Genomic DNA, 115343 nt, shown 5'->3' on the forward strand with positions numbered 1-115343 from the left:
GCCGACGATGCCCAGAATCGCCTCCCGCGACGGCGCGGCGAGGCCGGCGCCGACATAGGCCTCCGTCATCGCGGCCACGATCGCATGCTGGCTGTCGACCAGCGTGCCGTCGACGTCGAACACCACCAGCATCCGGTCCTCCTGCCAGGTCGCGGCTGGAATACCTTCCACCGCCCGCGCCGCACAAGCCCGAAGCGGGCATGGCGGACCGACGGCCTCGCGCTATTGTGAGGGCGATCCGCCTCTCGAAAGAAGCATGCCGCGATGACAAAGACCGCCGCTCCGCCGCCACAGACGGCCGCCGCCCCCGATCCGCTGACCGGGCGGCCGGCCGCGGCCTTCGCCGAACTCGTCACGCGCCTGCCGCTGGCGTTTCGGGACATGGACCCGGAGGCGGAGAAACCGCTCCACGAGGACATCTCGGCTATCATCGCCACCGGCGACGGCGAGAGCCTGTGGATCGGCTGCGACGAGGGCGCGAGCCTCGAACGCCTGACCGCCGTGCGCGACGCCGCCGGCGCGATCACCGGCTACGACGGACACCGCCGTTTCGATCTGCACGACTATTTCGACTTCCCCAACGGCCGGACCGAAGAGGCCGACATCGAAGGGCTGTCGATTTCGGACGGCTACCTCTGGATCGTCGGGTCGCACAGCCTGAAGAGGAAGAAGCCCAAGCGCTCCGACACGCCCGAAGAGGCGCTCGAGCGGCTGACGGAGGTGAAGCGCGAGGCGAACCGCTTCCTGCTCGGCCGCATCCCCCTGGTCGCGGACGACCGTCCGGGCGTCCTCAAGCTCGCCGTCAAGGCGCCGAACATCGAGGGCGGCAAGCGCAAGCGACGCGCCGGATCGCTCGCCATCGGCGCGAAAAGCAGCCCGCTGTCGCGACGGCTCGCTCGCGACGTCCATCTCGGCCCCTTCATGTCGACGCCGTCGAAGGACAACGGCTTCGACGTCGAGGGCCTCGCCGTGACGGGGAACCGGGCGTTCCTCGGCCTGCGCGGACCCGTGCTGCGGGGCTGGGCCACGATCGTGGAGATCGCGTTCAAGGCGACCCGGAAGGGCCGGCTCAAGCTGCAGCCCGTCGGCGAGAACGGGGAGCGGTTCGCGAAGCACTTTCTTGATCTCGATGGACTCGGGATCCGCTCGCTGATGATCGACGGCGAGGACTTCGTCATCCTCGCCGGCCCGACTATGGACCTCGACGGCCCGGTCCGTCTCTACCGCTGGCGCGGGGCGCTCGGCGCGCATGCGTCCACGGTCACGCCCCACGACGAGATCGAGCGCATTTGCGATCTGCCGTTCGGCGACGGCTCCGATCACGCGGAAGGCGCGACTTCGGCGTCGCTGACGCCCGGCGGGCCGCGCAGGCTGATCGTCGCCTATGACAGCCCGGCGGAGCCCCGCGTGCTGCCGGGCCGCAGGGGCGCGCTCGCGGACGTGTTCGACTGGCCGGGCGGATCGTGACGCGGTCCTAAGCCGTTCAGGCCAGCGCGTTCATGCAGTCGCGAATGCTGTCGATGGCGCGGTCGGCGGCTTGGGCGCCAAGCTTGATCGCGTCGGCTGCGCGGTGGAACTCGAACAGCCCGAATCGCCCAAGCCGGGGACCGATCATGACGTCGGGCGGGTCGCCGGCGAGACGGGAACGGGAAATCCGGTCCTGGGCGATGTTGAACGCCTCGACCATGACGGCCGGAATGCCGGGCGCGCCGGGCTGCGGCGCCTGGATCGCGAGCGGCGGCCGTTCGTCCGTCGGCCGCCGGCGGCGGAAGCGCATCCGCCGCCGGACGCGGGTGACGGTTTCGACCGCCGCCTCGTCCTCCTCGGTCGGCGCGTGCGCCTGGATGACGGTGCCGCGCCCCGACATCTCGGATTGCAGATTGACGGCGACGACCAGACGGCCGCCGAGCGCGCGCGCGGCCGACACCGGCACCGGATTGACCAGCGCGCCGTCCATCAGCCAGCGCCCACCGATGCGGACCGGCTCGAGAATGCCCGGAAGCGCGTAGGAGGCACGCAGCGCGGTCGACAGCCGCCCGCGGCCGAGCCAGACCTCGTGCCCGGTGCCGAACTCCGTCGCGATCGCGACGAACCGGAGGCCGAGGTCCTCGATCGCGGCGTCGGCGAGATGCGTCTCAAGCTGGGCGCGCAGCCGCCCGCCGCTGATCAGCCCGGCGCCTGCGATGCGAAGGTCCAGCATGCCGAACATGCGCCTGGGCGTCAGCGACAGCGCCCACGCCTCGAGCTCGTCCAGCTTCCCGGCCGCCCAGCAGCCGCCGACGACGGCGCCGATCGAGGTGCCCGCGATGACGTCGGGCGCGAGGCCGGCCTTCTCGAGCGAGCGCAGCACGCCGATATGGGCCCAGCCGCGCGCCGCGCCGCCGCCGAGCGCGAGCGCGAGCGTCGGCCGCTGCGGCGCCGTCGGCTCCGGCGCGTCGGCGTCGGCGGTCACGGCGAAACTGGCGGGGCGGCGAAACGGATTTGGCGGAAACACGCGGCCTCGACGGTTCAGCTGGCGCTTGCGAAGCGCCACGCATCGCGGCTTAAGCGGCTTGTGCGACAGCTTCGCGTCGGCGCTCAGGCGCCGTAGGTGACGCGCGGATCAAAAAGCCGGTCGCCGTCGACCATGGCGAGGGACGCCCCGCCGTCGGCCGGCTCGACCCGGCGGTAGAAGCAGGACCTGCGCCCGGTGTGGCAGGCGGCGCCGGTTCCCGCGACGCGCACGCGGAGCCAGAGCGCGTCCTGGTCGCAGTCCACCCGCATCTCCTCCACCGTCATCTCGTGGCCGGAGGTCTCGCCCTTGCGCCAGAGCGCCTTTCGCGAGCGCGACCAGAAATGCGCGACGCCGGTGTCGATCGTGGCCTTGAGAGCGTCGGCGTTCATGTAGGCGAACATCAGCACCCCGCCGCCGGCGGCGTCGGTGACGATGGCGGCGATCAGCCCGTCGCGGTCGAACTTGGGCGCGAAGGCGAGGCCCTCCTCGACGTCGTGATCGTGGGTGTGCGAGGGCGAGGCTGGGCTGGTCATCTCGGCTCCGTGGAAGCCGCCGAACAGGTCGGCGCGCCGCTCAGGCCGGCGAGCGCGCGGCGACGCCGTGACTGTAGGGAAACGCCGCGCTTCAGGTCGACGTCGTGGACGCCCGCGACGACGCGGACGTGACAGCGTAGGGCGGCGTCGACGCGCTCAGCGCGGCGACGCGAGCCCGCCGCGCACGAGGGTGATGAAGCGCACCTGCTCGGCCGGATCGTCGCGGAACACGCCAGTGAACTGGCTGGTCACGGTCGAGACGCCCTGCTTCTGGATGCCGCGCATGGACATGCACATGTGCTCACCCTCCACCATCACGGCCACGCCGCGCGGCTTCAGGTTCTCGTCGATCGCCTCGGTGATCTGCGCCGTCAGCGCCTCCTGCGTCTGCAGGCGCTTCGCGAAGGCGTCGACCACGCGGGCGATCTTCGACAGGCCGACCACGCCGTTGGACGGGTAGTAGGCGACATGCGCCTTGCCGACAAAGGGCACCATGTGGTGCTCGCAATGCGAGAAATACGGGATGTCGCGGAGCACGACCATATCGTCGTAACCCTGCACTTCCTCGAACACGCGCTCGAGGCTGTCGGCGGCGTCCACGCGGTAGCCGGCGTACAGCTCCTCATAGGCCTTCACCACCCGCTTCGGGGTGTCGACGAGGCCCTCGCGCGTCGGGTCGTCGCCCGCCCAGGCGATCAGGGTCCGCACCGCGGCCTCCGCCTCTTCGCGCGACGGCTTGCGCGGCGAGGAGGGCTTGGGGGCGGGGATGGGAACGCGGGCAAAGGGATGCTGAACGACGGCGTCCATGAGCTTCCTCTAGGCGGGCCTTTTGCTTGCGCCTTACGCACGAAACCGCAACGCGGACCACCGACCGTGACCGCGCGCCAGCCTTCGGAATACCACATGGCGAGCGCTTCCGCCGCAGCTTATATAGTCGCGGAAACCGGGCGAACAATCCGAGACTTGCGCCGCCCCAGCCCTTAGCATGAAGAGCGCTGAAATGCTCGACGACATCTACAACCGCCGCATTCTCGAGCTGGCCGCGGACATTCCGCGGCTCGGCCGGCTGGAGACGCCGGACGCCACCGCCACCGCGCATTCGAAACTGTGCGGATCGACGGTAACGATCGACATCGCCTTCGACGGCGAGAAGATCACCGACTTCGCCCATGAGGTCCGCGCCTGCGCGCTCGGGCAGGCGTCGTCCTCGGTGATGGCGCGCACGGTCGTCGGGCGCACGGCGGACGAGGTGCGCGCCGTTCGCGAGACGATGCGTCGCATGCTGAAGGAGAACGGCCCGGCGCCGGACGGCGTCTGGGACGACCTCAAGGTTCTCGAACCCGTGCGCGACTACAAGGCCAGGCATGCGTCCACGCTGCTGACCTTCGACGCCGTCGTCGACGCCCTCGACCAGATCGAGGCGAAGCGGGCGGCGTGAGGCCTTCTTGTCCCGGACTTGATCCGGGACCCAGATGCGCGAGTGGATCACGATGAGCGCCGAACGCGCCGAGCGGCCATCGGGAGCCAAGACGGCTCTGGGTCCCGGATCAAGTCCGGGACAAGAGCGCGTTCCGCCCCTCTCCTTCCGCGCGCCGCTCACCTCGCTGCTGCGGCTGCCGATCCTCGGCTACCGCTATTCCCTGTCGATGTTCATGGGCCGGCGCTGCCGTTTCCTGCCGACCTGCTCGGAATTCGCGGACGAGGCCATCGCGCGGCACGGGGCCTGGGCCGGCGGGTGGATGGCGGCGGGGCGCATCTGCCGCTGCCACCCGTGGGGGCGCGACGGCTTCGAGCCCGTGCCGCGCGCGTTGCCTTCGGACGCCGCGTGGTCTAGGCCGTGGCGCTACGCGCGCAGGCTGGAAACGCCGACCTGCGAGGCCGTATCCGACCGCTGACGGCGGCTGGAGTTCTGGCGCCGAAGTCGGGAGCCACCCTCACCGTCATGCCCGCGTCTTCGCGGGCATCCACGACTTGGTCGTCGCGCGGGCGTCCGAGGAAGACGTGGATACCCGGCTTCGCCGGGCATGACGGTGAGGATGGCCGGACGCGAAGCGGCTGTTCTCCACCGCCACGGCGACATTTCCAGAAGCGCTTACCTGCATTCGTAGGCAGAACTGAGCGGAGACCACAGATGCCCATCGTCACCTTCCCCGACGGCGCCCAGAAATCCTACGACGCCGGGACCACCGGCGCCGACATCGCCGGCCAGATCTCCAAGTCGCTGCTGAAGCGCACCGTCGCCATGGCGCTCGACGGCGTGGTGGTCGATCTCGCCGACCCGATCGAGCGCGACGTCCGCATCGAGTTCCTCGACCGCAACGACGCCCGCGCGCTGGAGCTGATCCGCCACGACTGCGCCCATGTGCTCGCCGAGGCGGTGCAGACGCTGTGGCCGGAGACGCAGGTCACGATCGGCCCGGTGATCGAGAACGGCTTCTATTATGACTTCGCGCGGCCCGAGCCCTTCTCGACCGACGACCTCGCCGCCATCGAGGCCGAGATGCGCAAGATCATCGCGCGCGACCGGCCGTTCACGAAGGAGTTCTGGAGCCGCGACAAGGCGAAGGAGTTCTTCCGCGCCAAGGGCGAGCTGTTCAAGGTCGAGCTGGTCGACGCCATCCCCGAGGACCAGAGCCTCAAGATGTACGCGCAGGGCGAGTGGATCGACCTCTGCCGCGGGCCGCACATGACCTCGACCGGCAAGGTCGGCGACGCCTTCAAGCTGATGAAGGTGGCGGGCGCCTACTGGCGCGGCGACTCGAACAACCCGATGCTCCAGCGCATCTACGGCACCGCCTTCCCGGACAGGGCCGGGCTCGACCTCTACCTGCACCAGCTCGCGGAGGCGGAGCGCCGCGACCACCGCCGGCTCGGCCGGGAGATGGACCTGTTCCACTTCCAGGAGGAAGGCCCCGGCGCCGTGTTCTGGCACCCGAAGGGCTGGACCCTGTTCCAGACGCTGATCAGCTACTCCCGCCGCCAGACCGCCGGCTCCGGCTTCGTCGAGGTCAACACGCCCCAGATCCTCGACCATTCGCTGTGGCAGACCTCCGGCCACTGGGACTGGTACCGCGAGAACATGTTCGTCACCGAGACCGAAGACGAGCGGGTGTTCGCGATCAAGCCGATGAACTGCCCCGGCCATGTGCAGATCTTCAAGCACGGCCTCAGGAGCTACCGCGAACTCCCGATCCGCATGGGCGAATTCGGCATCGTCCACCGCTACGAGCCGTCCGGCGCGCTGCACGGCATGATGCGCGTGCGCGCCTTCACGCAGGACGACGCGCACATCTTCTGCACCGACGAGCAGTTCATGGCCGAGACGCTCGCTCTCAACGAGCTGATCCTCGGCATGTATTCGGACTTCGGCTTCGACCAGATCGTGCTGAAGCTCTCGACCCGGCCGGAGAAGCGCGTCGGCTCCGACGCGCTGTGGGACCGCGCCGAGCAGGTCATGGGCGACGCGCTCGACGCCATCAAGGCGCAGTACGGCAACCGGGTGACGACCGAGGTCAATCCGGGCGAAGGCGCGTTCTACGGGCCGAAGTTCGAATATGTCCTGCGCGACGCGATCGGCCGCGACTGGCAGTGCGGCACCATCCAGGTCGACTTCAACCTGCCGGAACGCTTCGGCGCGTTCTACATCGGCGCGGACGGCGAGAAGCACCACCCGGTGATGATCCACCGCGCGATCTTCGGCTCGCTCGAGCGCTTCACCGGCATCCTGATCGAGCATTTCGCCGGCCATTTCCCGCTGTGGCTCGCGCCGGTGCAGGTTGTGGTCGCGACCATCACCTCGGAGGCCGACGCTTACGCCGCCGACGTGGCGGAGACGCTGCGGCGGGCGGGCCTGAGGGTCGAGCTCGACGTGCGCAACGAGAAGATCAACTACAAGGTGCGCGAGCACTCGCTGACCAAGACGCCGGTGCTGGTCGTGGTCGGCAAGAAGGAGGCCGAGACGCGCGCCGTCTCGATCCGTCGCCTCGGCTCGCAGAACCAGACGCCGATGTCGCTCGACGCCGCCGTGCTGGCGCTGACCGACGAGGCGACGCCGCCGGACCTGAAGCGCGGCGCGGCCGAAACGCCGAAGGACGGCCGCCTGCCGGACAAGGCGAACGAACTGCTCGACCTCTGAGACCCTCGGGCTCCGCGGCCCCGCCGCGGAGCCCGACACGGGCGCGTCGCACGCAGGCGCTAGGCTGGCCGCCCAGCCATGCTCACGCCGCCTCCCGCACCGCCGCGCCTCTGGGCGCTGATCCCCAAACACCGCGGCGACGCGCGCATGGTCGAGGCCGTGGCCGAGGCGAGCGGCCTCGCCGTCGCGCGCAAGCCGCTTGCGTTCAATCCGCTCGGCTGGCTGCTCAACCTGCGGCCGGGCGGCTCGCTGTTCACGCTGCGGCGGAACGCGCGCAAAAGCCTCGCGCCGCCCTGGCCCGACGTGGTGGTGAGCGCCGGCAAGCGCTCCGCGCCCGTCGCGCTGTGGATCCGCGCGCGGTCCGGCGGCCGGACGCGTCTGGTCCATCTCGGCCGACCCTCGGCGCCGCTCCGCTGGTTCGACCTCGTCGTGACCACCCCGCAATACGACCTGCCGGCGCGTCCGAACGTGCTTCTCCAGCGGTTTCCGCCCACGCAGGCCGCGGCTCGCCGCGATGCCGTCCGGCCGGACCTCGCCGCCCTGCCCCGTCCGCGCCTGATGGCGATCGTCGGCGGCGACGCCGACCCGCAGCGGCTCGACGCCGACGCGGCGCGGCGCTTCGCGCAAGCCGCGCTCGCGTCCGCCTGCGAGAGCGGCGGCGCGCTGCTGATCGCGACCTCGCCAAGAACGCCGCCTGACGCGGTCGCGGCCCTGAAGGCGGCGGCGGCGGACGCCGACGTCCCCGTCCGGCTCTCGGTCTATGGCGAAGGCGCCGACGACTACCGCGCCTTTCTCAACGCGGCGGACGCCTTTCTCGTCACCGACGACAGCGCCTCGATGATCACGGAAGCCGCGCTCAGCGGCGCGCCGGTCGAGCTGCTCGCCCTGCCGCGCCGTCCGGGCCTGAAAGTCCGCGCCTTCCACGCGCTCCGCCGGATCGCGGGGCGGCGCGTGGCCGAGTGGGCCGTCGGCCGCGGTCTCGTCCGCGCGAATCGCGACATCGATCTGTTCATCGCCGCGCTGCGGGCCGACAAGCTCCTCGACGGCGGACCGCGCGCCGCGGCCGTCGCCGCCGCCGAACTCGATGAGATCGCTGGCCTTATCCGCGCGCTCGCGGGCGCCGGCCGCCGCTGACGTCACAGGATCGTCGGCGGGTCGTCGCGGCCGCGTCATCGACCGCCGGTAGCGTCACGCCATGCTCACGATGTCGAATCCCGACCCGCGCTGCGCCCGGATCCCGTCTTCGGACAAGGCGCGCCTGCGCGTCATGCTCCTCGCCAAGCACGCCTGCGGCGACGGCTCGCCCGACGCCGTGGACGGCAATCACGCGACCTACCACCACGAGCTCCGCAGCACGATCGAGAGCCTCGGCGTCGAGGTGGTCCCGGCCAACGCCTTCGAGGCGATCGAACGCCGGCCGGAGGTCGATTTCGTGTTCCCGCTGCTGAACCGCGCAGGGTTCCAGAACAGCGAAATGCTGGCGCCGCTCCTGCTCGCCCGCCGCGGCGTGCCGTTCCTCGGCGCGAGCCCGATCCTGCGCGGGCTCGCCGACGACAAGCATCTCTGCAAGGTGATCGCGCGCCGCCACGGCGTGCCGACCGCCGACTGGGTCTCCTGCCGCCGGGGTCGCCCGATCGCGGAGCCGGCATTCCGGGCCGAGCAGCTGATCGTGAAGCCGAACGCCTCCTCCGCCTCGTGGGGCGTCGTCACCGTCGCGACCTGGGCCGAGGCCCGCGCCCATGTTGAGGAGCTGCACGCGCTCGGCCATGACGCGCTGGTGGAGGAATGGCTGCCGCTGCTCGACGTGGCGGTGCCGGCCGTCGGCGGCGCGCTGCCCGAACCCTGGCTGCTGCCGCCGATGGCGCATGCGCCGGAATCAGCCGGCGCGCTGCGCTCCTACGAGGAGAAGCGGGCGCTCGTCGCCGACGTGCGGCCGGACCCGCTGACCATGGTCGACGACCCCGAGCTGACCGGCCGTCTCAACAACTACTCCGCCGCACTCTGCGAAGAACTCTGGCCGTTCGACTACGGCCGGTTCGAGTTCCGCTACGACCCCGCCAGCGGCGCGGCGTCGTTCATGGAAGTGAACCTGTCCTGCAATCTCTGGTCCCGGAAGAGCATCTCGCGCTCCGCCGCTTCGCTCGGCGTCACCCACGCCATGCTGGTGGAGTCGATCATCGCCCACAGCCTGCGCCGGCAGGGCGTCATCGCGTCGGTCGGCCTGGAGCTCGCGGCGTGAGCGGGGCTCTCACCGCGCTGGTGCTCGCCGGCGAGCGCGACGGACGGCTCGATCCCCTCGCCGCCGACGCCGGCGTGCGGCTGAAGGCGCTCGCCCCCGTCGCGGGGCGTCCGATGATCGCGCATGTCCTCGACGCGCTCGCGGCCAGCCATCGCGTCGGCGAGATCCGCGTCTGCGTCAACGACGGCGCCGGTCTCGGCGAACTGCCGGAGGTCCGTCGGCTTGCGGCGGCCGGCCGCCTCAGGCTCGCGCCGGCGCGGCCGAACCTGGTCGACAGCGTCCTCGCAGCGGTCGAAGGCGCCGCCTTCCCCGTGCTGATCGTGACCGCCGACAGCGTGTTGCTGACACCGGACGCGATCGCCGAATTCGACATCGCGGCGCGCCGGCGCGGCGCCGAGGTCGCGGTCGCCCTCGCCCGCCGCGAGAGCGTGCTCGGCGTCCATCCCGACGGCCAGCGCAAATTCTACCGCTGCTCGGACGGCGCGTTCTCGAACTGCAACATGTACTGGATCGGCGAGCCGACGGCGCTCGCGGCGGCCGAGCTGTTCCGCTCCGGCGGGCAGTTCGTGAAGCACCCCATGCGCGTCGTCGGCGCGCTCGGCCTGCGCGGCGTGCTGGAGCTGGTCCGTTTCCGCTTCGGGCTCAGCGCGCTCGAAGCCTCGTTCCGGCGCCTGTCCGGACGCTTCGGCCTGCGGATCCTGCCGATCGTGATCAGCGACGGCGCTGCGGCGATCGACGTGGACCACGCCCGCAGCCTGCGGGTCGCCGAGGAGGTGCTGGCGTTCCGCGCGGGCCAGCGGCCGGCTCTCGCAGCCGAGTAGCCGCGGTGCTGACGCTGCGCGCTTTGCCGCCGCGCCGTCTGTTCGCGCGGGGCCGCCCGTCCGCGACCGACCTGTCCGCGCTCTACTTCGACTCGCTCTGGCGGCACTGGAGCCCCGGACACCGCGCGATCGGCCTCGGACTGAGCGCCGCCGCGACCGCGCGCCTTCTGGGCGCGCCCCGGTCGGATTGGTGGCGGGGCTGGGACGCGGCCGAGCAGGCGCTTCTGGCCGGCGCGCGCGACGCCGACGCCCACCTCGCCATGGCCGCCCGCAAGGGCCTGCACCGGCTGATCAACCCAGGCGCCTATCCGCTCTCCGCCAACCCTCTTAAGAACAAGCGGCTGTTCGCCGAGCGCTGCCGGGCGGCCGGCCTGCCCGCCCCCGAAACCTTCCTCGGCGACGACGGCGCGCTCGGGTCCTGGATCGCGTCGCAGACGGCCGTGATCGTCAAGCCGAACTACGCCTCGAAAGGCGTCGGCGTGGTCGCGTACCAACGCGCCGGCGACGGCTGGCGCTCCGGCGGGCGCGCCCTGTCCCACGGCGAGGCGCTCGCGGCCTTGGCGGCCGCCTGGCGCGCCGGGGCCGTGGCGCAGGCCGCCTGCGCGCCCCACCCGCGCCTTGCGCACCTGTCGCCGGGGGCGTTGCCGACTCTGCGCGTCATGACCGCGGTGAACGAGTGCGGCGCCGTCGAGGCCTGCGACCGGGTCTTGCGGCTGTCCGCGGGCGGGCCCCGCCCGGTCGACAACTTCAACGCCGGCAACATCGTCGCCTCGGTCACGGCGGACGGCCGGATCGGACGCGGCTTCCGCCGGGCGGGCGCCGAGGTGGTCGAGTTGGCGCGGCACCCGGCGAGCGGCGAAGCGCTCGCGGGTCAGCCGATTCCCGACCTCGACGCGGCCGTCGCGCTGGCGATCCGCGCCCACGAGGCGTTTCGGGACGGCTTCGTGGTGGTCGGCTGGGACGTGGGCCTGGCCGACGGCGGGCCGACGCTGATCGAGGGCAACTGGAACCCCGGCGCCGACATCCTGCAGCTCGTCTCCGGGCGCGGCCTCGGCGACAGCCGGCTGGGCGAACTCTACGCGTGGCGTCTCCGCCGGCTGCCGGCGGAGACGTGGGCCCGGGCCGCGCCGATCGAACGGGACCGGCGCTGACGCCGGCCGCGGTCAGGCGGTCGCGATGTAGTCGCGCATCGCCGAGGCCTCGGCCTCGGCCATCGCCATGCGGTGCTTCACGAGGTCGCCGATCGAGATCATGCCGACGAGCCGGCGCCCGTCCACGATCGGCACGTGGCGGAACTTGCCCTCGGTCATGCGGTCCATGATCTCGTCGACGGTCTCGTCGGCGCTCGCCGTCACGACGGCGCGGGTCATGTGCTCGGAGACGGCGTCGGCCAGCACGTCCGCGCCCCTCTGGGCGAGCGTGCGCACGACGTCGCGCTCCGAGATGATGCCGGCGATGTAGCCGTCGGCGTCGGCGATGATCACCGCGCCGACGCGCTTTTCAGCCAGCAGCTTGACGATGTCGCCCATGGTCCGGCGCGGCGAGGCCGTGACCACATCGGAGCCTTTCAGGGCGAGAATGCGCGCCAAGGTCATCGAAGTCTCCCATAGATTCGCTTGCTCGAGGCTTGCGGCCTAGAACGCGGGCGGCCGGCGGGAGGGCGCGGTCTGCTTGGCGAGCCTTAAGGCCGTCCCGGGGCCCCGTCACCGTCATCATGCGGGCCCTCGGGCGGCAGGCGCAAGCCCGCATCGCCCTGAGAAACGCGGTCGAAGCGAGCGACTTTAGGATCAATCAAAGGGAAGAGCAGCAGCCCGGCGACGAAACCGCCGATATGCGCCTCCCAGGCGACGGACGCGCCCTCGCCCACCAGCGTCATCGCGCCGAGCCCGAAAATGATGTTCGAGCCGAACCAGACGGCGAGGAACACGATCGCCTGCGGCAGCCGCAGCGTCTGCCGCAGCGAGGCCGCCGGGGCGAAGAACGCCTCGCGCCCGTGCGGGCGGAACACGCCGAGCGGGCCGGTCGCCGCGAACACGAAGCGCAGCGCCGCCGCCATGTGGCCCGAGATCGCGGCCGAGGCGCCGATCACCGGGATCGGATCGCCGAAATGGACCGCGAGATGCGTCGCCGCGCCGGCGATCGCGCAAATCGCCGAGAAGAGCAGAAAGCGGACCGCGCCGAAGCGCCAGGCGACCGCGCTGCCGAAGGCCAGCATCCACACCGAGTTGACGATGAGATGCATGTAGTCGCCGTGCAGGAAGGCGTAGCTCAGGAAGGTCCAGACGCCGGCCGCGTCGCCGCCGGCCGCCGCGAACTCCGCGGCGTAGGGCGATGCCGCGTCGTAGCGCGCCGGGATGAACGCCGCGTGGAGGAGAAGCCACAGGTCCTGCTCGTCGCTGAGCGCGAGCCGGACCAGATGGATCGCCACGAACAGCGCGATCGGCGCCGACACCGACAGCGGGATGTTGAAGATCGGTTCCCGCTGCCGTTCCACGCCGCCTCGCCGCACGTCGGCGCGCCTACGGGGCGCTCCGGAGGCGGTACTGCTCGCCGGAACCGGGGCCGATTGCAAGCGCTCCGTTCCGGGGCCGGCCGCGATTCGTGGCATGCGACGTGCTGCACCCTCCTCGAGTCCGACGATCCCACCCGCTTTGCGTGCCAGGGCGGGAATGGGGGCGCCACAATGATACGAGGTGAGCCGATATGAAGGCTGCGTCCACGCGCGAACTGTTCGCCTACTGGAACCGGCTGCGCAGCGGCCGGTCGGCTCCGGAGCGGGCCGACGTCGATCCAGGCGCCATTCGCACGGTGCTCGGCGACACCTTCATTCTCGCGGTCGATCCGGCCGGCGGCTTTCCGTTCCGCCTCGCCGGCTCGCGCATCTGCGCCGTCGCCGGCGCCGAGATGAAGGGCGTCCCCTTCGCCAGCCTCTGGGCCGAGCCCGACCGCACCACGATCGTCGACACGCTCGCCTCCGTCACCGACGACGCCGCGGTCGCCGTGCTCGGCGCGGTGGGCTTCACCGAGCTCGCCCGCCGGGTCGATCTCGAGCTCGCGCTTCTGCCGCTGCGGCATCGCGGCCGCACGCATGCGCGCGTGCTCGGCGCGCTGTCCCCGGTCGAGACCCCGTACTGGATCGGCGCGTGCCCCGTGACCCGGCTCGAGCTGAGTTCGCTCCGGATGATCTGGCCGACCGGCCGCCGCCGCGGCTTCGCCGAAACGCCTCCGGAAGCCCCGCCGCCGCACATGATTCTGGGGGCCGCCCGCCGCATCGGGCGCTTCCTCGTCTTCGACGGCGGGCGATGACGTCCGCGGCTCCAAAAGGCGCCAGAGTCACCGGGCGTTAACCGCGTCGATTTAGGGTTCTCATGCAGGGAGCGCCCCGGGGGGCCGGCGGCGCTGCGCTTTACGCGGAAAGCGGCCGAATGTTTGCCTTGAAGACGTCGCTTGCAGACGAGCAACGCCGCCACCAGCGGGTGAAGGTCTCCTTGCTGGGACGATACATGCTGTCGTCGCGGCGCGAGTATCCGTGCCAGACCCTCGACATGTCGCCCGGCGGCGTGGCGCTGATCGCGCCGGTGCCGGCGCAGCCCGGCGAGCGCGTGGTGGCCTATCTCGATCATGTCGGGCGGGTCGAAGGCGTGATGGTGCGCCCGGTCGCCAACGGCTTCGCCATGACGGTCCGCGCCACCATCCGCAAGCGCGAGAAGCTGGCCGCGCAGCTGACCTGGCTCGCCAACCGCCAGATCCTCGGGCTGCCGGAAGACCGGCGCCACGAGCGCCTGATCCCGCGCAACCCGCGCTCCACGCTGACGACCGACGACGGCGTCCCGCACGACTGCCGCCTGATCGACGTGTCGCTGTCCGGCGCGGCGGTGATGATCGCGCTGCAGCCGCCGGTCGGCTCGCCGGTGATGGTGGGGCGGACGGCCGGACGGGTCGTGCGCCACCTCGAGAACGGCGTCGCCGTCGAGTTCAACCGCACGCAGAGCATCGAGACGCTGAACGAACAGTTCGGCTGATCCAGCCCTATCCGCTTCATCTCCGCTGCAAGGCCGCCTTCGGGCGGCCTTTTTCGTTTCCGCAGCGGCGTCCGCCGTCCGGGGCCTCTTTCGCCATGGTTGACGTCGCGTAAATCGACCCCCTGAAAAGGCCGGTGCCGTTAACTTTTGGCGAACCAAGTCTTCCCCTGCCCCTCTTGGCCATAGCTCGCTTGGTAAACAAATCAGTCCACGAATGTGTAAAGCATTCCTCACCTATTTATTTCTGAAATACAAATGTCGTTGCTAAAACTCGCGATCTGCACTTAGACCGACATCAAATCGAATGTGAGAGGTTGTTTCTCGGGACAGGACGGGAGACGACGATGTCGAATTTCTTCAAGAAGGGCGCGATTTATATTCTGTTTGGACTTGTCACCAGCGGATTCACTATGGACGTCGCTGGAGCCCAGAGCGTCAAGCTGGCGTCGGCGAGTTCGATGGAGGTGATCAGCAGCGCGAAGGCCCCCATGGGTTGGCTGCAGTTCTGCAAGGCCCAGCCTGAGGAATGCGCAACCAAGCCGATGAAGCCCGTCAAGGCGAAGCTGAGCGCCGCGCGCATCGCCGAGCTCGACCGCGTCAACCGCCGCATCAACGCCGAGATCGCGCCGGTCACCGACCAGGAGCTCTACGGCGTCGAGGAGCTCTGGACCTACCCGTCCGAGGCCAAGGGCGATTGCGAGGACTACGTCCTGCTGAAGCGCCGCACGCTGATCGAGGCGGGCTGGCCGCGCCAGGCGCTGCTGATCACCGTCGTCCGCGACCTCAAGGGCGACGGCCACGCCGTGCTGACGGTCGTGACCGACCGCGGCGACTATGCGCTCGACAACCAAGCCGACGACGTCAAGCCGTGGTTCGAGACCGGCTACACCTTCGTGAAGCGTCAGTCCCAGTCCGACCCGAACCAGTGGGTCCTGCTCGGCGACGGCGTGAACCCGATCGGCGTCGCCGCCGCGCCGTAAGCGCCGCGACCTACGAGAACCGCGCGTTCGGTCCTTGTCCCCACCCGTCCCCGACCGGACGCGCGTCAGAGGCCGGCTCCCCCACGGAGCCGGCCTCGTCCTTTTCTGAGGCGATGTCGAACGGGCCGTTCAGCCCTTGGCGAAGTCGTCGGAGCGCACCCTGCGGGCGATCGCGTCGAGCACGGCGTTGACCATTCCAGCCTCGTCGCGCTCGAAGAAGGCGTGGGCGATGTCGACGTATTCGGTGATGACGACCTTCGCGGGCACGTCGCGCCGCTTGCCGAGCTCGAACGCCCCGGCGCGCAGGATGGCGCGCATGATCGCCTCCACGCGCTTGAGCGGCCATCCCTGCTGCAGGGTCTCGTCCACCAGCGGATCGAGCGCGCGCTGCTCCTTCAGCACGCCGCGCACGAGATCGCGGAAGAAGGCGGCCTCGGCGGGCTTGTACTCCTCGCCGTCGACCTCCTTGCCGATCCAGTGCGCCTCGAACTCGGCGAGCGTGTCCGGCAGCGGCGTGCCGGCGATGTCCATCTGGTAGAGCGCCTGCACCGCCGCGAGGCGAGCCGCCGAGCGCATTTCGCCCTTGGCCATGGCTCAGACGCACCCCGCGGCGCGTTTCAGGCGCAGGACCGCGAGCGCGGCCTCCGCCGCGTCGCCGCCCTTGTTCATCTCCGCGACGCGCGCGCGCGCCAGCGCCTGCGCCTCGTTCTCGACGGTGAGGACGCCGTTGCCGAGCGGCAGCCGCGACGCCACCGACAGGTCCATCAGCGCGCGCGCGCTCTGCTCGGTGACGATCTCGTAGTGGGTGGTCTCGCCGCGGATGACGCAGCCGAGCGCCACCACCGCGTCGTAGGGCTGGTGGCGGGCCGCCGCGGCGGTGGCGAGGATCGCGATCGTCGGCGGGATCTCCAGCGCGCCCGGCACGCTGACGACGTCATAGGTCGCGCCGGAAGCCGCGAGGCGCTGGGTCGCGCCCTTCAGCAGCTCGTCGGCGATCTCGTCGTAGAAGCGCGCCTCGACGACGAGCACGCGCGCGGGCGTCTGCTCGACGCCGCCGACACGGCGTTTCGGTTCGGCCATGGGTTACGTCAGCCTCGGATGTCCAGGAGGAGCAGGTCAGTAGCCGAGCGCGCGCGCCTCGGCAAGGCGCGCGGCGTAGCGGGCCATCATGTCGACTTCGAGGTTGACGCGATCGCCCGGCCGTTTCCCGGCCCAGGCGGTCTCCGCGAGCGTGTGCGGGATGAGATGGACCGAGAACACGACACCCTCGACCGTGTTCACGGTGAGCGAGACCCCGTCGAGGCAGATCGAGCCCTTGGTCGCGACGAACCGCGCGACGTCGGCCGGCGCCGCCAGGGTGAAGCGGATGGTGTCCGGGCCGTCCTCGCGCCCCACGATCTCGGCGACGCCGTCCACATGGCCCAGCACGAGATGACCGCCGAGCTCGTCGCCGATCCGGAGCGCGCGCTCCAGATTGACGCGCGCGCCTTCGGCCCAGCCGCCCACGGTGGTGAGGCGCAGCGTCTCCGGCCCGGCGTCGACGGAGAAGCGCGCGCCTTCGGCCGTCGGCTCGACCGCGGTCACGGTCAGGCAGACGCCGTCGCAGGCGATGGAGGCGCCGAGCGCGATCCCTGCGGCGTCGTAGCGCGACGCGACGGAGAAGCGGACGACCTCGCCCGCCTCCTCGCGGCCGACGATGCGGCCGACGTCGGTGATGATCCCGGTGAACATCGCGTCCTCGCTTTTCGGGTCTGCGCGCGGCCGGCGCGCGTCACGCCCGTTCGTAGTCGGCCCAGATGTCGTCGCCGATCCGCTCGCGCGCAACCCCGCGGAACCGCGGCCCCTCGGTGATCGCGGTCAGCGGCAGGCCGTCGACTGCGTCGATGGCGTCCTCGCCCAGCGGAACAGGCCCCGTCAGCACGGTCGCGGCGTCCACCACATCCGCGCGCAGCAGGGCGCCCGCGAGGATCGGGCCGCCTTCGACCATGAGCCGAGTGACGCCGCGCATGGCGAGCAGCTTGAGCGCCGGCAGCAGCTCCGGCCGGCCGCCCGGGCAGCGCTCGACGCGCATGACCTGCACGCCCGCCTCCGCGAGACGGCGCTCCGCGTCGGCCGGCGCGTCCTCACCCGTGACGATCCAGGTCGGAACCTCGCGGGCGGTGCGGACGATCCGCGCGCGCAGCGGCGTGCGCAGGTCCGCGTCCAGCACGACGCGCGCCGGCGATCGGTCCTCCAGACCCGGCAGCCGGCACGTCAGCGACGGATCGTCGGCGAGCACGGTGCCGACGCCGACCATGATCGCGTCCGCCTCGGCCCGCATCATATGGACGCGGGCGCGGACCATCTCGCCGGTGATCGCGACCGGGCGGCGCCCCGCGAGCCCCGCCTTGCCGTCCGGCGACACCGCGAGCTTGAGGGTCACGTGGGGTCGTCCGAGCGCGACGCGCGCCACGTGTCCGGCGTTGAGGCGGGCGGCGTCCGCCGCGCCGACGCCGACCGACACCAGCACGCCGCTCTCCCGCAGGCGCGCTATGCCGCGGCCGTTCACACGCGGGTCCGGATCGGCCATGGCCGCGACGACGCGCGCGACGCCGGCCTCGATCAGGCCGTCGGCGCAAGGCGGCGTGCGTCCGTAATGGCTGCAGGGCTCGAGCGTGACGTAGAGCGTCGCGCCGCGCGCCGCCTCGCCCGCCCAGGCCAGCGCGCGGGACTCGGCGTGCGGGCGCCCGCCCGGCTGCGTCCAGCCGCGGCCGACGACGAAGCCGCCGCTCAGGCCCGGCGCGACGAGGACCGCGCCGACCGGCGGGTTCGGCGCGGTCCGGCCGAGACCGCGGCGCCCGAGCGCCACCGCGACCTCCATCCAGCGCGCGTCTTCCGAGGAGGCGACCGCGCGCTCCATGAGCGTCGAGCCGTTCACGCGCGCGTCCCGCCGGAGGCTTCGTCGCCCGCGAGCTCGTCCAGAAGCGTTTCGAAATCCTTGGCTTCGCGGAAGTTCTTGTAGACGGACGCGAAGCGCACATAGGCGACGTCGTCGACGCTCTTCAGCGCCTCCATGACGTACTGCCCGATGGTCTCGGAGGAGATCTCGGCGTCGCCGCCGCTCTCGAGATGGCGCACGATGCCGGACACCATCTGCTCGATGCGCTCCGGATCGACCGGGCGCTTGCGGAGCGCGACGGCGAGCGAGCGGTGAAGCTTGTCGCGATCAAACGGCGCGCGCCGGCCGGACCGTTTCACCACCGTCATCTCGCGGAGCTGGACCCGCTCGAAGGTCGTGAAGCGCTGGCCGCAGACCCCGCACACCCGGCGGCGCCGGATGGAGGAATCGTCTTCGGCGGGCCGGGAGTCTTTCACCTGCGTGTCAGGCGCGCCGCAGTGCGGACAACGCATGGAGCGATCCTTCGCGATGCGGCTCTCGCCGCGGCGTCATGCCCGAGACTGTCCCGGGCGCCGGCGACCTCCCCGAGGCGCCGCGTCAGGCGTGGATACCCGGCTTCGGCGGGCGTGACGAGCCCCCGCGTAAACACGAACGGCCCGCCTCCTGAATGGGAGACGGGCCGCCGAGCGCCCGGCGGAAGCCGGACCGTCGCGCTGTGAGGATCAGTCGGCGTAGAGCGGGAAGCGCTCCACCAGGCTCGCGACCTGGCCGCGCACCTTGGCCTCGACCTCCGAGTCCTCGTCCGCGCCCTTCTGCGCGAGCACGTCGAGGACCGTCGCGATCATGTCGCCGATCTCCTGGAACTCCGCGACGCCGAAGCCGCGGGTGGTGCCCGCCGGCGTGCCGAGGCGGATGCCCGAGGTGACCATCGGCTTCTCGGGGTCGAACGGAATGCCGTTCTTGTTGCAGGTGATGTGAGCGCGGCCAAGCGCGATCTCCGAGACCTTGCCGGTCAGCTTCTTCGGGCGCAGGTCGACGAGGATCAGATGCGTGTCGGTGCCGCCGGAGACGATGTCGAAGCCGTGGCCCTTGAGGTTCTCGCCGAGCGCCTTGGCGTTCGCGATCACGTTCTTGGCGTAGAGCTTGAAGTCCGGCTTCAGCGCCTCGCCGAAGGCCACCGCCTTGGCCGCGATGACGTGCATCAGCGGGCCGCCCTGCAGGCCAGGGAACACCGCCGAGTTGAACTTCTTGGCGAGCGCTTCGTCGTTGGTCAGGATCATGCCGCCGCGCGGGCCGCGCAGGGTCTTGTGGGTGGTCGTGGTCGCCACATGCGCGTGATCGAGCGGGTTCGGGTGCTGGCCGCCGGCGACGAGGCCGGCGAAGTGCGCCATGTCCACCATGAAAAAGGCGCCGACGCGGTCCGCGATCTCCCGGAACGCCGCGAAGTCGATCTGGCGCGGATAGGCCGAGCCGCCGGCGATGATCACCTTCGGCTTGTGCTGCTCGGCGAGCTGGGCGACCTCCTCCATGTCGATGAGGTGGGTGTCCGGCTTGACGTGGTAGTTGACCGCGTTGAACCACTTGCCCGACAGCGCGGCCTTGGCGCCGTGGGTGAGGTGGCCGCCGGCGGCGAGGTCGAGGCCGAGGAAGGTGTCGCCCGGCTGCATGAGGGCGAAGAACACCGCGGTGTTCGCCTGCGCGCCCGAATGGGGCTGCACGTTCGCGAATTCGCAGTTGAACAGCTTCTTGGCGCGGTCGATCGCGAGCTGCTCCGCCACGTCCACATACTGGCAGCCGCCATAGTAGCGGCGGCCCGGATAGCCTTCGGCGTACTTGTTCGTCAGCACGGAGCCCTGCGCCTCTAGCACCGCCTTGGAGACGATGTTCTCCGACGCGATCAGCTCGATCTCGTCGCGCTGACGGCCGAGCTCGGACTTGATCGCGTCCGCGAGCTCGGGGTCGACCTCGGCGACCGACGCGCCGAAGAAGCGGTTTTCGAACGACTGGGCTTTGGCGTCGGTTGCGGACATGGACCACTCCTCCTCGAATGGGGCGAGCGTCCGCCGGCGCGCCGTTCGCGAACCGTAGCGGACATGATCGCAGTGCTCGTGGCGCGGACGCGCACGATACGGCGTGCTCTCTCTCAAAGGGCTACCATAGGTCGGAAAGGGCAGCCAAGACGCTCCCCGCCCCTGCGGCGCCTTGGTCGCATGAGACTTTCGCAGGGTTGGCATGCCAGATACCTGAGACTTTGGCCGCGCCCGCTCAGCGGAATTCGGTCCCGCTCATGTTTCCGTGGGCGCCGGCGCCCGGGGCGCGATCACGGTCTCGACGCCCGCGCCGGCGAGCCATGCGGCCACGTCCGGCGGCGGCGCCTCGTCGGCCACCAGCGTCCCGATCTCGGACGGTTCGCAGATGGTCACGCCGGCGCGGCGGCCGAACTTGCTGTGGTCGGCGACGATCAGACGCTCCGCGGAGCCGTCGATCATGGCGCGCGCGATCCGCGCTTCGTCGAGATCGAAGTCGGTGAATTGGCCGGCCGGGTCGACGCCCGCGATCGAGAGGATCGCGAGATCGGCCCGGAACTGCCGGATGAAGGCCGCCGCTTCCGCGCCGACCGCGGCCGCGAGATCGGTGCTCAACTCGCCGCCGGCCATGAACACGCGGTTGCCGTGCCGCCCGACCAGATGGCGCGCGATCTCGATCGAGTTCGTCACCACCGTGAGCCGGCGCCGCCGCTGCGCGAGGGCCTGGGCGACGTAAGCCGTGGTCGATCCCGTGTCGATCATCAGCGCCTGCCCGTCGCGCACGCGCTCGGCGACGGCGGCGGCGAGCGCCTTCTTGGCGGCGGCGTTGACGCGCAGCCGGCGGCGGAACGGCGCGTCCGCCATCGCCTCGGCCAGCGCGACCGCCCCGTGGCGGCGCACGAGCAGCCCCTCCGCCACCAGATCCTTGACGTTGCGCCGGATGGTCTCGCCCGAGACGCTAAGGCGCTCCGCGAGATCGATCACCCTGGTGACGTCCTCGTCGCGAACGAGGTCGAGGATGGCCCGTTGCCGCCGCGTCTGATCCACCGGAATGCGCTCCCCCGCCGCTTTCATGGGCATGATGTGGATTTCGTGCGGGCTCAACAACTCAAATCCACATCATCTGTGTATTCATCACGACTTGGCGCCCAAACTGCATGGCCTAATGTGGCGATAGACCACAGCAGCCGGGAGGCCGAGCCATGTTTCGTGACGTGACGCGCGTACTGACGACCGGACTCCTCGCCCTCGCCTTGACGGCCGTCGCCGCCAAGGCCGAGGTCGAGTCGAAGGACCCCATCAAGCTGACCCTTCACGACTGGACCGGCCAGCTCATCACCACCCGGCTCATGGGCGAGACGCTCAAGAAGGCCGGCTACACCGTCGAATACGTGCAGGCCGACTACCTCGCCCAGTTCGCGGGCATGAAGACCGGCGACCTGCATGTGGCGATGGAGGTCTGGGCGACCACGGCGAAGGAGGCTCTCGACGCCGCGATCGCCGAGGGCGGCGTCGTCAATGTCGGCGAAACCGGCATGCAGGCGATCGAGGATTGGTGGTTCCCGGACTACATGAAGGAGAAGTGCCCCGGCCTGCCGGACTGGGAAGCGCTGAAGGGCTGCGCGGAAGTGTTCTCGATCCCCGAGACCGCGCCGAAGGGCCGTTATCTCGGCGGCCCCGTGACCTGGGGCGGCTACGACGAGGAGCGCGTGCAGGCGCTCGGGCTCGACTTCGAGGTCGTCCACGCCGGCACCGACGCCGCGATGTTCGCGGAGCTGCAGTCGGCCTACGACCGCAAGGCCCCGATCCTGCTCTGGATCTACGCGCCGCACTGGGCGCCGATCAAATACAAGGGCGAGTGGGTCAAGTTCCCGCCCTATGAGAAGGCCTGCTACGAGGACCCGGCCTGGGGCGTGAACAAGGACGCCAAGTACGACTGCGCCAAGCCGCGCGGCCCGATCTACAAGGCGGCCTGGACCGGCGTCGCCAAGAAATGGCCGGGCGCCTACAAGGCGATCGAGGCCTACCAGTTCACCAACGATGAGATCGGCGAGCTCGCCGCCAAGGTCGACCTCAACGGCGAAAAGGTCGAGGCCGTGGTCGACGACTGGATGGCGAAGAACGAGCCGCGCTGGAAGAAGTGGCTGGGCAGGTGACGCCGGGTTGCGGGGCCATGGCGCATCCGATCCTGGCCGCGCGCGAGGTCTCGAAGCTCTACGGGCCGAAGCCGGAGCGCTTCCTGCGCGACGGCCGGCTCGCGGCGACCCCGGCGGAGCTTTCCGCCGCCGGGATCATCGCGGCGGTCGCCGACGTCAGCATCGAGATCCCGCGCGGCGAGACCTTCGTCATCATGGGGCTGTCCGGCTCCGGCAAGTCCACGCTGGTGCGCATCCTCGCCGGCCTGACGCCGCCGACCGCAGGCGCCGTGCTGTTCGAGGGGCGCGACCTCAAGACCCTGTCGGAGGCCGAGCTCATCGCGATCCGGCGGCGCCAGATGGGAATGGTGTTCCAGCATTTCGCGCTGCTGCCGCACCTCACCGTGCTCGGCAACGTCGCGTTCCCGCTCGACGTTCAGGGCCGTCCGAAGGCCGAGCGCGACGCCCGCGCGCGGGAGATGATCGCGCTCGTCGGGCTCGAGGGCCGCGAGGACCGGTTTCCGCGCGAGCTGTCGGGCGGGCAGCAGCAGCGCGTCGGCATCGCCCGCTCGCTCGCGGTCGGGCCGGACCTCTGGTTCCTCGACGAGCCGTTCTCGGCGCTCGATCCGCTGATCCGGCGCGAGATGCAGGACGAGGTGCTGCGGCTGCAGGGCCTGCTCAAGAAGACGATCGTGTTCATCACCCACGATTTCGACGAGGCCGCGCGGATCGCCGACCGGATCGCGATCATGAAGGACGGCGTCGTCGAGCAGATCGGCTCGGCCGAGGAGCTCGTGCTGGCGCCCGCCACGCCTTACGTGCGCGCCTTCACCCGCGACGCGCCGCGCGCCAAGATCCTCACCGCCAAGGCCGTGATGACGGCTCCGCCGGCGGGCGCCGACTTCGCCGGCGAGGTCGCCGCGACCGCCCGCATCGCCGCGTTCGCCCATGACGTCGAGCGGTCCGAAAAGCCCTTCGCCGTGATCGAGGACGGCCGGGTGCTCGGCGCGATCGACCGGATCGCCATGATCGACGTCCTCGTCGGCCGGGAGCGGCCGGGCGGCGCGGCATGAGCTACGCTGAGGCAAGCCCATCCGTCGCGAAATGGGCGCGCCCGCCGGTCGGCCGCCTGCTGTGGCCGACCGTGATCCTCGCGACCGTGGCTCTCGCGCTGGCGCCGGCAGGCGCGCTGCCGGCCTGGACCATGAAGGTCCCCGCCGCCTGGCAGCCGCCGCTGGCGCGCGAGATTTCCGAGTTCATGCGCTGGCTGATGGACAGGGCGAGCCTCAGCCTGTTCAGCGTGCGCGACCTGACGCGCGCGATCGCCTGGACGCTCGAACTCCCGCTCGCCGCCGCCAAGGCGCTGCTCGCCGCAGGGATCGGCGGCGTCGTGCCGCCGATCCCGTGGCTCTCGCTGCTGCTCTTAGGGGTCGCCGGCGGCTACGCGGCCGGCGGGGCGCGGCTCGCCGTGCTGATGGCGGCCGGGCTGCTCTACCTCGCGGTCTTCGGCCAGTGGGCGAGCGCGATGATCACGCTGGCCTCGGTGCTGGTGTCGAGCCTGCTCGGCGCCGCCGGCGGCCTGCTGCTCGGCCTCGCCTGCGTGCGCTGGAGAAGCCTCGAGCGCGCGGTCGGGCCGATCCTCGACCTGTCGCAGACCATGCCGGTCTTCGCCTATCTGCTGCCGATGCTGATCCTGTTCGGCTTCGGCCCGGTCTCGGCGCTGATCGCGACCGTGATCTACGCCATGCCGCCCATGGTGCGGGTGACGATCCTCGCGATCCGCGCGGTGCCTGAGGAGATCCGCGCGCTCGGCGTCATGACCGGCTGCACCCGGGCGCAGACCACCTGGAAGATGCTGGTGCCCTCGGCGCTGCCCGCGCTGATGGTCGGCGTCAACCAGGTGATCATGCTGTCGCTGAACGTGGTCATCATCGCCTCGATGATCGGCGCGGGAGGGCTCGGCTACGACGTGCTCGCGGCGCTCCGGCGGCTCGACATCGGCGCAGGGCTCGAGGCGGGGCTCGCCATAACCGTGCTCGCGGTGCTGCTCGACCGCTTCGCCCAGGCGCTGGCCGCGAAGACGGGCGCCGCGCCGGAGCGCGATCCCCGCCGGCTGCGCCGGCGCCGCTTCGCCCTCGCCGCGGCGCTCGCGGCGGCCGCGGGTTTCTGGCTGCTCGCCGCCGCGGCTCCCGCGCTCGCCACCTATCCCGACGACTGGCGGCTCTCGACCGCGCCCTACTGGGGCGACCTCGTCCGCTGGATCAACGTCACCTTCTTCGGCGCGCTTGAGGCAATGAAGACCGCGGTGCTGCTGAACGTGCTGCTGCCGGTGAAGCGTTTCCTGCTGGCCCTGCCCTGGCCATGGGTGATCGCGCTCGTCGCGCTCGCGGGGGTGCGCCTCGGCGGCTGGCGGCTCGGCCTGCTGGTCGGCGCGCTCGCGCTGTTCGTGGCGCTCTCCGGCCTCTGGCCGGCGGCGATGACGACGGTCTATCTCTGCGGCGTCTCGGTCGCGATCGCGGCCGCGATCGGCGTGCCGATCGGCCTCGCGGCGGCGGGGCGCCCGCGGCTGTGGCGCGCCGTCGAGACCGTGATCGACACGCTGCAGACGCTGCCGTCCTTCGTCTACCTGATCCCGATCGTGATGCTGTTTCGGGTCGGCGACTTCACCGCGCTGATCGCGATCGTGCTCTACGCCATCGCGCCGGCGATCCGCTACGCCGCGCACGGCGTCGCGCGCGTGCCGCCGGCGCTGATCGAGGCCGGGGCCATGAGCGGCTGCACGCGCCGGCAGATCACGACCCGCATCCGCCTGCCGCTGGCGCTGCCCGACATCCTGCTTGGGCTGAACCAGACCGTGATGCTGGCGCTGTCGATGCTGGTGATCACCGCGCTCGTGGGCACCCGCGACCTCGGACAGGAGGTCTATTCCGCGCTGGCGCAGGCCAATGTGGGACGCGGGCTGGTGGCGGGCCTCTGCGTCGCCTTCATCGGGATCATCGCCGACCGGCTCATCGCCGCGGGCGCGGAGCGCACGAAACGGAGGCTCGGACTGGCGTGAGCATGGACGCGGAGGCGCGCATCCGCGCGCTCGCCATCTGGCGCGGGCCGGTCGAGCCGGTCCGCCTCGACGGCGGCATCACCAACCACAACTTCCTCGTGGAGGACGACGGCCGCCGCTATGTGGCGCGCATCGGCGAGGACATACCGGTCCACGGCGTTATGCGCTTCAACGAGCGCGCCGCGAGCGTCGCCGCCCACGCCGCGGGCGTCTCGCCCGCCGTGCGTCACGCCGCCGACGGCGTGTTGGTGATCGACCACGTCGCCGGCCGCACCCTCACCTCCGAGGACGTGCGCGCCGAACTGCCGCGCGTCGTCGAGCTCGTGAAGCGGACCCATCGCGAGACCCAGCGCCATCTGCGGGGACCGGCGCTGGCGTTCTGGCCGTTCCATGTGCTGCGCGACTACATCCACGGCCTGCGCGAGGGCGGGCATCGCTTCGCCCAAGACCTGCCGCGCTTCTCCGCCATCGCCGAGCGGCTGGAGGCGGCGGTCGGGCCGACCGAGATGGTGTTCGCCCACAACGATCTGCTGCCGGGCAACTTCCTCGACGACGGCGCGCGGCTCTGGCTGATCGACTGGGACTACGCCGGCTTCAACAGCCCGCTGTTCGACCTCGGCAACCTCGCCTCCAACAACGAGCTTTCCCCCGGCGAGCGCGAGACGCTGCTGACGCTCTATTACGACCGGCCGCCGGACGACGCGCTGCGGCTGCGCTTCCAGGCCATGCTGACCGCCTCGCTGCTGCGCGAGACGCTGTGGAGCATGGCCTCCGAGCTCTCCTCGACCATCGATTTCGACTACCGCGCCTACACCGCGGAGAACCTGCTGCGCTTCGAGCGCGCCTATCGCGCTTTCACCGACATGGATGACGCATGACCGACCTGCCCTCCTCCGCCCGCATCGTCGTCATCGGCGGCGGCATCGTCGGATGCTCCACGGCCTACCATCTCGCGAAGCTCGGCGCCGGCGAGGTGCTGCTGCTGGAGCGCGGCCGGCTGACCTCCGGCTCGACCTGGCACGCCGCCGGCCTCGTGGGCCAGCTCCGCTCCAGCGCCAACATCACCCAGCTGCTCGGCGACAGCGTGAAGCTCTACAAGTCGCTGGAGGCCGAGACCGGGCTCGCCACCGGCTGGAAGATGAACGGCGGCCTGCGGCTCGCCTGCACCGCGGACCGCTGGACCGAAGTGAAGCGGCAGGCGACCACCGCGCGCTCGTTCGGGCTCGAGATGCAGCTGCTGTCGCCGAAGGAGGCGCAGGAGCTCTGGCCGCTGATGACGGTCGACGACGTCGTCGGCGCCGCCTTCCTGCCGACGGACGGACAGGCGAGCCCGTCCGACATCACGCAGGCGCTCGCGCGCGGCGCGCGCCAGGGCGGCGTCCGCATCGTCGAGGAGACCGGCGTCACCGGCGTCGCGGTCGAGGGCGGCCGCGTCGTCGCCGTCGCCACGACGCGCGGACGAGTCGCCTGCGAGAAGCTCGTGGTCTGCGCGGGGCTCTGGTCGCGCGAGATCGGCGCGCTCGCTGGCGTCAACATTCCGCTCGTGCCCGTCCAGCACCAGTACATCGTCACCGAGGCGATCGAGGGCGTCGCGCGGAACCTGCCGACGCTGCGCGATCCCGACCGCCTGACCTACTACAAGGAGGAGGTCGGCGGCCTCGTCATGGGCGGCTACGAGCCGAACCCGATCCCGTGGGCGCTCGAAGGGCCGCCGCAGGATTTCGAGTTCCAGCTTCTGGGCGAGGACTGGGACCACTTCGAGCCGATGATGCGGCTCGCGCTCGGCCGCGTGCCGGCGCTCGAGACCGCGGGCGTCAAGCAGCTCATCAACGGCCCCGAGAGCTTCACGCCCGACGGCAACTTCATCCTCGGCGAGGCGCCCGAGACGCGGAACGTCTTCGTCGGCTGCGGCTTCAACGCCTTCGGCATCGCCGCGGGCGGGGGAGCCGGCATGGCGCTCGCCGAATGGGTGGCGAAGGGCGCCGCGCCCTACGACCTCTGGCCGGTCGACATCCGCCGCTTCGGCGCGAACGGCCGCGACACGGCTCACGTCCGCACCCGCACGCTCGAAGCCTACGCCAAGCACTACACCATGGCCTGGCCGTCCGAGGAGCATGCGAGCGGGCGGCCGCTGCGCCGCTCCCCGCTCTACGACCGGCTGAAGACAGCGGGCGCAGTGTTCGGCGAGAAGCTCGGCTGGGAGCGGCCGAACTGGTTCGCGGGTCCGGGCGAAGAGCCCCAGGACGTCTATTCGTTCGAACGGCCGAACTGGTTCGACGCGGTCGCGCGCGAGCACGCGGCCTGCCGCGAGCGCGTCGCCCTGTTCGACCAGTCGTCCTTCGCGAAGTTCCTGCTGGTCGGGCGCGACGCGGAGAAGGCGCTGTCGTGGATCTGCGCCAACGACGTCGCGAAGCCCATCGGCTCGCTCACCTACACCCAGATGCTGAACGCCCGCGGCGGGATCGAATGCGACCTCACCGTCGCGCGCCTCGCCGAGGACCGCTTCTACATCGTCACCGGCACCGGCTTCGCGACCCACGACTTCGACTGGATCGCCCGCAACATCCCCGCGGACTGCGACGCGCATCTGATCGACGTCACCTCGTCGCGCGCCGTGCTCAGCCTGTTCGGTCCGCGCGCGCGCGACGTGCTCGCCGCGGTGACGCGCGACGACGTCTCGAACGCGAGCTTCCCGTTCGCGACCTGCCGCGAGATCGCGGTGGCCGGCGCGCCGACGCTCGCGCTGCGCGTTACCTATGTGGGCGAGCTCGGCTGGGAGCTGCACGTGCCGACCGAGTTCGCCGCCACCGCCTATGACGCGCTGATGGCGGCCGGCGCGGCGCACGGGATCGCTCCCGCGGGCTACCGGGCGATCGAGACGCTGCGGCTCGAAAAGGGGTACCGCGCCTGGGGCTCCGAGATCGGGCCGGACCACACGCCGCAGATGGCGGGCCTCGGCTGGGCGGTGAAGCTCAAGTCCGGCCTGCCGTTCCTCGGCCGCGACGCGCTCCTGGAGAAGGCGGCCGAACCGTCGCCGCGGCTGCTGGCCGGCTTCACGGTCGACGATCCCGGCGTGACGCTGCTCGGGCGCGAAACCATTCTGCGCGACGGCGCGCGGGTCGGCTGGCTCGCGAGCGGCGGGTTCGGCCACACGGTCGGCAAGCCGATCGGCTACGGCTATGTCCGCGACCCCGCCGGCGTCGACGCGGCCTATGTGATGTCGGGCGACTACCAGCTCGAGGTCGCCGGCGTGTTCGTGCCGGCGACGCCCTTTCTGAAGCCGCTCTACGACCCCGCCATGACCCGAATCAAGGCCTGAGCGCCAAGCCAACCTGTGTGTCTGCACTTCAATGGGCTTGGAACGATGCCGCGCGCGCATCGTTTGAGAACCATAAGAAACAGATCATGGGAGCGATCATGAAGACCCTTGCAGCTTTCGCGCTGGCCTCGGCCCTCGCCGTCGGCGCGGGCCCGGCCCTCGCGCAGACGAACTCCACCGTGGATCAGGGCGCGAACCCGGCGGACAAGACGTCGCCGGAAAAGGCCGGCGAGACGGGCAAGATGAGCCCCGGCACCACCGGCGCGATGGACAACGCCGTGAAGGGAACCGCCACGAGTAAGGACGACGTCAAGCGCCAGACCGAAGGCGGCACCACCGCCGCGGATGGCGCCCATCAGGGCCAGATGGGCAAGGACAAGCATTCGCCCGGCGCGACCGGCGCGGCGCCCGGCTCGGACGACAGCAAGAAGTAGCGTCCGCGCGGGCGGTTGACGGAAGGGGTCGTCGGCGGACGACCCCTTTTTCGCGCCGTCGATCTGTCGGGTCAGCGCCAGTAGGGCTTGGCCTTCATGAGAGCGGCGTAGCTTTTGCCGGCGGCTTGCAGCAGGCCACGCGCGTCCGCGTCGGCATGGCCGGCGATCGCGCCGGCGGCGAAAGCGGCGTCGCCGTCGCCCTCGGCCGCCGCGGCGATAGCCAGCCCGCGAACGCGGGCGCGAGCGGTGGCGATGTCGTTGAGATCGCCAAGATGCTCCTGCAGCGCCGTGAGGTGCTTTCCGAAGGTCTTCTGCCGCTTGCGCGCTTTCGGTTCGACAAACACGTCGGCGAAGAAATCGGCGGCGTAGCGCAGCTTCTTGCCTTCGATGCGGACCTGGTGGCGCGCGTGCGGGTCGAGCGCCGCGAGCGCCTCGCCCGCCTTCTTCACCTTTTTTCGGCGTTTCGTCAGCGTATCGGCCGCGAACGTCTCGATGGCCAGGGCGCGCAGGTCGGCCGTCTCCGCGTCCGCGCGCCACGGGCCGATCGCCAGCCATTCCGCGAGATCGAGCATGAGGCCGCGCGCGCGGGGCGAGCGCAGCGCTTCGTCGGCGGCGGCGTAGGCCGCGCCGCGCTGACGTTCCACGCGGTCGGCCAGCGCCGCGAGGCCGGGCTCGGGCTCGTCGCCCTCGCCCAGCGCGGCGAGCCGCCCTTCCGCGAACACGTCGAGATCGCGCGCGTCGCCGAGCGAGCCGGCGAGCCATTTGAGCTCGCCCCGCAGCGCCTCGCTCCGGGCGTCCGACACCACCGGCTTGAACAGCGAGAACGCCGAGCGCAGGCGGCGCAGCGCGACGCGCGCCTGATGCACGGCCTTGGGCTCCGGCGCCGCAAGCAACACGTCCTCGTTCAGCCGGAACTGGACCACGCAGTCGGTCGCGGCGGCGACGAAGGCCTCCTCGACCGTCATGCCGGGGCGGATCGGGGCGTCTCCCGCCTTGGCGGGCCGTCCGAGCGCGCCGTCGAGGGCTGCATAGCCGCGGGCGGACTTGCTGAGCGCGCTGAGGCGGAGCGGCGCGACAGATCCGAGGTCGCGGGCGAGCGCGAACAGCTCCTCCGGCGTTCCGCCGAGCAGCTCCATCTCGAGCTCCGCGAAGGCGTAGCGCGCCTCGGCGAGTTCGATCGCGGCATCGTCGAGGGCGATCTCGACCACGAACGCGCCGCGCTCGAGCATGTGGACGGTGCGCTTCACATTGGTCGTGAAGACGGGCGCCAGCGCCGGCAGCGCGGACGGTTCGCAGCCGAGCGCGGATGCGAGCATCAGGGTCTCGCCCGGCGACAGCGCGAGCTCAGGCCCGCGCGCGCGCCGCTCCCACTCCGCGCGGTCGAACATGCCGACGCCCGCGCCGCCGAGCTTGATGGTCTGGACGTAGCCCCTGCCCCGCCGCCGGATCCGCAGCGAAACGCCCGCCCGCTTCAGCGCGCGGTCGTCGGAGTCGAAATAGGCGCTGACGAGACGGGCGGCCACGCCCCGCTTGGCGGCGCCGCGCTCGCGCAACGCACCGGCGAGCCGACCGAGCGCGTCGGGTGCGACCTCCAGCTTCAGCTCGCGCTCGCGGGCCTCAAGTGCGGCGGCCGGGTCCGGCAGCGGCTCATGCGCGTCGTTCATCTGCGGTCTCACTCAGGCGAATGCGGAAGCGAGCCCCCATCTAAGGGCCGGGACCGCAACCCGCCAAGACGAAGTTCGTCGCGGCGTCGCGACGGCCGGTTTCGGCGACGACCTGGCGGCGAGGCTGTCCGGACGACCGGAAATGGCGCGCGCGCCGACGATTGGCGACGTTCCGGCGGAATGGTCCCGCTTCGTTCTTAGAGATAGTGCATATACACTATCACGAAGACGCGTTACGCGGCGCGACAAGAACAAACGGCGGCCCGCTGTTGGCGGACCGCCGCTTGTTCGATCTGGAGGCCCAGCCTGGATTTGAACCAGGATAGGGGAACGTTCCCGTCCCCCGGGTAGCCATTCCCCCACCGGGCCGTTGCGAAAACATGCCAGCGCCGGCCCGGGCCGGCAACCTTTCATCGCCGCTATACTTAACGAAAGCGCCTTGTTTTAACGAACAACAGTTAAATCCCTAACGATCACGTGTGATCACTCGGGGCCGTCGCCGCCGTCGTCGTCCTCCGAGGTCGCCGCGTCCTCTTCCTCCGCGATGTGCTCGACCGACACGACGCGCTCGCCCTCGGCGGTGTCGAACACGATCACCCCTTGCGTCGACCGGCCCGCGATGCGGATGCCTTCGACCGGCACGCGGATGGTCTGTCCGCCGTTGGTGATCAGCATGATTTGATCGCCGTCGGAGACCGGGAAGGACGAGGCCAGCGGTCCGTTGCGGCCGGTGGTCACCATGGCGACGATGCCCTTGCCGCCGCGTCCGGTGACCCGGTACTCGAACGAGGACGACCGCTTGCCGTAGCCGTTCTCAGAAAGCGTCAGGATGAACTGCTCCGCCTCGCTCATGGAGATGTAGCGGTCCTGGCCGAGCTCGATGTCGGCCGCGTCGGCCTCCACGCCGTCCTCGACCTCCGCCGCCTCGTCCACGCCGCTTTCGCCCTGCCCGCGCCGCACCGCGTTGGCGCGCCGGAGATAGGCGAGCCGTTCCGCCGGCGTCGCCTCGAAGTGGCGCAGGATCGACAGCGAGATCACGTTGTCGTCCTTGCCCAGCGTCACGCCGCGCACGCCGACGGAGTCGCGGCCCTTGAACACGCGCACGTCGGTCACGGGGAAGCGGATGCACTGGCCGCGATAGGTCGTGAGCAGGACGTCGTCGTCCTCGGTGCAGATCTGCACGTCGACGATGGCCTCGCCCTCGTCGAGCTTCATCGCGATCTTGCCGGAGCGGTTCACGTTGACGAAGTCGGACAGCTTGTTCCGGCGCACGGTGCCGCCGGAGGTGGCGAACATCACGTCGTACTTCGCCCACTCGCTCTCGTTCTCGACGAGCGGCATGATCGTGGTGATGCGCTCGCCCTGCTCCAGCGGCAGCATGTTGACCAGCGCCTTGCCGCGGGCCTGCGGGGCCGAAAGCGGCAGCCGCCACACCTTCTCCTTGTAGACCTGTCCGCGCGAGGAGAAGAACAGCACCGGCGTGTGGGTGTTGGCCACGAACAGGCGGCTGACGAAATCCTCCTCGCGGAAGGACATGGCCGAGCGGCCCTTGCCGCCGCGCCGCTGCGCCCGGTAGGTCGCGAGCGGCACGCGCTTGACGTAGCCGGCGTGGGACACGGTCACGACCATGTCCTCGCGCTGGATCAGGTCCTCGTCCTCGAAATCCGCGTCGGAATCGAGGATCTCGGTGCGGCGCGGCGTGCCGAACTCGGCCTTGGCCGCCAGCAGCTCCTCGCGCACGATCGCCTGCACCCGCTCGCGGGAGCGCAGGATGTCGAGATAGTCGGAGATTTCGGCCGCGAGCTTGTCCAGCTCCTCCGCGATCTCGTCGCGGCCGAGCGCGGTGAGGCGGGCGAGGCGCAGCTCAAGGATGGCGCGGGCCTGCTCGAAGGAGAGCCGGTAGGTGCCGTCCTCCGCCAGCCTGTGGCGCGGATCGTCGATCAGCGCGATCAGCGGCGCCACGTCCATCGCCGGCCAGTCCCGGTCCATCAAGCGGTCGCGGGCGGTGGCCGGATCGGGCGCGGTGCGGATGGTGTGGATCACCTCGTCGATGTTCGCGACCGCGATCGCGAGGCCCACCAACACATGCGCCCGGTCGCGCGCCTTGCCGAGGCGGAACTTGGTGCGGCGGCTGACGACGTCTTCGCGGAACGAGATGAAGGCGGTCAGCACGTCCCGGAGGTTCATCAGCTCGGGCTTGCCGCCGTTCAGCGCCACCATGTTGACGCCGAAGGTGGTCTGCAGCGACGAGAACCGGAACAGCTGGTTCAGCACCACGTCGGCGACCGCGTCCCGCTTCAGCTCGATCACGACCCGCATGCCCTGCCGGTCGCTCTCGTCGCGGAGGTCCGAGACGCCCTCGACGCGCTTGTCGCGCACGAGCTCGGCGATCTTCTCGACCAGCGTGGCCTTGTTCACCTGATAGGGCAGCTCAGAGACGATCAGCGCCTCGCGGTCCTTGCGGATCTCCTCCACGTCGACCTTGGCGCGCATGACGACGGAGCCGCGGCCGGTGGCGTAGGCCGAGCGGATGCCGCTGCGGCCGAGGATGCGGGCCGCGGTCGGGAAGTCCGGCCCCGGAACGATCGCGAGCAGCGCCTCGAGATCGAGGTCCGGCTCCGCGATCAGCGCGACGCATGCGTCGACGACCTCGCCCAGATTGTGCGGCGGGATGTTGGTCGCCATGCCTACGGCGATGCCGCCGGCGCCGTTGACCAGCAGGTTCGGAAACTTGGCCGGGAGGACGGTCGGCTCCTTTTCGGAGCCGTCGTAGTTGTCCTGGAAATCGACCGTGTCCTCGTCGATGTCGCCAAGCAGCGCCATCGCGGGCTTCGCCAGCCGGATCTCGGTGTAGCGCATGGCCGCGGGCGGATCGCCGTCGACCGAGCCGAAATTGCCCTGGCCGTCGGCCAGCGGCAGCCGCATGGAGAACTGCTGCGCCATGCGCACCAGCGCGTCGTAGATCGATTGGTCGCCGTGCGGATGGTACTTACCGATGACGTCGCCGACCACGCGGGCGGACTTGCGGTAAGGCCGGTCCGGGAAATAGCCGTTCTCGTTCATCGAGAACAGGATGCGGCGATGCACCGGCTTCAGCCCGTCGCGCACGTCGGGAAGCGCGCGCGCCACGATCACGCTCATGGCGTAATCGAGGTAGGAGCGGCGCATCTCGTCGGCGATCGACACCGGCTTGATGTCGGAGGGGCCGCCGGACGTCGGATCGGTGGAATCGGCCAAGACTGGAACGCTTTCGGTCGTTTGCTAGCGCCGGCAAACTAGACGATTCCGATCGGGAAAGCCAATTCGGGGACGCGAATCTGTGCAAAAAAAAGCTATGTGATTCAGAGACATAGCTCAGGTCGCGCCGACCGCTTCCATTCGTGGAAGCGGCCGATGAACTTCAGACGACATCCGAGCGTCGGCGCGTACGACCCGCAGACGCCCCCTGTAAGTATTGCAACCAATTGTTCTGCATGGATCGGAGAAGGAGATTTTCTGCCGGTCGATGGGAGATCCTCCTATGAGCGACGCGCCGCAGTCCGCCAGTGACGACAAGCTCAAGACAGCTGCGTCATGGCTGTCGCAAAGCCTTGTCCCATTATCTATAGTAATCCTCGTACTCGCGACGCTTTGGTTCGTTTTCATGGTGAAGCCAGACGGATTCGCGTCGGTATCAGCGCTTATACTGGTCGGACTTGCCGCCTTCATCGGCCTGATGAATTTTCTGACGTACACTCATCATCTGATGGAGCTGAACGACGTCAAACAACCGTTCGGCCTGCCCGAGGGCACCGTTCGGGCGATCCTGACGATCGCTTTCATCGTTCTGGTCGGCGTGATGGCGAGCTATCTCGCCACCAGCAGCGCCAACCGCACCGCCTATGCGGAGCCGATCCTCGTGAATGGCAGAACGACGGCGGTGGAGGCGCAGAAGATCAGCGACCGCTACGCCGCGGCCGGGATCGTGACGGTGACGCCGCACAACCAGGACGGCAAGGAGACGGGCGACGTCGTCGTTCATGTTCTTCTGAAGAAAGACAACGCGCTCTCCGACGACATATCCAAGCAGATCCTGACGATGCTTTCGACGATCATGGCGGCGATGATCGGATTCTATTTCGGAGCGAAGACCGACATCGCCGCGCCCAACGCGCCGACGAAGACGGACAAGCTGAAGGCCGCTGCGGAAGCGGCCAAGGCGAGGGCGGAGGCGAAAGCCAAGGAGGCGGCCGCCGCGCGGAAGGACGCCGAGGCTGCGGCGTCGGAGGCGGAGAGGGCCAAAGCCGCGGGCGACGCCGACGCGGCCGCCAAGGACGAGGCGGCCAAGAAAGCGGCGCTGAAAGCGGAAGCCGTGGAGAAAGAGGCGGCGAGCGCGGACAAGGCCGCGAAGGACACCGAGGCGGCCGCCAAGGACGCGAGCCAGTAGCCAGCCCGCATTGCCCGCATGCTGTCGCGCGACTAGGGTCCCGCGATGACAGCCCAGACCTCCCCCATTCATGTCGTCGGCGGCGGCCTCGCCGGCTCCGAGGCCGCGTGGCAGATCGCCGAAGCCGGCGTTCCCGTCGTGCTGCACGAGATGCGGCCCGAGCGCCGCACCGACGCGCATCAGACCGACGGCCTCGCTGAGCTCGTCTGCTCCAACTCGTTCCGCTCGGATGACGCGGAGCAGAACGCGGTCGGCCTGCTGCATCAGGAGATGCGGGCGCTGGGCTCGCTGATCATGCGCGCGGCGGACGGAGCCCAGGTGCCCGCAGGCGGAGCGCTGGCCGTGGACCGCGAGGCCTTCTCGGCCGCCGTCACCGCCGCGCTCGAGGCCCATCCGCTGGTGACGATCGCGCGCGGCGAGATCGCCGGCTTGCCGCCGGCGGAGTGGGACAGCGTGATCGTCGCGACCGGCCCCCTCACCTCGCCTGCGCTCGCGGAAGCCGTGCGCGGGCTGACCGGCGAAGGCGAGCTCGCCTTCTTCGACGCCATCGCGCCGATCGTCCACTCCGACTCGATCGACATGAGCGTGGCCTGGCGGCAGTCGCGCTACGACAAGGTCGGCCCCGGCGGCACCGGCGCGGACTACGTGAACTGCCCGATGACCCGCGAGCAGTACGAGGCCTTCGTGGCGGGGCTGGTCGCCGGCGACAAGGTCTCGTTCAAGGACTGGGAGGCCTCGACCCCCTATTTCGACGGCTGCCTGCCCGTCGAGATCATGGCGGAGCGCGGGCCGGAGACGCTGCGTCACGGGCCCATGAAGCCCATGGGCCTCACCAACGCCCACAACCCGACCGTGAAGCCCTACGCCGTGGTCCAGCTCCGCCAGGACAATGCGCTCGGCACGCTCTACAACATGGTCGGCTTCCAGACGAAGCTGCGCCATGCCGAGCAGGTCCGGCTGTTCCGCACGATTCCGGGGCTGGAGAACGCGGAGTTCGCCCGGCTCGGCGGCCTGCACCGCAACACCTACCTGAACAGCCCGAAGCTGCTGGACGGCGCCCTGCGCCTCAAGGCCGAGCCGCGGCTGCGCTTCGCCGGCCAGATCACCGGCTGCGAGGGATACGTGGAGAGCGCGGCGGTCGGCCTGCTGGCGGGCCGCTTCGCCGCCGGCGAACGGCTCGGCCGCGCCTTCGAACATCCGCCCGCCACCACCGCGCTCGGGGCCCTGCTCGGCCACATCACCGGCGGCCACATCGGCGTCGAGGGCGAGGGCCCGAAGAGCTACCAGCCGATGAACGTGAACTTCGGCCTGTTCCCTCCGGTGGAGGGCGCGCTCCGCCTGGCCGACGGCTCGCGCCCGCGCGGCGCCCAGAAGGCCGTCGCCAAGAAGCGCATGCTGACCGACCGCGCCCGCGCCGACCTGGCCGCCTGGCTCGGCGAAGCGCCGCCAGCCGCCGAAGCCGCGGAGTAACTTCTGCGGACGTCGCGGAAGCCTCGTCACCGCGTCATGCCCGCGCCTTCGTGCAGGCTGTCCAGTTCGGAACACCGAGCGTCTGCAGCGTGACGACACAGGCGCCGAGGCCCCCTCACCCGGATAACTGCGTCATCCGACCTCTCCCCGCCGGGGAGAGGTAAGGCCCGCGCCTGCCTCGTGACGCGACATCACCGTTGCGTCACCTCTCCCCGGCGGGGAGAGGTCGGCCCGCAGGCCGGGTGAGGGGGAGACACGTTCGTCAGCCAGGCGGTCTCCGGCTACTCCTGCGCGCCGTACAGCGCGCGGACATCGCGCGTGAAGGCGGCGCGCGAGGCGTCGCGGCTGTAGAACATGTGGCCGCCGGGATAGACCGTCAGCTTCACGCGGTCGGGGTTCCCGAAGGCGGGCAACTGGTCCAGCACCAGCTTCGATTCCATGTAGGGCGTGACGAGGTCGGTCGCGCCATGGGCCACCAGCACCTTGAGATGCGGATCGAGCGCCAGCGCCTCGCGGAGCGCGGTGGCGGATTCCGGCAGCGACTGGCCCGAACCCCAGCGCCAGCCGCGGTGGACCTCGGAGCTCAGCAGCTCGTAGCGGCGGTCGACGCGGTAGCCGAGGTCGCGGTGGTAGAAGTCGACCGCGGCGCGGGTGAGCGGCGCGAGCGCGCCGTCGAGGATCGGGTCCTCCCACTGGCCGCGGGCGGCGGAGGGAAACGGATCGAAGGCGGTGACGTTGGCGTCGTAGAGCGAGCCGACTCGCCCCTCGCCGCGGTGGAATTCACGAGCGAAGGTGCGGATGTCGACCCGGCCGCCGAGCCGCTTCACGACGTCCCTATCGAGCCCCGTCAGCTCCGCCACCTTGGCCGAGAGACGGTCGACGGCGGCCGCGTCGCGCGGCCCCTTCATGAGGTCCGCCATGAACTCGCCGGTGGCGTAGGCCTCGACGTCGGCGAGATCGGCGCGCTGGACCGGCGCCTTCTTCTCCCGCGCGGTCGCGGCGAGCGAGGGCAGCGCCGTCACCCAGGGCATCGGCGAGGTCTGCTCGCCGTCGCGGATCGCGAAATCGAGCACCGGCGAGATCGCGACGAGGCCGCGCACCCCGACGCCGTCGCGCGCCTGCAGCTGCCGAGCGATGCGCGGAATGCGGAAGCCGCCGTAGCTCTCGCCCGCGAGATAGACCGGCGACATCAGCCGGTTCTTCGCGGCGAGATGCTTCGCGACCACGCGCGACAGCGTCTCCGCGTCGCCGTCGATCGACCAGAACTCCTTGGCGTCGGCGCCGCCGACGGTGCGGCTGTAGCCGGTCCCGATCGGATCGACGAAGACGAGGTCGGTGAAGGCGAGCCAGGTCTCGGCGTTGTCGATCACCTTGGGGAGGTCGGACGGCGCATTGCCGGCGGCGCCGAAGGGCATGCGCTTCGGCCCGACGCCGCCGAAGTTCAGCCAGGCGGAGGCGGCGCCCGGCCCGCCGTTGAACAGGTAGGTGATCGGCCGGTCGTCGGGCTTCGTCCGCTCCAGCGTGTAGGCGGTGACGACCACCTCGGCCTGCTTCTCGCCCTTCGGATCGTAGAGCGGCACCGCCTCGACGCGCGCCGTGTAGGTCAGCGTGTCGTCGGCGGTGACCGCCGTCTCGCGCGCGCCGGCGTCGGCCGGCAGCGCGACCGGGTTCCCGGGCTTATCGCGCGCCTCCTGGGCGGCGGCGGGAACGGCGGCGAGCGCGACGGCCGCGGCGAGAAGAAGCGTGCGGAACATGGTCATGGCGCGGGAGAAATGGGGCGCGCGGCGCGGCCGGAAAGCGGGATCGCGCACCCGTGCGCGAGGGACCCGCGACGACGGCGCGCTGAAAGCCTTCAGCCACCCTCGCCCACGCGCGCGAGCCATTCGTCCTCGGTCAGGGTCTCGATCCCAAGCTCCCTCGCCTTGGCGAGCTTCGAGCCCGCGCCGGGGCCGGCGACGACGAGATCGGTCTTCTTGGAGACCGATCCCGCGACCTTCGCGCCGAGCCGTTCGGCCATGGCCTTGGCCTCGTCGCGGGTCATGCGCTCGAGCGTTCCGGTGAACACGACGGTGAGGCCCGCGACGGGCGTGTCGGAGGCCGCCGCCGGCATGGGCGACGGCGTCAGCTCCTTGAGCAGCGCGTCGAGCGGCGGATCGTTCTTCGGCTCCTGGAAGAAATCGACCACGGCCTGCGCGACCACCGCGCCCACGCCGTCGATGTCGATCATCTCGCGCCAGGCGTCGTCGCCCTTGTCGCCCTTGACCGCGGGATCGGGCGGCGTCGCGGCGCGCGCCGTCTCGCGCAGGGCGTCGATCGTGGCGAAGTGGCGGAGCAGCCGCTTGGCGTTGATCTCGCCGACATGGCGGATGCCGAGGCCGTAGAGCACCCGGTTCACCTCGCGCGAGCGGGCGTCCTCGATCGCGGCGAACAGGTTCGCGGCGGAGGTTTCGCCCCAGCCCTCGCGGTTCTTCAGCCGGGTGAGCCGGCCCGGCTGCGCGTCGCGCGCCTTCAGGGTGAAGATGTCCGCCGGCTCGCGCACCTCGCCGGTCTCGTAGAAGGCCTCCATCTGCTTTTCGCCGAGGCCTTCGATGTCCATGGCGTTGCGCGAGACGAAATGCCGGAGCCGCTCGACCGCCTGCGCGCGGCAGATCAAGCCGCCGGTGCAGCGCCAGACCACCTCGCCCTCCTCGCGCGCCACGTGGCTGCCGCAGACGGGACATTCGCGGGGGAACGCGAACGGCGGGCCCCTGCCCTCGCGGTCGGGGTCCGTCACCCGCACGACCTGCGGGATGACGTCGCCGGCGCGCTGGACGACGACCGTGTCGCCGACGCGCACGTCCTTGCGGGCGATCTCATCCTCGTTGTGGAGCGTCGCGTTCGAGACCACGACGCCGCCGACGGTGACGGGCCTGAGCTTCGCGACCGGCGTCAGCGCGCCGGTGCGGCCGACCTGGATCTCGATGCCCTCGAGCACGGTCGTCGCCTGCTCGGCCGGGAACTTGTGGGCGATCGCCCAGCGCGGGCTGCGCGACACGAAGCCGAGGCGGCGCTGCAGGTCGAGCCGGTCCACCTTGTAGACGACGCCGTCGATGTCGTAGCCGAGGTTCGCCCGCCGCTCCTCGATCGCGTGGTAATGCGCAATCAGTTCCTCCGCCGTCGCGAACACCCGCATCAGCTCGTTGGTGGCGAAGCCCCAGCTTCGCAGCTTGTCCACCATGCCCTTCTGGGTGTCGGCGGGGACGGCGCTCGCCTCGCCCCAGGCATAGGCGAAGAACCGGAGCGGCCGCTCGGCCGTGACCTTCGGGTCGAGCTGGCGCAGGCTGCCGGCCGCGGCGTTGCGCGGGTTGGCGAACAGCGGCTTGCCGGCCTCGGTCTGGCGCTCGTTCAGCGCGCGGAAATCAGCGTGGGACATGTAGACCTCGCCGCGCACCTCGATCACCTCGGGGACGTCGGCGCCCGTCAGGCGGTCCGGCACGTCGGCGATGGTGCGGAGGTTCGGCGTGACGTCCTCGCCCACCGTCCCGTCGCCGCGGGTCGCGCCGCGCACGAACCGGCCGTTCTCGTAGCGCAGCGAGGCCGAAAGCCCGTCGATCTTGGGCTCGGCCGACACCGGCAGCTCCTGCTCCGGCTTCAGGTCGAGGAAGCGGCGGACGCGGGCGATGAACTCGGCCACATCCTCGTCGGAAAAGGCGTTGGCGAGCGAAAGCATCGGCACGGCGTGCCGCACCTTGGCGAAGGCGTCGGAGGGCGCGGCGCCCACCGTCTCGGTCGGGCTGTCCGGCGTCTTTAGCTCGGGAAACTGCGCCTCCAGCGCCTCCAACCGCCGGCGCAGCTCGTCATAAGCGTCGTCCGAGACCGTGGGCGCGTCGTCCTGATAGTAGCGGCGGTCGTGGCCGCGGATCTCGTCGGCCAGCCGCGCGTGCTCGGCCGCGGCGTCGGGCAGCGACGGCGGGAGTTCGCCGCCTGTCGGATCCGCCATCACGCCGCTCCGCTCAGCAGGCGCGCGGCGGCCGCCCTCGCCTCCTCCGTCACCGAGGCGCCGGCCAGCATGCGCGCGATCTCCTCGCGCCGCTCGGGCGCGCCAAGGCCGGCCACCCGCGTCGCGACGCGGACCTCGCCTGCGGCCTGCGCCTTGGAGATGAGAAAATGCCGGTCGGCGCGCGCCGCGACCTGCGGGGCGTGGGTGACGGACAGCACCTGCACGGCGCGCGCGAGCCGGGCGAGCCGGGCGCCGATCGCGTCCGCCACCGCGCCGCCGACGCCGGTGTCGATCTCGTCGAACACCAGCGTGGGCGCGGAGCCGCGGTCGGCGAGCGCCACCTTCAGCGCCAGCATGAAGCGCGACAGCTCGCCGCCGGAAGCGATCTTCGCGAGCGGGCCCGCGCGCGTGCCCGGATTGGTCTGGACCCAGAACTCGACGCGGTCGACGCCGTCGGGGCCAGCGAGAGACGGATCGGTCGCGATCTCGGTCATGAACCGGGCGCGCTCGAGCTTGAGGTCCGGCAGCTCCGCCATCACCGCGGCGTCGAGCGTCGCCGCGGCGGCGCGGCGCCGCTCGCTCAGCGCCGAAGCCGCCTCCGCGTAAGCCTGCTCGGCGGCGCGGGCGTCCTCCGTCAGGACCTTTAGGCGCTCCTCGCCGGCGTCGAGCGCCGCGAGCTCGTCGCGGAAGCGCGCGGCGAGCGCCGGGAGCCCGTCGACCGGCGTGTCGTGCTTGCGCGAGGACGCCCGCAACGCGAACAGCCGCTCCTCGATCCGCTCCAGCTCGCGCAGGTCGAAGGCGGTCGCCTCGATCGCGGCCTTGAGATGCGCTTCGCCCTCGTCGAGCGCCAGCAGCGCCGCGTCGAGCGCCTTGATGGCGGGCTCGACCAGTTCGGGCGAGGCCGCGGCGCGGCGCTCCAGACGGCGGATGGCGTTGGCGATGGCGGTGACCGGCGACGAGCCGCCGGCGACCGCCTCATGGGCCTCGGACAGGTCCTCCGCCGCCTTCTCCGCCCGCATCATCGCGGAGCGGCGCTCGGCCAGCGCCTGCTCCTCGCCCGGCTCCGGCGCGAGCGCTTCGAGCTCGTCGCTGGCGTGGCGCAGGAAGTCGGCCTCGCGCCGCGCCGCCTCGACGCGCGCGGTGTGCTCGTCGAGCGCCTTCGCGGCCGCGCGCCGGCGGCGCCAGCGCTCGGAGACGGCCGCGGCTTCGGCCGTGAGCCCGCCGAAACCGTCGAGCAGCGCGCGGTGCGCGGCCGGATCGACCAGCGCCCTGTCGTCGTGCTGGCCATGGATCTCAACAAGCGTCGCGCCCAGCGCGCGCAGCGCGTTGGCGCTCACGGGCTGGTCGTTGACGAAGGCGCGCGTGCGCCCGTCGCGGGCCTGCACGCGGCGCAGTATCAGGTCGCCGTCGTCGGGAATGTCCTGCTCGCGCAGCAGGGCGCGGGCGGGATGGTCGACGGCGAGGTCGAACACCGCGGTCACCTGCCCCTGCTGCTCGCCTTCGCGCACCAGCCCGCCGTCGCCGCGGCCGCCGAGCGCGAGCGAGACCGCGTCGAGCACGATCGACTTGCCCGCGCCGGTCTCGCCGGTCATGACCGAGAGCCCGGCGTCGAAATCGACGTCGAGCCGGTCGATCAGGACGATGTCGCGGATCGAAAGCCGTGCGAGCACGGGATTACTCCGCGAGCGCTGTTCGCCTCAGCCGGTGACGCCGCGGAAGGCGCGGCTGATCCAGGAGCCGGTGTTCTCCTGCGCCTGCTGGACGCCGCCCTGGTTCATCAGCGCGTAGGAGCGCTTGTACCATTCGCTGTCGGGGAAGTTGTGACCGAGAATCGCCGCGGCCGTCTGCGCCTCGGCGGCGATGCCGAGCGCGAGATAGGCCTCGACGAGACGGTGCAGCGCCTCCTCGATGTGGCGCGTCTGCTGGTACTGGCTCACGACCACGCGGAAGCGGTTGATCGCGCCGGTGTAGTCGCGGCGCGCGAGGTAGAATCGCCCGACCTGCATCTCCTTGCCGGCGAGCTGGTCGCGGGCGATCTGCATCTTCTTGCGGGCTTCGGCGGCGTATTCGCTCTCCGGCCAGCGGCGCTGCACCTCGTCGAAGGCGGCGATCGCCTTGGCGGTGCGCTCCTGGTCGCGGCTGATGTCCGGCACCTGATTGTAGTAGGACATGCCGATCAGATACTGCGCATAGGCCGCGTCCGGGCTGGTCGGGTGCAGCTGGACGTAGCGATTGCCGTTGGTGATCGCTTCCGTGTAGGCGCCGCTGCGGTAGTTGGCGTAGGTCGTCATCAGCACCGACTTGCGGCCCCACTCGGTGTAGGGGTGCTGGCGGTCGACCTCGGCGAACTTCTTCTTCGCCTCGTCGTACGAGCCCGCGTTCAGGTTGCTGAGGCCCTCGTTGTAGAGCTTGTCGGCCGGCTCGTCCGGCGCGAACTCTTCCTTGTTGGAATTGAAGTAGGAGCAGCCGGCCAGCGGCGCCATGAGCGGCAGGGCGACGGCGAGAAGCAGCGCGCTCCTCAGTCCGCGCCCCCGCGCGGAAGACGGGTGTGAGGGCGTACGCAGCGACATCGGAGGCCTCTCGAGCGTCTGAACCGGCATTGATTCCCCGAACGGCCGCGCCTGTCGGCGCGACCTCGAAGCCGTCATGAAACAGACGGCCGCGACGCAGTCTATAGCCGAATCGGCCGGCGCGCGCCAAGGCGCGACCGGCCGTTGCATGGGGAACACGTCAGGCGGCGCGATGCCCGAAGGCCGCAGCCGGATTGGCGACCAGCGCGGGCCGGCGCGCGTCGCCGCGCTCGCGCCGGGCGGGAGCCTCGGCGTCGACGATGGCGTAGGCCGCGGGATCGGCGAGCAGAGCGCCGAGCACGGCGCCGTTCAGCCTGTGGCCGCCGCAGAACGAGCGGAACCGCCCGACGAGCGGCGCGCCGGACAGGGCCAGATCGCCGACGGCGTCGAGCGCCTTGTGCCGCACGAACTCGTCCGCGAACCGCAGGCCCTCAGGGTTCAGCACCCGGTCCTCGCCGAGAACGATCGTGTTGTCGGTCGAGGAGCCGCGCGCGAAGCCCGCCGCCCACAGCCGCTCGACGTCCTTGAGGAAGCCGAAGGTGCGGGCGCCGGCGAGCTCCGTGCGGAAACTGCCCGGCGTCAGGTCGAGCGCGATGCGCTGCCGCCCGATCAGGTCGCTCGCGAAATCGATCTCGACGTCGAGGTGGAAGCCCTGCGGCGCCGGCGCGAGCTCAGCGAAGCCGCGGCCCTGCTCGACGCGGACCGGCTTCAGAATCTTCATCAGCCGGCGCGGCGCGGCCTGCGCCTGAAGACCGACGCTCTCGATCGCTTCGACGAACGGCCGCGACGAGCCGTCGACGATCGGCAGCTCCGGACCGTCGACCGTGATGCGGACATTGTCGAGCCCGAGCGCGCGGATCGCCGCGAGCAGGTGCTCGGTGGTGGAGACCGACGCGCCGGACGGATCGCCCAGCACGGTCTGGAGTTCGGTGCCGTTGACCAGCGCGTGGCTAGCGGGAATCTCACGCTCGTCGCCGTTCGGCATGACGCGGACGAACACGACGCCCGTCCCGGCGTCGGCCGGATCGAGCGTCAGGGAGACCGGCGCGCCCGAATGAACGCCGACGCCCGAAAGGGCGACCGTTCCGGCGAGCGTGGTCTGATGCGCATACATGAAGCACTGTCCTCGAGCACCTGCGGCCGGCGGGGGAGCATGGCCGCCTGCGACGGTCGAACGCCGCAGTTCATCGTCCGGGAGTCCGGACATCTGTGATGCGCTGCAAACTAGGTCGGGCGGACACCCCAACCAAATCAACGTTCTTTTCGCTTTGTAACAGACCTAAATCATTGACTCGAGAGAACTATCCGCGTCCGGCGGACGCCACCGGCCCAGGCGTCGCCGCCTGGGCCGGTGTTCCGTCGCTTTCGTGTCGCCCGGAGCCGCCGGGCGACGCTTCAGTTCGCCTGACGACGCAGGAACGCCGGGATCTCGAGCTGGTCGTCCTCGAGGCCGCGGGGATGGGCCGGAGCCGGAGCGCGGCCGTGGGCGTCGAGCCCGCCCTGCGCCGGGCGGTAGGCCGGCGCCTGCGGGGTCGCCTGCGGACGGCGGGCCGGCTGCTCGGGAGCCGGGGCGCGTTCGGGGGCGTAGGCCTGCTGCGGCGCCTCGTGCTCGTCCTCGTGGTGACGGCCGAGGCCGTTCGCCAGACGCTGCAGCAGCGTCATGCGCTTGCGGTCCGGCGCGGCCTGCTCGACGGCCGGCTCGCGGCTGGCGCGGATCTGCGCCTGGGCCGGCAGCGGCAGTTCGTCCACCCGCGGCATCCGCGGCGCGCGGGCGCGCTCGGCCTGCGGCGGGATGTAGGGCTGGTCGTGGTGCTCCTCCTCCGCCGGAGCGTAGGACTGGACCTGGGGCTCCGGAACGGCGGGCTTCGGCGCGGCCGGACGGATGGTGACGTCCTCGATCGCGGCGATCGCCTGCTGCTCGTAATGAGCCTCGTAGACCGGCTCCTCGTGGTGCTGCTGCGCTTCGTAGGCCTGCGGCGCGGGCTGCGTCGGGGCGCGGAAGGTCGGCAGCGTCTGCGGCTCGGGGCTGCGGGTCGCGGGCGCCGGCTGCTTGAAGCGGCTGGTCAGTTCGGCGATGCGCTGCTCCGCCGCCGAGACCTGGCCGGCCTCGATGATGTGGTCGATGCCGGTGGCGACGACCGACACGCGGATGATGCCTTCCAGGCTTTCGTCGAAGGTCGCGCCGAGGATGATGTTGGCCTCGGAGTCCACTTCCTCGCGGATGCGGGTGGCGGCTTCGTCGACTTCGTAGAGGGTCAGGTCGTTGCCGCCGGTGATCGAGATCAGCAGGCCGCGGGCGCCCTTCATCGAGACGTCGTCGAGCAGCGGGTTGGCGATGGCGGCTTCCGCCGCCTGCACGGCGCGCTTCTCGCCCGAGGCTTCGCCGGTGCCCATCATCGCCTTGCCCATCTCGCGCATGATCGCGCGGACGTCGGCGAAGTCGAGGTTGATCAGGCCTTCCTTGACCATCAGGTCGGTGATGCAGGCGACGCCCGAATAGAGCACCTGATCCGCCATCGCGAAGGCGTCGGCGAAGGTGGTGCGCTCGTTCGCGACCCGGAACAGGTTCTGGTTCGGGATGACGATGAGGGTGTCGACCGCCTTCTGCAGCTCCTCGATGCCGGCCTCGGCCGTCTTCATCCGGCGCATGCCTTCGAAGTGGAACGGCTTGGTGACGACGCCGACGGTGAGGATGCCGGCCTCGCGGGCCGCGCGGGCGACGACCGGCGCGGAGCCGGTGCCGGTGCCGCCGCCCATGCCGGCGGTGATGAACGCCATGTGGGCGCCCGAGAGGTGGTCGCGGATCTCGTCGATCACCTCTTCGGCGGCCGCGCGGCCGACCTCCGGCTGCGAGCCGGCGCCGAGGCCTTCGGTGACCTGCACGCCCATCTGGATGATGCGCTCGGCCTTCGACAGGGTCAGCGCCTGCGCGTCGGTGTTGGCGACGACGAAGTCGACGCCGACGAGGCCCGCCTCGATCATGTTGTTGACCGCGTTGCCGCCGGCGCCGCCGACGCCGAAGACGGTGATCCGCGGCTTCAGTTCCCGGATGTCCGGCATCTTCAGGTTGAGCGTCATCGCATGCCTCTTAGGTTGTCGCGCCGTCCCGGCACATTTGCCAATCGCAGTTTCGGCGTTCGGGGGGCGCGCAAGGCCCCTTTCCGATCGGCGGCCGCCGCGCCGCCCATCAGAAGCTCTCCTTCAGCCAGCGGCCGACCCGGTGGATGTAGGTGTCCTTCTGCGTCTGCCCGCCGCGGCGCATCCGCTTCGGGTCGACGTGCTCCAGTCCCGCGACTTGCGGGAAGACCAGTAGTCCGACCGGCGCCGCGAAGGCCGGCCCCTTGGCCGCCTCGGGCAGCCCGCGGGCGCCCAGCGGGCGGCCGATGCGGACGGGCCGGTCGAGAATGCGGCGCGCGAGATCCGGCACGCCGGTGAGCTGGCAGGCGCCGCCGGTGAGCACGACCCGGCGCGCCTCGGAGGCGTAGCCGGAGGCCTTCAGCCGGTCGCGCAGCAGCTCGAGGATCTCCTCGACCCGCGGCTTGACGATCTTCACGATCATCGACTTCGGCACGTAGCTCGCGGCCTCCAGCTCGCTCTCGCCCACTGGCGTGACCGCGAGCTGCTCGCGCTCGTCGGCGATCGAGGGGAACACGCTGGCGTGCAGCGTCTTCAGCCGCTCGGCCTCGTCGAGGCTGGTGGAGAGCCCGCGCGCGAGGTCGAGGGTGACGTGGCGCCCGCCGAGCGCGACCGCGTCGGAATGCACGAAGCCGCCGCCCTGGAACACCGCGACCGAGGTGGTGCCGCCGCCCATGTCGACCAGCGTGACGCCCATCTCGCTCTCGTCGTCGACGAGCGCCGCGAGGCCGGCCGCGTAAGGGGCGGCGACCATGGTCTCGACATGCAGATGGCAGCGCTCGACGCAGAGCATCAGGTTCCGCAAGGGCGCGCCCTCGGCGGTGACGATGTGCATGTCGACGCCGAGATGCTGGCCGACCATGCCGCGCGGATCGCGCACGCCGCGGGTGGCGTCGAGGCCGAAGCCCGTCGGGATCGAATGCACCACGGTGCGGTTCGGCCGCACGGTGTGGACGCAGCCCGCCTGCAGCACGCGGCGGATGTCGCGGTCCTCGACCGGACGGCCGGCGATGCCGACCTCGGCGTGGAAGGTCTCGCTCGACAGCCGGCCGGCGGAGACCGACACGATGACGCTCTCGATCTGGACGCCGGCCATGCGCTCGGCGGCGTCGACCGCGAGCCGGATCGACTGCTCGGCCGCGTCCATGTCGACGATCTGGCCGTTCTTCACGCCGCGCGAGCGCTGGTGGCCGACGCCGATCAGCTCGACGAGATGGGAGCGGTCGGGCAGCGCGTCGCCGGGCTCGACCGGCTTCAGCCGGGCGACCAGGCAGGCGACCTTCGAGGTTCCGACGTCGAGCACCGACACCACGACGGCCCGCCGCGACGGCAGCGGCCGCATCTTGGGAACGACGCCGTAGGGGAACGCCTGACTCATGCCCCGCCCGCCTTCTTCCTGGCCTTCTCCGCGGCCTTCTCGGCCTCGGCGAGCGTCTCCGCGGCCTCCGGGGTCAGCCGGACCACGAGGCGCTTCGGATCGCGCAGATCGACGGCGGTGACGCCCTTGCCGAACAGGTCGTCGCGGGTCTGGACCTGCTCCAGCCGCGTCAGCGCCGCGGCGAAGCCGAGCTCCGGAAGCTTGACCTCGACGCCGGAGCGCAGGCGCAGGTTCCAGCGCCGCTCGGCGACGAGCACCGCGGCGTAGGTCTGCTCGCGGATCAGCGGCGCGGAGGCGAGCGCCTCAAGCAGCGCGCCGGCCTTCAGGTTGGCGGAGGGGCCTACGACCAGCGGCAGATGCGCGAAGCGCGAGTCGCGGAACTCGTCGATCGGGGTGCCGTCGGCCGCGAGGATCTGCACCTTGCCGTCGTGCTGCCAGAGCGCGAACGGCTTGCGCTCGACCAGATGCACGGTGACGCGGTCGGGATAGAGCTTGCGGACGGTGGCGTCGGCAACCAGCGGATTCGCCATAAGGCGCTCGCGGGCGGCCTTCACGTCGAGGAACGGCAGCGCCGTGTCGTCCTTGACGCCGAGCGCCAGCAGCACCTCGTCGTCGGTCAGCGCGTTCTGCCCCTCGGTCGCGACCGCGACGACGCGGAAGCCGACGGCGTTCGCGACCGTGACGTGCAGATTCTCGATCTCGTGGCGGACGGCCGGCCAGTGCCCGCCCTCGATCATGCCGACGAGGCCGGTGGCGGCGTAGAGCAGCGCCGACAGCGCCACGCCGACCCGGCGGCGGCGCACGATGCGCTCGAAGCGGAAACGGAAGGCGGACCAGCGGCTCGCGCCGATCACTTCATGGACGTCGTCGAGGTCGGGGCGCGGCTGGCGGGCGTTCTCGCCGACCTTGCGCATGTTCGGCCCGGTCTTGAACACCGTGGTCCGGCGCTGCGCCGGGCCGCGCCCGCCGGCGGGCGGCGCGGGGCGTTCTAGCGATCTAAGGAGGCGTCCTCCACTAGCCATCGAACAAGCTCACCAAACCCCATGCCGGCATAAGCGGCGAGTTCCGGCACGAGCGACGTCTCCGTCATGCCAGGCTGCGTGTTCACTTCGAGGCAGACGAGCTCTCCCGTTCCGCCTTCGCGGTCGTCGAAACGGAAATCGGCCCTGCTGACCCCGCGGCACCCGAGAGCGTGGTGCGCCGCGACAGCCAGTTTTCGGACCTCTTGGTAAACAAAGGATGAAATTTTCGCGGGCAGGACGTGTTGCGAACCGCCCTTCGCGTACTTGGCGTCGAAGTCGTACCAGCCCTCGCCGGGCACGATTTCGATGACGTCGAGCGCCTCGCCGTTGAGCACGGCGCAGGTAAGCTCTTTGCCAGCCACGAAATTCTCCGCAAGCAGCAGATCGCCGTGGGCCCAGTCCCCTCGGGTCAGCTCCTGCGGCGGGTGGGCGTGGTCTTCGTTAACGATCAGCACCCCGACCGACGATCCGCCGTCGACAGGCTTGAGAACGTAAGGCGGCGTCAGAACGTGACCGGCCGCCGCTTCTTCTCGTGTGACCACTTTGCCGCGGGGCACCGAAACCCCCGCTGCGGCCATCACCGTTTTCGCGCGCTCCTTGTGCATGGCGAGCGACGAGGCCAGCACGCCAGAGTGCGTGTAGGGGATTCCCATGATCTCCAGCAGGCCCTGCACGGTGCCGTCCTCGCCGAACCGACCGTGCAGCGCGTTGAAGCACACGTCCGGCCGGGTCTTCGCCAGCACGTCGGCGAGGTCGCGGCCGACGTCGATCGGCGTGACGCGAAAACCCTCGCCTTCCAAGGCCTTGGCGCAGGCGGCTCCCGACCAGAGCGAGACCTGCCGCTCTGAGGACCAGCCGCCCATCAGGACGGCGACGTGCTTGGACATGTGTGTTTCCCGAAGCTCGACCTCTTGTCCCGGCCTTGAGCCGGGACCCAGACGCGCGGACATTTCCAAGAACAGGCGCTGCCGAACGGCGCGCTTCCAGATTCGAACGCAGCGGTTCTGGGTCCCGGCTCAAGGCCGGGGCAAGAGCGCGGCTTCCGTCAGGCCGCGACCCCGATCCGCTTGATCTCCCACTCGAGCTCGACGCCCGAGGTCTCCCGCACCCGCCGGCGAATCTCCTCGCCCAGCGTCTCGATGTCGGAAGCGACGGCGCCGCCGGTGTTGAGCAGGAAGTTGCAGTGCATCTCCGAAACCTGCGCGCCGCCGACCGAAAACCCTCTCATGCCGGCCTGGTCGATCAGCTTCCAGGCGGCGTGGCCGGGCGGATTCTTGAAGGTCGAGCCGCCGGTGCGCGACTTTACGGGCTGGGTGGACTCGCGATGCCGCAGCACCTCGTCCATCTCGGCCCGGATGGCGTCGCGCTCGGCCGGCGCGCCCTCGAACAGGGCCCCGGTGAAGATCACGTCGGCCGGCGCCGCGGAATGGCGGTAGGAATAGCCCATCTCGGCCTTCGAGAGCGTGCGCCGCCGGCCCGAGCGGTCGACGCCATAGACCTCGACCACGCGGTCGGAGGTCTCGGTCCCGTTGGCGCCGGCGTTCATGCGCAGCGCGCCGCCGATCGCGCCGGGAATGCCGGCGTAGAAGGCGAAGCCGCCGATGCCGGCCTCATGGGCGGCGATCGCCATGCGCTTGTCGGCCGCGGCGGCGCCCGCCTTCAGCCTTGCGCCGCCCGCCGGCGCGATGCCGGCGAAGGCGCGTCCGAGCCGCACGGTCACCCCGGGCAGCCCGCCGTCGCGGACGAGAAGGTTCGAGCCGAGGCCGATCGGCGTCACTGGAACGTCCGCCGGCGCTCGCTCCAGGAAGTAGGCGAGATCGTCCTCGTCCTCGGGCGTGAACAGCGCCTCGGCCGGGCCGCCGACGCGGAACCACGCGAGGTCGGCCAGGCGCTGGTCGGCGACCAGCCTGCCGCGGAGTTCGGGCATCGCCGCCCGGAGCTTCGCGGCGAGTTCGCTCACCGGCGGCGGGCCCTGAGCGACAGCGGCGCCTCGACCCGGCGCGTCGCCTGTTCGTCGGGGGCGTCGAGGTCGACGACGTCCGGGACCGGCGCGGCCATGACCGGCTCGATCGCCGTGTCCGGGATCCACCCGGCCATCTGCTGCGTCCGGGTGCGGGAGCGCCGCCCCTCTCCAAACTGCGTTCTTCCCAACTGGGGCATTATGCGCCCTCTCCTCTTGTCAGAGCCGCCAGTTCGTCCGGCAGGGCGGCGGCCCAGTAGGTGCTCGTGCCGGCGCCGAGCAGAACGACGTAATCGCCCGGCCGGGCGATGCTCGCGACGACCCCGGCCAGCGCCTGCGGCGCCTCGAGCGGCGTCACATGCCTGTGCCCCCGGGCGCGCAAGCCTGCGACCAGCCCATCGCGGTCCGCGCCTTCGATCGGCTGCTCCCCCGCGGCGTAGACGTCGGCGACGATCACCGTGTCGGCGTCGTTGAAGCAGCTCGAGAAGCCGTCGAACAGCGCATGGAGTCGCGAATAGCGGTGCGGCTGCACGACCGCAATCACCCGTCCGTCGGTGGAGGCGCGCGCGGCCTTCAGCACGGCCGAGATTTCCACAGGATGATGGCCGTAATCGTCGAAGATCGAGACGCCGTTCCACTCGCCGGTGCGGGTGAAGCGGCGCTTGACGCCGCCGAAGCGCGCGAGCCCGGTGCGGATCTGCTCCGCCGAGACGCCGAGCTCATGGGCGACGGCGATGGCGGCGGTGGCGTTCAGCGCGTTGTGGCGCCCCGCCATGGGCAGCGTCAGGTCGTCGATGCGCGTTTCAGCGCCCGACTTGCGGTCGCGGATGACGATGCGGAACTTCGCGACGCCGCCGCGGAGGTCGACGTCGAGCAGCCTCACGTCCGCCTGCGGGTTCTCGCCATAGGTCACGACCCGGCGGTCCTCGATCGTGCCGACCATCTCCTGCACCGTCGGATGGTCGAGGCACATGACCGCGAAACCATAGAACGGCACGTTCTCGACGAAGGTGCGGAACGCCGCCTTGATGGCGTCGAAGGTGCCGAAATGGTCGAGATGCTCGGGGTCGATGTTGGTGACGACCGCGACGTCGGCCGGCAGCTTGAGGAAGGTGCCGTCGCTCTCGTCGGCCTCGACCACCATCCAGTCGCCTTCGCCCATGCGGGCGTTGGTGCCGTAGGCGTTGATGATGCCGCCGTTGATCACGGTCGGGTCCATCGCGCCCGCGTCGAGCAGGGTCGCGACCAGCGAGGTGGTCGTGGTCTTTCCGTGGGTTCCGGCGACGGCGACGCAGGTCTTCAGCCGCATCAGCTCGGCCAGCATCTCGGCGCGCCGCACCACCGGCAGCCGCTTCTCGCGGGCGGCGGCGAGCTCCGGATTGCCGCGCTTGATGGCGGAGGACACCACCACGACCTCGGCCTCGCCGAGGTTCTCGGCCGCATGGCCGATGACGACCTCGATGCCCTTCTCGCGCAGCCGCTTGACGTTCGCGCTTTCGGCGGCGTCCGAGCCCTGGACCTTGTAGCCGTGGTTCGCCAGCACCTCCGCGATGCCGGACATGCCGATGCCGCCGATGCCGACGAAGTGGACGGGGCCGATGTCGCGGGGAAGCTTCATGGGGATGCGCGGAGCCGGTGGTTCAGGATGCGGGGGGTGCGGCGACCGCCGGGGCGGCGGACGCCAGACGGGCGGTGGCCAATACCACATCGGCGAGGCGCGCGGCTGCATCCGGTTTGCCGACCTGCCGCGCGGCGGCCGCGGAGGCGGCGAGCGCTTCGGGATCGTTAAGCCGCACGCTGAGCTCGTCGGCCAGCGCGTCCGGCGTGAAGCGGCTCTGCGCGGTCACGACCGCGCCGCCCGCCATGGCGAGCGCGTTGGCGTTGGCGAGCTGGTCGTTGTCGAGCGCGTGCGGCAGCGGCACCAGGATCGACGGGCGCCCGATCACCGACAGCTCGGCGACCGTGGACGCGCCGGCGCGGGCGATGACGAAATGGGCGAGCGCCATGCGCGCCGGCATGTCGTCGAAGAAGGTCGCGAGCGCGGCCTCGACGCCGGCCGCGGCGTAGGCGCGGCGCACGTCCTCGAGGTCCTCGGGCCTCGCCTGCTGGGTCACGCGGATGCGCGAGCGCAGCTCGATGGGCAGTTTCGCGATGGCGAGCGGCGCGACCTCGGACATGACGCGGGCGCCCTGGCTGCCGCCGAAGACCAGCAGGCGCACCGGCTGCTCGCCGACGGGCGTCTGGTAGGCGACGCGGCTCGCGGCGAGCACCTGCGGCCGGACCGGATTGCCCACATGGACCGGCCGGGCGCCCTCCGGCAGGCCGGCGACGGTCGGAAAGCCGGTCGCGATCGCGGTGGCGAACTTCGCCAGCATGCGGTTTGCGCGGCCCATGACCGCGTTCTGCTCGTGCAGGATGACGGGGACGCCGACGAGCTTCGCCGCGGCGAGCGGCGGGAAGCTCGGGTAGCCGCCGAAGCCGACCACGGCCGCCGGCCGCACCCGGCGGATGATCCCCGCGCTGCGGGCGACGCCGCGGGCGAGCGTCAGCCCGAGCTTGGCGTAGGCCGCGAGCCCGGAGCCGCGGATGGTGTCGGCGGGCGTCGCGTGCAGCGCGCGGGCCGGAAAGTGCTTGGCGTAGGCGAGCGCGCGCTCGTCGGTGATCAGCTCGACGGCGACGCCGCGCCGGGCGAGCTCGATCGCCAGCGCCTCCGCGGGGAACAGGTGGCCGCCGGTGCCGCCGGCCGCCAGCAGGATCGGCCGGTCGCTCATGCGCGGGCGCCGACCGGAAGCCGCCCCTGGTGCCGGACATGGCGGGCGATCTCGTTCGCGAGCGTGTCGGTGCGCGGCCGGCGCCGGGTGAGCGCGAGCAGCATGCCCATGCCGAGCGCGAGCGCGAGCATCGACGAGCCGCCGTAGGAGATGAACGGCAGCGTCATGCCCTTCGCCGGCATCAGGTGAAGATTAACCGCCATATTGATCGCCGATTGCAGGCCGAACAGCATCGTTAACCCGGCGATCGCGAGCCGCACGAAGCCGTCCTGCTCCCGGCGCGCGTGCCACAGCCCGCGCAGCACGATGAAGGCGTAGAGCGAGACGATCGCGATGCAGAACACGATGCCGAACTCCTCGGCCGTCACCGCGAAGATGAAATCGGTGTGCCCGTCCGGGATGATGCGCTTGACCGTGCCCTCGCCCGGCCCCTTGCCGAACCACCCGGCCTGCATGAAGGCGTCGGTCGCGCGGTCGATCTGGAAGGTGTCGCCGGTCTCCGGATTCATGAAGCGGTCGATGCGGCGCGCCACATGCGGAAGCAGCTGGTAGGCGGTCAGCAGGCCGAACACGCCGGCGCCGCCGAGGCCGACGACCCAGATCCACGGCAGGCCCGCAAGGAAGAACAGCGCGCCCCAGACCGCGGTGACGAGCACGGTCTGGCCGAGGTCGGGCTGCAGCACGAGCAGGCCGACGACCGCGCCCAGCAGCAGCGTCGCGAGGATGTGCCCCGGCATGTCGCGGCGCTCCGCGCCCTCGGCGAACAGCCACGCCGCGATGACGATGAAGGCGGGCTTCACGAACTCCGACGGCTGCACGCCGAACGAGCCGACCTGCAGCCAGCGCCGCGAACCCTTGATCTCCATGCCGATGACGAGGGTGGCCGCGAGCGCCATCAGCCCGCCGAGGAAGGCGATCCAGGCGAGCCGTCGGGCCTGGTTGGGGCTCAGGAACGAGATGCCGATCATGATGACCAGCGCCGGCACGAGGAACATCACCTGCCGGTTGACGAAGTGGAACATGTCGTCGAGGCCGATGCGCTCCGCCACCGGCGGCGACGCCGCGAGCGACAGCACGACGCCGAGCACCATGAGCGCGCCCACCGCCGCGAGCAGCGCGCGGTCGACGGTCCACCACCATTCGCCGAAAACGGTTCGTTCCGCGCGGGAGATCATCCGCCTACTCCAATCCGACGCGACGCGTCGTCCGCCACGGCGCGCGCGATGCGGCAGCATGAGACGATTAGGGTTAACGAAATCCGACCATCGCCGGATCGCGCCCCCGCCTTCATCGTGCGTCGAGGGCCTGCACGGCCCTGCGGAACGCCTCGCCGCGCTGTTCGAAATTGCGGAACTGGTCGAAGGAAGCGCAGGCCGGCGAGAACAGCACCACGGGCTCGGCCTCGCCGGAGGCTTCGGCGTCCGACGCCGCCGCCTCGGTCGCGCGTTCGATCGTTCCGAGCTCGGCGTGCGGAACGCCATGCGCTGCCAGCGTCTTCGCGAACGCCGCCGACGCCTCGCCGATCAGGTAGGCCTTCGTCACTCTCCCGAACAGCGGAACGAGCGCCTCGACGCCGCCGGTCTTCGGCTTGCCGCCAAGGATCCAGAACACCTTTTCGAACGACGCCAGCGCCTTCTCGGCGCTGTCGGCGTTGGTCGCCTTGGAGTCGTTGATGAAGGTCGTCCGGCCCGGGCCCGGAACCTCCTCCATGCGGTGAGCGAGGCCCGGAAAGCTCGCGAAGCCGTCGAAGGTCGCCTCGTCCGGGAGGCCGAGCGCGCGCGCGGCCGCCAGCGCCGCGGAGGCGTTCTGGACGTTGTGCGCCCCGCGCAAAGCGCGCGCCCGCGACAGATTCAGCGGGTCGGTCTCGGAGATCGCGACGACTCGGCCGCCTTCGCCGCCGATGCGTTCGGCCATGGCGCGCGCGAACGCGTCGTCGCGACCGACCACGGCGGTCCCGGAGCGCGCGACCAGCCTCTCCTTGATCGCAGCGTAGTTCTCCATCGCGCCATGCCGCTCGAGATGGTCCTCAGACAGGTTCAGCATGACGCCGACGGTGGGATCGAGCGTCGGCGCGAGGTCGATCTGGTAGGACGAGCACTCGACGACATGCACGCGGTTCGCGGCGGGCGGCGCTAGGTCGAGCACGGCGACGCCGATGTTGCCGCCCATCTGGACGTCCCAGCCGGCCGAGCGCAGCACATGCGCGATCAGCGCGGTGGTCGTCGACTTGCCGTTGGTGCCGGTGATCGCGACGAACGGCGCGTCCGGAGCGATCGCGCGACGCTCGCGGCAGAATATCTCGACGTCGCCGATGATCTCGACGCCCGCAGCCTGCGCGCGTTGGACGGACCAGTGCGGCGCCGGGTGCGTCAACGGCACGCCGGGCGCGAGCACGAGGCTGTCGAAAGTCCCGAAATCCGCGGCGCGCAGGTCGCCGGTCGGCAGGCCTTCGGCCTCCGCCTTCGCGACGGCGTCCATGGAATCGTCGAAGGCGAGCACGGCGGCTCCGCCGGCGACGAGGCTGCGCACCGTCGACAGCCCGGACCCGCCGAGGCCAAAGACGGCGACGCGCCTGCCGGCGAATGCGGTCGCGGGCGTCACGAGGCGAGCCCCCGCCGCGCGCGGGAAATCCAGAGCATGAGCCCCTGCCCGCCCGAAGCCGCTTCGATGGCGATTTCCCGCGCCGGCCCGCTGCCCCGGCTGGACGAGGGCTCCCCGAAGGGCGCAGTCGTCGCCTCCGCCGCAGCGGACCTGCCGCCGTCCGCCGGAGACCCGAAGTGCGCGACGCTTTCCGGCGCGCGAACCGACGTCGAGCCCGTCATCGCGCTCACCGCAGCTTCAGCGTGGCGAGGCCGACGAGGGCCAGCACCACGGCGATGATCCAGAAGCGAACGACGACCTGAGGCTCCGACCAGCCGAGCTGCTCGAAATGATGATGGATCGGCGCCATCCGGAACACGCGCTTACCGGTGAGCTTGAACGAGGCGACCTGCACGATCACCGACACCGCTTCCAGCACGAACAGGCCGCCGATGATGGCGAGGACGATCTCATGCTTGGTGGCGACGGCGATCGTCCCCAGCATGCCGCCCATGGCGAGCGAGCCGGTGTCGCCCATGAAGATCTGGGCCGGAGGCGCGTTGAACCAGAGGAAGCCGAGGCCCGCCCCGATCACCGCGCCGCAGACCACTGCGAGTTCGCCGGTGCCGGTGACGAAGTGGATCTGCAGGTAGTCGGCGAACACGGCGTTGCCGGAGAGGTAGGAGATCACGCCGAAGCTCGCGGCCGCGATCATCACCGGCACGATCGCAAGCCCGTCAAGGCCGTCGGTGAGGTTCACCGCGTTGCCGGCGCCCACGACCACCACTACGCCGAAAGCGATGAAGAAGAAGCCCAGATCGAGCAACAGATTCTTGAAGAACGGAAACGCCAGAGAACTCGAAAAACCAGCCTGGCCGACTTGCATGATCGCGAACACGGCGACGCCCGCGATCGCCGCCTCCATCGCAAGCCGCGCCTTGCCGGAATAGCCGGCGTGGGTCTGCTTCGTGACCTTGAGGTAGTCGTCGTAAAAGCCGATCGCGCCGAAGCCGATCGTCACGAGCAGCACGATCCAGACGTACGGGTTCGACAGGTTGCCCCAGATCAGCACGGTGGCGACAAGGCCCGACAGGATCATCAGACCGCCCATGGTGGGCGTGCCGCGCTTCGTGAGATGCGTCGCCGGGCCGTCGCTTCGGATCGGCTGCCCCTTGCCCTGCTTCAGTCTGAGTTGCGAGATGATCCACGGCCCGAACAGGAACACGAACAGCGCGCCGGTCATGACCGCGCCGCCGGTGCGGAACGTGATGTAGCGGAACAGGTTCAGGCCCGGAAACGCCCAGGAGAACTCGGCGAGGAAGGTGAGCATCAGACGGTTACCGCCGTAATGGTGTCATCGGAGGCCGGCGCGAACCGGGCGCGCAGCGCCGTCGCGACCGGACCGAGCTTCGAGCCGTTCGAGCCCTTGAGCATGACGGCGTCGCCGCCGCGGATGCGGTCGACCAGCTTCACCTCGATCTCCGCGGCGCTGTCCGCCCAGCCGCCGCGGCGCCGCTCGGGAAGCGCGTCGTGCAGGGCGCGCATCAGAGGACCCGCCGTGAAGACCAGATCGATCTTGGCCGCCGCGATGGTCTCCGCAAGCTTCGCGTGAAGCTCCGCCGAGGTGGCGCCAAGCTCGAGCATGTCGCCGAGCACGGCGATCCGCCGTCCGGACGCGCCCACCGGCGTCTGGCCGAGCAGCGCGAGCGCCGCGCGCATCGAGGCGGGGTTAGCGTTGTAGCTCTCGTCGATCAGCGTCACCGCGCCGCCCGGCGCGGCGAGCTCGTAGCGCTTGCCCCGACCGGCGGGGGCCGTGAACTTCGCCAGCGCCAACGCCGCGAGCGCGAGGTCCGCGCCGGCGAGCTTGGTCGCCAGCAGCACGGCGAGCGCGTTCTGAACGAGGTGGCGTCCGGGCGCGCCGATCTTGAACGTCACCGGGTCGCCCAGGACGGTGGCGGCGACGCAGGCTTCGCCCGGCTTCAAGGCGACACGGTCGAGACGCGCGTCGGAGGAGACGTGCTCCCCGAAACTCCAGACGGCGGCGCCGGCGGCGGTCGCCGCCGCCTTCAGCCGCTCGTAATGCGGATTGTCGCGGTTCACCACGGCGTGGCCGCCGCGGACGAGCCCTTCGAAGATCTCGGCCTTCGCGTCGGCGATGCCTTCCACGCCGTCGAACGCCGCCAGATGCACGGGCTCGACGTTGGTCACGATCGCCACATGCGGCCGAACCATCTTGGTGAGCGGCCGGATTTCGTTGGGATGGTTCATCCCGATCTCGAACACGCCGTAGGCGGCGGACTTCGGCAGCCGCGACAGCGTCAGCGGCACGCCCCAATGGTTGTTGTGGGAGGCGGCGGAGGCGTGGGTCGGCCCATCCGCGCCGAGCACAAGACGCAGCGCCTCCTTGGTGCTGGTCTTGCCGACGGAGCCCGTCACCGCGACGATCTTGGCGCGCGAACGGGCGCGCGCCGCGACCCCGGTCGCGACCAGCGCGCCGAGGACGTCGTCGACCACGAGCAGCGGCCCGACCTGAGCAAGTTCGGCGGCGTGCGCCTTGTCGATCACCGCGATCGCCGCGCCCCGCGAGAGCGCGTCGGCCACGAACTTGTGGCCGTCATGGACGTCGCCCTTGATGGCGAAAAACATGTCGCCCTGCGCGACCGTGCGGCTGTCGATCGATACGCCGGTCACCGGCTGTTCGGCGCGGCCGGCGACGCGACCGGCGGTCGCCAGAGCGAGCTCAGGCGCGCTCCAGAGCGGCTCCGCTGACATGTTCGCCGTGGTCACGCGGCGGTCTCCCCCGATTGAAGAGCGTCCCGCACCACGTCGTGATCCGAGAACGGAAGCGTCCGATCCCCCACGATCTGGCCCGTTTCGTGACCTTTGCCGGCGACGAGCAGAACGTCGCCGGGCTGTAACTCAGATACCGCAGTGCGAATCGCGAGCCCGCGGTCGCCGATCTCGCGCGCTCCGGGGGCTGCGGCCCTAATGGCGGCGCGGATCGTGGCGGGGTCTTCGGACCGCGGATTGTCGTCGGTGACGATGACCATGTCCGCGCCGGCCGCCGCCGCCTCGCCCATCAGCGGGCGCTTGCCGGCGTCACGGTCGCCGCCTGCGCCGAACACGACGATCAGCCGCCGCTTGGCGAAGGGCCGTAAGGCCGCGAGGACCGAGGCCAGCGCGTCGGGCTTATGGGCGTAGTCGACGAACACCGCGCCGCCGTTGCGCTCGCCGACGAAGTCGACACGGCCCGGCACGCCATCGAGCGCCTCGAGCGCCGCGAGCGCGACCTCCGTCGGGACGCCGGTCCCGATCGCGAGGCCCGCGGCGGTCAAAGCGTTCGCCGCCTGAAAGTCGCCCGCGAGCGGAAGCCGGATCGTGCGCCGGCCGCCCTCGTGTTCGATGTCGAGAATCTGCGCCATGCCGTCGCGCGCCACGGATTTGAGCTTCAGCGTCTCGCCGCCGAACCCGACGGTGATGAGGCGCACGCCCCTCGCCTTCGCAGCCTCGCAGAACCACGCCGAATCGGCGCCGTCGACGCAGACCACAGCCGCGCCGCCGGTCGGCAGCAGCTCGCTGAACAGCCGCAGCTTGGCGTCGCGGTAATGCGCGACGGTCGGATGATAATCCATGTGGTCGCGTGAGAGATTGGTGAAGCCGGCGGCGTTAAGGTTAACGCCATCAAGCCTTTTCTGGTCGAGGCCGTGCGACGACGCCTCCATCGCAAGGTGGGTCACGCCCTCCCCGGCAAGCGCATCCAGCGTCGCGTGCAGCGCGACCGGATCGGGGGTCGTGAGCGAGCCGTAGGTCGCGCCGGACGGCTTGGTGACGCCCAGCGTGCCGAGGCTCGCGGCCTGATGGCCGGCGGCGGCCCAGATCTGGCTGAGGAAGGTGACGACCGAGCTTTTGCCGCTGGTGCCAGTGACGGCGGCGACGATCTCGGGCTGGCGCGGATGGAACCGGGCGGCGATTCGGGCAAGCGTCGCGCGCGCGTCCGTCACGGGGATGACTGGAACCCCGGCTTCGACGCCCGAGTCAGCGTCGGCCAACACTGCGGCCGCGCCGTTCGCGACCGCCGCGCCGACGAACCGCTTGCCATCGGTCTTCGCGCCGGCGAGAGCCGCGAAAAGGAAGCCGGGCTTGACGGCCCGGCTGTCCGCGCTCACGCCGAGGATCGGGGTGGCGGCGAGGTCGGCCTCAAGTCCGAGCGCCGGGAGCAGGTCGCCGAGCGCGCGCGGCTCGGTCATTGCACGCCGCCCACGGCCATGCCGGTGGAGGCGAGCAGGTCGTTGGCCGGGGGCGCGTCGTAGACCGGCTCGACGCCAAGCAGCGGAGCGACCCGCTCGACCATCTTGCCGCCGACCGGCACCACGTTCCAGCCGGAGGTCGCGAAGCCGTGGGTCTCGGGCAGCGCCTTCGGTTCGTCGAGCACCACGAGCATCATGTATTTCGGCGCGTCCATCGGGAACACGGCGGTGAAAGCCGTAAGGTTCTTCGTCTTGGAGTAGCGGCCGCCGACGACCTTTTCCGCCGTGCCGGTCTTGCCGCCGACGCGATAGCCCGGGACGTCCGCCTTCTTCGCCGAACCGCGCTCGGCGTTGAGACGCATGAGGTAGCGCATGGCGACGCTGGTCGACGGCTTGATCACCCGCACCGCCTTGGAGCGGGCCTCCTCCGCGGTCCGCCTCATCAGCGTCGGCTTTATCAGAAGACCCCCGTTCACGAGCGCGCTCACCGCCATCACCGACTGGATCGGCGCGATCGCGAGGCCGTGGCCGAAGGAGATAGTGATGGTGTTCAGCTCGCCCCAGCGCGGCGGCAGGATCGGACGCGAGCTCTCCGGCAGCTCCGTCTGCAGGCGGTTGAGCTGCCCCATCTTGGCGAGGAACGCCTTGTGGGCGTCGACGCCCATGCCGAGCGCGATGCGGGCGGTCGCGATGTTCGACGAGTAGATGAAGGTCTCGGGCACGTTCAGGATGCGGCGCTGCGGATGGAAATCGTTGATCCGGAAGCGGCCGTAGGCGAGCGCGCTCCGGGCGTCCATCCGGCTCTGCAGGTTGAACTTGCCGGAGTCGAGGCCCATGGCGATGGTCAGCGCCTTCATGGTCGAGCCCATCTCGAACACGCCGACGTTGACGCGGTTGATGCGGTCCGGCTTGAGCGCGTCCGTCGGGCGGTTCGGATCGTAGTCGGGCAGCGACACCAGGCTGACGATCTCGCCGGTCTCGACGTCGGCGATCGCGGCGGAGGCGGCGATCGCCTTGAACTTTTCCATGCCCGCCTTGAGCTCGTCGCGCACGGCGTGCTGCACGCGCAGATCGAGCGACAGGGCGATCGGCTCCAGACGCCCGCCCGCGCCCGCGGCCGCCGCGGCTTCCGCGGTCTTGCCCGACGTGTCGAGGTACTTCTCGATACCGGCGATGCCCTTGTTGTCGACGTCCGCGAAGCCGAGCACATGGGCGACCACGTCGCCGTTTGGATAAATGCGCTTGTTCTCCTGCAGGAAGCCGACCCCCGGGATGCCCAGGCGGAACACGGCGACCTGATCGGCCGGCGAGATCTCGCGCTTCAGCCAGACGAAGCCTTTCCTGGTCGAGAGCTTGGCGCGCAGGTCGTCGCGATCAAGGTCCTTCAGGACGCCGCTCAGCAGCTCCACCGCCTCGTCGACGTCGATGATGTTTTTCGGCTCAGCGTAGAGCGACGACACCTTGATGTCGGTCGCCAGCACCTGGCCGTTGCGGTCGACGATGTCCGGCCGGGCGTTGGCGGAGACCGCGGCGCTGAGCCGCGCGACCGCGCCGACCTCGGGCGCGACGGCGTAATGTACGAGCCTGCCGACGATCGCGAGATAAAGGCACCCGAACGCCAGCATCGCGATGCGCAGCCGCCCGCCGGTGAGGCCCAGCCCCTCCCCCTTGCCGACCAGCAGGAAGAACAGCTTCTTCGCGCCGGAGGCCCCGAGACGCGCGCCGGCGAGTCCCGCTCGTCCAGACCGTCGACCTAAGCGCCCAAGCCCACGGAGCGCGGCCGAAGCGCCCGTGGCGACGCCGTTCTGAAGCTGGTCTCGGGTCATCGGATCAGCCCCGGATTCTGACGCAGGAAATCGGTGATGTTCAGCGGCTGGCCGGGTCGCGGCGTCGACAGCGGCTTCGGCTGCGGACGGTTGGTCGGCGCCTTGAGCTGGGAGGCCGGCTTTACCGCGATCGTCGCTTTCTTCGCGGGCGCGGGCGGGGCGGCCTTCTTGGCAGCCGCCGCGGCCGGGGTCTCGACCGCGATGCTCGCGTCCGCCCCCATCAGGCCGAGCGCCTCAAGCTTGTTGCCGATCTCGTCGACCGGCGCCGGGCGCGCCGGCAGCGCGGCGAGCTTGATGGTCTGCGCCCTCTGCAGCGGTTTCAGCTCAAGGTGGCGCCGGGAGAACGCCTGCACGCGATCCGGCCGCGCGAGGAACGCCCATTCGGCCTTCAGAACGGCGATGGCGTCGTTTTCAGCGGCGATCTGGCGCTTCAGCTTGGCGACGTTCTCGGAATGCAGCGTGGCGTCGTACTTGATGCGGTAGACCGTGACCGCGGCCCCGACCAGGGCGGCGATGGCGATGACGTTCAGGACGCGGGCGATCTTCACGACGCGCCTCCCTCATGGCCGCCGACCGGCAGCCGCGGCACGCCGAAGGCGAAGGCGTCGCCGCCGCGGGCGGGCGCCTCGGTGCGCGCCGCGGCGCGAAGCCGGGCGGAGCGCGCGCGGGGGTTGGAGCTCGTCTCGTCCGCGCCGGGCTTGACGACGCCGCGCGACAGCGCCGTGAACGTCGCAGGCGGCACCGCCGCGGCCGGCATATGGCGCGAGCCGCCGGGCAGCGTGCGGGTGCGGTCGGCGAGGAACGTCTTCACGATCCGGTCCTCGAGCGAGTGGAACGACACCACGACGAGTCGCCCTGAAGGCTTCAGCCGGCTCTCGGCGGCGAACAGCGCGCGCCCGAGCTCGCCGAGTTCGTCGTTCACCGCGATGCGAAGCGCCTGGAAGGTGCGGGTCGCGGCGTGGACGCCGTCGTAGGATTTGCCGAGCACGCTCTCGACGATGTCGGCGAGGCGCAGCGTGGTGACGATGGGCTCCGCCTCGCGCGCGGCGCAGATGGCGCGCGAGATCGCGCCTGCGCGACGCTCCTCTCCGAGCGTCCTCAGGATTGCGGCGAGCTCCTTCTCGCCGAGATCGGCGACGAGGTCAGCCGCGCTCGGCCCCTCCCCGCCCATGCGCATGTCGAGCGGCCCGTCCTTCCGGAACGAGAACCCGCGCGGAGCCTGGTCGAGCTGCATGGAGGAGACGCCGACGTCGAGCACGACGCCGTCGACCTCCGGGATCCCGAGCTGGTCCAGCACATGCGCGAGGTTGGAGAACCGATCTTCGACCAGTGTCAGCCGGCCCTTGAAGGCCGCGACCATGTCGTAGCCGGCGGCGATCGCGGTCGGGTCGCGGTCGGTCGCGATCACGCGGCAGTCGGCCGCCTCGAGAATGGCGCGGGTGTACCCGCCGGCTCCGAACGTGCCGTCGAAATAGATTTCGCCGTCGACGGGCGCGAGCGCCTCCAAGACCTCGGCGAGCATGACGGGGTTGTGCGGCCGAGCGTCCTCGTCGACGCCCCGCTCGGGCCGCCGGTCGCGCCGGGCCATCACGAGGCCGGCTCGCGCGAGGTGGTCTGCTCCAGCCGCCGCTTCAGTTCGCGCACCGTGGCGCGGGCCTGGTCGAGGTGCGCGCGGAACCGCTCCGGCTCCCAAATCTGCAGCTTCCTTCCCTGCCCTACGAAGGTCACCTGGTCGCTGACGCCCGCATAGGTCTTGAGGCTCTCCGTCAGCACGACGCGGCCTTCCGAATCGACCTTCAGCACCTCGCTCACCCCAAGCAGCGCCGTCGCCAGCCCGTCCCGCTCGTCCGAATAGGGCGACAGCGTCTCCAGCAGGCGGTCGATGTCCGAGAGAAGCGCATTGCCGCCCGCGTCCAAAGCCTTCAGGTCGAGCGAGGGATGCACGTAGAGCCCTTCGAAGCCGTCGCGCGCCAGCACGGCCCGGAACGGCGCCGGGATCGACACGCGCCCCTTCGCATCCAGCCTGTTGGTGAAATTGGACACGAAGCGGTCCATGGCCCCCCACGCCGGATCCGGCGATCCGCCGCCCGCTCCCCACGAACGGGCCCGCCAAGACGCGGACGACGCGACCCGAGCCCGCGGCCGGAACGGCCGCGAACTTCATGGGCGAAACGGCTCCCCCGGAGCCTTCCACCTGCCGCGTCGACGGGATGATTTGGGATACCATGGGGCCTTATGGGCGTCAACGAACCGTTAAGGGTCGCCGCCGGCCGCCGCGGCCCAGGACGCAATACCTGACAAGGGCCGCGCCGCGACCGAAGCGCGACGGGGCCAGTAGAACTTCCTTAGGGTTAAGAAGCCGTTGCCCGGAGGCTGATCACGAGATCAAAAGGCGCGTTATCAGGCTCAGACGATGGTCGTCTGCGGCGTCAGGCCGTGCAGGTCCGGGCGGTCGCGGAACCACGCGACGAAGCGGCTGACGCCGTCTTCGAGCGGAGTGGAGGGCGCGAAGCCGTAGTCCGCCATCACCCGGGAGGTGTCGGCGGAGGTCAGCGGCACGTCGCCGGGCTGCTCCGCGACAAGCCGGATCTTCGCCTTCACGCCGGCGGAGCGCTCGATGATGTCGACAAGGTCGGTCACAGGCACCGGCGACGAGTTGCCGATGTTGTAGATGCGGTGGCTCGATGCGCCGGCCGCGAACACCGGCCGCTCCACCATGGCGACGATGCTGCGCACGACGTCGTCCACATGGGTGAAGTCGCGCAGGCCCCGCCCCTGGTCGAACAGCGCGATCTCGCGCCCGTTCAGGATGGCGTCGGAGAACGACCAGTAGGCCATGTCGGGGCGCCCCCAGATCCCGTAGACCGTGAAGAAGCGCAGGCCGATCTGGCGCAGGCCGTAGAGGTGGGCGTAGGCCGAAGAGGCGAGCTCGTTGGCGCGCTTGGTCGCGGCGTAGAGCGAGGACGGCGTGTCGGCGCGATCGTCCTCGTGGAACGGGGCCTTGTTGCGCGCGCCATAGATCGAGCTCGACGAGGCGTAGACGAGATGCGCCTCGGGCGCCTGCCGGCGCACCGCCTCGAGCATGGAGACATGGCCGAGGTCGTTCGAGTGGATGTAGGCGAGCGGATTGTCGATGGAGTAGCGGACGCCCGCTTGGGCCGCGAGATGGACGACCGCTTCCGGCCGGACTTCACGAAACAGGTTCGCGAGCCCCGCCGCGTCGGCCACGTCCTGCTCAACGAAGCGCACGTTCTTCGGCAGCGCAGCAAGACGCTCGTGCTTCAGGCGCACCGGATAGTAGGGCGTGAGATTGTCGAGGCCGGTGATCTCGTGACCGAGAGCCGCGAGCGCCGTCGCGACGTGGAAGCCGATGAAGCCGGCCGCGCCGGTGACGAGCACGCGCATTCTTGATCGTTCCCCCTCCCGCGCGGGCCACGCGGGTCAAGCGCCAGTCGGCCTGTAAGCCGGGTTCTGTATGGCGCAAAAGCCCGGCGGAACCAAGCCCTTGCGCGTGACGGCCATTCCTCTGGGACGCCCATTGCTGGACGCCTCTAGCAACCAACCCGAGCGACGACCTGGAAGAAGGCCCGCCTCCGCGCGAACGCGGGGGCATGTCGCTCCTATTCGGTTTTGCTCCCGGCGGGGTTTGCCGTGCCGCTCCCGTTACCGGCAGCGCGGTGCGCTCTTACCGCACCCTTTCACCCTTACCGCAGATGCGAACATCCGCGGCGGTCTGCTCTCTGTGGCACTTTCCCTGGGGTCGCCCCCGCCGGACGTTATCCGGCGCCGTTCTTCCATGGAGCCCGGACTTTCCTCCCCGGCGTTGAAACCGGAGCGGCCGTCCGGCCGACTGGCCGCGCCCTTGTGCGGGGACCGCGGCGCGCGGTCAAGCCGCGCTGAAACGCCGCGCGCCCGAGCCGCCTCGGACCGGACCCCACGCAAAACCTGGGGAGTCCGGTTCCGGGCGGCCCGGGCGCGCGGAACGTCGGCGACGATCGCCGTCGCGTCTCAGGATTTCGGCTTGTCGGCGCTCGCGTCGGCGGTCACGCGTTCGCCGGCGGGGAATCCCTGGGCCATGAAGCGCTTCACCTTGGCGCAGTAGACCGCGCCCGCGCGGGTCACGCCGCGCACGCCGTGTCCGCCCTGGTATTTGGACACCGCCCCGCAGGTGCTGCCGCCGGACTTGGCGACGGCGCCGGCGAGATACTTCATGCCGTAGCGCAGATTGGTGCTCGGCTCGTAGAGAGCCTGCCGGCTGCCGCGGAAGCCCATGCCTTTGGCGGTCTGGTAGCTCAGCTGCATCAGGCCGATGTAGCCGCCGGGCCCGGTGGCGCGCGGCTTGTACCGCGACTCGACTTTGACCACAGCGTGAGCGAGCGCCGGGCTGACGCCGGCCTGACGGGCCGCCTGGGTCACCATCGCAGGAATCGAGCCTGTCGGCACCGCTACGGCGGCTGAGCGGTCGACCGAGCCGGTGGTCGAGGGAATCTCGACTTCACGCCGCAACGCGACCATCTCGGTCTTCGCCTGCAGGCGGCGCGACGCCGCGCGACGGGCGATCCGGCGCTCGGTCTTTGCGACGGCCCGGACCGACGTCCGCGAGGTCGCGCGCTTCGGAGCCACATTGGGGCGGCTCGCTTGCTTCACCTCGGCGGTAGCTGGGGCAGCCGGCTGGCCGGCGCTCCGCGCAGAGGTGAAGGCTGCGGCGGAAGCGCGGACTTGTGATCCCGTGGTGAAGCTCGGAACCTTGCCCCCGCCTCGGGTGTTAACGGTCCGTTCAGACGTTCTGACTGCTGCGATAGTCGAGTTCGGCTTAACTTGAGATTTCGAGGAAACGCTTGCCCCCCGGGCAAGTCGTTCATTAATCGGCGCGGCGTTCGCCGAGGCGACGGTCGCCGCTAGGATCGCGACGACGATCGTCGATTTACGCATAAACTCACTCCCCTATGCGTTTTGCATGCGGGGACCAAAGCCTTGCGAAAATGACCTGAGATCGACCTTGGTTAGGTCGCTTCTTGTCAGGGGTGTGACGAGAAAAGGGCGATCGGGCCTATCGTTCCGGCCGGGCCGCGAGCAGGTTGCGCAACGTGTCGCAGGTCGAGAAATCCGCGACGCCGTCCACGCGCGCCTGCCGGAAATGGCGCTGGAAGGCCCGCACCACGGCGGCCGTCCCTGGCCCAAAGCGGCCGTCGATCTCGAGCCCGTATCCGTAGAGACTGAGCAGGGTCTGAAGCTGCTCCACAGGGTCTCCCTCCTCGCCGGCCGCAAGACCCCCGCCGTCGTCGATCGGCGTCGGAGCGACCCAATGGCCGACGCCCGCCGCGGCGAGCCGGTCCCACGGAAACTTCTCGCCAGGGTCCTCCTTTCGCTGCGGCGCAACATCGGAATGCGCCAAAACACGCTCAGGTAGAATCCGCCGGCGGGCGCAAATGTCGCGGGCCAGCGCGATCACGGCGTCGACCTGCGGCTGTGGAAAATCGGGATAGCCGAACTCGTGGCCCGGGTTCACGATCTCGACGCCGATCGAACGCGCGTTGACGCCGGTCTCGCCCTCCCAGGACGAGACGCCGGCGTGCCACGCTCTGAGCTCTTCGGGCACGAGCTGCAGCACGCGGCCGTCCTCAAGCACCACGTAATGGCAGGAAACCTTGCTCGCCTCTTCGCACAGGCGCGCGACGGCGGCCTCGGCGGTCGCCATGCCGGTGTAGTGCATCAGCAGGATATCCGGCTCCGCGCCGCGTTCGTCGTGGTTCGCGGCCGGCCTGACCTCGTCGACCAGCGGACTGTCGGGCGCGAACGCGGTCACGCGAGCTTCCTCTCGGCGCGGATCGCGTCCCAGGCGGCGTTGACGGCCGCCAGCTTGTCGGTGGCGATCCGCACCGCCTCGGCCGGAAGGCCACGGGCGAGCGCGCGGTCCGGATGGTTTTCCGCCACCAGAGCGCGGTGGCGGCGCTTCAGATCGTCGTCCGAGGCCGCGGGGTCCGCGCCGAGCACGGCGTAGGGGTCAGCCTCCGCAAGCCGCATGTGACGGCCGAGAGCGCGGCGAAGTCTCACCGGCTCCAATCCGAAGATGCGGCCGATATCGGCGAGATAGGCGGCCTCGGCCTCATGCACCGCGCCGTCTGCCGCGGCGATGTGCGCGAGGCCGTGCAACACGTCCTCGAGCGTCGCCGGCTCGTCCCGAAACAGGCTGGCGAGCTGGGCTGCATAAGCTTCGTATCCGGCGACGTCGCGCTTGGCGAGATCGAAGACCTGCGTGACGCGGGGCAGATCGGCCTCCGCGATCTGGAACACGCGACGAAACGCCTGAACCTCGACACAGACCACCGCACCGTCCGCCTTCGCCATCTTCGCCGCGAGCGCGATCACTCCCATGGTGAAGGCGAAGGCGCGCTTCTCGTCCTCCCGCGCCGCCAGAGCGGCGGGATCGGTCTCCCGGTCGAGCAGGAAGTGGCCGGCGATGGCGCCCGCGAGCGCGCCGAGCGGCCCTCCGAGCGCGAGCCCCGCGGCCGCGCCTCCAAGCTTTCCCCAGAACGATGTCACGTCAGCGCCGAGCTCCTCGATTCGTGCGGACTTTAACGCCCCTCCGGCGCGAACGCGCCATTGCGCTCAGCGCTCGGCCGGTCCGCGGTTTTGCGGATCGCCTCCATGGCGTCCGGCCGGCATAACGTACGGCGGGATCGTCGCGCGGCGCGGCGGTTCAACGGTTCGGTAAGCGCCGCCAGAGACGATTTAAGGCATGCCCTCGCATCTCCGCGCCGCCGCGGCGCTCGCCGCCCTGCTCTGCGCCGCGCCCGCCGCCGCCTCAGATCTCGAGCCCCGGCTGACGCTCGCCGGTCCCGGCGCGAGCGCGCGCACCGTGGCGCTGACGCTCGACGCCTGCTCCGGCGCGACCGACCATCGCGTGCTCGACCTCCTGATCGCGGAACGCATCCCGGCGACGGTGTTCGTCACCCGCCGCTGGCTCGACGGCAACGCCGCGGCGCTGAAGCTGCTGCTCGCCCATCGCGACCTGTTCGAGATCGAGAACCACGGCGACGCCCATGTCCCGGCGATCACCGACCGGCCGACCATGTTCGGAATCCGCACCGCCGGCGCGCTGGAGGCCGTCCGCCGGGAGGTCGAAGGCGGCGCGGAGGCGATCGAGGCCGCGACCGGCTCCCGCCCGCGCTGGTACCGCGATGCGACCGCGCGCTACAGCCGCGACGCCCTCACGGCCATCCGCGCGGACGGCTACGCGATCGCCGGATACTCCTTGAACGCCGACATGGGCACCTCTCTCATGGCGCCGATGGTCGCGCGCCGGGTCGCTGCGGCGAAGAACGGCGACGTCATCATCGCCCACGTCAACCAGCCCGGCCGCGCCGCGGGCTCCGGCCTCGCCGAAGGCCTCAGGGCGCTGAAGGCCTCCGGGGCTCGCTTCGTGCTGCTGCGCGACGCCGAGACCCGCACGGACGACGGTCCCGCCATCGGGCCGGTCGTGGCGCGCAGCCGGCCGCCCGGCGCCGCCGAACCCGCGTCCGGCGTCACGCGCCACTGAGGAAATCGACCACCAGCTTGACGTTGAGCGCGACGATCACGGCCGCGACCAAGCCCGCCGTCACGCTCATCCAGCGCGGCGCGACGAAGCCCCCCATCTTGACGCGGCTGGCGGTGAACCACACCAGCGGGATGATCGCGAACGGCAGTTGCAGGCTGAGCACCACCTGGCTCAGCACCAGCAGGCGGGCGGTGCCGCTTTCTCCGTAATAGAGAGTGACGAGGATGGCGGGCACGATCGCGATCGTGCGCGTAATCAGCCGGCGCAGCCACGGCGCGAGCCGGATGCGCAGGAACCCCTCCATCACGACCTGGCCGGCGAGCGTCGCCGTAACCGTCGAGTTCAGGCCGCAGCACAGCAGCGCCACGCCGAACGCGGTCGCCGCGATCGCGCCGCCGAGCAACGGACCGAGCAGCGTGTGCGCCTCGCCGAGTTCCGCCACCTCGGTGTTGCCGGTCGTGTGGAAGGCGGCCGCCGCGAGGATCAGGATCGAGGAGTTGATCAGGAAGGCGAAGGACAGCGCGATGGTTGAGTCGAGCGTCGCCCACTTGATCGCCTCGCGCTTGCCGGCCTCGGTGCGCTCGTAGCCCCGGGTCTGCACGACCGAGGAGTGCAGGTAGAGATTGTGCGGCATCACCGTCGCGCCGACGATGCCGAGCGCGATGTAGAGCATCGCCGGATTCTGGACGAGCTCGATGGTCGGCGCGAGGCCGCGGATGACGGCGCCGAGGTCCGGATCGGCCATGGCGAGCTGGATCGCGAAACAGGCGGCGATCACGAACAGCAGGCCGATGACGAAGGCTTCGATCCAGCGGAAGCCGATGCGCTGAAGCATCAGCACGAGGAACACGTCGAGCGCGGTGATGACGACGCCGATCTCGAGCGGGACGCCGAACAGCAGGTTCAGGCCGATCGCGGTGCCGATGACCTCGGCGAGGTCGGTGGCGCAGATCGCGGCTTCGGCGAGAATCCAGAGCACGAAGGCGACCGGCTTCGGGAAGGCGTCGCGGCAGGCCTGCGCGAGATCGCGCCCCGCCCCGACGCCGAGCCGCGCGCACAGCGCCTGCAGCAGCATCGCCATCAGCGACGACAGCGCGACCACCGCCATCAGCGAGTAACCGAACTGGGAGCCGCCCGCGAGCGAGGTCGCCCAATTGCCGGGGTCCATGTAGCCGACGGCGACAAGGTAGCCCGGCCCGAAGAAAGCGAGGAACCGGCGGAGCCGCGTGCGCCCGCCGACCCCGACCGAGCCATGCGCCTCCTGCAGCGACGGCGCGCCAGGTTGCCCCCGCCAGCCTGAAAGCGGGGAAGGCGCAGACGTCTGCGGGACGTCGATCATGGGAGGATCGCTCGCATTCTAACAATGGGCCTTGAACGCTTCTGACTATCGTTCGCAACTGCAACATTGCAAGGCGCAGACGGCGAGAGAAGATGTATAGGGGTGCGCCTTGCTTTTGCGCGACCGCGCGGCTGATGTGAGCAGCCGCAGCAAGACCCTGGTGTTCCAGGCGCCAGAGTGCGACTTAAGCATTCCTCCTTAAGTCGCGGTGCGACATCTTGCCTTTGCTGCGGCGCCGTGCAAGCTGCCGTCGCGGTGGGGCGCCGGCAGGCGATCGACCTTTGCGGCTATTCGGAGAAACGCTTGATGACAAAGTGGGTGCTCACCTTCGGCGACGGTCGTGCGGAAGGCCGCGCCGAGCTGCGCGAGCTTCTCGGCGGCAAGGGCGCGAACCTGGCTGAAATGGCGAATCTCGGCCTGCCCGTGCCGCCCGGCTTCACCATCACGACCGAAGTCTGCACCCACTACTACGACAACGGCCGGAGCTACCCCTCCGAGCTGGCGGCCCAGACCGAGGCGGGCCTCGAGCACATCCAGAAGATCACCGGCCGCGTCTTCGGCGACGCCGAGAACCCGCTGCTGGTGTCGGTGCGGTCGGGCTCGCGCGCTTCGATGCCGGGAATGATGGACACGATCCTCAATCTTGGCCTGAACGACGTGACCGTCGAAGGGCTCGCCAAGGGCTCCGACAACCGCCGCTTCGCCTATGACAGCTACCGGCGCTTCATCCAGATGTACTCCAACGTCGTGCTCGACGTGGACCATCACCAGTTCGAGGACATCCTCGAAATGACCAAGGAGCGGAAGGGCGTCTCCGAGGACACCGAGCTCGACGCCGACGATCTGGTCAAGCTTGTCGAGGCCTACAAGGCGAAGGTGCTGAAGGAGACCGGCGCGTCCTTCCCGCAGGATCCGCGCGACCAGCTCTGGGGCGCGATCGGCGCCGTGTTCGCGTCCTGGATGAACGCGCGCGCGATCACCTACCGCCGCCTGAACGGCATCCCCGAGAGCTGGGGCACCGCGGTCAACGTGCAGGCCATGGTGTTCGGCAACATGGGCGACACCTCGGCCACCGGCGTCGCCTTCACGCGCAATCCGTCGACCGGCGAGAACCGTCTCTATGGCGAGTTCCTGATCAACGCGCAGGGCGAGGACGTGGTCGCGGGCATCCGCACCCCGCAGCCGCTGACCGAAGCCGCCCGGATCGAGGGCGACGTGAACGCCCCGTCGCTGGAAAAGCGTCTGCCCGAAGTGTTCGAGGAGTTCGTCCGCGTCTCGCAGGCGCTGGAGAGGCACTACCGCGACATGCAGGACCTCGAGTTCACGGTCGAGCGCGGCAAGCTGTGGATGCTGCAGGCCCGAAACGGCAAACGCACCGCCAAGGCCGCCCTCAAGATCGCGGTCGATCTCGCGAGCGACGGCACGCTGACGCGCGAGGAGGCCGTGGAGCGGGTCGACCCGGCTGCGCTCGACCAGCTCCTCCATCCCACGATCGATCCGAAAGCGGAGCGCAAGATCATCGCGACCGGCCTGCCCGCCTCCCCCGGCGCCGCGCGGGGCGAGCTCGTGTTCTCGTCGGAGGCCGCGGAGGCCGCAGTCGCCGCCGGCAAGAAGGTCATCCTCGCCCGCACCGAGACCTCGCCCGAAGACATCAATGGCATGCATGTCTCGGAGGGCATCCTCACCACGCGCGGCGGCATGACGAGCCACGCCGCGGTCGTCGCCCGCGGCATGGGCAAGCCGTGCGTCTCCGGCGCGGGCATGCTGCGCATGGACGAGAAGGCCGGCACGCTGACCGTCGCGGGCCGCGTGTTCCGCGAGGGCGACGTCGTCACCATCGACGGCTCGACCGGACAGGTGCTCGACGGCCCGGTCGCCATGATCCAGCCGGAGCTCTCCGGCGACTTCGCGACGCTGATGCGCTGGGCCGACGAGGTCCGCCGCATGGGCGTGCGCGCCAACGCCGAGACCCCGGACGACGCCCGCGCCGCCCGCCGCTTCGGCGCCGAGGGCATCGGCCTCTGCCGCACCGAGCACATGTTCTTCGACGACAAGCGCATCGTGGCGATGCGGGAGATGATCCTCTCCGACGACGAAGCCGGCCGCCGCAAGGCGCTGGCGAAGCTGCTGCCCTATCAGCGCGCGGACTTCGTGGCGCTCTTCGAGATCATGAAGGGCCTTCCCGTCACGATCCGCCTGCTCGACCCGCCGCTGCACGAGTTCCTGCCGCACACCGAGAAGGACATCGCCGAGGTCTCGGCCGCCATGGGCGTGCCCGCCGACAAGCTGCGCAACCGCGCCGCCGAGCTGCACGAGTTTAATCCGATGCTCGGCTTCCGCGGCTGCCGTCTTGCGATCGCCTATCCCGAGATCGCCGAGATGCAGGCGCGCGCCATCTTCGAGGCCGCGATCGAGGCCGCCAAGTCGACCGGCGCCGCGGTGACGCCGGAGGTGATGGTGCCGCTCGTGATGGGCCGGCCGGACTTCGACTTCGTGAAGGCGCGCATCGACGCGGTGGCGCAGGAGGTCGAGAAGGAGACCGGCGAGAAGCTCGTCTATCAGGTCGGCACCATGATCGAGCTGCCGCGCGCCTGCATCAAGGCCGACTCGATCGCGGAGACGGCGGAGTTCTTCTCGTTCGGCACCAACGATCTGACCCAGACCGCGCTCGGCATCAGCCGCGACGACGCCTCGGCCTTCCTCGGCCCCTACGTGGCGAAGAAGCTGCTGCCCTACGACCCGTTCGTGACCATCGACCGCGACGGCGTGGGCGATCTGGTGCGGCTCGGCGTGGAGCGCGGGCGGTCCGTCCGCCCGAAGATCAAGCTCGGCATCTGCGGCGAGCACGGCGGCGATCCGGATTCGATCGCCTTCTGCGAGGAGGTCGGGCTCGACTACGTGTCCTGCTCCCCGTTCCGGGTGCCGATCGCCCGTCTCGCCGCCGCGCAGGCGGCGCTGAAGGCGCGCAAGGCCACGACCCGCAAGGCCGCCGTGGCCTGACGCTTTCCCGGCCCCCCGGCCCGCTGTCCGGATCGGGGAGGCCGGAGCCTGCAACGAAGTAATCGGCGCTTTCCCGACGCCGAGGCGATAAAACACTGGCGAAAGCGGCGCGCGGCGACCAAATCTCGGGCGCCGAAGGCCCCCGGTCTCGATGGGAGGGGCCGGCCGGCGGCGACAGTCGCCGCCCGGAGGATTGGACGCTCATGAGCGCGCACACCAAGCCGCCGCTGACCGCGGCCTCGACCAAGCCTGTCACCGTCGCCGCGATCCGCGCAGCGAAGGGGGGCACGCCGCTGGTCTGCCTCACCGCCTACACGACCCCGGTCGCCGAGGCGCTGGACCAGGCGAGCGATCTGCTGCTCGTCGGCGACAGCCTCGGCATGGTGGTCTACGGCCTGCCGAGCACGATCCCGGTCACGCTCGACATGATGATCGCCCATGGCGCGGCGGTCGTGCGCGGCGCGAAGCGCGCGCTGGTGGTCGTCGACCTGCCGTTCGGCTCCTATCAGGAAAGCCCGGCGCAGGCGTTTCGCAACGCCGCGCGCATCCTCGCCGAGACCCGCTGCGGCGCCGTCAAGCTCGAGGGCGGCGCGGTGATGGCGGAGACCATCGCCTTTCTGACCCAGCGCGGCGTGCCCGTGCTCGCCCATATCGGCCTGCAGCCGCAGTCGGTGAACGCGCTCGGCGGCTACTCCGCCCGCGGCAAGCTGTCGGCGGAGGCCGAGACCATCCTCGCCGACGCCCGCGCCGTGACCGACGCCGGCGCTTTCGCCGTGGTGGTCGAGGGCGTCGTCGCGCCGCTTGCGGCCCGCATCACCGAGACCATCCGCGTGCCGACCATCGGCATCGGCGCCTCGGCTGAATGCGACGGCCAGATTCTCGTCACCGACGACATGATGGGCGTGACCTTCGGCCATGTGCCGAAGTTCGTGCGCAAATACGCCGAAGTTGGCGCGACGATGAAGGCGGCCGCGGAAGCCTACGCGGCGGACGTGCGCGAACGCCGGTTCCCTGCGGAAGAGCACCTCTACGGCGCGCCGAAGCCGAAAATCGCCGCGGGCTGACCGGCCTTTAGTCCTTCAGTCCTCGCCCTCGTCCCATCCCGGCGGAGGCTCCATGATCTCGACGTCCCGGCGCGGCCGGATCGAGCCGGTCGGGCCGTCGAACGGCGCAGCCTTCGGCGCGTAGCTGATCGCGGGCTCCTCGGCGAGCGGAGCGACCTCCGGCTCGGGCGGCAGATCGGGCACGACCGGCTTTGGCCGGCAGTAGGCGCGGCGCCCGGCCGGGTCGTGGCGCGCGAGGTCGAGGTGCAGGTGGTTCTCGTGGTGGCCGTCGCTGCCGGGGCCGAGCACGGTCTTGAACGCGCCGCAGGCGCCGGCGGTCACCTCGCGCAGGAAAGCCTGAGCCTCCGGCGTTCCGTTCCGCCAGTCCTTCAGCACGGAGATTTCGCGGCCGTCGGCCAGCACGAAGCCGCCGATGTCGAGGCCGTTGCCGAAGGCGTGCTCGGAGAGCTTGCCGCCGCGCTTGTTGTTGCGGGTGCGGCAGGCGTAGGAGGCCATGTTGCGGACCTCGACCACGGCCACCCCGAAGCGAGCCTGCGCCGCGGGCTGCACGCTGCGGACCATCCAGTCGTTCAGCACCGCCGTCATGGGGCAGCCGAGCCGGGCCGACGGCTGCACGCCCACCGATCCGTCGGCGAGCGCATAGACCCGGAACGGGCGCTCCAGCCCGCAGACGCCGGGTCCGTCGATCTCGTCGATCGGCCGCGTGAAATCGGTCTTGGTCACGAGTTTGGCGGCGATGCAGGCGGCTTCGACCTTGCCGCGCCACGGCTCGCGTTCCTCGCCGTCGAAGAAGCCGCAGCCGGATACGGCGGCGACCGCGCAGAAAGCCAGACCAAGACGACGCCATGTCCGCATGGCGCGTAAAATGCCGCGCGTTCTCTTAACGCCGCCTCAATGACCTCGGCCCGCAAGACACGGGCCGCCGGCGCCGCGGCGCATGGCGGACCCGCTTCCCAGCTCTTGTCTATTGAATGAATAGTCTTTATGCACTCGGCTGTGAAAAGGGAGCTTCCCCGATGAGCGCTGTGAAAAGCATCGATGTCATGGCCGTCGTCGCGGCCTTCACCTTGGTCGGCGCCATCGTCCTTGGGGCGTTCTGACGCCGGCTGGGCCGATCTTGGCCTAATGGGCCGATGCCGGAGCCCGGCCGCCGCTCCATGATGGACGTCCGATCGATTCGGGACCTCTCATGGAGAGCGGCATGACCGACGCCCCCAAAACCCTTCGCGACCTCTCCGGCGCTTCGCCCCAGCCGGCGTCTCTCGCCGACGCGACGCTGGTCGTGATCGACGCGCAGAACGAATATGTCGAAGGGCCGATCGCCCTGCCCGGCTCCGCGCCCGCGCTGGACGCTATCGCCGACCTTCTGGCGCAGGCGCGCGCCGCGGAGACCCCGATCGTTCACGTCGTCCACCGCGCTCCGGCGGGCATCTTCGTCGAGGGCTCCAAGGGCGCCGAGATCGCGCCGGAGGCCGCCCCGCGAAGGGAGGAGCCGGTGTTTTCGAAGACGCTCCCGAACGCCTTCACCAACGCCGATTTCGATCTGGCGTTGAAGGCGCTCGGCCGCAAGAACCTGATCCTCGTGGGATTCATGACGCACATGTGCGTCGACTCCACCGCCCGCGCGGCGGTCGACCTCGGCTACGGCGTGACGATCGTGGAGAACGCCACCGCGAGCCGCGCCCTGCCCGGCGCCGTCGGCAAGCCGGCGCGTTCGGCGGAAGAGGTTCACGACGGAGCGCTGGCCGGGCTCGCGGACCTGTTCGCCGTCGTCGCGCCGAACGCTGCCGCTCTAGGGAAGTGACGAGGACGGCGGCCCGCGCGGGCCGCCCGGGCCTCAGCCGCCGGTGAGCTTGGCCTTGATCGCGCCGTTCGCGGCCGCGAAATCCATCGTGCCGGTGTGCTTCGCCTTCAGCACGCCCATGACCTTGCCCATGTCCTTCATGCTGGCGGCCCCGGTCTCGGCGATGGCGGCGTCGATCGCCGCGGCGACCTCCGCGTCCGACATCTGCTGCGGCAGGAACTCCTGGATCACGGCGATCTCCGCCTTTTCCTTGGCGGCGAGTTCGGGGCGGGCGTTCTGCTCGTAGATCGAGGCGCTCTCCTGGCGCTGCTTGATCATCTTCGCGAGAAGCTGCTTCAGCTCGTCGTCGGTCGCCGTGCCCTTGCCGGCGCCGCGGGCCTCGATGTCGCGATCCTTGATGGCCGCGCCGATCAGGCGGAGTGTCCCCGTGCGCTCCGCGTCGCGGGCCTTCATGGCGTCCTTGAGGGCGGCGCTGATCGCCTCACGCATCTTTTTCGTCCTTACAGATTGACCGCGGGCCGCCCCAAAAAGGCAGTCTAACGTTGACGCTTCGGGGCGCGGCGCCTAGGTTCCGGCCGCATCGGCGCGTCAGGCGTCGGCGCGTGATCGCGCGACGGGACTTAAGACAATCATGGCTCACGAACAAGACGCCGCTCACGGCGGCTGGGACGAAGCGCGCCCCACGGCGCGGCTGCTGCTCGCCGACGGCACCCTGATCGAGGGCGACGGCCTCGGCGCCGTCGGCGCCGCCGCGGGCGAGCTCTGCTTCAACACCGCGATGACCGGCTATGAGGAGATCCTGACCGATCCGTCCTACGCCGGCCAGATCATCACCTTCACCTTCCCGCACATCGGCAATGTCGGCGTGAACGACGACGACGTCGAGACCGTGAACATGGCGGGAGCTTCGGGCGTGCGCGGCGCGGTGTTCGCGGCCGACGTGACCAGCCCGTCGAACTGGCGCGCGACCCGCGACCTCGACGCCTGGCTGAAGGCGCGCGGCATCGTCGCGATCGCCGGCGTCGACACCCGCGCCCTGACCGCGCTCATCCGCGAGAAGGGCATGCCGAACGCGGTGATCGCCCACGCGCCGGACGGCCGCTTCGACGACGTCGCGATCAAGTCCGCGCTCGACGGCTTCGCCGGCCTCGAGGGGCAGGACCTCGTGCCGCTGGTCGGCGCCACCCAGCGCTACGGCTGGGATGAGGCCGGCTGGACCTGGCCCGGGGCCTATGGCGCGCGCCCGGAGGGCGTGGAGCCGAAGCGCGTCGTCGCGGTCGATTACGGCCTCAAGCGCAACATCCTGCGCATGCTGACCACAGCCGGGTGCGAGGTCACCGTCCTGCCGGCGACCGCGACCGCCGAAGAGGTTCTCGCGCTCGATCCCGACGGCGTGTTCCTGTCGAACGGCCCCGGCGACCCGGCCGCCACCGGCGCCTACGCCGTGCCGATGATCCAGGGCGTGCTCGAGAAGAAGATCCCGACCTTCGGCATCTGCCTCGGCCACCAGATGCTGGCGCTCGCCGTGGGCGGGACCACCAAGAAGATGCGTCAGGGCCATCACGGCGCGAACCACCCGGTGAAGGATCTCACCACCGGCAAGGTCGAGATCACCTCCATGAACCACGGCTTCGCGGTCGACCGGGACAGCCTGCCGGCGAGCGCGCGCGAGACCCACGTCTCGCTGTTCGACGGCTCCAATTGCGGCATCGAGCTGACCGACCGACCGGCCTTCTCCGTGCAGCACCATCCCGAGGCCTCGCCCGGCCCGCAGGACAGCCACTACCTGTTCCACCGCTTCGTCGGGATGATGGACGAGCGAAAGGCCTGAGCGGCCGCGGGCAGGCGCGAGGCCGGGCGCTCGCGATTTCGGGGGCTGTCGCGTCGCCCCCGTCCGCCTAGTATCCCGACGTCGACCACACGTCAGGACTACCGCATGCCGCGTATCGCCCTGATCTCAGCCGGCTTGGCCGCCGCGCTCGCTTTGGGCGCCGGCGTCTACCTGCTCCGCGCCTCCGCGCCCGCCCGCGTCGAGACCGCCGCCGCGCCTGCGGCGCCGACAGCGTCGCCGGAGCCTGCCGGTCCGCCGAAGGTCGCCCTCTACTGCCAGTTCTACGTGTTCGTCGAAAGCCGGCCGTTCGTGGCCTTCCTGTTCGACCAGTCGCCCGAGGATCGCGGCCTGTACCGTCAGGTCTACGTAGCCAAGGCGGACGGCGACCGCACCGACTACAACGCCGCGACCGGCGGCCAGCCGGAATGGCGCTTCATCGCCGACGTCGAGCCGCCGCGAATCGTGGGCCGCGTGACCGTCCCGGACAACTCGCAGGCCGGCGTCGCGGAACAGGACATCGCGATCGAGCTGCGGGAGGGCTTCGACGCCGCGCGCGCCGACCAGACCTGGTACGAGGCGAGCCTCAAGAGCATCTATTACCAGAACCTGCCTGGAAAATGCCGGCAGGCCGCGGCGTGAGCAGCCTCGACTCTTTCTCGCTACGCGACGCCGACGAGGACGACGTCGCGGCCATCGCCGCGATCTACGCCCATCATGTGCTGACCGGCCTCGCCTCCTTCGAGGAAGAGGCGCCATCGGCGGCCATCATGATCGAGCGGATGGCGGCGGTGCGTCAGGCCGGCCTGCCCTACATCGTCGCGGTCGAGAACGGCGGCGCCGGCCGCGTGCTGGGCTACGCCTACGCCGCGTCCTACCGCGCGCGTCCGGCCTATCGCCACACGATCGAGGATTCGGTCTATGTCGCCCACGACGCGCTCGGCCGCGGCGTCGGCCGTGCGCTGCTTGGCGAACTGGTGGCGCGCTGCGACTGCGGCCCCTGGCGGCAGATGGTGGCGGTGATCGGCGATTCGGCGAACGCCGCGTCGGTCGGCGTCCACGCCGCGCTCGGATTTCGCAACGTCGGCGTGTTGGAGGCCGTCGGCTTCAAGTTCGGCCGCTGGGTCGACACGGTGCTGATGCAGCGTCCGCTGGGCGATGGCGCAGACACTCTTCCATCGTCGCCAGGGCGATAAGAGGGCGCGGCTCACTACCCGGACTTACTTCCCTTCTGAAGATCTGATCCAAGCCTTTCGCAGGCCGCCTTCGGCCCCAAAGACGGGATCGGTCGCAGGGATGGGCGTCGCTCGAATGCGGGCGAGCGCGGCGTCGTGCTCGGATGCGTCGCGGATCAGGTCATAGGGCTGATCCGCCGGGTAGGCGCCGACGACGAGGAAGTCGTCGCTTGCGCCGACCCGCTTGTGGCCTGTGCCCGCCGGCAGCACCGCCACGTCGCCCGCCTCCAGCCGCAGCGTTTCGCCGCCCTCGCCGCCGAATCTGATCTCGCCCCAGCCCTGAGCCACCGCCAGAGCCTCGTGGCAGGTCGAATGGTAGTGATGGAAAGCGTAGACGCCGTTGCGCCAGAAGCCGCCCCAACCGTTTGCGCCGAACAACGCTTCGGCGGCGACGGCGGGTTCGTCGCCGCCGGCTTCAAAGGCCTTCCGGTGCACGAGCAGCGGCCACTCCGGATGGTTCGGGATCGACCCGTCATCGACGAAAGTCAAAGCCGATGCCGCCGGCTTGTCACCCATTGATTTCAACGCCTTGATCTCCTTGGAGACGCTCTCCGCCGCCCCGTTCGACAACGGCTCGCGCGCCCCGCGGTTCCGTCCCGAAGCCCCGGCGGAAGCTTGACGCGACCCACCACCTGTGCGCCATAGTCGCACCAGCAATCAGATGTTTGGACGCCTTGTCTGGCTTGCATGCGGCGTGACGCCGAAAGCGACTGCCTCTACGACACGAGCCAAATTCGGATTGTGCCCGGCCGAAGCCTCGTCGAGAGGATGCGGTCAAATGCGCACACGCGCTTGTCCAGTGGAGGCGATAATGCCGAGCGGCACCGTCAAGTTCTTCAACACCCAGAAGGGTTATGGCTTCATTCAGCCGGTCGACGGCTCGAAGGACGTCTTCGTCCACATCTCCGACGTCGAGCGTTCGGGCCTTCACACCCTCGTCGAGGGCCAGAAGGTCGCGTTCGAAGTCGTCATGGAGCGTGGCAAGACCAAGGCCGCGAACCTCAAGGCCGAGTGATTTCGGCCCCGAGGCCCTTCCAGGCTTCAGGACATATCGCGACGGGGCGCTCCTTGAGGAGCGCCCCGTTTGCGTTTTCAGGCCTTCGAACGCTGCAGCTCGTGCGCCAGCCGGCGGGTGAAGCCGCGCGAGACGAAGCGGGTGGAAAGCGCCGCCGCCTTCGGAAGCGAGCCGGGAATGACGATGGCCCTTCTAGCCTGGAAGCCGTCGAAGCCCGCTTTGGCGACGTCGGCGGCGGACACGACGCCCGTCTTGAACAGGCGGGCGTTCTTCGCGCCGGCGACCTCGCCGAACTCGGTCGGCGACGGGCCGGGGCAGAGCGCGGTGACGGTCACCCCCTGCCGCCGCGATTCCTCGAACAGCGCCTCCGAGAACGACAGCAGATAGGCCTTGGTGGCGTAATAGACCGCCATCTCCGGACCGGCCTGGAACGCCGCAAGCGAGGCGACGTTCAGAACGCCGCCGCGGCCGCGCGCCAGCATGCCCGGCAGGTACATGCCCGCGAGTGCGGTCGGCGCCGCGACGTTGACCGCCACCATTTCCAGCTGCCGGTCGAGCGGCTGCTTCGCGAACGGCCCAAGCGAACCAAATCCGGCGTTGTTCACCAGCACGTCGATCACATGGCCGCGGCGGCCGACCTCAATCCCCAGCTCCCGCGGCCCCTCCGGCTTCGCAAGATCGGCCGTGACGACATCGATTTTCGTAGCGTGCTTGGTCCAGAGCTCCTCTGCGAGCGCCTTCAGCCGATCCTCGCGCCGCGCCGTCAGCACCAGATGGTCGCCGTTGGCGGCGAACAGCCGCGCGAGCTCCGCGCCGATGCCCGACGACGCCCCCGTGACCAGAACGGTGCGGTTGTTTTCGAAGAGCCCCATGCGACAGTGTCTCCGGTTATCGTCGTCCCGCGGGACCGGATGCGTCCAACCCGGCTTCCCTGCCCGGCTTCGACCATGTAAGGAACGCGCTCAGCCACGCAATCGTCCTTCCCACCTCGCGCGTCCGCGCGGGGGCGACCGCGCCCGGCCAGCAGACGACGCCGAGACAGGTTCACATGCCCAAACGCACCGACATCGCGACGATCCTCATCATCGGAGCGGGACCGATCGTCATCGGGCAAGCTTGCGAGTTCGACTACTCCGGCACCCAGGCCTGTAAGGCGCTGCGGGAGGAGGGCTACCGGATCGTCCTGGTCAACTCGAACCCCGCGACCATCATGACCGATCCGGGCATGGCGGACGCGACATACATCGAGCCGATCACGCCGGAGATCGTCGAGAAGATCATCGCCAAGGAGCGCTACGCCGTCCCAGGCGGCTTCGCGCTGCTGCCGACCATGGGCGGGCAGACCGCGCTCAACTGCGCGCTGTCGCTGAAGAAGATGGGCGCGCTCGAGAAGTACGACGTCGAGATGATCGGCGCGACCGCCGAGGCGATCGACAAGGCCGAGGATCGCGAGCTGTTCCGCGAGGCCATGACCAAGATCGGGCTGGAGACGCCGCGCTCGCGCCTGGCCCACAACCTCTCCGAGGCGCTGGTCGCGCTCGAGGACATCGGCCTGCCGGCGATCATCCGCCCGAGCTTCACCATGGGCGGCACCGGCGGCGGCATCGCCTACAATCGCGAGGAGTTCCTCGAGATCGTCGAGCGCGGCGTCGACGCCTCGCCGACCGACGAGGTGCTGATCGAGGAGAGCGTGCTCGGCTGGAAGGAGTACGAGATGGAGGTCGTCCGCGACAAGGCGGACAACTGCATCATCGTGTGCTCGATCGAGAACATCGACCCGATGGGCATCCACACCGGCGATTCGATCACGGTGGCCCCGGCGCTGACGCTGACCGACAAGGAATACCAGCGCATGCGCGACGCCTCGCTCGCGACGCTGCGCGAGATCGGCGTCGAGACCGGCGGCTCCAACGTCCAGTTCGCGATCGACCCGGCCACCGGCCGCATGATCGTCATCGAGATGAACCCGCGCGTGTCGCGCTCCTCGGCGCTCGCGTCGAAGGCCACGGGTTTCCCGATCGCCAAGGTCGCGGCCAAGCTCGCGGTCGGCTACACGCTGGACGAGATCGACAACGACATCACCGGCGGCGCGACGCCGGCCTCGTTCGAGCCGACGATCGACTACGTCGTCACAAAGATCCCGCGCTTCGCCTTCGAGAAGTTCCCTGGCGCGGAGCCGACGCTGACGACCTCGATGAAGTCGGTCGGCGAGGCCATGGCGATCGGGCGCACCTTCCCCGAAAGCCTGCAGAAGGCGCTGCGCTCGCTGGAGACGGGGCTGACCGGCCTCGACGAGATCGAGGTCGACGGCCTCGGACAGGGCGACGACAGGAACGCCATCCGCGCCGCGCTCGGCCGCCCGACGCCGGACCGCTTCGTCAAATGCGCGCAGGCGCTGCGGCTCGGCTTCACCGTCGAGGAGATCCACGACGCCTGCAAGATCGACCCGTGGTTCCTGCGGCAGCTCGAAGGGCTGGTGGCGACCGAGGAGAAGGTCCGCCGTTACGGCCTGCCGACGTCCGAGAAGGCGTTCCGCAAGCTGAAGGCGCAGGGTTTCTCGGACGCCCGGCTTGCGACGCTCGCCGGCCTGTCGGCCGAGCAGGTCGCCGCGCGGCGGCGCTCGCTCGGCGTGCGCCCGGTCTACAAGCGCATCGACACCTGCGCGGCCGAATTCGCCTCGCCGACCGCCTATATGTACTCGACCTACGCGCCCGCCTTCGCCGGCGGCGAGCCGCAGGACGAGGCGCGCCCGTCCGACCGGAAGAAGGTCGTCATTCTGGGCGGCGGTCCGAACCGCATCGGCCAGGGCATCGAGTTCGACTACTGCTGCTGCCACGCCTGCTACGCGCTCAGCGAGGCCGGCTACGAGACCATCATGGTCAACTGCAACCCGGAAACCGTCTCGACCGATTACGACACCTCGGACCGGCTCTACTTCGAGCCGCTGACCGCCGAGGACGTGCTCGAGATCATTGAGACCGAGACCTCGAACGGCACGCTGCACGGCGTGATCGTGCAGTTCGGCGGCCAGACGCCGCTGAAGCTCGCCAACGCTCTGGAGGCCGCCGGCGTGCCGATCCTTGGTACGACGCCGGACGCGATCGACCTCGCCGAGGACCGCGATCGCTTCAAGCGTCTGCTCGACAAGCTCAAGCTGGTGCAGCCCAAGAACGGCATCGCCTATTCGGTCGAGCAGTCGCGGGTCGTGGCGGAGGGCCTCGGCTTCCCGCTGGTCGTCCGCCCGTCCTACGTGCTCGGCGGCCGCGCTATGGCGATCCTGCACGACGAGAGAATGTTCTCGGACTATCTGCTCGGCACCCTGCCCGACCTCGTGCCCGAGGACGTCAAGCAGCGCTACCCCAACGACAAGACCGGGCAGATCAACACCGTCCTGTCCCGCAACCCGCTGCTGTTCGATCGCTACCTGTCCGACGCGATTGAGGTGGACGTCGACGCGCTGTGCGACCGCAAGGACGTCTTCATCTGCGGGATCATGGAGCACATCGAGGAAGCCGGCATCCATTCCGGCGATTCGGCCTGCTCGCTGCCGCCGCACTCGCTGTCGCCCGAAATCATCCGGCGGCTCGAGGACCAGACCCGCGCCATGGCGCTGGCGCTCGAGGTCGGCGGCCTGATGAACGTGCAATACGCGATCAAGGGCGACGTCATCTACGTGCTAGAGGTCAATCCGCGCGCCTCGCGAACGGTGCCCTTCGTCGCCAAGGTGGTGGGCCAGCCCTTCGCCAAGATCGCCTCGCGGGTGATGGCGGGCGAGCCGCTCGCCTCGTTCGGGCTCACGTCCGAGCCGCTCGGCCACATCGCGGTGAAGGAGGCGGTGTTCCCCTTCGCGCGTTTTCCCGGCGTCGACACGGTGCTGGGGCCGGAGATGCGCTCGACCGGCGAAGTCATGGGGCTCGACTACGACTACGGAGTCGCCTTCGCCAAGAGCCAGCTCGGCGGTGGCACCCGCGTGCCGCGTTCGGGCGTGGTCTTCGTTTCGGTGAAGGAAGCGGATAAGGACCGCATCCTGGCGCCCGTGCGCATGCTGGCGGACCTCGGCTTCAAGATCATCGCGACCTCGGGCACCCAGCGGCATCTGGCCGCCCACGGCATCGACGCGCAGAAGATCAACAAGGTGCTGGAGGGCCGGCCCCACGTCGTCGACGCCATCAAGAACGGCGGCGTCCAGCTCGTGTTCAACACCACGGACGGCGCCCAGGCCCTGAGCGACAGCCGCTCGCTCCGCCGCGCCGCCCTCTTGCACAAAGTGCCGTACTATACGACCCTCGCGGGCGCTGTAGCCGCGGCGCAGGGGATCAAGGCCTATCTGGGCGGAGACCTCGAAGTCCGCGCGCTGCAATCCTATTTCGCCTGAGGCGGCCGACCCGGCCGCCATTCGTCAGCGTCCGGGACCGAGCCGCTTCAACGGCGCTCTCCCGGCCAACCGTCAGCCGCTCCCCGAGGCGAATCCGTCCCGGGGCTGTAAGCGGTTATGCAAGAGAGACTGAAATGGACAAGATCCCGATGACCGCCGCCGGCCTCGTCGCGTTGGAGGCGGAGCTCAAGCATCGCGCCTCCGGCGAGCGTCCGCGCATCATCGCCGCGATCGCCGAGGCCCGGTCCCACGGCGACCTGTCCGAGAACGCGGAGTACCACGCCGCCAAGGAGCAGCAGAGCCTGAACGAGGGCCGCATCGCCGAGCTCGAGAGCACCATCGCGCGCGCCGAGATCATCGACGTCTCCAAGCTCAAGGGCGACACGATCACCTTCGGCGCCACCGTCACGCTGGTGGACGAGGACACCGACGAGGAGAAGGTCTACCAGATCGTCGGCGAACCGGAGTCGGACGTGAAAGCCGGGCGCGTGTCGATCGGCTCGCCGATCGCGCGCGCGCTCGTCGGCAAAAAAGTCGGAGATGCCGTCGAAGTCGTCACCCCGGGCGGCGGCAAGAGCTATGAAGTGCTGAAGATCCGCTTCGTGTGAACATCAGGCGGCGCGGACGCCTCTTTCGCGCCACGCCGCGCCCGTCTTCGCCAAACGAAAACGGCCGCCCCAAGGGCGGCCGTCGAGCAATCCGGCTTCGATAGCCCGCTTGCTTAGACGACGCTGAAGAGAACGACGGCCATCGCGACCACCGCCGCGCCGATGCTGGCGATCAGCACTACCGGCATTCCCTTCGGCTTGTTGGTGCCCTGCTTCGCCTCGACCGGCTCCAGCGTTTCGGCTCGCGCGCCTGGCGGGGGGGTGTTGTGCGCTTCGTAAGTCATGGAAATCTCCTTTGATCGGTGCGCGCGACGCGCTTTCGCGAGGCGCTCTCACAAAGACAACGATCAAAGCGCGGAACCGATCCCGGAAAACTTGCCGCAGCGGCGAAGATCGACGTTTAGTCCGCCGCCTCGAACGGAGCCGTCGCCTCGTTCTTAATCTGGCCTAGCGCCAGCGCGGTCTTCACCGTTTTGACGTTGCCAGCGCTCGTCAGCTCGATCACGAAGCTCTGGAAACTGGGCAGATCGCGCGCGACGCACTTCAGCATGAAGTCGATTTCGCCTGAAAGCATGAAGCACTCCCGCACCTGCGGCCAGCGCCGGACCTTGTCCTCGAAGGCGGCCAGATCGGCCTCGGAGTTGCCGGCGAGCTGGACCATGGCGAAGGCCGTGACCTCGAAGCCGAGCTTGCGTTCGTCGAGCAACGCGCGATAGCCGCGGATCGCGTCGGCTTCCTCCAGCGCCCTCACCCGCCTGAGGCAAGGCGGCGCCGAGATGCCCACGCGCCGGGCGAGCTCGACATTCGTGATCCGTCCGTTCGCCTGAAGCTCGGAGAGAATCTTCAGATCGATCGCGTCGAAGCGCTCCCGCATCCCCGATACCTTTGTTGCAGCGCAGCAAGATCAGCGGTGTAACTGTGGCCTCGGGCGAACTCAAGCGGAGCGACGTCGCAGGGCAACGCGCAAAAAAAAGCCGGCCATGACGGGCCGGCTTCATGAGTTTCGAAGCTCGCGCCGGGGAATGCGCTCACTTTCGAGGGGAACAGCCGGCTTGCGGACGCCGCGCAGGGAGGCCGCGTGGCGATGCAATCAGCATACGCTGACAGTGGGGACGTCGAGACGCCGGATCAAGGCTTCCCAGAGCATGCCGGCCATGCAAATGGCGTCGGATTGAGCGATTTGCATTCGATTTAGGCGCTCCCGCGACCGGGACGCAGGAACGCAAACCGCATGCATATCCGAGACTTACTCCAATGCGCTACGCGAAGCCCGCCGCGGGACGCCTCATACTGCGTCAAAACGACCAGCGTTGCGCCTTCGACAGCACGAAATCTCGGAACACGTTGATCCGCGCAACGTTCTTCAGCTCTTCGGGGTAGACGAAATAGGCGTCCAGAGCGGGCATGTCGGCGTCGGGCAGCACGCGCACCAGTTCGGACGTCTGCTCGATGAAATAGTCCGGGATCACGGCGAGCCCGACGCCGCTTTCAACCGCAAGCTTGATCGCCGCCACGCTGTTGATGGTCAGGGCCGCCGGGCGTGGATCGCGCGGGTGCCGACCCACGGTGAGCGGCCAGTTGATGCTCTGGAGGAAGGAGGGGATCGGCCCTCCGAACTCGATCAGGCGATGCTGGTCGAGTTCGGCGACCGTCGCCGGCCGCCCGTGGCGCTTGATGTAGTCCGGCGAGGCGAACAGGTGGAAATGCACCGTGAAGAGCCGTCGCTGGATCAGATCCGGCTGGGTCGGCTGCCGCAGCCGGATGGCGATGTCCGCCTCGCGCATCGAGAGATCGAGCTCGTCGTCGGTGAGGATGAGCTGGAGCTGAATGTCGGGATAGAGCTCCATGAACTCTTTGAGCCGCGGCGTCAGCCAGCCGGCTCCGAGGCCGACCGTCGTCGTAAGCTTCAGCACGCCGTTTGGTCGTTCGCGGCTGTCGGTGAGGATGGAGCGCGCCGCCTCAAGCTTCGAGAACACGTCCTGTGTGGTGCGGAACAGAAGCTCGCCCTGCTCGGTCAGGATCAGGCCGCGAGCGTGGCGGTGGAACAGCGGCACCTTTAAGTCGTGTTCCAGCGCCGAGACCTGACGGCTGACGGCGGACTGACTGAGCCCCAGCATCTCCCCCGCCTTGGTGAAGCTGCCGGCGTCGGCGGCGGCGTGGAAAATGCGCAGCTTGTCCCAGTCCATCCGTCGCTTCCCCCCTTCGGTCCGTGCCGGCCTCTCAGGGACCGGCGTCGGCCGTGTGATGATCAGGCCGCGTGTCGCGCAGCCTCTTCCGCCGCGATGAAACGTTCGGCGTCGAGCGCCGCCATGCAGCCCATGCCGGCCGCGGTCACCGCCTGCCGGTACGTCTCGTCCGCGACGTCGCCGGCCGCGAACACGCCCGGCACGTTGGTGAGCGACGTTCCCGGCCGCACCGCGAGATAGCCGGACGGCTTCATGTCGAGCTGGCCGCGGAACAGCTCCGTCGCCGGCGCATGCCCGATCGCGACGAACACGCCGTCGGCCTTGAGCACGGTCGGCACGCCGGTGCGGACATCGACCAGCTTCACGCCCTCGACCTTCAGCGGCGTTCCCCCGCCGATGATCTCGCCGATCGTCGCGTTCCAGACGATCTCGACCTTGGGATGCGCGAACAGCCGGTCCTGCAGGATGCGCTCGGCCCGGAAGCTCTCGCGCCGATGCACGACCGTGACCTTGGAGGCGAAGTTGGTCAGGAACAGCGCCTCCTCGACCGCGGTGTTGCCGCCGCCGACGACGACGACTTCCTTGTTGCGGAAGAAGAAGCCGTCGCAGGTGGCGCAGGCGGACACGCCGTAGCCCTTGAAGCGCTCTTCGCTGTCGAGGCCGAGCCACTTCGCCTGCGCGCCGGTCGAGACGATCAGCGCGTCCGCTGTGACGACGCCGCTCGACTCCGTCTCCAGCACGAACGGCCGGCGCGACAGGTCGACCTTCGAGACATGGTCGACGAGCGTGCGCGCGCCCATGCGCTCGGCCTGGGTTTGCATCTGCTCCATCAGCCACGGACCCTGGATGGGCTCGGCGAAGCCCGGGTAGTTCTCGACGTCGGTGGTGATGGTGAGCTGCCCGCCCGGCTGAAGGCCGGAGATCACGAGCGGCTCCAGCATGGCGCGCGCGGCGTAGACCGCGGCCGTCCAGCCGGCGGGGCCCGAGCCAAGGATCACGACGCGCTCGTGACGCGCGGCGGCGGGGCGGAAAGGTTCGGTCGTCATCGCATTCGTCCGTTCGTGACACGCGCGACGATCGGGCCGTCGCGCTCGGCTTCGCGCCGCAGGATGTGGCGGGTCGCGGCCAACGCCTCGATGGCGCCGGCGACCTCGGGCGTCGAGTCGATCGGCGTGTAGCAGTAGCGCTCGAGTCTGCCGGAGAACGGCCGGATCGCGCCGAGCGCGGTCAGCCGGTCCAGAAACGCGCGCGTCTTCCGCCGCCCGCCGGAGGGCTCGAAGACCATCACCGGTCTGCCGGTCGCCACCGCCTCGCCCACCATATTGGTGGAATCCGCGGTCACGACGAGCGCTTCGGCCTGCGCTAGCAACGAAATGTAGGGGTTATCCCCCGTTCCGTCCCATAAGTAGTGGCAGATCGCCCGCACCGCCAGCTTCAGGCGCTCGGGCGTGCGGCGCGAGGCCGTGGCGAGAAGCACCGCCCCCTCCGCGCGCAGCCGCGCAAGCCCCGCCGCGAGCCGGTCGATGTCCTCTTCGGTGAAGCGCGCATGCCGCGTGTCGCCGCCGAAGAGCACGGCGACGCGCGGGCCGGTGACTGACGCCGGGACCAGCGGCGGCGCCGCGCGCGCGGCCGCGAGCCGGACCGGGTTGATGCGGTGGGGGCTCGTGGGGGTGACGATCACGTTCGGACCGCGCAGACGGTCGTGCTCCGGAACCCAGATGATGTCGGCGAAACCCGATCCCGCCCGCGCGTCGCGCAGGAACACCGTGATCGTGCGCCCGCCGGAGGCGGCGCGGATGCGTCGGAGGTGCGGCACGACACGGCGCCCGGCGGCCACCACCAAGTCCGGCCAGCCCTCGCCGGTCGGCGCGATCGGGCTGCCGAAGCGGTCGGGCGCGTCGCGGGGATCGAGAGGTCCCCAGGGCGCAAGCCAAACCCAGGGCCGGCGCGGGATGACGCGGCGCTTCTCGACATGGTCCGCCACCGCCTCGGCGACCCCGAGGCAGGGCTGCTCGTCGCCCGGCTTTCCGTCCGTCAACACCCATGCGCGCATGGCGGAACTGTGGGATGCGAGAGGCTAGGACGCAAGCTCGCGCGGCCGCGACGGATCGGCCGCCGGGATCACATGTAGAGCTTCTGGCCCTCGAGCCCCTTGTAGAGGCCGGCGACCTGCTCGCCATAGCCGTTGAACAGCAACGTCGGCCGGGTCTCGTCGGTGCCGAGGACGCGCTCGCGCGCCTGGCTCCAGCGGGGATGGTCGACCCTTGGGTTCACATTGGCCCAGAAGCCGTATTCGGACGGGCCGGCGGCCGCCCACAGCGTACGCGGCATCTCCTCGACGAAGTCGACGCTCACGATCGACTTCACCGATTTGAAGCCGTACTTCCACGGCGCCACGAGGCGGATCGGCGCGCCCATCTGCTTCGACAGCGGCTTGCCATAGGCACCGGTGGCGAGGAAGGCGAGTTCGTTGGTCGCCTCCGCGATGGACAGGCCCTCGACATAGGGCCACTCGAACAGCGGGCTGCGTTGGCCGCTCGCCACCTCGGGCTTCAGGAAGGCGGTGAGCTTGACGTACTTCGCCGAGCCGAGCGGCTTCGCCCACTCGACGAAGCTCTTCAGCGGAACGCCGCTCCACGGCAGCGCCATGCCCCAGGCTTCGACGCAGCGGTGGCGGTAAAGCCGCTCCTCGAGCGGCAGCGCCTTCAGCAGGTCGTCGATCCCGACTTCGCGCGGCGTCTCGACCAACCCGCCGACGCGCAGCGTCCACGGCCTGAGCGGGAGCTTCTGGGCGGCGGACGCGATGTATTTGGTCGTGCCGAACTCGTAGAAATTGTTGTAGCCGAGGTTCACGCTCTCGGGCGTCACAGGGCGGTCGAGCGCGTAGGCCTCGTTGCGCTTCACGGGATAGAGGCCCGCGGTCGGGTCCTTCTCCGGCGGCGCGGCCGGCTCGTCGGAGCCGAACAGCCAGCCCGCCTCCGCCTTGCTCGCGCCCAGCGCGGCCGCGACGCCCGCCGCGGCCGCGCCCACGAAGCGGCGGCGCCCGAGCGCGACCGCCTCCGGCGTCGCCTCGCTTTCGCGAATAGCCCAGCTCGGCGTGCGTTTGATCAGCATGGATCGCTCCCGTTTGGTCATGGGAGGTACGCATGGGAACGGCCGAACGTTACGCCCGGCCGCGGAACCGCCTTCACATCCCCGCGAGACGCGCGGTCAGACCGGATCGAGCGTCAGCGACGACAGGCCGGCCGAGACGGAAAGGCCGGTCTGGCCTTCGAAGCTCAGCGGCTGCAGCGCGATCGAGCGGCCCGAGCCGCCAAGGAGAACGTTGGCCCCGCCGCCGATCAAAGCCGCCGCGCTGATCGACGCGCCGCGGTAGCGTCCCGCCAGATCGCCGGGTCCGATGTCTTCGGTGCGCGTGACGACCGCCCATTTCAGCACGCTCGGACCCGTCGCCCCGACGTCGACTCCGATGGTCGACAGCCGGCCCATATAGGCGTCCACCGGATGCGGCGCGCCCGCCGGGCGGTACTCGCAGGCGAGATCGTTGTCCGACCCCACGATGTAGCCAATGCCGCCCGGAGACTTGCAGGTCAGGGTGCCGATCTGCACGCCGGACTCGACGTGGCGCTTCTTGGTGATGGTCACCGTGGGGTGCCCCATGTCGGCGGCGAGCGCCGCGCCGGGAACAGCGATCGCAGCCGCAAGAAGCGCGGCCTTAAGCCGGAAGGACATGACGATCTCCGATCGTTTGGTGCGAGCATGCACGAAACGTCCCCAGACTGGGTTAGGTTTCGACCTGCGTCCTGTCAATCACGCAGCCGGGGCCCCTGCCCTGCGCGTCAGCGTAAAGATCCGCAGAAGCGCTGGATGCGCGAGCAGGCCTCCTCCAGCGTCTCGTCGGCGGTCGCGTAGGAGATGCGGAAGTTCGGTCCGAGTCCGAAGGCCGATCCGTGCACGACCGCGACGCCCTCCGCCTCAAGCAGCTCGGAGACGAAATCCTCGTCGGTCGCGATGACCTTTCCGGACGGGGCGGTCCGGCCAATCGCCCCGGCGCAGGAGGGATAGACGTAGAACGCGCCTTCCGGCGTCGGGCAGTTCAAGCCGTTGGCCTGATTCAGCATCGAGACGACGAGGTCGCGCCGCCGCTCGAACGCGACGCGGAAGCCGGGGAGGAAATTCTGCGGCCCCGCCAGCGCCTCGAGCGCGGCCCATTGGGCGATGGTGCAGGCGCCCGAGGTCTGCTGGCCCTGCACCATCTCCATCGCCTTGATCAGACTGTCCGGACCCGCCGCGTAGCCGATGCGCCAGCCGGTCATGCAGTAGGCCTTCGACACGCCGTTCATGGTCAGCGTGCGCTCGTAGAGCGCGGGCTCGACCTGCGCCGGCGTCGTGAACTCGAAGCCGCCGAACACGAGATGCTCGTACATGTCGTCGGTCAGGATCCAGACATGCGGATGCCTGAGCAGCACGTCCGTCAGCGCCTTGATCTCGGCCCGGCTGTAGGCGGCTCCGGACGGGTTCGAGGGCGAGTTCAGCAGCACCCACTTGGTCTTCGGCGTGATCGCCGCGTCGAGCGCCTCGGGCTGCACCTTAAAGCCCTGCTCGAGCGTGGTCGGCAGCAGCACGGGCGTGCCGCCGTTGATCGCCACCATCTCGGGGTAGCTCACCCAGTAGGGCGCGGGGATCACGACCTCGTCGCCCGGGTTCAGCGTGGCGACGAAGGCGTTGTAGAGAATCTGCTTGCCGCCGGTGCCGACCAGCGTCTGGGAGGCCTTGTAGTCGAGCCCGTTCTCGCGCTTGAACTTCTGCGCGATCGCCTCGCGCAGCGGCGGGATCCCTGCGACCGGCGGATACTTGGTCTCGCCGCGACGGATGGCGTCGATCGCGGCGTCCTTGATGTTCTGCGGCGTGTCGAAGTCCGGCTCGCCGGCGCCGAGGCCGATGACGTCGCGTCCCTGCGCCTTGAGCTCCCGCGCCTTCTGGCTCACCGCGATCGTCGCGGACGGCTTAACGCGCGAAAGGGCGTCGGCGAGGAAGGCCATCGTTCATGCTCCGGCAGAGGTCTGGATCGGCCGGACCCTAGGCGCGGGGGCTGGAGCGCGCAAGACGAACGGCCGCCTGCAAACAACAGGTTTTGTGATCGTTTCCGCGCCTTCCGCTGATGGCGGCGAGGCAGGACCGGCGTCAGGCCCGCCTTGCCTCGGCCCCGCGCTCAAGCCTAAACCGGACGCCCTGTTCGCACCCCAAGCCGACGGAGCCGTGCCATGCGCGCCGAGGACCCCCAGATCGTCCGTCTCGCCGACTACCGGCCCTCGGACTTCCTGATCGAGACCGTCGACCTCGACGTGAACCTGCACCCGACCGCGACGCGGGTGACGGCGCGGCTGTCGATCCGTCCAAATCCGGACGGCCGCGAGGTCGCCGCGCTCGTGCTCGACGGCGAGGACCTCAACCTGGTCTCGGCTGCGATCGACGGCGGCGCGCTCGAAGCCGACGCGCTCGACGTCTCGCCGGAGCGGCTGACGATCGCCAACCCGCCGCGCCGCCCGTTTGAGCTCACCATCGTCACCGAGATCGACCCGACCGCCAACACGCGGTTGATGGGGCTCTACCGCTCCAACGGCGCCTACACCACCCAGTGCGAGGCCGAAGGCTTCCGCCGCATCACCTACTTCCTCGACCGGCCCGACGTGCTCGCGGTCTACACCACCCGCGTCGAAGGCCCGAAGGACGAGACGCCGGTCCTGCTGTCGAACGGCAACCTCGCCGAAACCGGCGAGGTTGGCGACGGCCGCCACTTCGCCGTGTGGCATGATCCCCACCCGAAGCCGTCCTATCTGTTCGCGCTGGTGGCGGGCGACCTCGGCGTGGTCGAGGACCGCTTCGTCACGGCGTCCGGCCGCGACGTCGCGCTGAAAGTGTTCGTGGAGCACGGGCGCGAGGACCGCGCCGCCTACGCGATGGACGCCATCAAGCGTTCCATGCGCTGGGACGAGGAAGCCTTCGGACGCGAATACGATCTCGACGTGTTCATGGTCGTCGCCGTCTCGCACTTCAACATGGGCGCGATGGAGAACAAGGGCCTCAACGTCTTCAACGACAAATACGTGCTGGCAAGCCCCGAGACCGCGACCGACGGCGACTACGCGAACATCGAAGCGATCATCGCCCACGAATACTTCCACAACTGGACCGGAAACCGCATCACCTGCCGCGACTGGTTCCAGCTCTGCCTGAAGGAAGGCCTCACCGTCTTCCGCGACCAGGAGTTCACCTCCGACACGCGGTCCCGGCCGGTGAAGCGCATCCAGGACGTCCGCAACCTGCGGGCGGCGCAGTTCGCCGAGGACAGCGGCCCCCTCGCCCACCCCGTGCGGCCGCAGGCCTACGCCGAGATCAACAACTTCTATACGCCGACGGTCTACGAGAAGGGCGCCGAGGTCATCCGCATGCTGAAGGTCCTGATTGGACCCGAGGCGTTCAAGGCCGGCATGGACCTCTACTTCGACCGCCACGACGGCCAGGCCTGCACGATCGAGCAATTCATCGCCTGCTTCGCGGAGGTCTCGGGCCGCGATTTCGACCAGTTCATGCTCTGGTACCATCAGGCCGGCACGCCGTCGGTCGAGGTGTCCACCGCCTATGACGCTGCGGAGAAAACCTTCACGATCGAGGCGACCCAGCGCGTGCCGCCGACGCCCGGCCAGCCGACCAAAGCGCCGGCCGTCATCCCCATGGTCGTCGGGCTGATCGGTCCGGACGGGCGCGATCTGCCGCTCGTCGTCGGGGGGCAGCCTACGGACGCGGTCCTCGCGCTGACCTCCGCGACCACGCGGGTCACCTTCGAGGGACTGAAGCAGCGTCCGGTCGCCTCCCTGTTCCGCAACTTCTCGGCGCCGGTGAAGCTGTCCGCCGACCTGACCGACGACGACTACCTGTTCCTCGCGGCGAACGACCCCGATCCGTTCAACCGCTGGCAGGCCGGGCAGACGGTGGCGCTGCGCAACCTGGTGGCGCGCGTCGCGGCGCTGCGGACGGCCGGCGCGACGCCGGAGGAGCCCCGCATCGCCGACGCCGTCCGCCGCGCCTTCGCGCCCGGCGAGACCGATCACGCCTTCGCCGCCCAGGTCGCCGCGCTGCCGAGCGAAGGCGACGTCGCCCGCGAGATCGGCGACGACGTCGATCCGGACGCGATCCACGCCGCCCGCCGCGCGCTGAAGGGCGCGATCGCGGCGAGCCTCGCCGACGAGATCGCGGCCGCCTATGCGCGCCTTGAAGACACTGGCCCCTACAGCCCCGACGCCGCCTCCGCCGGGCGGCGCGCGCTCAAGGTCAGCGCGCTGGACTACCTCGCCGCCGACGGCGGCGCGGAAGGCGTAGCGCTCGCCAAGGCGCTGTTCGACGGCGCGACCAACATGACCGACCGCATCATGGCGCTGCAGGTCCTGTCCCTGCACGCCGCGCCCGACCGCGACGCCGCGCTCGACGCCTTCGCGGCGTCCTACGGCTCCGATCCGCTGCTGATGGACAAATGGCTGCTGATCCAGGCCTCGGCGCCCCTGCCCGACACGCTCGACCGGGTGCGCGAACTGACGCGTAGCCGCTACTTCGACTCCGGCAATCCGAACCGCGTCCGCTCGCTCGTCGGCGCGTTCGGCGCCAACCCCACCCAGTTCAACCGCGCCGACGGCGCCGGCTACGCCTTCGTGGCGGAGACCGCCCGCGCGCTTGACGGCCGCAATCCGCAGGTCGCCGCGCGCCTCCTCGGCGCGTTCAAGACTTGGCGGGCGCTCGAGCCGGGCCGCCGCGCGAAAGCCGAGGACGCGCTCCGGACGCTGTCCCGCGCGCCCGGGCTCTCGGCCGACGTCGGCGACATCGTCCGCCGCGCCCTCGGCTGAAATTTGGGGCGCCGCCCAAGTGATTCATTCGACTCCACTTTTCGGCCACGCGAAGAAAAGTATTTAATTGTACGTTAATTCGCACTGGACAGTGCAGGCCGGTATTGATTCTAATAGCCAAGTCGAATCGGAACGTGGGGTTCTTCTCCGATCGACTTCAGCTCAAATCGGCCGGAAGGACACTGCGATGGCGCGCGCCAACGTGGCGGGAATGCCTGTGCGTAGCTTCGGCATCAAGAAGATCGCAGGGCCCCTGACCCGGTCGCGGTTCGGCCTCGACGACGCCGAACCCGTTCTCCGCAGACTGATCCCGGCGCTGATCGTCGCTTTTCTCTGCGTCGTCGGCGCAGGAGCCTTGATGCAGGCGCTCGACAGCCGCGGCGACGCGCTGCGGAGCGCGACCGACGAACTCGATCTGCTGGCGACGCTGGCGGCGCAGGAGCTGCCGCGCGTCAACGATCAGAACCGCGACGGCAAGCTCGGCGCCGACGTCGCCGCCGCCCTGCCCCGCGCCACGACGGAGCGCGGCCGCAGGCTTTACGTCGCCGACGAGACCGGCCGCGTCTACGTCGCGCTCGGCGCGCCCGAAGGCCAGCCGCCTTCGGATCTCGTGACGCTGCTCGGCGCGACCCAGCCGCTGACCACCTTCGGCGAACGCGCCGGCGTGATGAGCCTGACCCTGCCCGACGGCGCGACGGCGCTCGCGACCGTCCGCAACCTGCCGTACGGCCGCCCCGGACAGATCGCGCTGGTGCAGAACGTCGACGCCGCGCTCGAAAGCTGGCGCACGGCCACGCACGGCGCCGTCACGCTGTTCGCCTCCACCAGCCTCGTGCTCGCCCTACTTGGCGTCGCCTTCCACTGGCAGGCCGCCCGCGCCCGCGAGGGCGAGCGCGCCAACGCCCATGTCCGCCAGCAGGTCGACACGGCGCTGTCGCGCGGCCGCTCCGGCCTGTTCGACTGGGACGTCGCGCGCGGCCGCATCTTCTGGTCGCGCTCGCTGTTCGAGCTGCTCGGCTACACGCCGCGCGACGAGCTGGTCTCGTTCGGCGAGTTCAACGCGCTGATCCACCCCGACGACAGCGACTTCTACGCGCTTGCCGACGAGATCGCCCGCGGCGTCACCACCTCGATCGACCGCATGTTCCGCATCCGCGACGCGCGCGGCGAATGGCTCTGGCTGAGGGCCCGCGCCGAACTGGTGCGCAACAAGGGCGAGGACGGTCCGCGCCTGATCGGCATCTGCGTCGACGTCACCGAGCAGAAGCGCCTCGCCGAGGGCGCAGCCACCGCCGACATGCGGCTGCGCGACGCGATCGAGACCATCTCCGAGGCCTTCGTGCTGTGGGACAGCGAGAACCGCCTGGTGATGTGCAACTCGAAGTTCCAGGACCTCTACGAACTCGACGAGGGCGTCGTCGCGCCCGGCGCGGCGCGCGACGACATCATCGCGGCCGGCCGCCAGCCGGTGATCGTGACGCCGGTGAAGCCCGAAGGCCGCGTCGAGGAAGGCGCCCGCACCTACGACGCGCAGATCGAGGACGGCCGCTGGCTGCACATCAACGAGCGCCGCACCAAGGACGGCGGTTTCGTGTCGGTCGGCACCGACATCACCTCGCTCAAGCGGCAAGAAGAGCGGCTGATGGAGAGCGAGCGGGCGCTGATCGCCAACGTCGCCGACCTTCGAAAGTCGCGGCAGACGCTGGAGATCCAGGCGCAGCAGCTCGCCGACCTGGCCGAGAAGTACGCCGAGCAGAAGAGCGAGGCCGAGACCGCCTCCAAGGCCAAATCCGACTTCCTCGCCAACATCTCCCACGAGCTCCGCACGCCGCTCAACGCGATCATCGGCTTCTCCGAGATCATGGAGAGCGGCATGTTCGGCAATCTCGGATCCGAGAAATACTACGAATACTGCCGCGACATCCGCGAGAGCGGCCAGCATCTGCTCGACGTCATCAACGACGTGCTCGACATGTCGAAGATCGAGGCCGGGCGCTTCGGCCTGTCGCGCGAGACTCTCGACATCGACAAGGTCGTGCTCGAAGCCATGCGCGTCATCACGCCCCGGGCCGAGGAGAAGTCGATCGCGCTGCGCGCCGAGGCGGCGACCGGCGTCACGGTCGAGGTCGACCGCCGCGCGCTCAAGCAGATCCTGCTCAACCTGCTCTCGAACGCGGTGAAGTTCACCCCGCCCGGCGGCCGCATCACCGTGCGCACCCGCGCCGTCGGCGGCGCGATGAACCTCTACATCGAGGACACCGGCATCGGCATCCCGAAGGAGGCGCTGCCGAAGCTCGGCCGTCCGTTCGAGCAGGTGGAAAGCCAGTTCTCGAAGAGCCACAAGGGCTCCGGCCTCGGCCTCGCGATCTCCCGCTCGCTCGCGGAACTGCACGGCGGCGTCATGCGCATCCGCTCGACGGTCGGCGCCGGCACCGTGGTGCTGGTCCGCCTGCCCGTGCGGGCGGACGGCGAGATTCTCGAAGACAAGATCGCCTGAGACGACGGCGGGTCGTTTCGCCCGCCGCTACCGCAGCCCCGCCAGCACCCGCTTGAACGCCTGCCGCGCAGCCTTCTGCGTCTCCGCGAGCGTCGCCTCCAGCCGCTTGAAGTCGGGCTCGTGGGCGGTGCGGGCGAGCAGAAGCTTCAGCGCCGGAGGGGCCGACGCCGGGTCGAACGCCTCGCCGAGCGCGAGCCGCAGGATTTGCGTCAGGTCCTGCTGCAGCCGCGACGCGGCGATCAGCGGCTCATGGTCGTCCGCCGACAGCAGCCGCAGCCGACGCGCCCGGTCGAGCGCCGGGATCACCGCCGTGAACAGAACCTCCGGCCTCTTAGCGGCGTGGGCGAGCTGCAACGCCTGCACCGCGAATTCGACGTCCACCAACCCGCCCGGCGCATGCTTGAGGTTCCAGATCCCGCCGCCGCCCTTCTCCTTGTCGAGCAGCGCGCGCATCGCCTTCACGTCGGCGGCCACGCGGGCGCGGTCGTGGGGGGCGCACAGCACCTTGCCGATGGCGCGGCCGACGGTGCGGCGGAACGCCTTCCCGCCCGCCACCACGCGGGCGCGGGTCAGCGCCATGTGCTCCCAGGTCTCGGCCTCGTCGGCCTGATAGAGCTCGAAGGCCTTTAGCCGGGTCGCGAGCGGGCCGGCGCGGCCTGAAGGCCGGAGCCGCACGTCGACGTCGTAAAGCACCCCCTCGCCCGTCGGCGCAGACAGCGCCGCGAGCAGCCGCTGCGTCAGGCGTGCGTAATACTGGCTCGGCGCCAGCGGGCGAGGGCCGTCGCTGTCAGGCGCGGAGTCCGGATGGTCGTAAAGCAGGATGATGTCGAGGTCCGACGCCGCCGTCATCTCCTCGCCGCCGAGCTTCCCGAGCGCGACCACCGCCGCCGCGCCCCCGGGAACCCGGCCGTGGGCCTTACGGAGCTCGCGCTCCACGCACTCGAACAGGGCGCGGATCAGCGCGTCGGCGATATGGGTGAAGACGCCGCCGGCCTGGTCCGCCCCGACCGCGCCGGCGGCGACGCGCAGCGACACCAGCGTCTTGAGCTCCTGACCGACGATGCGCGCCCGGTCGAGCGCGTCCTCGTAGGAGGCGGCCTGATCGAGCGCCTGCGCCACGCGCTCCTCAATCTCGACCGCGTCCGGCAGGTGGCCGAAGAAGGCGGGATCGAGCAGCGCGTCGAGTACGCGCGGACGGCGCGCCAGCGTTTCCCCGAGCTTCGGCGCCGCGCCGAGCACGTCGGCGAGCAGCGACAGCACCTGCGGATTGGCGCGGATCAGAGCCAGAAGCGCGACGCCGGACCGCGTACGCTCCAGCGCCTTGTCGAAGCCGAACAGCGCCTCGTCCGGCCGGCCCGAGGCGGCGAAGGCGGTCAGCAGCGCAGGCACCAGCTCGGTCAGAAGCTCGCGCGCGCGAGAACTTCGCATGGAAGGGTAGCGCCCGTGATGCCAGCCGCGGACGATCGCGGAGACCGACGCCGGCTCGCGGTAGCCAAGCGCGGCCATGGTCGCAAGCGTCGCGGGATCGTCGGCTTCGCCCGTGAACACCAGGTCGCCGACGTCGGAGGCGAGCGGCGGCGCGTCCTCGAACAGCCGCGCGTAGTGCCTCCGCACCAGTTCGAGCCGCCGCGTCAGCGCGTCCGCGAAGGCCGCCCGGCCGTCGAAGCCGCAGAAATGCGCGAACGCTCCGAGGTCCTTAGGGTCGTCGGGCAGCGAGTGGGTCTGCGCGTCATCGCGCATCTGCAGCCGATGCTCGATCGTGCGCAGGAAGCCGTAGGCCTCGGTCAGCTCGTCGCGGGCGCGCGTGGTGATCCATCCAGCGGCGGCGAGCCGGGCGAGGCCCTGCACGGTGCCGCGCACTCTTAAGTCGGGATCTCGTCCCCCGGCCACAAGCTGCTGGGTCTGAACGAAAAATTCAATCTCGCGGATGCCGCCGCGGCCGAGCTTGAGATTGTGGCCCTCGACCGCGATCTCGCCATGGCCCTTGTGCGCGTGGATCTGGCGCTTCATCGCGTGGATGTCCGAGATCGCCGCGTGGTCGAGCGAACGGCGCCAGACGAAGGGGCGCAATTCGGAGAGAAACGCGTCGCCCGCCAACGCATCGCCGGCGACGACGCGGGCCTTGATCATGGCCGCGCGCTCCCAGTTCTGCCCGACCGTCTCGTAGTAGAGCATCGCGGCGTCACGGGAGAGCGCGACCGGCGTCGCGCCGGGATCGGGCCGCAGGCGCAGGTCGACGCGCGCGACGTAACCGTCGGCGGTGCGCTCCTGCAGCAGCTTCACGAGCGTCTGCGTCACGCGCGCGAACGTCTGCGTCGCTTCCGAAGGCTCGGCCAGCGGCGCGACCTGCGCATCGTAGAAAATGACGAGATCGACGTCGGAGGAATAGTTCAGCTCGCCTGCGCCGAGCTTTCCCATGGCCAGCACGAACAGTCCCGAACCCGTCTCGGGATCGGCAGTATCGGGCAGCGCGATCCGGCCGGCCTGATGCGCCTCGGCCAGCGCGAAGCGGAGCGCCGCGCGGATGGCGGCGTCGGCGAAGCTCGACAGGGCGGACGTCACCTCCGCCGCCCCCCAGACGCCGCCGATGTCGGCGAGCGCGGCCAGCAGCGCGAGTTCGGCGCGGGACCGGCGCAGCAGCGCCATGAGCGCCGCGCGGTCGCCGAGGGGCGCGGCGGCGACGACGTCGAGCAGCTCCGCCAGGCGCGCCTCCGGCTCGCGCTCGAACAGCTCGACCGCGCGGGCCGGCTGACGCTCGATCAGGCTCCACAGGAAGGACGACCCGTCCGCGACCGCCTCAAGCAGCTGGCGGAGCTCAGGCCGCTCGGCGAGAGCCGCGATCTCGGGCGCCTCCGCGCCGAGATCGTCGACCTTCCGGCGCGCGGCCTTCCTGTCGGCGGGCGTCGCAGACGACCGGACGCGCACGGCGAGCGCGCGCGTATCCTGCTCCTGCGCCGCCGCGGCCGCTTGTCGTGCGGTCGTGTTGCGAGCGGTCATGGACGTTTCCTCCGCCCGACGTTGTAAGCGTCCGGGCGGCCGGCCCCAAGCTCCAATGACGGCTGGTGCGGCGCTCCGCTACACCGCCCTCGCGCCGCGCGGCGGCGCGAGGGCGGGCGTAGAGGGCTCAGGCAGCGCCGCCGGGGTGAGAGGCAAAGCCAGCACCGCGCGGAGTCCTGGGGCGTTGTCCTCGAGCGTCAGAGTCCCTCCGTGCAGGCGGGCGACGGCGGCGACGAGCGCCAGACCGAGGCCCGAGCCCGGACGTGAGCGGCTGCTGTCGAGCCGCACGAAGCGCTCCAGCGCGCGGGCGCGGTCGGCCTCCGGAACGCCGGGCCCGCGGTCGGCGACGACGAGCCGCGCGCCGTCTTCGTCCGTGGTCGCCGAAACCGCGACCTCGCCGCCGGCCGCCGCGGCGTAGTTCAGCGCGTTCTCGATGAGGTTGGCGACCGCCTGTCCGATGAGCTCGCGGCTGCCGAGCAGCCGGATCGGCGTCGGCGCGTTCACGGTGAGCCGCGCGCCGCGCTCCTCTGCGAGCGGTTCGTAGAGCTCGGCCACGCTCTCGGCGATGTCGGCGAGGTCGACCGGAACCAGCTGGTCGCGCCCGCCTCCGGACTCGGCCCGCGCGATCAGCAGCAGCGCGTTGAAGATGCCGAGCATGGCGTCGGCGTCGGCGATGATCTGCTCGACCGACGCCTGCCACTCGTCCTCGTCGCTCGCCGTGCGCAGGGCGGTCTCCGCGCGGTTTCGCAGCCGCGTCAGCGGCGTCTTGAGGTCGTGGGCGATGTTGTCGGAAACCTCCTTCAGGCCCGCCATCAGCTCGTTGATGCGGTCGAGCATCGCGTTGGTGGCCTGCGCCAGCCGGTCGAACTCGTCGTCCGAGCCCGTCACGGCGAGACGCCCGGACAGGTCGCCCGCCATGATGGTGCGGGCGGTTTCGGTCATGGCGTCGATGCGCCCGAGCACCCGCTTCGCCACGAACACGCCGCCGGCGAGGCCGAGCACGACGACCAGCGCCAGCGACCATTGCACGGCGTTGGAGATCACCGCGGACAGCCGCTCGCGCTCCTCGGTGTCGCGCCCGACCAGCAGCCGGTAGCCGCCCGGAAGCACGAACACGCGCACGACCGCGGGATAGGGCGCCGCCGCGGTCTCGCCCGCCCGCTGGTACGGCAGCTCGCGCTCGCCGGCTTCGGCGAGCGAGGCGTCCGGCAGCCCGGAGACGTTCCCGGCCAGCACTTCGCCGGTCATGGTGGTGACGAGGTAGATCGAGCCGCCGGAGCGGTTGGAGCGCTCCTCGACGATCGCGACCAGACGCCGGATGCCGCCCTGCCGGTACTGCTCGGCGAGCCCGGTGATCTCGGCGTTGACGGTGGCGTTGAGCTGGCCGGCGATCAGGGCGTTGGCGTGCCAGGAGACGTAGATCAGGACGACGACGGACAGGGTCGCGAACACGACGAGATAGGCGAGCGCGAGCTTGAACGCGGTTGTGCGGAGAAGCTTACCGAGCGCCGTCACGGATCAGATATCCGGCGCCGCGCACGGTGTGCAGCAGCGGCTTGTCGAATCCCTTGTCGATCTTCGACCGAAGCCGCGAGACATGGACGTCGATGACGTTGGTCTGCGGGTCGAAGTGGTAGTCCCAAACGTTCTCCAGCAGCATGGTGCGGGTCACCACCTGGCCGGCGTTGCGCATCAAATATTCAAGCAACCGGAACTCGCGCGGCTGCAGCACGATCTCCTGCCCGGCGCGGCTGCAGGTGTGAGACAGGCGGTCGATCTCGAGGTCCGCCACGCGATAGACCGTATCGCCGGCGCTGGCCTGGCCGCGACGGGCGAGAGTCTCGACGCGGGCGAGCAACTCGGCGAAGGCGTAGGGCTTGGTGAGATAGTCGTCGCCGCCGGCGCGCAGGCCCTGCACGCGGTCGTCCACATGGCCGAGCGCGGACAGTATCAGCACCGGCGTGGTCGCGCCCTCCGCCCTCAGCCGGCCGATCAGGCTCAGCCCGTCGAGCTTGGGAAGCATGCGGTCGACAACCAGCACGTCATAGGAGCCGGAGGTCGCGAACTCGTAGCCCTCGGCGCCGTCGGCGGCGTGGTCGGCCACGTGCCCGGCCTCGCTCAGGGCCTTCACCATGTAGGCCGCGGCCTCGCGGTCATCCTCGACGATCAGCAGCTTCATGGACGAGGTCATGGCGCGCCTCCCGCGCAGCCGCAAGCGGATTGAGCGCCGCGGCGGCGCCCGCGGGCTTCAGGCGGGAAGAGACGACCTTCCGGAGTCGAGGGACGAAGCTCCGGAAGGCCGCTGGAGGTGGCGAAGCGGCAGGGCGCTGAAGGGGGAACAGCGGCCCGCCGCCCGCATCACGGTCCCGGGCGTGGTTCGGGTGCCACGGACGCCCGGGACGTGGCGACCGCGGCGTCAGCCGCGGCCGATCTCGACCGGCACGAACCGGGTGGCGTCGTTGCGCTTGACGCGCAGCAGAACCGAGCGCTTACCGCTCTTCTGGGCGGCGTCGAGCGACGCGGTGACGTCCTTGGCCGACGTCACCTCACGGCCGCCGACTTCCAGGATCACGTCGCCCTGCTCGAGCTTGCCCGCAGCCTGGCCGTCGTCGTCGACGCCGGTGACCACGAGGCCCTTGTCGCCCGAACCGGCGACGCGGCTCGCCGGCGTCACCTGGATGCCAAGCTTCACGTTCGCTCCGCCAGCGTCGCTCTCGGACTCGTCGTCGCCGCTGTTGAGCGAGGCCTGCTGCTGCTCCGGCAGCTTGCCGAGCGTCAGGTCGGTCTTCAGCTCCTTGCCGTCGCGCCAGTAGGTCAGCTCGACCTTGGTGCCGGGGTTGAACGAGGCGATCTTGCGCGACAGATCGCGGGCCTCGGCGACGGTCTCGCCGTTGACCTTCTGGATGACGTCGCCTGACTTCAGGCCGGCTTTCTCGCCGGGGGTGCCGCTCTGCGCCTCCGCCACCAGCGCGCCCTGCGCCGTCTTCAGGCCGAGGCTCTCGGCGATCTCGTCGGTCACGGGCTGGATCTGCACCCCGATGTAGCCGCGCTCGACCACGCCGACGTCCTTCAGCTTGGCCACGACGTCGGTCACGATCTCGGCCGGGATCGAGAACGCGACGCCGACGTTGCCGCCGGACGGCGAGTAGATCGCCGTGTTCACGCCGACGACCTCGCCCCGCAGGTTGAAGGTCGGACCGCCCGAGTTGCCGTGGTTCACCGCGGCGTCGATCTGCAGGAAGTCGTCATAGGGCCCGGCGCCGATGTCGCGTCCGCGCGCCGAGACGATGCCGGCCGTGACCGTGCCGCCGAGGCCGAACGGGTTGCCGACCGCGATCACCCAGTCGCCGATGCGGGTCTGCTTGTTGTCCGCGAAGCTGACATAGGGCCAATCCTTGCGGTCGCCCTCGACCTTGAGCAGCGCGACGTCGGTGCGCGGGTCCGTGCCGACCACCTTGGCCTTGAGCGTGGTCTTGGCGTCGTCGCGGACGAGTTCGACCTCCTTGGCGTTCGCCACCACGTGGTTGTTCGTCACCACGTAGCCGTCGCCGGAGATGAAGAAGCCCGAGCCCTGGCTCATGCCGAAGCGGCGCGGATTGCGGCGCTGCTGCTGCTCATCGCCCTGGCCGAACTGCTTGAAGAAGCGCTTCAGCGGATGGTCGTCGGGAAGCTGGTCGAGACCGGGAATGCCGCCCGGACCACGCTGGCCGGGCGCTCCGGGACCGCCCGGACCGCCGGGGCCTCCCGGACCCATGGCGAGCGGGCCGGTGGCCTCGGTCTTCACCCGCACGCTGACGACCGCCGGCCGCACGCGGTCGGCGACGTCGGCGAAGCTTGGAAGCGCGGGCGCCGCCTGCGGCGCGATCGCGGAGGACTGGGCGTAGGCCGGCGTCGCGCCGGTCGTCAGCGCCTGGACGCCGAGCGTCCCTGCGACGCCGAGCGCGAGCGCGGAGGCGAGGAGCGTCGCGCGGCGGCGCGCCAGAAACCCGCCTTTGGGTTTGGAGGAATAGGGCGAAGTCGACATCGGGCAACATCTCCGAAGCGGTGAACCTGACGCTCATATGGGCGGTCGGTCCGGAGATTCACCTCTTCGAGCTTACGTAACGCTGTCCGGAGCATGAAATCTCCGTAACGCGATCACGCCGCCGCGAGAGAACGCGCCTCGCGTTCAGGCCGGCCGGGAGCCGTCCTCGCGGTCGAGCAGGGCCTGCAGCCGCGCCTGCTCCGCCTCGGTCAGGCCGTCGGCGCCGGTCGCTCTGCGGCGCGAGCGCCAACCCCAGACGAGATAGCCGATCAGGCCGATCGCCAGCACCGCCGGGGCGAACAGCCACAGCAGCGCCGTCCCCCAGGTAAGCCGGGGCCGCAGCAGCACGAACTCGCCGTAGCGCGCGGTGAGGAAGGACAGGACCTGCGCGTCGCTGTCGCCGGCCTGGATCCGCTCCCGGACCAGCACCCGAAGATCCTTCGCGAGCGGAGCGTCGCTGTCGTCGATCGACTGGTTCTGGCAGACCATGCAGCGCAGTTCGTAGCTGAGCGCCCGCGCGCGCGCCTCGAGCTGAGGGTCCTTCAACTCCTCGCCGGGCTGCACCGCGACGGCGGGCGCGGCCAGAGCGAACGCCATTGCGATCACGGCCAGGAGCCTGCCGCCCGAGCGCAGCGCCGTCACTCCGCCGGCGCCGGGTGGGCGGCCGGCAGGGCGCGGGCGCTCTTGCGGGGCGCGCCGACCCTTAGGCGCCTGTCCGCGAGCGACAGGCAGCCGCCGAGCGCCATGAAGATCGAGCCGAACCAGATCAGCGTCACCAGCGGCTTGTAGGTGATGCGCAGCGCCGCCGCGCCGTCGCCGCGCGCCTCACCGACCGAGGCGTAGAGCTGCGACAGGCCGAAGGTCGCGATAGAGGATTCTGTCAGGTCCATCTGCCGGGCGGTGTAGAGCCGGCGCGACGGCTCCAGCCGCGTCGCCACCGTGCCGTCCTTGCGCACCGTGAGCTTTGCGACGGTCGAACGGAAGTTCGGCCCCTGCCGCTGGATCATGCCGTCATAGGAGATGTCGTAGCCGGCGATCTGGACCGTCTGGCCCTGCTTGAGCGCCGTCACGGATTCGCTCTCCCACGCGGTCGCCGCCACGACGCCGAGCAGCGTCACGCCCATGCCGGCATGGGCGAGCGCCCCGCCCCAGGCCGAGGAGGGCAGGCCGCGGGCGCGGCGAACTGACTCCGCCGGCGAGGCGCGGAACAGCTTCGCGCGCTCGGCGATCTCCGCGAAGGCGCCGACGATCGCGAACAGCGCCAGGCCGACGCCAAGCGGCGCGAGCGTCGGGCCGCCGCGCACGAAGCCCGCGACCAGCGCGGTCGCGACCACCGCAACAACGATCGCGCCGAGCAAGCCGTTCAGCGCGCGGGTCGCGTCGCCGCGCTTCCACGCGAGCAGCGGCGCGAACGGCATCACCAGCATCACCGGCAGCATCAGCGGGCCGAAGGTGTTGTTGAAGAAGGGCGGCCCGACCGAGATCTTCTCGCCGGTCACGGCCTCAAGCGCGAGCGGGTAGAGCGTGCCGACGAACACCGCGGCGCAGGCCGCCGTCAGGAACAGGTTGTTCAGCACCAGCGCGCCTTCGCGGCTGACCGGCGCGAACACGCCGCCCTGCTTCAGCGACGGCGCGCGCAACGCGTAGAGCGCGAGGCTGCCGCCGACGAAGACCACGAGGATGATCAGGATCGCGACGCCGCGCGCCGGGTCCACCGCGAAGGCGTGGACGGAGGTGAGGACGCCCGAGCGGACGATGAAGGTGCCGAGCAGCGACAGCGCGAAGGTGAGGAGCGCGAGCAGCACGGTCCAGACCTTCAGGGCCTCGCGCTTCTCCATCACCACCGCGGAGTGCAGCAGCGCGGTGCCGGAGAGCCACGGCATCAGCGAGGCGTTCTCGACTGGGTCCCAGAACCAGAAGCCGCCCCAGCCGAGTTCGTAATAGGCCCAGTAAGAACCCATCGCGATGCCGAGCGTCAGGAACAGCCACGCCGTCAGCGTCCACGGCCGCACCCAGCGCGCCCAGGCCGCGTCGACCTTGCCCTCGATCAGGGCCGCGACGGCGAAGGAGAACGCCATCGAGAAGCCGACATAGCCGACGTAAAGCAGCGGCGGATGGATCGCGAGGCCGGGATCCTGCAGCAGGGGGTTGAGGTCCTGCCCTTCGAGCGGCGGCTGGTCGAGCCGGGCGAACGGATTCGAGGTGATCAGCACGAACAGCAGGAACGCGACCGAGATCGTCGCCTGAACGCCGAGCACGTCCGCCTTCAGCCGTTCCGGCAGGTTGCGGCCGAAGCCCGCCACCAGCGCGCTGAACAGCGCGAGGATCAGCACCCAGAGCAGCAGCGAGCCCTCGTGGTTCCCCCACACGCCGGAGATCTTGTAGATCAGCGGTTTCGCGGAGTGGGAGTTCTCCACCACGTTCACGAGCGAGAAGTCGGAGGTGACGTAGGCGTGGGTCAGCGCCGCGAACGACACCGCGATCAGCGCGAGCTGGCCGAAGGCGAGCGGGCTCGCGAGCCCCATCAGCGCGGCGTCGCGGACGCGCGCGCCCCAGATCGGCAGCACCGATTGCAGGATCGCGAGCGCGAGCGCGAGGACGAGCGCGTAGTGGCCGATCTCGGCGATCACTTGGCGCCCCCGGCTTCGTCGCCCTTCCAGAGACCCTGCGCCTTCATGCGGTCGGCGACGTCCTTGGGCATGTAGTTCTCGTCGTGCTTGGCGAGCACGGTGTCGGCCTTGAACGTGCCGTCGTCCTGCAGCACGCCTTCGGAGACGACGCCCTGCCCTTCGCGGAACAGGTCCGGCAGCAGGCCGGAATAGGTCACGGGCATATCGCGGGCGTTGTCGGTGACGGTGAAGCGGACGTCCGGGCCGTCATGGGAGATCGAACCGGCCTTCACCAGCCCGCCGAGCCGAAGCCGCGTGCCGGGCGTCTCGCCGCGCTGGGCGATCTCGCTCGGGGTGCGGAAGAACACGATGGTGTCGTCGAGCGCCGTCAGCACCAGCGCCGTCGCGGCGGCGAGCACGATCCCGACGAGGCCGAACAGCGCGAGCCGGCGGCGTTTGCGCGAGGCGCCGCGGCGGCGCGGCGAAGGAAAGGCGGTCTGAGAGGCGTCGATCGTCATCCCGATACCCTTTACGCGCCGCGCCCCTCAAGACCAACCCCAAGCGCCAGCGCGTCGAGCCGGGCCGCCGAGCGCGGATCGGAGCCGAACTTCTCGCGCGCGGCGGCGAGCGAGGACCGGGCGCGATCGAGGTCGCCGAGCGCGGCGCGCGACTGCACCAGGCGCAGCCAGTCGCCGATCTCCCCGCTCTCGCTTACGCGGGCTTCGAGCCGGTCGACCATGCCGCGGATCAGCGCCATGCGCTCCTCCGGCGTCTTGGCGACCGCGGCCTCCTCCTGGCTCGGCATCGGCAGCGGCGGCGTGGCGGCGAGGCGCTGCAGTTCGCCGCGGACGCCATCGAGATACGGCGCGTCGGCGGGCGCGGCGACGATCAGCGCCTTGAGACGGGCGATCGCGCCGGCGAGATCGCCGTCCTGCGACTCGGCCCGAGCGAGATAGACGGAGCCCTTGACGGAAGGCGGATTGGCTTTCGCCGCGCGTTCGAAGGCCGCGCGGGCGTCGGCGGTCACGACGCCGTCGGCCGCCGCCGTCAGGGCCTCGCCCAGATTGGCTTCGAGCTCGCCCGAAGACCCGAGCGTCCGGATCGCGTTGGCGTAGGCCGTGGCCGCGTCGCCGGCGCGGCCGAGCCGCATGTAGACGGGACCCAGCACCATCCAGCCGCGACCGTCGCCCGGGTTGCGCGCGAGCTCGGCTTCGACGCGCGTGACCAGCTCGGCGATGTTGTTGGTGTCGACGGGGGCCTGGAGGCGCGCCGCGAGCGGATGATCGGCGATGTCGGGCCGGCCGATGGCGGCGTAGGTCCCAAGAGCGATCGCGGGCACGGCGACCAGCGCTACGACCGCCGCCACGCGGCGACGCCAGGTCGCCCCCTGTCCGGCGTCTGTCGCGATGGCTTCATCGCCCCGCTCGGTCGCCGCGAACAGCCGCCGGGCGATCTCGGCGCGGGCGGCGTCCGCCTCACGCCCGCCGATCAGCCCGCGGGCGCGGTCACGCTCGATCTCGTCGAGCTGGTCGCGGTACACGGCCACGTCGCCGGCGGCGTCGTTCTCCCGCGCGCGGCCGCGCGCCAGCGGCCACAGCACCAGCAGCACCGCCGCGCCCGTCATCACCGCGAGGACGATCCAAAGCTCCATCGTCGAGTTTGGTCCTTTTCCAAAGTCAGCGCAGGACATAGCCGCGTTGGCGCTCCGGGAGAAGAGGCACGGGGTCGCGCCGTCCTAACGCTTTGGCGCCACGCGCGGCCATTTCACATCGAACCGGCTGACGCCTGCGCGGGACGCGTTAGGTTAGACGCTGAGCCGCCCGACCCGGCCGTCCTTCCGACGGCGCCCCGCCGATGAGACCGCATTGATAGGAAGCCTGTTTCCCGCCCGCGCCTTTCCGCCATCCGCCTTCGCCGCCCGTGATCGGCCCCGACCTGCGAACGGCTACGACGTGATCGTGATCGGCGGAGGAGCGCTCGCGTCTGCGCTCGCCCGCGCCTGCGCCGGAAACGGGGCGGCGGTGGCGATGCTCGCGCCCGATGCGATCGAGCCGACGCCGGCCGAGCGCGCATGGCCGGTGGTGCGCGCCGCCCACCCGGACGCGGGGCGCATCGCGATCCAGGCGGACGCGCCGCAGCGGCTGGCGAAGCTCGCTCGCTGGCTCACCCCGTCCCCTATGGCGGAGCGCACGGGTTGCCTCACGCTCGGCCTCGACGAGGACCGGGTGCGGACGCTCGGCGTCGAATCCGGCCACGCCAAGGCGCATGGCGTCGAGGCCTGGATGGTGCCCGCCCGCGAGGTGGCGGCGCTCGCGCCGCCGCTCGGGCGCGGGCGCGGTTTCGCGCCCGCGCAGCACGAGGCTGGCGCGATGGTCGTCGAGGCCGACTGCCTCACGCTCGGCCTCGCCCGCGCCGCCGAGGAGGCCGGCGCCGCGATCTTTCCCGGCGCCCGCGTCGACGCGCTCGCCCGCGATGGGCAGGCGGTGATCGGCGTGGAGCTCGGCGGCCGTTTCGTGCGCGCCGGCGCGGTGGCGCTCGCCGACGACGCCTCCGCGATCCGGTTGGTGCGGGAGGGCCGCGGCCGGCTCTCGCTTCGGCGCGAGGAGCGGACGGCGCTCACGACCGGGGCCGGAGCGCCCGAGCTGGGCGCAGCCGTCATCGCCGGCGATCTTACGCTCGCGCGCGGCGCGACCGGCGCGGCGACCCTGTCCGGGCCTCACGGCGCCGACGCGCTGGCGGCGCGGGCGATCGCGCTCGCGCCGGAACTTGCCGCGCTCGAAGTCGCGTCGGAACAGCCGGTGACGCTCTGGACCGGCGTCGACGGCCACGCTCAGATCGGACCGGCCGACATCGACGGGCTGTGGCTCGCGCTCGGCTTCGGCCGCGACGCGCTGAGCCCGGTCTTCGCCGCGGCCGAGCATCTCGCCGCCGCGCTCGGCGGCGGCCGAGACGATCCCGCCTTTGCGCCGTTCGCGCCGACGCGCCGGGCCGCGCCTCGCCTTTCGGAAATGGCGTCATGAGCGGCTTCCATCGGCTGCCCGCCACGGCCCCGGCCCGGTTCGGGACGGAGATCGACCGCACCGAACCCGTAGGAGGGCGCTATGACGGCCGCCCGCTCGTCGGCCTTTACGGCGACACGCTGGCGAGCGCCCTGCTCGCCTCAGGTTCGGCGGCGTTCGGGCGCAGCGCGCTGCTCGGCCGCCCGCGCGGCCTGTTCGCGCTCGGCGCAGACGATCCCCACGCCTGGGCGCGCGCCGAGGCCGACGCCGATCCGGTCCCGGCGGACTTCCTCGGGCTGACCGAAGGCTTCGTCGCCCGCGCGCCCGCTGACGACGCCTCCCCGCTGGCGCGGCTGTTCGAGCGGCGGAGCTCCGCCGCCGCGGGCGCGTCAGGACGGCTGCCGCCGCTTGGGCGGCGCCTCGCCGCGCGGCTCGCGCGGCGCCTTCCGTTGCCGGCCATCGATCGGCCGTTCGACGCCGCCGCGACGCCCGCGACCCGCGAAAGCTGCGACGTGCTGGTGGTGGGCGCGGGCCTCGCCGGGCTCGCGGCCGCATCCGCCGCCGCCGCGGCGGGTCTGCGCGTCGTCGTGGTCGAGGCGGCTCCCCGCGTCGGCGGCGCCGCCGACCTCTACGACGGCGCGGTCGACGGCCGGCCGCCGCTCGCCTGGGCGCGAGACCGCGCCGCCGGTCTCGTCGATCGCGGCGCCGAGATCGCGCTCCGCGCGGTCGCCGTCGCGGTCGACGCGAGCGGCGCCGTTACCGTGCTCGACCGCGGACCAGGGCCCCGCCCTGGTCCCCTTCGGCTGCGGCTGATCGAACCGCGCGCGCTGGTGATCGCGGCCGGCTGGCGCGAGCGGGGCCTCCTGTTCGCCGGAAACGACCGGCCGGGCGTGATCCTGGCCGGCGCCGCGCGCGCCTTGCTGCGCCGCTACGCCGTCGCTCCGGGCGCGCGCGTCGTGATCGCGACCGCCGGCGACGAAGGCCACCGCACGGCGATCGACCTGCGCGAGGCCGGCGTCGCGGTGGAGATGACGGTCGACGCGCGCGAGAGCCCCGACACGCCGATGGTCAACCTCGCCAAGGCGCTCGGCGCGCCGATGAGCTTCGCGAGCGTGGTCGACGGCGTGGAGACCTCGTCCGCCGGCGACCGCATCGTGAGCGTCACCGCCCGCAACCGCTTCGGCGACGGCGTCGCCGCCGCGCCGCGGCGCCTGTTCGCCGACGCGCTGGTGGTCTCGGGCGGGCTCGCCCCGCGCGACGAACTCTGGGGCGGCGCTGGCGACGCGATCGTCGTCACGGACGGGCCGGATATGGCGGAGGCCGTCGCCGGCGGGCATGCGGCGGGCGTGGAAGCCGCGCGCCGGCTCGGCGCGGCGGTCGATCGTCCGGCGCCGAACGCGTCCGGCGCCGCCGACGCGCCGGACGACGCCGCGGCGCGCGCCGCCTACCGCGAACGTTTGACGCCGGACGGCGCCCGCACGGCCTTCGTCGATCTCGGGGCTGACGTCACCGCGGCCGACGTCGCCGAGGCCGCGGCGCGGGGCGTCGGCGGCGGCGCGCTGGCGCGCTGGCTCGGGCTCGGGCGGGGGCGCGACGGCGGCCGCGCGCTCCGTTCGCTCGCGATTGACGAGACCGCGGCGCTGTCGGCCTCAACGACCGCGGATCTCGCGACGCCGCCGGCGCGGCTGACGCTCGGCGCGCTCGCCGCCCGCGCCGCGCTCGCCGAGAGCTGAAACGGAAAGAGCCGCCCGGAGCGGTCGGCTCCGGGCGGCTCTCGCATGTCAGCGCGGTGGTTCAGGCCGGCGTCAGCCGACCTCCACCCAGCGGCCGCGCGGGCCGCGGCAGGACGAGCCGCGCTCGGTGATCACCCGGCCGTCGTCCATGTAGATGCGGCGGGTGTAGGTGCGGCAGCGCTCGTAGCTTTCGCGCTGGTAGTAGGGGCCGACCACGACTTCGCCGCGGTAGCGCTCGCTGCGCCACGCGTACGGACGACCGTCGTAGCCGCGCTCCAGCGCCTCGTATTCGGCCTCGGAGGCGCGACGGCGGGCGTCGTCGTCGATCGCCGCGCCGATGCGGTTGCCGAGCAGTCCGCCGAGGCCGGCGCCGATCACCGTCGCCGCCACGCGGCCGCCGCCGCTGCCGATCTGGTTGCCAATGAGCCCGCCGCCGATCGCGCCGGCCACGGTGCCGAGGCCCTCGCCCTCGCGGCCCGGGCCGCAGGCGGTGAGACCGAGGGCGAGCACGCCCGCAGCCGCAAGGGCCGCCGCTTTTGAAATGATCATGAAACCTCCCGTTGTCCGCCGTCGCCGCCCCAGAGCGATTCGGCTGGCGTCGTGAGGTGACCGTGCGATTTTGGCGAAAGCGGGGAGGACCGGCGTGGCCCTCACACCGCCGGCAGCGTGAGATCGCAGCGCAGGCCGCCTTCGGGAGCCTCGGACAGCGCGAAGCCGCCGCCGTAGACGCGGGCGAGGTCGGCCACGATCGCGAGGCCGAGGCCGGAGCCCGGCTTGCTCTCGTCGAGCCGCTTGCCGCGCGCCAGCACCTCGGCGCGCTGCGCTTCCGTCAGGCCCGGCCCGTCGTCGTCCACCACCACGCGCAGCGCGGAACGGCCGCCCGCAGCCGCGGGCGCCAGCGGCGCGACCGAGATCGCCACCCGCGCGGACGCCCATTTGCAGGCGTTGTCGACGAGATTGCCGACCATCTCCTCGAAATCCTGCCGCTCGCCGCGAAACCGCAGGCCTTCATCGGAGACGGCGACGTCGATGGCGAGATCGCGGTCGCGGTGGATCTTGGCCATGGTGCGGGCAAGCGCCTCCACCGCCGGCTGCACCGGGGTGGTCTCGCCGGCGAAGGCGACGCCGGCCGACAGCCGCGCGCGCTCGAGGTGGTGATCGATCTGGCGGCGCATCAGCACGGCCTGCTCGCGCACCTTCTGGGCGAAGGCGCCCTCGCCCGTGTCGGCCTCGTTGGCGATGACCGAGAGCGGCGTCTTCAGCCCATGGGCGAGGTTGCCCACATGGGTGCGGGCGCGCTCCACGATCTCGCGGTTCGATTCGAGCAGCCCGTTCAGCTCGGCGACGAGCGGCGCGATCTCCTCCGGAAAGGCGCCGTCGAGCCGGGCGCGCGAACCGGAGCGGACCTCCGCGAGCTGGGCGCGCATGCCGGCGAGCGGCCTGAGGCCGAACCGCACCTGGAAGCCGGTGGTGGTTACGAGGCCGAGGCCGAGCAGCAGGAAGCTCACCAGCAGCGCGACGTTGAAGTTCTGGATGTCCTCGTCGATCTCGCCCGCGGCGCCGGCGATCGAGATCAGGAAGCGGCCGTCCGTCCCGAGATCGATGATGCGCTCGACCACGCGCAGGCGCTGGCTCTCGGGCCCGAGCGCGTAGCCCTCGCGCGTGCCGACCAGCGTCTCCTCGACCCCGAGCTCGGCGAGGCGCGGAAGCTGCTCCTCGAACAGCGACTTCGAGGTCGTCGCCTCCGGCGGGTCGCGGTCGAGCCGCGTGATCTGCCAGTACCAGCCGGAGAGCGGCAGCTCGAAGCGCGGCTCGCCGAAGGAGCCCGGGTCGTCCTTGTCGAAGGCGCCGGCCGCGACCGCGCCCACCAGCGTCTTGAGATAGACGTGCAGGCGCTGGTCGAAGCCGCGCTCGACCGAGCGGGTGTAGTAGGACGACAGCGTCACGCCGCCGATCAGCAGCATGGCGACCGTCCACAGCGCGGCCGAGCCGAACAGGCGGGCGGCGATGGAGGCCGTCTTCGCGGGCCGCGCGGCGGGTCCGGCGCGGGTCGCCTGCGCCGGGGAGGCCGCGCCGTCCGCCGGGATGGTCATGCGCCCCCGGGCGACGCCAGCACGTAGCCGAGCCCGCGCACGGTCTGGATGAGGTCGGAGCCGAGCTTCTTGCGCAGCCGGCCGACGAACACCTCGATCGTGTTGGAGTCGCGGTCGAAGTCCTGGTCGTACATGTGCTCCACGAGCTCGGTGCGCGAGACCACGCGGCCCTGGTGGTGCATGAGATAGGCCAGCAGGCGGTATTCGTGGCTGGTGAGCTTGATGGCGTTGCCGTCGAGCGTGACGCGGCCGGCGCGGGTGTCGAGCCGGACCGGGCCGCACAGCAGCTCGCTCGAGGCGTGGCCGGTGGCTCGCCGCAGCAGCGCCCGCAGGCGCGCGAGCACCTCCTCCATGTGGAACGGCTTCGCGACATAGTCGTCGGCGCCGGCGTCGAAG

The 115343-nt window shown here is 70.5% G+C and carries 98 protein-coding genes, 1 tRNA gene and 1 other RNA gene (2 of these 100 running past the window's edge); 33 read left to right on the forward strand and 67 right to left on the reverse strand.

What is annotated here, in order from left to right:
• Positions 1-132 carry the start of an HAD-IA family hydrolase gene (locus PKE78_RS15440; protein WP_271202001.1) on the reverse strand. The gene continues 540 nt to the left of window position 1, outside the view, so only the first 132 of its 672 coding nucleotides appear in the window; the start codon lies at positions 130-132; the stop codon falls past the left edge of the window.
• A 132-nt stretch (positions 133-264) separates the two neighbouring features.
• Between PKE78_RS15440 and PKE78_RS15445 the strand changes: the two genes are divergently transcribed.
• Positions 265-1467, forward strand: coding sequence for a DUF3616 domain-containing protein (locus PKE78_RS15445; protein WP_271201794.1), 1203 nt, complete (start codon positions 265-267; stop codon positions 1465-1467).
• 16 nt (positions 1468-1483) lie between these two features.
• Here the strand turns inward: PKE78_RS15445 and PKE78_RS15450 are convergent, their stop codons facing one another.
• The 3 genes from PKE78_RS15450 to folE form a co-directional block, all read right to left on the reverse strand.
• Positions 1484-2452 carry a patatin-like phospholipase family protein gene (locus PKE78_RS15450; protein ID WP_271201795.1) on the reverse strand — a complete coding sequence of 323 codons (969 nt, stop codon included), beginning with the start codon at positions 2450-2452 and terminating at the stop codon, positions 1484-1486.
• A gap of 125 nt (positions 2453-2577) precedes the next feature.
• Positions 2578-3027, reverse strand: a complete 450-nt coding sequence (gene hisI / locus PKE78_RS15455; protein WP_271201796.1) for a phosphoribosyl-AMP cyclohydrolase — start codon at positions 3025-3027, stop codon at positions 2578-2580.
• Between the two features lie 156 nt (positions 3028-3183).
• Positions 3184-3834 carry a GTP cyclohydrolase I FolE gene (gene folE / locus PKE78_RS15460; RefSeq protein ID WP_271201797.1) on the reverse strand — a complete coding sequence of 217 codons (651 nt, stop codon included), beginning with the start codon at positions 3832-3834 and terminating at the stop codon, positions 3184-3186.
• Positions 3835-4027: 193 nt separating this feature from the next.
• Here folE and PKE78_RS15465 point away from each other — a divergent pair, with 193 nt between their 5' ends.
• The 7 genes from PKE78_RS15465 (at position 4028) to PKE78_RS15495 (ending at position 11373) form a co-directional block, all read left to right on the forward strand.
• Complete coding sequence (locus PKE78_RS15465) at positions 4028-4465, forward strand: iron-sulfur cluster assembly scaffold protein (RefSeq protein ID WP_271202002.1); 438 nt, start codon at positions 4028-4030, stop codon at positions 4463-4465.
• A 34-nt stretch (positions 4466-4499) separates the two neighbouring features.
• On the forward strand, positions 4500-4922 hold the full coding sequence (gene yidD / locus PKE78_RS15470; protein WP_309299113.1) for a membrane protein insertion efficiency factor YidD: 423 nt from the start codon (positions 4500-4502) through the stop codon (positions 4920-4922).
• 236 nt (positions 4923-5158) lie between these two features.
• A complete protein-coding gene (thrS, locus tag PKE78_RS15475) occupies positions 5159-7162 on the forward strand; it encodes a threonine--tRNA ligase (protein WP_271201798.1) in 2004 nt (667 codons plus the stop codon).
• A 78-nt stretch (positions 7163-7240) separates the two neighbouring features.
• On the forward strand, positions 7241-8296 hold the full coding sequence (locus PKE78_RS15480; RefSeq protein WP_271201799.1) for an ELM1/GtrOC1 family putative glycosyltransferase: 1056 nt from the start codon (positions 7241-7243) through the stop codon (positions 8294-8296).
• 61 nt (positions 8297-8357) lie between these two features.
• A complete protein-coding gene (locus tag PKE78_RS15485; RefSeq protein ID WP_271201800.1) occupies positions 8358-9401 on the forward strand; it encodes a D-alanine--D-alanine ligase family protein in 1044 nt (347 codons plus the stop codon).
• Positions 9398-10222, forward strand: coding sequence for an NTP transferase domain-containing protein (locus tag PKE78_RS15490; protein ID WP_271201801.1), 825 nt, complete (start codon positions 9398-9400; stop codon positions 10220-10222). The genes PKE78_RS15485 and PKE78_RS15490 overlap by 4 nt, the downstream gene beginning before the upstream one ends.
• A 5-nt stretch (positions 10223-10227) precedes the next feature.
• Positions 10228-11373 (forward strand): sugar-transfer associated ATP-grasp domain-containing protein, encoded by a 1146-nt coding sequence (locus tag PKE78_RS15495; RefSeq protein ID WP_271201802.1) that lies wholly within the window; start codon positions 10228-10230, stop codon positions 11371-11373.
• Positions 11374-11385: 12 nt separating this feature from the next.
• Here PKE78_RS15495 and PKE78_RS15500 read toward each other — a convergent pair whose 3' ends face one another.
• On the reverse strand, positions 11386-11817 hold the full coding sequence (locus PKE78_RS15500) for a CBS domain-containing protein (protein ID WP_271201803.1): 432 nt from the start codon (positions 11815-11817) through the stop codon (positions 11386-11388).
• An 86-nt stretch (positions 11818-11903) separates the two neighbouring features.
• Positions 11904-12716, reverse strand: coding sequence for a rhomboid family intramembrane serine protease (locus tag PKE78_RS15505; RefSeq protein WP_271201804.1), 813 nt, complete (start codon positions 12714-12716; stop codon positions 11904-11906).
• Between the two features lie 209 nt (positions 12717-12925).
• On the opposite strand from PKE78_RS15505, the gene PKE78_RS15510 reads away from it, so the two are divergent.
• The 3 genes from PKE78_RS15510 to PKE78_RS15520 all read left to right on the forward strand — a co-directional run bounded on the left by PKE78_RS15510 (position 12926) and on the right by PKE78_RS15520 (position 15224).
• Positions 12926-13528 carry a PAS domain-containing protein gene (locus PKE78_RS15510; RefSeq protein ID WP_271201805.1) on the forward strand — a complete coding sequence of 201 codons (603 nt, stop codon included), beginning with the start codon at positions 12926-12928 and terminating at the stop codon, positions 13526-13528.
• Positions 13529-13647: 119 nt separating this feature from the next.
• Entirely contained in the window at positions 13648-14244 is a 597-nt protein-coding gene (locus PKE78_RS15515; protein WP_271201806.1) for a PilZ domain-containing protein, read from the forward strand.
• Between the two features lie 410 nt (positions 14245-14654).
• Complete coding sequence (locus PKE78_RS15520) at positions 14655-15224, forward strand: transglutaminase-like cysteine peptidase (RefSeq protein ID WP_271201807.1); 570 nt, start codon at positions 14655-14657, stop codon at positions 15222-15224.
• A gap of 129 nt (positions 15225-15353) precedes the next feature.
• Here PKE78_RS15520 and nusB read toward each other — a convergent pair whose 3' ends face one another.
• The 7 genes from nusB to PKE78_RS15555 form a co-directional block, all read right to left on the reverse strand.
• On the reverse strand, positions 15354-15815 hold the full coding sequence (gene nusB, locus PKE78_RS15525) for a transcription antitermination factor NusB (protein WP_271201808.1): 462 nt from the start codon (positions 15813-15815) through the stop codon (positions 15354-15356).
• Between the two features lie 3 nt (positions 15816-15818).
• On the reverse strand, positions 15819-16304 hold the full coding sequence (gene ribH, locus PKE78_RS15530) for a 6,7-dimethyl-8-ribityllumazine synthase (RefSeq protein ID WP_271201809.1): 486 nt from the start codon (positions 16302-16304) through the stop codon (positions 15819-15821).
• A gap of 36 nt (positions 16305-16340) precedes the next feature.
• Complete coding sequence (locus tag PKE78_RS15535; protein WP_271201810.1) at positions 16341-16955, reverse strand: riboflavin synthase; 615 nt, start codon at positions 16953-16955, stop codon at positions 16341-16343.
• Between the two features lie 40 nt (positions 16956-16995).
• Positions 16996-18123 carry a bifunctional diaminohydroxyphosphoribosylaminopyrimidine deaminase/5-amino-6-(5-phosphoribosylamino)uracil reductase RibD gene (gene ribD, locus PKE78_RS15540; RefSeq protein ID WP_271202004.1) on the reverse strand — a complete coding sequence of 376 codons (1128 nt, stop codon included), beginning with the start codon at positions 18121-18123 and terminating at the stop codon, positions 16996-16998.
• A gap of 14 nt (positions 18124-18137) precedes the next feature.
• Positions 18138-18614, reverse strand: a complete 477-nt coding sequence (gene nrdR, locus PKE78_RS15545) for a transcriptional regulator NrdR (RefSeq protein ID WP_271201811.1) — start codon at positions 18612-18614, stop codon at positions 18138-18140.
• Positions 18615-18824: 210 nt separating this feature from the next.
• A complete protein-coding gene (gene glyA / locus PKE78_RS15550; protein WP_271201812.1) occupies positions 18825-20132 on the reverse strand; it encodes a serine hydroxymethyltransferase in 1308 nt (435 codons plus the stop codon).
• Between the two features lie 255 nt (positions 20133-20387).
• The gene (locus PKE78_RS15555; RefSeq protein ID WP_271201813.1) at positions 20388-21209 is read right to left on the reverse strand and encodes a DeoR/GlpR family DNA-binding transcription regulator; all 822 of its coding nucleotides are present in this window, start codon (positions 21207-21209) and stop codon (positions 20388-20390) included.
• A 122-nt stretch (positions 21210-21331) separates the two neighbouring features.
• Between PKE78_RS15555 and PKE78_RS15560 the strand changes: the two genes are divergently transcribed.
• From PKE78_RS15560 to PKE78_RS15585, 6 genes are all read left to right on the forward strand, one after another.
• Positions 21332-22285, forward strand: a complete 954-nt coding sequence (locus PKE78_RS15560; RefSeq protein WP_271201814.1) for an ABC transporter substrate-binding protein — start codon at positions 21332-21334, stop codon at positions 22283-22285.
• A gap of 17 nt (positions 22286-22302) precedes the next feature.
• Positions 22303-23337, forward strand: a complete 1035-nt coding sequence (locus tag PKE78_RS15565; RefSeq protein ID WP_271201815.1) for a quaternary amine ABC transporter ATP-binding protein — start codon at positions 22303-22305, stop codon at positions 23335-23337.
• Positions 23334-25322, forward strand: coding sequence for an ABC transporter permease (locus tag PKE78_RS15570; protein ID WP_271201816.1), 1989 nt, complete (start codon positions 23334-23336; stop codon positions 25320-25322). Before PKE78_RS15565 ends, PKE78_RS15570 begins: the two co-directional genes overlap by 4 nt.
• Before the next feature lie 2 nt (positions 25323-25324).
• Entirely contained in the window at positions 25325-26200 is an 876-nt protein-coding gene (locus tag PKE78_RS15575) for a phosphotransferase (RefSeq protein ID WP_271202005.1), read from the forward strand.
• Positions 26197-28641 carry a GcvT family protein gene (locus PKE78_RS15580; RefSeq protein WP_271201817.1) on the forward strand — a complete coding sequence of 815 codons (2445 nt, stop codon included), beginning with the start codon at positions 26197-26199 and terminating at the stop codon, positions 28639-28641. Before PKE78_RS15575 ends, PKE78_RS15580 begins: the two co-directional genes overlap by 4 nt.
• Before the next feature lie 98 nt (positions 28642-28739).
• Positions 28740-29075 (forward strand): hypothetical protein, encoded by a 336-nt coding sequence (locus PKE78_RS15585; RefSeq protein WP_271201818.1) that lies wholly within the window; start codon positions 28740-28742, stop codon positions 29073-29075.
• 71 nt (positions 29076-29146) lie between these two features.
• Here the strand turns inward: PKE78_RS15585 and PKE78_RS15590 are convergent, their stop codons facing one another.
• From PKE78_RS15590 to gyrA, 3 genes are all read right to left on the reverse strand, one after another.
• Positions 29147-30739, reverse strand: coding sequence for a CYTH and CHAD domain-containing protein (locus PKE78_RS15590; protein WP_271201819.1), 1593 nt, complete (start codon positions 30737-30739; stop codon positions 29147-29149).
• Positions 30740-31033: 294 nt separating this feature from the next.
• Positions 31034-31108, reverse strand: a tRNA-Ser gene (locus PKE78_RS15595).
• Between the two features lie 114 nt (positions 31109-31222).
• Entirely contained in the window at positions 31223-33976 is a 2754-nt protein-coding gene (gene gyrA / locus PKE78_RS15600) for a DNA gyrase subunit A (RefSeq protein ID WP_271201820.1), read from the reverse strand.
• A 283-nt stretch (positions 33977-34259) separates the two neighbouring features.
• Here gyrA and PKE78_RS15605 point away from each other — a divergent pair, with 283 nt between their 5' ends.
• A complete protein-coding gene (locus PKE78_RS15605) occupies positions 34260-35165 on the forward strand; it encodes a hypothetical protein (protein WP_271201821.1) in 906 nt (301 codons plus the stop codon).
• Positions 35166-35210: 45 nt separating this feature from the next.
• The gene (gene trmFO, locus PKE78_RS15610) at positions 35211-36635 is read left to right on the forward strand and encodes a methylenetetrahydrofolate--tRNA-(uracil(54)-C(5))-methyltransferase (FADH(2)-oxidizing) TrmFO (protein ID WP_271201822.1); all 1425 of its coding nucleotides are present in this window, start codon (positions 35211-35213) and stop codon (positions 36633-36635) included.
• Between the two features lie 281 nt (positions 36636-36916).
• Here the strand turns inward: trmFO and PKE78_RS15615 are convergent, their stop codons facing one another.
• The 27 genes from PKE78_RS15615 to PKE78_RS15745 form a co-directional block, all read right to left on the reverse strand.
• Positions 36917-38389, reverse strand: a complete 1473-nt coding sequence (locus tag PKE78_RS15615) for a S10 family peptidase (RefSeq protein WP_271201823.1) — start codon at positions 38387-38389, stop codon at positions 36917-36919.
• Between the two features lie 98 nt (positions 38390-38487).
• Complete coding sequence (ligA, locus tag PKE78_RS15620; RefSeq protein WP_271201824.1) at positions 38488-40614, reverse strand: NAD-dependent DNA ligase LigA; 2127 nt, start codon at positions 40612-40614, stop codon at positions 38488-38490.
• Entirely contained in the window at positions 40614-42284 is a 1671-nt protein-coding gene (gene recN / locus PKE78_RS15625) for a DNA repair protein RecN (protein WP_271201825.1), read from the reverse strand. Before recN ends, ligA begins: the two co-directional genes overlap by 1 nt.
• A gap of 27 nt (positions 42285-42311) precedes the next feature.
• Positions 42312-43184, reverse strand: a complete 873-nt coding sequence (locus PKE78_RS15630) for an outer membrane protein assembly factor BamD (protein ID WP_271201826.1) — start codon at positions 43182-43184, stop codon at positions 42312-42314.
• Positions 43185-43344: 160 nt separating this feature from the next.
• On the reverse strand, positions 43345-44298 hold the full coding sequence (gene lpxC, locus PKE78_RS15635) for a UDP-3-O-acyl-N-acetylglucosamine deacetylase (protein ID WP_271201827.1): 954 nt from the start codon (positions 44296-44298) through the stop codon (positions 43345-43347).
• 281 nt (positions 44299-44579) lie between these two features.
• Positions 44580-46262, reverse strand: coding sequence for a cell division protein FtsZ (gene ftsZ, locus PKE78_RS15640; protein ID WP_271201828.1), 1683 nt, complete (start codon positions 46260-46262; stop codon positions 44580-44582).
• Positions 46263-46371: 109 nt separating this feature from the next.
• Positions 46372-47697 carry a cell division protein FtsA gene (gene ftsA / locus PKE78_RS15645; RefSeq protein WP_271201829.1) on the reverse strand — a complete coding sequence of 442 codons (1326 nt, stop codon included), beginning with the start codon at positions 47695-47697 and terminating at the stop codon, positions 46372-46374.
• The gene (locus PKE78_RS15650) at positions 47694-48632 is read right to left on the reverse strand and encodes a cell division protein FtsQ/DivIB (RefSeq protein ID WP_271201830.1); all 939 of its coding nucleotides are present in this window, start codon (positions 48630-48632) and stop codon (positions 47694-47696) included. Before PKE78_RS15650 ends, ftsA begins: the two co-directional genes overlap by 4 nt.
• A gap of 53 nt (positions 48633-48685) precedes the next feature.
• Positions 48686-49606, reverse strand: a complete 921-nt coding sequence (locus PKE78_RS15655) for a D-alanine--D-alanine ligase (protein ID WP_271201831.1) — start codon at positions 49604-49606, stop codon at positions 48686-48688.
• A 158-nt stretch (positions 49607-49764) separates the two neighbouring features.
• Positions 49765-50679 (reverse strand): UDP-N-acetylmuramate dehydrogenase, encoded by a 915-nt coding sequence (murB, locus tag PKE78_RS15660; protein WP_271201832.1) that lies wholly within the window; start codon positions 50677-50679, stop codon positions 49765-49767.
• The gene (locus PKE78_RS15665; protein WP_271201833.1) at positions 50676-50816 is read right to left on the reverse strand and encodes a hypothetical protein; all 141 of its coding nucleotides are present in this window, start codon (positions 50814-50816) and stop codon (positions 50676-50678) included. The genes murB and PKE78_RS15665 overlap by 4 nt, the downstream gene beginning before the upstream one ends.
• A gap of 62 nt (positions 50817-50878) precedes the next feature.
• Entirely contained in the window at positions 50879-52297 is a 1419-nt protein-coding gene (gene murC / locus PKE78_RS15670; RefSeq protein ID WP_271201834.1) for a UDP-N-acetylmuramate--L-alanine ligase, read from the reverse strand.
• A gap of 22 nt (positions 52298-52319) precedes the next feature.
• Positions 52320-53450, reverse strand: coding sequence for an undecaprenyldiphospho-muramoylpentapeptide beta-N-acetylglucosaminyltransferase (gene murG / locus PKE78_RS15675; RefSeq protein ID WP_271201835.1), 1131 nt, complete (start codon positions 53448-53450; stop codon positions 52320-52322).
• On the reverse strand, positions 53447-54625 hold the full coding sequence (ftsW, locus tag PKE78_RS15680; protein ID WP_271201836.1) for a putative lipid II flippase FtsW: 1179 nt from the start codon (positions 54623-54625) through the stop codon (positions 53447-53449). The genes murG and ftsW overlap by 4 nt, the downstream gene beginning before the upstream one ends.
• A gap of 112 nt (positions 54626-54737) precedes the next feature.
• Positions 54738-56051, reverse strand: a complete 1314-nt coding sequence (gene murD, locus PKE78_RS15685; RefSeq protein WP_271201837.1) for a UDP-N-acetylmuramoyl-L-alanine--D-glutamate ligase — start codon at positions 56049-56051, stop codon at positions 54738-54740.
• 226 nt (positions 56052-56277) lie between these two features.
• Entirely contained in the window at positions 56278-57360 is a 1083-nt protein-coding gene (gene mraY, locus PKE78_RS15690) for a phospho-N-acetylmuramoyl-pentapeptide-transferase (protein ID WP_271201838.1), read from the reverse strand.
• A complete protein-coding gene (locus PKE78_RS15695; protein WP_271202006.1) occupies positions 57360-58802 on the reverse strand; it encodes a UDP-N-acetylmuramoylalanyl-D-glutamyl-2,6-diaminopimelate--D-alanyl-D-alanine ligase in 1443 nt (480 codons plus the stop codon). Before PKE78_RS15695 ends, mraY begins: the two co-directional genes overlap by 1 nt.
• A gap of 11 nt (positions 58803-58813) precedes the next feature.
• Positions 58814-60277 carry a UDP-N-acetylmuramoyl-L-alanyl-D-glutamate--2,6-diaminopimelate ligase gene (locus PKE78_RS15700; protein ID WP_271201839.1) on the reverse strand — a complete coding sequence of 488 codons (1464 nt, stop codon included), beginning with the start codon at positions 60275-60277 and terminating at the stop codon, positions 58814-58816.
• A complete protein-coding gene (locus tag PKE78_RS15705; RefSeq protein WP_271201840.1) occupies positions 60274-62103 on the reverse strand; it encodes a peptidoglycan D,D-transpeptidase FtsI family protein in 1830 nt (609 codons plus the stop codon). The genes PKE78_RS15700 and PKE78_RS15705 overlap by 4 nt, the downstream gene beginning before the upstream one ends.
• Positions 62100-62651, reverse strand: a complete 552-nt coding sequence (gene ftsL, locus PKE78_RS15710) for a cell division protein FtsL (RefSeq protein ID WP_271201841.1) — start codon at positions 62649-62651, stop codon at positions 62100-62102. The genes PKE78_RS15705 and ftsL overlap by 4 nt, the downstream gene beginning before the upstream one ends.
• Positions 62648-63691, reverse strand: a complete 1044-nt coding sequence (gene rsmH / locus PKE78_RS15715) for a 16S rRNA (cytosine(1402)-N(4))-methyltransferase RsmH (protein WP_271201842.1) — start codon at positions 63689-63691, stop codon at positions 62648-62650. The genes ftsL and rsmH overlap by 4 nt, the downstream gene beginning before the upstream one ends.
• On the reverse strand, positions 63691-64158 hold the full coding sequence (locus tag PKE78_RS15720; protein WP_271201843.1) for a division/cell wall cluster transcriptional repressor MraZ: 468 nt from the start codon (positions 64156-64158) through the stop codon (positions 63691-63693). Before PKE78_RS15720 ends, rsmH begins: the two co-directional genes overlap by 1 nt.
• Before the next feature lie 351 nt (positions 64159-64509).
• A complete protein-coding gene (locus PKE78_RS15725) occupies positions 64510-65508 on the reverse strand; it encodes an NAD-dependent epimerase/dehydratase family protein (protein WP_271201844.1) in 999 nt (332 codons plus the stop codon).
• A gap of 39 nt (positions 65509-65547) precedes the next feature.
• Positions 65548-65957: RNase P RNA component class A (rnpB, locus tag PKE78_RS15730), an RNA gene on the reverse strand.
• 154 nt (positions 65958-66111) lie between these two features.
• Complete coding sequence (locus tag PKE78_RS15735; RefSeq protein WP_271201845.1) at positions 66112-66726, reverse strand: lytic transglycosylase domain-containing protein; 615 nt, start codon at positions 66724-66726, stop codon at positions 66112-66114.
• A 427-nt stretch (positions 66727-67153) separates the two neighbouring features.
• Positions 67154-67909: an N-acetylmuramoyl-L-alanine amidase gene (locus tag PKE78_RS15740; RefSeq protein WP_271201846.1), complete on the reverse strand. Its 756-nt coding sequence runs from the start codon at positions 67907-67909 to the stop codon at positions 67154-67156.
• Positions 67906-68646, reverse strand: coding sequence for a TerB family tellurite resistance protein (locus tag PKE78_RS15745; protein ID WP_271201847.1), 741 nt, complete (start codon positions 68644-68646; stop codon positions 67906-67908). The genes PKE78_RS15740 and PKE78_RS15745 overlap by 4 nt, the downstream gene beginning before the upstream one ends.
• Before the next feature lie 196 nt (positions 68647-68842).
• On the opposite strand from PKE78_RS15745, the gene PKE78_RS15750 reads away from it, so the two are divergent.
• Positions 68843-69643 carry a polysaccharide deacetylase family protein gene (locus PKE78_RS15750; RefSeq protein WP_271201848.1) on the forward strand — a complete coding sequence of 267 codons (801 nt, stop codon included), beginning with the start codon at positions 68843-68845 and terminating at the stop codon, positions 69641-69643.
• On the opposite strand, the gene PKE78_RS15755 is transcribed toward PKE78_RS15750, so the two are convergent.
• Entirely contained in the window at positions 69630-70982 is a 1353-nt protein-coding gene (locus PKE78_RS15755; RefSeq protein ID WP_271201849.1) for an Nramp family divalent metal transporter, read from the reverse strand. The two genes, PKE78_RS15750 and PKE78_RS15755, sit on opposite strands and share 14 nt — an antisense overlap.
• Positions 70983-71288: 306 nt before the next feature.
• Between PKE78_RS15755 and ppdK the strand changes: the two genes are divergently transcribed.
• Positions 71289-73982, forward strand: coding sequence for a pyruvate, phosphate dikinase (gene ppdK, locus PKE78_RS15760; RefSeq protein ID WP_271201850.1), 2694 nt, complete (start codon positions 71289-71291; stop codon positions 73980-73982).
• A gap of 203 nt (positions 73983-74185) precedes the next feature.
• On the forward strand, positions 74186-75046 hold the full coding sequence (gene panB / locus PKE78_RS15765) for a 3-methyl-2-oxobutanoate hydroxymethyltransferase (protein ID WP_271201851.1): 861 nt from the start codon (positions 74186-74188) through the stop codon (positions 75044-75046).
• 15 nt (positions 75047-75061) lie between these two features.
• Here panB and PKE78_RS15770 read toward each other — a convergent pair whose 3' ends face one another.
• Positions 75062-75901: an extensin-like domain-containing protein gene (locus tag PKE78_RS15770; protein WP_271201852.1), complete on the reverse strand. Its 840-nt coding sequence runs from the start codon at positions 75899-75901 to the stop codon at positions 75062-75064.
• A 346-nt stretch (positions 75902-76247) separates the two neighbouring features.
• Here PKE78_RS15770 and PKE78_RS15775 point away from each other — a divergent pair, with 346 nt between their 5' ends.
• On the forward strand, positions 76248-76850 hold the full coding sequence (locus tag PKE78_RS15775) for a cysteine hydrolase family protein (protein ID WP_271201853.1): 603 nt from the start codon (positions 76248-76250) through the stop codon (positions 76848-76850).
• 33 nt (positions 76851-76883) lie between these two features.
• Here PKE78_RS15775 and PKE78_RS15780 read toward each other — a convergent pair whose 3' ends face one another.
• Positions 76884-77339 carry a GatB/YqeY domain-containing protein gene (locus PKE78_RS15780; RefSeq protein ID WP_271201854.1) on the reverse strand — a complete coding sequence of 152 codons (456 nt, stop codon included), beginning with the start codon at positions 77337-77339 and terminating at the stop codon, positions 76884-76886.
• A 142-nt stretch (positions 77340-77481) separates the two neighbouring features.
• Between PKE78_RS15780 and carA the strand changes: the two genes are divergently transcribed.
• The 3 genes from carA to PKE78_RS15795 all read left to right on the forward strand — a co-directional run bounded on the left by carA (position 77482) and on the right by PKE78_RS15795 (position 79874).
• Positions 77482-78681, forward strand: coding sequence for a glutamine-hydrolyzing carbamoyl-phosphate synthase small subunit (carA, locus tag PKE78_RS15785; RefSeq protein ID WP_271201855.1), 1200 nt, complete (start codon positions 77482-77484; stop codon positions 78679-78681).
• A gap of 105 nt (positions 78682-78786) precedes the next feature.
• Positions 78787-79320 carry a hypothetical protein gene (locus PKE78_RS15790; protein ID WP_271201856.1) on the forward strand — a complete coding sequence of 178 codons (534 nt, stop codon included), beginning with the start codon at positions 78787-78789 and terminating at the stop codon, positions 79318-79320.
• Positions 79299-79874, forward strand: a complete 576-nt coding sequence (locus tag PKE78_RS15795) for a GNAT family N-acetyltransferase (protein WP_428981278.1) — start codon at positions 79299-79301, stop codon at positions 79872-79874. Before PKE78_RS15790 ends, PKE78_RS15795 begins: the two co-directional genes overlap by 22 nt.
• 24 nt (positions 79875-79898) lie before the next feature.
• Here PKE78_RS15795 and PKE78_RS15800 read toward each other — a convergent pair whose 3' ends face one another.
• On the reverse strand, positions 79899-80483 hold the full coding sequence (locus PKE78_RS15800; protein ID WP_309299114.1) for a cupin domain-containing protein: 585 nt from the start codon (positions 80481-80483) through the stop codon (positions 79899-79901).
• 241 nt (positions 80484-80724) lie between these two features.
• Between PKE78_RS15800 and PKE78_RS15805 the strand changes: the two genes are divergently transcribed.
• Entirely contained in the window at positions 80725-80928 is a 204-nt protein-coding gene (locus PKE78_RS15805; RefSeq protein ID WP_271201858.1) for a cold-shock protein, read from the forward strand.
• 77 nt (positions 80929-81005) lie between these two features.
• Here PKE78_RS15805 and PKE78_RS15810 read toward each other — a convergent pair whose 3' ends face one another.
• The gene (locus PKE78_RS15810) at positions 81006-81800 is read right to left on the reverse strand and encodes an SDR family NAD(P)-dependent oxidoreductase (RefSeq protein WP_271201859.1); all 795 of its coding nucleotides are present in this window, start codon (positions 81798-81800) and stop codon (positions 81006-81008) included.
• 176 nt (positions 81801-81976) lie between these two features.
• Between PKE78_RS15810 and carB the strand changes: the two genes are divergently transcribed.
• Positions 81977-85303, forward strand: a complete 3327-nt coding sequence (gene carB / locus PKE78_RS15815; RefSeq protein ID WP_271201860.1) for a carbamoyl-phosphate synthase large subunit — start codon at positions 81977-81979, stop codon at positions 85301-85303.
• Positions 85304-85437: 134 nt separating this feature from the next.
• Positions 85438-85911: a transcription elongation factor GreA gene (gene greA, locus PKE78_RS15820; protein ID WP_271201861.1), complete on the forward strand. Its 474-nt coding sequence runs from the start codon at positions 85438-85440 to the stop codon at positions 85909-85911.
• A 113-nt stretch (positions 85912-86024) separates the two neighbouring features.
• Here the strand turns inward: greA and PKE78_RS15825 are convergent, their stop codons facing one another.
• The 8 genes from PKE78_RS15825 to PKE78_RS15860 all read right to left on the reverse strand — a co-directional run bounded on the left by PKE78_RS15825 (position 86025) and on the right by PKE78_RS15860 (position 93139).
• Entirely contained in the window at positions 86025-86195 is a 171-nt protein-coding gene (locus PKE78_RS15825) for a hypothetical protein (RefSeq protein ID WP_271201862.1), read from the reverse strand.
• Positions 86196-86311: 116 nt separating this feature from the next.
• On the reverse strand, positions 86312-86785 hold the full coding sequence (locus tag PKE78_RS15830; RefSeq protein WP_271201863.1) for an Lrp/AsnC family transcriptional regulator: 474 nt from the start codon (positions 86783-86785) through the stop codon (positions 86312-86314).
• Between the two features lie 421 nt (positions 86786-87206).
• Positions 87207-88097, reverse strand: a complete 891-nt coding sequence (locus tag PKE78_RS15835) for a LysR family transcriptional regulator (protein WP_271201864.1) — start codon at positions 88095-88097, stop codon at positions 87207-87209.
• 62 nt (positions 88098-88159) lie between these two features.
• Positions 88160-89143 carry a thioredoxin-disulfide reductase gene (gene trxB / locus PKE78_RS15840; RefSeq protein WP_271201865.1) on the reverse strand — a complete coding sequence of 328 codons (984 nt, stop codon included), beginning with the start codon at positions 89141-89143 and terminating at the stop codon, positions 88160-88162.
• Entirely contained in the window at positions 89140-90138 is a 999-nt protein-coding gene (locus PKE78_RS15845; protein WP_271201866.1) for a mitochondrial fission ELM1 family protein, read from the reverse strand. Before PKE78_RS15845 ends, trxB begins: the two co-directional genes overlap by 4 nt.
• An 80-nt stretch (positions 90139-90218) precedes the next feature.
• A complete protein-coding gene (gene msrP / locus PKE78_RS15850) occupies positions 90219-91211 on the reverse strand; it encodes a protein-methionine-sulfoxide reductase catalytic subunit MsrP (RefSeq protein WP_271201867.1) in 993 nt (330 codons plus the stop codon).
• 96 nt (positions 91212-91307) lie between these two features.
• Entirely contained in the window at positions 91308-91829 is a 522-nt protein-coding gene (locus tag PKE78_RS15855; protein WP_271201868.1) for a DUF992 domain-containing protein, read from the reverse strand.
• A 107-nt stretch (positions 91830-91936) separates the two neighbouring features.
• Positions 91937-93139, reverse strand: a complete 1203-nt coding sequence (locus tag PKE78_RS15860) for a pyridoxal phosphate-dependent aminotransferase (RefSeq protein ID WP_271201869.1) — start codon at positions 93137-93139, stop codon at positions 91937-91939.
• Between the two features lie 222 nt (positions 93140-93361).
• Between PKE78_RS15860 and pepN the strand changes: the two genes are divergently transcribed.
• Both pepN and PKE78_RS15870 read left to right on the forward strand, forming a co-directional pair.
• A complete protein-coding gene (gene pepN / locus PKE78_RS15865) occupies positions 93362-95995 on the forward strand; it encodes an aminopeptidase N (protein WP_271201870.1) in 2634 nt (877 codons plus the stop codon).
• Positions 95996-96182: 187 nt separating this feature from the next.
• Positions 96183-98492 carry a PAS domain-containing sensor histidine kinase gene (locus PKE78_RS15870; RefSeq protein ID WP_271201871.1) on the forward strand — a complete coding sequence of 770 codons (2310 nt, stop codon included), beginning with the start codon at positions 96183-96185 and terminating at the stop codon, positions 98490-98492.
• A 27-nt stretch (positions 98493-98519) separates the two neighbouring features.
• Here PKE78_RS15870 and PKE78_RS15875 read toward each other — a convergent pair whose 3' ends face one another.
• From PKE78_RS15875 to ccmI, 8 genes are all read right to left on the reverse strand, one after another.
• The gene (locus tag PKE78_RS15875) at positions 98520-101489 is read right to left on the reverse strand and encodes a bifunctional [glutamine synthetase] adenylyltransferase/[glutamine synthetase]-adenylyl-L-tyrosine phosphorylase (RefSeq protein WP_271201872.1); all 2970 of its coding nucleotides are present in this window, start codon (positions 101487-101489) and stop codon (positions 98520-98522) included.
• 78 nt (positions 101490-101567) lie between these two features.
• Positions 101568-103004 carry a sensor histidine kinase gene (locus PKE78_RS15880; protein WP_271201873.1) on the reverse strand — a complete coding sequence of 479 codons (1437 nt, stop codon included), beginning with the start codon at positions 103002-103004 and terminating at the stop codon, positions 101568-101570.
• A complete protein-coding gene (locus PKE78_RS15885) occupies positions 102988-103680 on the reverse strand; it encodes a response regulator transcription factor (RefSeq protein WP_271201874.1) in 693 nt (230 codons plus the stop codon). Before PKE78_RS15885 ends, PKE78_RS15880 begins: the two co-directional genes overlap by 17 nt.
• Before the next feature lie 225 nt (positions 103681-103905).
• On the reverse strand, positions 103906-105513 hold the full coding sequence (locus PKE78_RS15890) for a Do family serine endopeptidase (protein WP_271201875.1): 1608 nt from the start codon (positions 105511-105513) through the stop codon (positions 103906-103908).
• 144 nt (positions 105514-105657) lie between these two features.
• Positions 105658-106110: a cytochrome c-type biogenesis protein gene (locus PKE78_RS15895; RefSeq protein WP_271201876.1), complete on the reverse strand. Its 453-nt coding sequence runs from the start codon at positions 106108-106110 to the stop codon at positions 105658-105660.
• 41 nt (positions 106111-106151) lie between these two features.
• Positions 106152-108143, reverse strand: a complete 1992-nt coding sequence (locus PKE78_RS15900) for a heme lyase CcmF/NrfE family subunit (RefSeq protein ID WP_271201877.1) — start codon at positions 108141-108143, stop codon at positions 106152-106154.
• Complete coding sequence (gene ccmE / locus PKE78_RS15905) at positions 108140-108640, reverse strand: cytochrome c maturation protein CcmE (RefSeq protein ID WP_271201878.1); 501 nt, start codon at positions 108638-108640, stop codon at positions 108140-108142. The genes PKE78_RS15900 and ccmE overlap by 4 nt, the downstream gene beginning before the upstream one ends.
• 11 nt (positions 108641-108651) lie before the next feature.
• Positions 108652-109773, reverse strand: coding sequence for a c-type cytochrome biogenesis protein CcmI (ccmI, locus tag PKE78_RS15910; protein WP_271201879.1), 1122 nt, complete (start codon positions 109771-109773; stop codon positions 108652-108654).
• A 214-nt stretch (positions 109774-109987) separates the two neighbouring features.
• Between ccmI and PKE78_RS15915 the strand changes: the two genes are divergently transcribed.
• On the forward strand, positions 109988-111142 hold the full coding sequence (locus PKE78_RS15915; protein ID WP_271201880.1) for an NAD(P)/FAD-dependent oxidoreductase: 1155 nt from the start codon (positions 109988-109990) through the stop codon (positions 111140-111142).
• The gene (locus tag PKE78_RS15920; RefSeq protein ID WP_271201881.1) at positions 111139-112854 is read left to right on the forward strand and encodes an FAD-binding protein; all 1716 of its coding nucleotides are present in this window, start codon (positions 111139-111141) and stop codon (positions 112852-112854) included. Before PKE78_RS15915 ends, PKE78_RS15920 begins: the two co-directional genes overlap by 4 nt.
• A 72-nt stretch (positions 112855-112926) precedes the next feature.
• Here PKE78_RS15920 and PKE78_RS15925 read toward each other — a convergent pair whose 3' ends face one another.
• The 3 genes from PKE78_RS15925 to PKE78_RS15935 form a co-directional block, all read right to left on the reverse strand.
• Complete coding sequence (locus tag PKE78_RS15925; protein ID WP_271201882.1) at positions 112927-113403, reverse strand: glycine zipper 2TM domain-containing protein; 477 nt, start codon at positions 113401-113403, stop codon at positions 112927-112929.
• A gap of 101 nt (positions 113404-113504) precedes the next feature.
• On the reverse strand, positions 113505-114947 hold the full coding sequence (locus PKE78_RS15930; protein WP_271201883.1) for an ATP-binding protein: 1443 nt from the start codon (positions 114945-114947) through the stop codon (positions 113505-113507).
• Positions 114944-115343: the 3' portion of a response regulator transcription factor gene (locus tag PKE78_RS15935; protein WP_271201884.1), read on the reverse strand. Its footprint extends 269 nt past the window's final position; 400 of the gene's 669 nt are visible here — the last part of the coding sequence; its start codon lies beyond the right edge, outside the window — the gene reads right to left on this strand; its stop codon occupies positions 114944-114946. The genes PKE78_RS15930 and PKE78_RS15935 overlap by 4 nt, the downstream gene beginning before the upstream one ends.

The organism is Methylopila turkensis, from assembly GCF_027922325.1.
Taxonomy (GTDB): Bacteria; Pseudomonadota; Alphaproteobacteria; order Rhizobiales; family Methylopilaceae; genus Methylopila; species Methylopila turkensis.

Excerpts from the sequence above, each read along its gene's own strand:
- PKE78_RS15445 (WP_271201794.1), top strand. The coding sequence starts at position 265 with ATGACAAAGACCGCCGCTCCGCCGCCACAGACGGCCGCCGCCCCCGAT.
- hisI (WP_271201796.1), bottom strand. The coding sequence starts at position 3,027 with ATGACCAGCCCAGCCTCGCCCTCGCACACCCACGATCACGACGTCGAG.
- folE (WP_271201797.1), bottom strand. The coding sequence starts at position 3,834 with ATGGACGCCGTCGTTCAGCATCCCTTTGCCCGCGTTCCCATCCCCGCC.
- PKE78_RS15465 (WP_271202002.1), top strand. The coding sequence starts at position 4,028 with ATGCTCGACGACATCTACAACCGCCGCATTCTCGAGCTGGCCGCGGAC.
- yidD (WP_309299113.1), top strand. The coding sequence starts at position 4,500 with ATGCGCGAGTGGATCACGATGAGCGCCGAACGCGCCGAGCGGCCATCG.
- thrS (WP_271201798.1), top strand. The coding sequence starts at position 5,159 with ATGCCCATCGTCACCTTCCCCGACGGCGCCCAGAAATCCTACGACGCC.
- PKE78_RS15480 (WP_271201799.1), top strand. The coding sequence starts at position 7,241 with ATGCTCACGCCGCCTCCCGCACCGCCGCGCCTCTGGGCGCTGATCCCC.
- PKE78_RS15485 (WP_271201800.1), top strand. The coding sequence starts at position 8,358 with ATGCTCACGATGTCGAATCCCGACCCGCGCTGCGCCCGGATCCCGTCT.
- PKE78_RS15500 (WP_271201803.1), bottom strand. The coding sequence starts at position 11,817 with ATGACCTTGGCGCGCATTCTCGCCCTGAAAGGCTCCGATGTGGTCACG.
- PKE78_RS15510 (WP_271201805.1), top strand. The coding sequence starts at position 12,926 with ATGAAGGCTGCGTCCACGCGCGAACTGTTCGCCTACTGGAACCGGCTG.
- PKE78_RS15515 (WP_271201806.1), top strand. The coding sequence starts at position 13,648 with ATGTTTGCCTTGAAGACGTCGCTTGCAGACGAGCAACGCCGCCACCAG.
- PKE78_RS15520 (WP_271201807.1), top strand. The coding sequence starts at position 14,655 with ATGGACGTCGCTGGAGCCCAGAGCGTCAAGCTGGCGTCGGCGAGTTCG.
- nusB (WP_271201808.1), bottom strand. The coding sequence starts at position 15,815 with ATGGCCAAGGGCGAAATGCGCTCGGCGGCTCGCCTCGCGGCGGTGCAG.
- ribH (WP_271201809.1), bottom strand. The coding sequence starts at position 16,304 with ATGGCCGAACCGAAACGCCGTGTCGGCGGCGTCGAGCAGACGCCCGCG.
- PKE78_RS15535 (WP_271201810.1), bottom strand. The coding sequence starts at position 16,955 with ATGTTCACCGGGATCATCACCGACGTCGGCCGCATCGTCGGCCGCGAG.
- ribD (WP_271202004.1), bottom strand. The coding sequence starts at position 18,123 with ATGGAGCGCGCGGTCGCCTCCTCGGAAGACGCGCGCTGGATGGAGGTC.
- nrdR (WP_271201811.1), bottom strand. The coding sequence starts at position 18,614 with ATGCGTTGTCCGCACTGCGGCGCGCCTGACACGCAGGTGAAAGACTCC.
- glyA (WP_271201812.1), bottom strand. The coding sequence starts at position 20,132 with ATGTCCGCAACCGACGCCAAAGCCCAGTCGTTCGAAAACCGCTTCTTC.
- PKE78_RS15555 (WP_271201813.1), bottom strand. The coding sequence starts at position 21,209 with ATGCCCATGAAAGCGGCGGGGGAGCGCATTCCGGTGGATCAGACGCGG.
- PKE78_RS15560 (WP_271201814.1), top strand. The coding sequence starts at position 21,332 with ATGTTTCGTGACGTGACGCGCGTACTGACGACCGGACTCCTCGCCCTC.
- PKE78_RS15565 (WP_271201815.1), top strand. The coding sequence starts at position 22,303 with ATGGCGCATCCGATCCTGGCCGCGCGCGAGGTCTCGAAGCTCTACGGG.
- PKE78_RS15570 (WP_271201816.1), top strand. The coding sequence starts at position 23,334 with ATGAGCTACGCTGAGGCAAGCCCATCCGTCGCGAAATGGGCGCGCCCG.
- PKE78_RS15575 (WP_271202005.1), top strand. The coding sequence starts at position 25,325 with ATGGACGCGGAGGCGCGCATCCGCGCGCTCGCCATCTGGCGCGGGCCG.
- PKE78_RS15580 (WP_271201817.1), top strand. The coding sequence starts at position 26,197 with ATGACCGACCTGCCCTCCTCCGCCCGCATCGTCGTCATCGGCGGCGGC.
- PKE78_RS15585 (WP_271201818.1), top strand. The coding sequence starts at position 28,740 with ATGAAGACCCTTGCAGCTTTCGCGCTGGCCTCGGCCCTCGCCGTCGGC.
- PKE78_RS15590 (WP_271201819.1), bottom strand. The coding sequence starts at position 30,739 with ATGAACGACGCGCATGAGCCGCTGCCGGACCCGGCCGCCGCACTTGAG.
- PKE78_RS15605 (WP_271201821.1), top strand. The coding sequence starts at position 34,260 with ATGAGCGACGCGCCGCAGTCCGCCAGTGACGACAAGCTCAAGACAGCT.
- trmFO (WP_271201822.1), top strand. The coding sequence starts at position 35,211 with ATGACAGCCCAGACCTCCCCCATTCATGTCGTCGGCGGCGGCCTCGCC.
- PKE78_RS15615 (WP_271201823.1), bottom strand. The coding sequence starts at position 38,389 with ATGTTCCGCACGCTTCTTCTCGCCGCGGCCGTCGCGCTCGCCGCCGTT.
- ligA (WP_271201824.1), bottom strand. The coding sequence starts at position 40,614 with ATGGCGGATCCGACAGGCGGCGAACTCCCGCCGTCGCTGCCCGACGCC.
- PKE78_RS15630 (WP_271201826.1), bottom strand. The coding sequence starts at position 43,184 with ATGTCGCTGCGTACGCCCTCACACCCGTCTTCCGCGCGGGGGCGCGGA.
- lpxC (WP_271201827.1), bottom strand. The coding sequence starts at position 44,298 with ATGTATGCGCATCAGACCACGCTCGCCGGAACGGTCGCCCTTTCGGGC.
- ftsZ (WP_271201828.1), bottom strand. The coding sequence starts at position 46,262 with ATGACGCTCAACCTGAAGATGCCGGACATCCGGGAACTGAAGCCGCGG.
- ftsA (WP_271201829.1), bottom strand. The coding sequence starts at position 47,697 with ATGAGTCAGGCGTTCCCCTACGGCGTCGTTCCCAAGATGCGGCCGCTG.
- PKE78_RS15655 (WP_271201831.1), bottom strand. The coding sequence starts at position 49,606 with ATGTCCAAGCACGTCGCCGTCCTGATGGGCGGCTGGTCCTCAGAGCGG.
- PKE78_RS15665 (WP_271201833.1), bottom strand. The coding sequence starts at position 50,816 with ATGGCCGGGTGGATCCCGGACACGGCGATCGAGCCGGTCATGGCCGCG.
- murC (WP_271201834.1), bottom strand. The coding sequence starts at position 52,297 with ATGAAGCTTCCCCGCGACATCGGCCCCGTCCACTTCGTCGGCATCGGC.
- murG (WP_271201835.1), bottom strand. The coding sequence starts at position 53,450 with ATGAGCGACCGGCCGATCCTGCTGGCGGCCGGCGGCACCGGCGGCCAC.
- ftsW (WP_271201836.1), bottom strand. The coding sequence starts at position 54,625 with ATGATCTCCCGCGCGGAACGAACCGTTTTCGGCGAATGGTGGTGGACC.
- mraY (WP_271201838.1), bottom strand. The coding sequence starts at position 57,360 with ATGCTCACCTTCCTCGCCGAGTTCTCCTGGGCGTTTCCGGGCCTGAAC.
- PKE78_RS15695 (WP_271202006.1), bottom strand. The coding sequence starts at position 58,802 with ATGTCAGCGGAGCCGCTCTGGAGCGCGCCTGAGCTCGCTCTGGCGACC.
- PKE78_RS15700 (WP_271201839.1), bottom strand. The coding sequence starts at position 60,277 with ATGACCGAGCCGCGCGCGCTCGGCGACCTGCTCCCGGCGCTCGGACTT.
- PKE78_RS15705 (WP_271201840.1), bottom strand. The coding sequence starts at position 62,103 with ATGACCCGAGACCAGCTTCAGAACGGCGTCGCCACGGGCGCTTCGGCC.
- rsmH (WP_271201842.1), bottom strand. The coding sequence starts at position 63,691 with ATGGCCCGGCGCGACCGGCGGCCCGAGCGGGGCGTCGACGAGGACGCT.
- PKE78_RS15720 (WP_271201843.1), bottom strand. The coding sequence starts at position 64,158 with ATGGACCGCTTCGTGTCCAATTTCACCAACAGGCTGGATGCGAAGGGG.
- PKE78_RS15725 (WP_271201844.1), bottom strand. The coding sequence starts at position 65,508 with ATGCGCGTGCTCGTCACCGGCGCGGCCGGCTTCATCGGCTTCCACGTC.
- PKE78_RS15750 (WP_271201848.1), top strand. The coding sequence starts at position 68,843 with ATGCCCTCGCATCTCCGCGCCGCCGCGGCGCTCGCCGCCCTGCTCTGC.
- PKE78_RS15755 (WP_271201849.1), bottom strand. The coding sequence starts at position 70,982 with ATGATCGACGTCCCGCAGACGTCTGCGCCTTCCCCGCTTTCAGGCTGG.
- ppdK (WP_271201850.1), top strand. The coding sequence starts at position 71,289 with ATGACAAAGTGGGTGCTCACCTTCGGCGACGGTCGTGCGGAAGGCCGC.
- panB (WP_271201851.1), top strand. The coding sequence starts at position 74,186 with ATGAGCGCGCACACCAAGCCGCCGCTGACCGCGGCCTCGACCAAGCCT.
- PKE78_RS15770 (WP_271201852.1), bottom strand. The coding sequence starts at position 75,901 with ATGCGGACATGGCGTCGTCTTGGTCTGGCTTTCTGCGCGGTCGCCGCC.
- PKE78_RS15775 (WP_271201853.1), top strand. The coding sequence starts at position 76,248 with ATGACCGACGCCCCCAAAACCCTTCGCGACCTCTCCGGCGCTTCGCCC.
- PKE78_RS15780 (WP_271201854.1), bottom strand. The coding sequence starts at position 77,339 with ATGCGTGAGGCGATCAGCGCCGCCCTCAAGGACGCCATGAAGGCCCGC.
- carA (WP_271201855.1), top strand. The coding sequence starts at position 77,482 with ATGGCTCACGAACAAGACGCCGCTCACGGCGGCTGGGACGAAGCGCGC.
- PKE78_RS15790 (WP_271201856.1), top strand. The coding sequence starts at position 78,787 with ATGCCGCGTATCGCCCTGATCTCAGCCGGCTTGGCCGCCGCGCTCGCT.
- PKE78_RS15795 (WP_428981278.1), top strand. The coding sequence starts at position 79,299 with ATGCCGGCAGGCCGCGGCGTGAGCAGCCTCGACTCTTTCTCGCTACGC.
- PKE78_RS15805 (WP_271201858.1), top strand. The coding sequence starts at position 80,725 with ATGCCGAGCGGCACCGTCAAGTTCTTCAACACCCAGAAGGGTTATGGC.
- PKE78_RS15810 (WP_271201859.1), bottom strand. The coding sequence starts at position 81,800 with ATGGGGCTCTTCGAAAACAACCGCACCGTTCTGGTCACGGGGGCGTCG.
- carB (WP_271201860.1), top strand. The coding sequence starts at position 81,977 with ATGCCCAAACGCACCGACATCGCGACGATCCTCATCATCGGAGCGGGA.
- greA (WP_271201861.1), top strand. The coding sequence starts at position 85,438 with ATGGACAAGATCCCGATGACCGCCGCCGGCCTCGTCGCGTTGGAGGCG.
- PKE78_RS15825 (WP_271201862.1), bottom strand. The coding sequence starts at position 86,195 with ATGACTTACGAAGCGCACAACACCCCCCCGCCAGGCGCGCGAGCCGAA.
- PKE78_RS15830 (WP_271201863.1), bottom strand. The coding sequence starts at position 86,785 with ATGCGGGAGCGCTTCGACGCGATCGATCTGAAGATTCTCTCCGAGCTT.
- PKE78_RS15835 (WP_271201864.1), bottom strand. The coding sequence starts at position 88,097 with ATGGACTGGGACAAGCTGCGCATTTTCCACGCCGCCGCCGACGCCGGC.
- trxB (WP_271201865.1), bottom strand. The coding sequence starts at position 89,143 with ATGACGACCGAACCTTTCCGCCCCGCCGCCGCGCGTCACGAGCGCGTC.
- msrP (WP_271201867.1), bottom strand. The coding sequence starts at position 91,211 with ATGCTGATCAAACGCACGCCGAGCTGGGCTATTCGCGAAAGCGAGGCG.
- PKE78_RS15855 (WP_271201868.1), bottom strand. The coding sequence starts at position 91,829 with ATGTCCTTCCGGCTTAAGGCCGCGCTTCTTGCGGCTGCGATCGCTGTT.
- PKE78_RS15860 (WP_271201869.1), bottom strand. The coding sequence starts at position 93,139 with ATGGCCTTCCTCGCCGACGCCCTTTCGCGCGTTAAGCCGTCCGCGACG.
- pepN (WP_271201870.1), top strand. The coding sequence starts at position 93,362 with ATGCGCGCCGAGGACCCCCAGATCGTCCGTCTCGCCGACTACCGGCCC.
- PKE78_RS15870 (WP_271201871.1), top strand. The coding sequence starts at position 96,183 with ATGGCGCGCGCCAACGTGGCGGGAATGCCTGTGCGTAGCTTCGGCATC.
- PKE78_RS15875 (WP_271201872.1), bottom strand. The coding sequence starts at position 101,489 with ATGACCGCTCGCAACACGACCGCACGACAAGCGGCCGCGGCGGCGCAG.
- PKE78_RS15885 (WP_271201874.1), bottom strand. The coding sequence starts at position 103,680 with ATGACCTCGTCCATGAAGCTGCTGATCGTCGAGGATGACCGCGAGGCC.
- PKE78_RS15890 (WP_271201875.1), bottom strand. The coding sequence starts at position 105,513 with ATGTCGACTTCGCCCTATTCCTCCAAACCCAAAGGCGGGTTTCTGGCG.
- PKE78_RS15895 (WP_271201876.1), bottom strand. The coding sequence starts at position 106,110 with ATGGCGTTCGCTCTGGCCGCGCCCGCCGTCGCGGTGCAGCCCGGCGAG.
- ccmE (WP_271201878.1), bottom strand. The coding sequence starts at position 108,640 with ATGACGATCGACGCCTCTCAGACCGCCTTTCCTTCGCCGCGCCGCCGC.
- ccmI (WP_271201879.1), bottom strand. The coding sequence starts at position 109,773 with ATGGAGCTTTGGATCGTCCTCGCGGTGATGACGGGCGCGGCGGTGCTG.
- PKE78_RS15920 (WP_271201881.1), top strand. The coding sequence starts at position 111,139 with ATGAGCGGCTTCCATCGGCTGCCCGCCACGGCCCCGGCCCGGTTCGGG.
- PKE78_RS15925 (WP_271201882.1), bottom strand. The coding sequence starts at position 113,403 with ATGATCATTTCAAAAGCGGCGGCCCTTGCGGCTGCGGGCGTGCTCGCC.
- PKE78_RS15930 (WP_271201883.1), bottom strand. The coding sequence starts at position 114,947 with ATGACCATCCCGGCGGACGGCGCGGCCTCCCCGGCGCAGGCGACCCGC.